This is a genomic window from Streptococcus sanguinis, from assembly GCF_001078705.1.
Taxonomy (GTDB): Bacteria; Bacillota; Bacilli; order Lactobacillales; family Streptococcaceae; genus Streptococcus; species Streptococcus sanguinis_D.
This window is the reverse complement of record NZ_CDMW01000001.1, coordinates 2189968-2305310: the sequence shown is the minus strand read 5'-3', so window position 1 is coordinate 2305310 and position 115343 is coordinate 2189968. Positions and strand designations below refer to the sequence as shown.

Here is a 115343-nt window from a genome sequence, read left to right as displayed (position 1 = left end):
TTCTGATATCACTTTTGTTATCGGCGGAAGTTTAGGTTTATCTCCTACTGTAAAAAAACGAGCAAATCTTCTGATGAGTTTTGGCAAATTAACCTTACCTCATCAACTGATGCGCCTTGTTTTAATAGAGCAAATCTATCGAGCTTTTATGATTCAGCAGGGAAGCCCTTATCACAAGTAATCTTGACGGCAACCCCATTTTCTGATAGAATGAGATAGTATTGGTCTCATAGCTCAGCTGGATAGAGCATTCGCCTTCTAAGCGAACGGTCGCAGGTTCGAATCCTGCTGAGATCAGAAAGGTAAAAAAATGCGGAATATTTTACAATATTTCGTGTTTTTTTCTTCTATTTTTTTGGTATAATGTCATTTTGGGGATAAAAAATGACATTTCAGGGAAAATTGTCACTAACTCTTTCTATTTTTCTATAATGATAAATGTAAGGTGACTTACAAGATAAAAAGATAGGAGATAGTTATGAAAATCTATTCTTTTCAAATTGCTGCAAATAGCAATTCACTTGTTCAAACCTTTTGGGATTTAAGAGGTATTCCAAATCCATGGGATTGGATTTTTGGAAGATAAGAATTTTAAAGTTTAGGGGAGAAATTTATGTCACTTGAAATAATCGGATTAATTATTCATCCTTTTATTAATGTAACTGCATTTTTAGTGATTTTATCAAAAATCACTAAAATTAAGCATACTCGCTTTTTTGTAGCTGTTTGCTTTGGTCTTGAGATTATAATTCCGTTTATAATTGCTTTTTTAGGGCATGTGTTTTCATTTGAAATCACATTTCCATCTTATACGCTGTCATTTTTTCTCCCTCTATTTATAGTTTGGTATTTTTGTGGAGTTGAAAAAATTAAAAAATATCAATCTTTCTTACTTTCCTTATTTTTATGTTTGTCAATTGATAGCTCTACTACTTTCTTTTCTGTTATTATTTCATCTGTTTTAGGAGATGATTTTGTAGCTCAGTACATGGGTTTGTTTCTGACATGTATCAACTTACTTTCCTTGTTCTTTATGGTAAAGGTTATTGATATTTTTGATTTCAGAATAGATTATCTTAAAAGAAGTTTCTTTAAATCTCAGATTCTGATGATTAGTAGTTTATATGCAATGAATTGGCTGATTTTAAATATCTCTCACTGGATTAGTAATATAAAGCATTTCAACAGTTTTAGCAGTATGATTGCTACTATTTGTTTCTTGGCCTTTCTTTCTACCTTGGTGACATTCAAGGACAGCCGTGAGAAATACGAGAAAGAAGAACGTTTGCGTCAAAAAGAATCTGAGCAGCTTCGACTTCAGGAATATACTGATGAAATTGTGAGATTGTACTATGAAATCAAAGGATTTCGTCATGATTATGCTAGCATGCTGACAAGTATGCAAGTGGCTATTCAAACTGGAGATATCAAAGAAATTGAGCATATTTATCAAGAGGTCTTGGCTGATGCAAATTTGAACCTGCGTTCAGATAAATATACAGTTTTTGATTTGAATAATGTAGGAGATTCAGCTTTAAGGAGTGTCATGACTGAGACAATCTTTCAAGCGCGTGAACATCAGATTCAGCTGACTTTTGAAGTTAAGGATAAAGTGGAACGCCTTCCAATCAAGTTGTTAGATCTGGTCAGAATTGCTAGTATTTTATTAAATAATGCTATTGAGAGTGCAATTGACAGCCTGGAAAAAATTGTCCATGTTTCTCTGGTTCAACTGGATGATAGAACCATTTTTGTTGTTCAAAATTCTCGTAAAGAAGGAAAATTGGATTTGGAAGAACTCTATCAGCCGGAATTTTCAACTAAAGGAGAAAATAGAGGCTATGGATTGAATAACATCAAGGAAATTTTAGATAGGTATGAATTTATCACTCTTGATACACAAATTGAGCCAAGAAGTTTTACACAGATTTTAACAATTAGGAGATAGAATTTATGAAAGTGTTAGTTTTAGAGGATACTGTATCTCATCAAGTCAGGATGGAAACGACATTAGCAGAAATTGCTGAGGAACTTGGAATTGACATCCAGGTTCAGGTTACAGGAAAAATCAAAGAATTCAAAAAATATATTGAAAATGGAGACGTTAACCAGCTTTATTTTTTGGATATTGACATTAAAGGAGAGGAAACAAAAGGGCTGGAAGTAGCTCAATTTATCCGTCATCATAATCCTTATGCCATTATAGTTTTTGTAACCTCAAAATCTGAATTTGCTACTATGACTTTTAAATATAAAGTATCAGCACTTGATTTTATTGATAAAGATATCAACAATGATGCTTTTAAAAATAGAATCAAAGACAGTATTCTTTACACTAAGAGTACACTGATTGAAAATACCAATATGGTAGATTATTTTGAATATAGTTATCGTGGCAATGATGTTCGAATGCCTTATAACGATATTTTGTATATCGAAACGACAGGGAGCTCCCATAAACTTCGGATTGTCGGTAAAAATTTTCTCAAGGAGTTTTATGGAACGATAACAGATATTCAAGAAAAAGATCAGCAATCTAAACGATTTTTTTCACCACATAAATCTTATCTGGTGAATATTGGCAACATTGTTGATTATGACAAGAAAAATCGAGAAATTATTTTTTACGAAAATCATCGCTGTCCGGTCACTCGTTTAAGAGTGAAATATCTGAAAGATATTTTCGAAAATAAAGGGAAAAGAGTTGACAAAGCTTAAAAACCTGATATAATGGAATATGTTCTGAAAGAGAGCATACCATATGGTCCGTTGGTCAAGGGGTTAAGACACCGCCTTTTCACGGCGGTAACACGGGTTCGAATCCCGTACGGACTATATTATCCGGCATAGCTCAGTTGGTAGTAGCGCATGACTGTTAATCATGATGTCGTAGGTTCGAGTCCTACTGCCGGAGCTAGAGACACTCCTAGTGGGTGTTTTTTTATTGTTCAAAAAAAGGCCTTCACTAGCATTTTTTATGAAGAGCCTTATTTTTTATATTGGTAAAGAGCTGATTTTTGATATATTTATATTCTCTGTTGTTTCCTACGTAGAAAATTATAGCAAACAAATAAGATTATGCCAGATATGAAGGCAATGCCACCTTCTTTCAGTCCATTAGGAATAAAAGTGAGGACAACATTTCCTTCTCCTTTTTTCACATCTAATTTCATAAAGCCGTTTTGAGCTCGTTTTAGTGTGACAGGCTTCCCGTTAAGAGTGGCTGACCATCCCTTATCATAAGGAATGGTAAAGAATAATGAAGTATCCTTTTCCGCTCTATAGTTTGTTTTTACTGTGTTTAAATCAGTAGTTGTGGAAACAAGCTGCTCTTTTAATTTTTGAATGACATTTTGATATTGCTCAGTATTAACGGCAAAAAATTCTGGCGTATCAAATGAAACTGTCGAATTGTCTGGGAATGTAAAGCGAATAGATACTGTTTGACTTTGACTGAAATAGCCAGCATTAAAGAAAGGAAATACATTATTAGTTGTATAACGTTCTGTAAAGTTATTGACAGTAATGTCAATATCTGTCTGATCATCATTACTAAAATCAATCCCAGCAACATTAACATATAGTTGACTGTTAGCAGGTACATTGACAGTATAGATTACACTAGCAAAGCTTGTATTATGCTCTCTGTCAACATAAACAGTTACTCTGTTACCAATTTGCTTGACATTTTCATTAGTAGTTATAGCATCTACTTTATCATAATATTTAAAATCAAAACCAGTCAACCGATTTAAAAATTCTGTTTGATTATCTAGGGTCAAATTTGTAAACTTGACATCCTGGTAAACATCATTTGTCAGAAAAGCTAAACCAAGAGCAGCATCATTTTGGTAGAGAGACATTTCTTTTTCAGTTTTCTCAGGAAGAAAACCAAATTTTTGAGGATCTGTTTCAGATAGATTGTAGCGAACACCAAAAATACTGTCCATCAAAATACTATTGTTTTGATATCGGAGATTCAGATTTGTTCCTGCTGATTTAAAACCAAGTTTATCTAAAGTAGAACTTGCCTGAGTATTTCGAACAGATGAGAACTGGGAAATTCCATTGTAGTTGAATTTCATACTGTCATTTCCCGTTTGTGGATTCAATCTTTCTGTTCTAAAAAAGTCAATATTGTCCTTTTTGGAATAATTGACAAGCTTGTCAATCTCGTCAAGGTGACTGGCATAAGATGAACGAGTGGCAAATACCCATTCTTTAGCAATTCCTCCAACTTGATAATAGGAATTAAGCGACAATTCAAAAGTAACAAAGAAGAGCAAGACAGGGAGAATGATTTTTGGTTGAATAGAAGATTTTGCTAAGACAAAGCTAATCAAGAGATAAGCCAGCAGAAATTCTAATGTTAGAATATAATTCTCAGGACCTAAAAAGTCATAATGTTTTCTCTGGATAAAAGTCATAATGAATCCGAGACTGAGCAAAGTGAAACTAATGGCAACATTCATCAATTTCACGTCTTTCCAACGATTTAAAGTCTCAGCAGCCATATAGATAACTACCAGAGAAAATAGCCAAGAATAACGGTGAAGAAACATGTTCGGAGCATGCATTCCCTGCCAAAGTAAGTCTAAATATTGAAGATAGAAACTAGCTATGAAAATTACAAGGAGTAAAAAGTAGCAAAGTTTCACGTGAAACTTAACAGATTTTAAGGTGAAAAATAAGATAGCCAAAATCAAGGGGAAGGTGCCGACATAAATCATAGGGATAGAACCATACTTGGTTGTATCAAAACTGCCAATAAAATTTTTAGCAAACACATCTAAAAACCAACTTTTTTCTGTTAACAAAGAAGAAACTTTTGTTAATGTTTCACCATGAGTGCTTATGTCTAGGTAAGTTGGCAGAATCATGATTAAGCTAGTCAGACCTGCTAAAGCAGATACGACTGTAAAGTCAAGTAAACTTTTAATTCTATTTTTGAAATCCCAAGATAATTGAAGAAGGTACCAAAAGACCAAAAAGATTGCCATCATATACCCAAAATAATAATTTTGGATAAAGAGGATTGACAGTGTTGTAAAGTATAGTACTCTTCCTTTTCCAGTTATCAACCTATGTAAACCTAGCACTATCAAAGGTGCAAGGATAAACACATCCAGCCAGGTTTTTATTTCCAATTGACTGACTGAAAAACTCATTAAAGAAAATGAAGTTGAAAGAGTGATGATGAGTAAAGCTGGAATCTTTTTGAATATTCCTTTGATGCTGATAAAGGCAGAGAGTCCAATTAATCCAAACTTGATTAAGGTAAATAGATAGACGGCATCTGGCATTGATTTCAAATCAAAGAAATAAACCAGAGGAGATAAGAAGCTACCTAAATAATAACTGGATAAAGCATAGAAATTCTGGCCCAGTCCACTGGAGAAAGTATAGAAAATACTGTCTGTGCCATGGAGGATATTTCTTAGGTTAGTGTCAAAAATGACATACTGATGAAAGCCATCACCAAGCAAGGGAGATGTTTCGCTATTCCAGTAAATTCCATACATCAAGTAGACAAAGAACATGATGAAAAATGGAAGAAAGAAGGCACAAAAATAAGGCCAATTTTTTTTAAAATATTCTTTAATGTGATTCATATTTCTTATATAGAAAGAGGCAGAAACGTTGTTTCATGCCTCTGTAAAGCTTTGTAAACGTAAATTGACAAGGGAATTAATCTTTCCAAAGTTCCTTGACTTTTGCCTGAACTTCCTGATTTTCCAAGAATTCATCATAAGTTTCGTCAATGCGGTCAATCACACCATTTTTAGACAGGACAATGATATGGTTGGCCAGGGTTTGAATAAATTCATGGTCATGGCTAGCAAAAATAATGGATCCTTTGAAGTTTTTCAATCCATCATTTAAGCTGGAGATTGATTCCAAATCTAAGTGATTGGTCGGATCGTCTAAGACTAAAACGTTGGATTTAAGCAACATCAACTTAGATAGCATAACCCGAACTTTTTCTCCTCCTGACAAGACATTGACAGACTTGTTAACCTCATCTCCAGAGAAAAGCATGCGTCCAAGGAATCCTCGAAGGAAGGTGTTGTCATCCTCTTCTTTGCTAGCAAATTGACGCAGCCAGTCAAGGATTGATTCGCCACTAGCAAAGTCACGAGAATTATCTTTTGGCAGGTAAGATTGACTTGTTGTGACACCCCACTTGACAGTTCCTTCATACTCAATATCACCCATCAAAGCACGAATCAAAGCTGTTGTTTGGATGTCGTTTTGGCCAATCAAAGCTGTTTTATCGCCAGGACGTAAAATGAAGTTAATATTATCAAGAATAATTTCTCCGTCTATCTTGACAGAAAGGTTTTCCACTGTCAAGAGATCATTACCGATTTCACGTTCTGCTTTAAAGCTGATAAATGGGTATTTACGGCTAGATGGAACAATTTCTTCTAACTCAATCTTGTCAAGCATCTTTTTACGAGAAGTTGCTTGTTTTGATTTTGAAGCATTGGCAGAAAAGCGAGCAACAAATTCTTGAAGTTGCTTGATTTTTTCTTCTGCTTTGGCATTTCGGTCAGCAAGAAGCTTAGCCGCTAGTTCGCTTGATTCTTTCCAGAAATCATAGTTTCCGACATAGAGTTTGATTTTTCCAAAGTCAAGGTCGGCCATATGAGTGCAGACTTTATTCAAAAAGTGACGGTCGTGGGATACAACAATAACTGTATTGTCAAAATCAATAAGAAAGTCTTCCAGCCAAGTAATAGACTGAATATCTAAACCGTTAGTTGGCTCGTCCAGAAGTAAGACATCAGGTTTACCAAAAAGGGCTTTGGCTAAGAGTACTTTGACCTTGTCTCCGTTAGAGAGCTCGCTCATATTTTGATAGTGAAGATCTTCTGGAATATTGAGGTTTTGCAATAATTGAGAAGCTTCACTTTCAGCTTCCCAGCCACCTAGCTCAGCAAATTCTCCCTCAAGCTCTGCTGCACGTACACCATCTTCATCAGAAAAATCAGACTTCATATAAATAGCATCTTTTTCTTTCATGATGTTGTAGAGATGCTCATTTCCCATGATTACAACATCAATAGCCCGTTCTTCTTCATAGTCAAAGTGGTTCTGGCGAAGGACTGAAAGACGTTCATTTGGTCCGAGAGAAATGTGGCCTGTTGTTGGCTCGATATCGCCAGCTAAAATTTTTAAAAAGGTTGATTTTCCAGCGCCGTTAGCTCCAATCAATCCATAAGTATTTCCTTCTGTAAATTTGATGTTGACTTCATCAAACAATTTTCGGTCACTGAAACGCAGTGATACATCTGATACTGTAAGCAATGTCTTTCTCCTATATATATAATCTTCTTCATTTTACTAGAAAACAGAACTTTTTTCAAATAATTCTGAGATAAAAAGTAAAAAACGAAGCCAAAAGAAAAAAGAAGAATAGAATGAACTAAGATTTTTAGATTTTACAACCAGAATAGTTTGTCAATTAAGTTTACAAATATTGTAAAGGTATGTCAATCAAGCTGTAAAAACTGGATTTTTCGCTTTTTTCTAGAAACTTCTTTCTCATTTTCATTGAAAATGATATAATGAACTCATTATAAATTGAGGAGTAATAAATGACTAAACCAATTATTTTAACAGGAGATCGTCCCACAGGAAAATTGCATATTGGTCATTATGTAGGAAGTTTACGAAACCGCGTGCTTTTGCAGGATCAGGGTAAGTATGAGATGTTCGTATTTTTGGCTGATCAGCAAGCTTTGACAGATCATGCAAAGGACCCTCAGACAATTGTTGAGTCCATTGGGAATGTAGCTTTGGATTATCTGGCAGCTGGATTGGATCCTGAAAAGGTGACTATTTTTATTCAAAGTCAGATTCCTGAGTTGGCAGAGTTGTCAATGTATTACATGAATTTGGTGTCATTGGCTCGTCTTGAGCGTAATCCTACTGTCAAGACTGAGATTGCGCAAAAAGGATTTGGTGAAAGTTTGCCGACTGGTTTTTTAGTTTATCCGATTTCTCAAGCTGCAGATATCACTGCTTTCAAGGCTAATTATGTACCAGTAGGCCATGATCAAAAACCTATGATTGAGCAGACTCGGGAAATTGTCCGTTCCTTTAATAACGCCTATCAGACAGATGTTTTGGTAGAGCCAGAAGGAATTTATCCTGAAAATGAAGCTGCTGGACGCTTGCCTGGTTTGGATGGCAATGCCAAGATGTCCAAATCTCTCAATAATGGCATTTATCTGGCAGATGACATGGATATTCTGCAAAAGAAAGTCATGAGTATGTACACAGATCCGAATCATATCAGAGTAGAAGATCCTGGAAAAGTTGAGGGCAACATGGTCTTTCATTACCTGGATGTTTTTGGCCGCCCAGAAGATGCTGCGGATATTGCTTCAATGAAAGAGCATTATCAAAGAGGTGGTCTGGGAGATGTCAAAACTAAACGCTATCTGTTAGAAATTTTAGAGCGAGAGTTAGGTCCGATTCGTGAACGTCGTGTGGAGTTTGCTCAAGATATGGGGCAGGTCTATCAGATGCTGAAAGAAGGATGCGATAAGGCACGTCAAACCGCCGCTCAGACACTTTCAGAAGTGAAGTCTGCGATGGGGATTAATTATTTTAAATAACGAACATTATTGATTATAAATCACAAAAACTATCGTTTTTAGTTTCAAAAATGATGGTTTTTATTTTTTGTGTAATAATGATTGACAATTTCCTATAGAATGGTATGATATTAACAACAAAAAAACCAGCTCTTATTCAAAGAAAACTGAACTTCAATTTTCTTTGGGTATTAGTTTAATAAAAAGGAAAAGAGGAAACTGTGGATGTCTAACTGGGACACTAAATTTTTGAAAAAAGGTTTTACCTTTGATGATGTGCTGCTGATTCCAGCTGAAAGCCATGTACTGCCCAACGATGCTGATTTGAGTACCAAGCTTGCTGAGAATCTGACTTTAAATATCCCAATCATTACTGCTGCCATGGACACTGTTACAGAGAGTCAGATGGCTATCGCTATTGCCCGTGCCGGCGGTCTTGGAGTTATCCACAAAAATATGTCTATTGAGCAACAGGCTGATGAAGTTCGAAAGGTTAAACGTTCTGAGAATGGCGTTATTATTGATCCTTTTTTCCTAACGCCAGAGCATACGATTGCTGAAGCAGATGAGTTGATGGGACGTTACCGTATCAGTGGTGTTCCTGTTGTAGAAACTCTTGAAAATCGTAAGTTAGTAGGGATTCTAACTAATCGTGATTTGCGTTTTATTTCTGACTATGACCAACCTATTTCTCGCCATATGACCAGTGAGAATCTTGTAACGGCGCCTGTTGGAACAGATTTGGGAACTGCAGAGCGTATTTTGCAAGAGCACCGGATTGAAAAGTTGCCTTTGGTTGACGATAAGGGATGTCTTTCAGGTTTGATTACCATTAAAGATATTGAAAAGGTTATTGAGTTTCCAAATGCTGCTAAAGATGAGTTTGGCCGTCTCTTGGTAGCTGGTGCTGTCGGTGTTACTTCAGATACCTTTGAACGTGCGGAAGCTCTCTTTGAAGCAGGTGCTGATGCGATTGTTATTGATACTGCTCATGGCCACTCAGCTGGAGTTTTGCGTAAGATTGCAGAGATTCGTGCTCATTTCCCTGATCGCACCTTGATTGCTGGAAATATTGCAACAGCTGAAGGTGCACGCGCTCTTTATGAAGCAGGTGTGGATGTTGTTAAGGTCGGAATTGGTCCTGGTTCTATCTGTACAACCCGTGTCATTGCTGGTGTTGGCGTTCCCCAAGTAACTGCTATTTATGATGCAGCTGCTGTGGCGCGTGAATACGGAAAAACCATCATTGCTGATGGTGGAATTAAGTATTCTGGAGATATTGTTAAGGCCTTGGCTGCAGGCGGAAATGCTGTTATGTTGGGCTCGATGTTTGCAGGAACAGACGAAGCGCCAGGCGAGACAGAAATCTTCCAAGGTCGGAAATTTAAGACTTATCGTGGTATGGGCTCTATTGCCGCTATGAAGAAGGGCTCTAGTGACCGTTACTTCCAAGGGTCTGTTAATGAAGCTAATAAGCTAGTTCCAGAAGGAATTGAAGGCCGTGTGGCGTACAAGGGAGCTGCTGCAGATATTGTCTTCCAGATGCTCGGTGGTATCCGCTCTGGAATGGGCTATGTTGGTGCTGCAAATCTGCAAGAACTTCACGATAATGCTCAGTTTATTGAGATGAGTGGTGCTGGATTGAAGGAAAGCCACCCTCATGATGTGCAAATTACAAATGAAGCCCCTAACTATTCAGTTCAATAAAAAATAAAACGAGGTCGGGAATTTTTCCTAACCTCTTTTTAAATTTACGATTTAAATTGACATACTTTTACAATTCAAAAGGCTATAAAAGCTGTTCTAACAACAATTCGATATAATTCGTTTACAATATAAGCAATTTTTTGTAAATAAAATTTACAAAAACGTAAACCTCATGTAATGCTAGGATTGAGATATGATTTGTCCTTGTTGGATGGTGAAAATTTTTATATCTTGTGGAAGATTTTTTAAATGTTCTAGAGTTGTTGTAGTGATGAAAGTTTGAATATCCTGAGAAATAGTTTCTAATAATTTTAGTTGGCGGTTATTGTCAAGTTCGCTCATTACATCGTCAAGCAACAAAATAGGCGTTTCCTTCGTAATGCTTTCTATTAACTTGATTTCGGCTAGTTTCAGTGATAAAACAAGACTGCGATGCTGACCTTGACTACCAAAGTTGGCATCCATCTGGTTGATAAAAAAAGCAATATCATCACGATGGGGACCAACGCCTGTATTTTTTTTGAATAGATCGCGTTTACGGCTGCTTAATAAAGAAGAGTGGTAAGTTTCTTCTAAACTGTCAATTTGGTGTAAAGGAATAGATGACAGATACTTGACAGTCAATTCTTCCAAATTTTGAGAGATGTCCCAGTGCTTGTCTTGAGCAAAGCTTTCTAATTTTTGCAAAAAATCTAACCGATGCCTGATCACACGACAGCCATAGTCAACCAGCTGCTCATCAAGGACAGTCAAGAAGGTTTCATCAACTTTATCATTAGCTTTCAGATAGACATTGCGTTGTTTGAGGACATGATTATAATTGGATAGATCTGATAGATAGACAGGCTTGATTTGTCCAAGCTCAATGTCTATAAATTTACGACGTAGACTGGGAGAACCTTTAATCAACTGTAAATCTTCAGGAGCAAAAAGAACAACATTCATAGTTCCAATATAGTCTGATAATTTACTTTGTTTCAAGTGATTGACTTTTGTGATGCGACCTTTTGGTGTCAAGTTAATGTCAAGAGGAACTTTGCCAGTCTTTTTTTCTAAGAGGCCAGAGACAAGGAGGTCATTTTCTGTAAAATGAATCAGATCCTTATCTGAGCGTGTGCGGTGGCTTCTTGTCAAGGCTAGGAAATAAACAGCTTCTAAAATATTGGTTTTACCTTGTGCGTTCTGGCCTAGAAAGACATTTAAGCCAGGATGGAAGTCAATATCAGCTTCCTGATAATTTCGGAAATGCTTGATTTTTAATGATTGCAGCCACATGATTAGATACCAGGGAAGCGAACAGGCCTTTTAGTAGTTTTCTGCTTTTTAGGTAGCCCTGTATTCTTACGCTTTTCTTTTTTAGAAGTCTGAGATTTTTTTAAATCCTTATTCATGGCTTTGACAAGTTCAGCAACTCGTTTTTTTTCTGCCATTTCTTTCTGGTGTTGCAGAATTTCTTCTTGACTAGGAGCTGTCAGATTAATTTCAATTCCTTGCTCAGGAAGGGAAATCCTATCATTGACACGGAGTTTTTTCCCCCGGCGGTTTTCTGGCTCACCGTTAAAAAGGACTGGATACTCACTTAGAAATGTTTTAATTGCTCCGCCGCTTTGGATAATTCCTGTTTCTTTTAAAAGGGCTTGTAGCGTGATGTAGTCATCAAATAATTTATATTCCATATTTCACCTCAACCCTGTCATTATACCATATTTGTTAGTAAAAAGTGCTGAGGTGCTTTGGATAAAAGCGGAAATTTTCTCCTGTTATCAGAAAACGTTTTAATCAGTAAAAAGCTTTCTAGAACAAACAAATCAGATGCATTTCATGATATAATAGTAGTCTATATTATTCAGTATGAGGGGCGTCATGGAAATCACTAAAGGAGTTCGTCTCCATTTTATTCAATCAGAAAAATTTAAAACAAACAAAATTAGGGTTCGTTTTTCAGCGCCTATGTCCAAAGAAACAGTAGCTGGTCGGGTTTTAACAGCCAGCATGCTAGAGACTGTCAATACGGTTTATCCTACTTCACAGGCTTTTAGAGAACGTTTGGCCAATTTGTATGGTGCTGATTATTCAACGAGTCTTTCAAGGAGAGGATTGGTGCATTATTTAGATATCAATCTTTCTTTTGTGCGGGATAAATTTTTGAGTCGTAAGAATGTCCTGACAGATGTTATGCTTGATTTTTTGAAAGCTAGCTTGTTTTCTCCATTGGTAAGTCAGGACGCTTTTGATGAATCTGCTTTTGAAATTGAGAAGAAAAATATCTTGAATGATTTGGAAGCAGAAATTGAGAATCATTTTTATCATGCTCATCGAGAATTAGATAAACTCTTTTATGAAGAAGAGGAAATGCAGATGCCTCGTGTTGGGACGATTGAATTAATCCAGAAAGAGACAGCTGCAAGCAGTTTTGCTGCTTTTCAGCAGATGCTTCAGGAAAATCAGATTGACTTTTTCTTTATTGGGGACTTTAATGAAGTGGCTGTTCGGGAGAAAATTCAATCTTTCAATTTTGCGCCTCGCCAGCAAGAACTTCAGTTAGTTTATCAGCAAGAATATTCCAATGTTTTGCGAGAAGGACTGGAGCAGAAAGATGTCCATCAGTCAATTATTGAGTTGGCCTATCACTTCCCTATTCAGTACGGAGAGAGTGAGCACCTGCCTTTGGTCGTTTTAAATGCTTTGCTAGGTGGCTTTGCCCATTCGAAATTATTTGTCAATCTTCGTGAAAAGGAAGGACTGGCTTATACAATTTCTAGCAATTTTGATATTTTTTCAGGAATGATGAGGATTTACGCTGGTATTGACCGCAGTAATCGGACCAGAACAGTTGCTTTAATCAACCGACAGATTCTTGATTTGAAGCGTGGGAATTTTAGTCTGGAAGAACTGAATCAAACCAAGAAAATGCTAAGAAATTCAGTATTGTTAGCTCAGGATCGACAGAATACAATCTTAGAGAGAGCTTATATGGCTTCTGTTTTAGGGAAAAAATTCTTATCTCTTGAAGCTTGGCTGGAAGCTTTGGAACAGGTTCATAAAGATGATATTGTCAAAGCAGCTGGTCTCTTAAAATTACAAGCTATTTACTTTATGGAAGGAAAATAATGCAGGGAGAAGTGCTAGAAAAAATCAATTATTCAGCAGTGGGAGAAACTGTTTATCAGACAGTCTTAGCAAATGGTTTGCGTGTGTTTCTTCTGCCTAAAAATGATTTTAATGAAACTTATGGGATTATCTCAACTAATTTTGGTTCAGTGGATACAGGGATTGTTTCACGTGAAACCAAGCAGGTTACCCAATATCCGGCGGGAATAGCTCATTTTTTGGAACATAAGCTTTTTGAAGGCCCGCAGGGAAAGGATTTGCTGTTGGAATTTACTAAGCTAGGGGCTGAGAGCAATGCCTTTACAAGCTTTACTCGGACTAGCTATCTGTTTTCTGCAACGGATAATATTTCAGAAAATCTACAGCTTTTGCAAGAACTGGTGCATCGGGTTGATTTCACAAAAGAATCCATTTTGCGGGAACAGGATATTATCGGCCAAGAAATTGAAATGTATCAGGATAATCCAGATTATCGTCTCTTTTTTGGAGCCTTGGCCAATCTCTATCCTCAAACACCTCTGGCAGAAGACATTGCAGGAACGAAAGAGTCCATCTCTGAGATTACCGTCGAAAATTTGAAGGAAAATTTCAGTAACTTTTATCATCCTTCTAATATGACTTTGTTTGTAATTGGTAATTTCGATTTGGCGCAGATAGCTGCTGAGATTGCAGAACAGCAGGAAAAACTAGTTTTTCCTGGGAGTTCGGAACCTATTGAAAAAATTCCTGTTAGCCTTCACCCAGTGGTGTCAACGGATACCTACCGAATGGAGGTGGCTAGTCCAAAACTGGCAGTTGGGATTCGAGGGACAGATTTTGTTGATGAATCGGAGTTGTATCGCTATAAAATCACTTTGAAACTCTTATTTGCCATGATGTTTGGCTGGACTTCCAAGCGTTTCCAGTCCCTCTATGAAAGTGGGAAAATGGATAATTCTTTAACGCTGGAAGTGGAAGTAGAAAAAGATTTTCACTTTGTCATGCTGACGATGGATACTCAGGAACCGGTGGGACTTTCTCATCAATTTCGTTCAGCTATCAAGAGTTTTGACAAGGATCCGGATGTGACAGAAGAGCATTTGGATACCATCAAAAGTGAGATGTTTGGTGATTTTCTGCATGGTTTAAACTCGCTTGAGTATATTGCAACTCAGTATGAACCGCATTTGACGGGTGAGAATCTGTTTGATTTACCGAAAATTTTACAGGATATCAGCTTGAATGATGTGATAAAACTAGGTCATCGATTTATCAATCAGTGTGATATGACAGATTTTACTATTTTTCCAAAATAATTCCAGAATCGTTTTTAAAATTTTGTTAAAATAGTGAAGAATAGAAATAAGGGAAAAGTACGTATGAGAAAAAAAACGATAGGAGAAGTGTTGAAACTTGCCCGGACCAATCAAGGGATGAGCTTAGAGGAATTGTCAAAAAAGACAGATATCCAGCAGGATTTGCTGGAAGCGCTGGAACGAAATGACTATGATTTGCTTCCTAGTCCTTTCTATGCCCGCAGCTTCTTGCGGAAATATGCTTGGGCTGTAGATTTGGATGAATCTATTATTCTGGAGGCTTACGAAGCTGGTGAGATGATTGTCTTTGATGAAGTGTCACTGGCAGCAGATGAGGAATTTAGGAGCAGAAAAAATAAAAATAAAAGCTCTTTTCTGCCCTTGTTCTATTTTCTCTTATTAGCTTCAGCTATTGCTGCTTTCGTAGCTTACTATATCTGGAGCTATGCTCACACCAATTCGGTAAGTTTCAAAGCATCTAACAACAATTATAGTCTGGTTTCCTCTACAAGCACTAACAGTCAGATGGGTTCCTTTTCTTCAGCTGATTCTAAGTCTGTTTCTTCCTCAGCTGGCAAATTGACAGTTAGTGGAAGCGGAGAGAATTTGACTGCTGAGTACAGCGGAGCAGGTCAGCCTGTCAAAGTGACTGTTTCTGTGGAGCAAACAACCAATTTGGTAAGCATAAGCGATTCAGAACTAGCCGAAGGCATCACCTTATCTCCTGAAAAATCAAGCCAGACGGTTTCTCTTGAGCTAGGAAATAAGTATCTTATTACGTTAGCACCTGTTAAAGGAGCAACTGTGACGATAGAGGGACAAAAACTAGATACTTCGGCTTTGACTAGCGATAGTGGAACCATTAGTTTGAACATTACGAAAGGATAAAAACGAAGGGAATACCATGAAAAAAGAAAATATTCCAAATGCCTTAACTCTTGTTAGAATTGCTTTAATCCCTGTATTTGTTGTGATTTTAACATTCGGTCATTCTTATGCCATGCATATCTTGGCAGCTTTTATCTTTGCTTTTGCCAGTATAACTGATTATCTAGATGGTTATTTGGCTCGAAAGTGGGAAGTGGTGACAAACTTTGGTAAATTTGCTGATCCCATGGCTGATAAGCTTTTAGTGATGTCTGCTTTTATCATGTTGATTGAGATGAAAATGGCTCCTGCCTGGGTTGTGGCTATTATTATTTGCCGGGAATTGGCAGTAACAGGTCTGCGCTTGCTTTTAGTGGAAACGGGCGGTACAGTCTTAGCGGCTGCTATGCCAGGTAAAATCAAGACCTTCACGCAGATGTTTGCTATTATTTTTCTACTGATTCATTGGACTCTCTTAGGACAAATCCTTCTGTATATCGCTTTAATCTTTACGATTTATTCTGGATATGACTACTTCAAGGGAAGTGCCTATCTCTTTAAAGATACCTTTAAATAATATGGAAAATATCATCGAAGTAAGAAATCTTAAGTACAAATACGATAGTGAGTCTGAGAATTACACTTTAAATGATGTCTCCTTTCAAGTAAAAAAAGGGGAATGGCTGTCTATTGTCGGTCATAATGGGAGTGGAAAATCAACCACAGTTCGTTTGATTGACGGTCTTTTAGAAGCGGAAAGCGGAGATATTATTATCTCAGGTGATAAGCTAACAGCTGAAAATGTCTGGGAAAAACGCAGACAGATTGGCATGGTATTCCAAAATCCAGATAATCAGTTTGTCGGAGCAACTGTAGAAGACGATGTAGCCTTTGGTTTGGAAAATCAAGGGCTGGACTATGATCTGATGGTAGAGCGAGTCCAGCAGGCATTAGAGCTTGTCGGCATGCAGGATTTTAAGGAGCGTGAACCAGCTCGTCTTTCCGGAGGTCAGAAACAGCGGGTAGCTGTTGCAGGTGTCGTAGCTCTGAGACCGGATATTATTATTTTGGATGAAGCAACCAGCATGCTGGATCCAGAGGGGCGTTTGGATCTTATCCAGACCGTGAAAAAAATTAAAGATAGTAATCAGCTGACCGTCATTTCTATCACTCATGACCTGGATGAAATAGCCTTAAGCGACCGTGTTTTGGTCATGAAAGAGGGGCAGGTTGAGTCTACCGCTACCCCGAGAGAACTTTTTTCTCGAGAAGATTTGGTAGAGCTAGGATTGGATCAGCCATTTGTTAATCAGGTAAAGGCGGCTTTGCGTCAGTCAGGGCTTCCTCTACCAGAGACTTACTTAACAGAAAAAGAATTGCAGGATCAACTATGGGCATTACTCTCAAAAATGTAAGTTATACTTATCAAGCTGGCACTCCTTTTGAGGGACCAGCGCTTTTTGGAGTGGATTTGGAGATAAAATCCGGCAGCTATACCGCTCTTATCGGGCATACAGGCAGCGGTAAGTCCACCATTCTCCAGCTTTTAAATGGCTTGCTAGTTCCCAATCAGGGCAGTGTTGAAGTAGGCAGTACAGTCATCACGGCTGATTCCGTCAATAAAGACATTAAACAGGTGCGCAAGAAGGTCGGTCTAGTCTTTCAATTTCCGGAAAGTCAAGTTTTTGATGAAACTGTTTTGAAAGATGTGGCTTTTGGTCCTCAGAATTTTGGTGTTTCTAAGGAAGAAGCGGAAGCTTTGGCGCGTGAAAAACTGCACTTAGTCGGAATTTCTGAGGATTTGTTCAATCGCAGTCCTTTCGAACTTTCTGGTGGCCAGATGCGCAGGGTGGCCATAGCGGGCATACTGGCCATGGAGCCTGATATCTTGGTTTTGGATGAGCCGACAGCAGGACTTGATCCATCCGGACGAAAAGAACTGATGAGGCTCTTTGAAGAGCTGCATCGAGCTGGTATGACTATTGTTTTGGTAACTCACCTAATGGATGATGTAGCCAACTTTGCTGATACAGTCTATGTTTTAGATAAGGGCAGAGTCGTCAAGAGCGGTCAGCCTGCTCAGGTCTTTCAGGATCTTGATTTTATGGAGAGTATCCAATTGGGTGTTCCCAAGATTACAAAATTTGCTCACGAATTGGCGGAGAAAGGGATGAATTTCTCGCACTATCCTATTACAATTGAAGAATTCAAGGAGATCTTGCATGGATAAGTTGATTTTAGGTCGCTATATTCCCGGAAATTCAATCATCCATCGTTTGGATCCGCGGAGCAAGTTGCTGGCGATGTTTCTTTTTATTCTATTAATTTTCTGGGCTAGTAATCTTGTGACCAATCTGCTGTTGTTTGTTTTCGTTTTTAGTTTGGTCTTGCTGTCCAAGGTTCCTTTGAAGTTCTTTTTAAAGGGTATCCAGTCCATGGTTTTTATCATAGCTTTTACCACCTTGTTCCAGCTGTTTTTAACCTCTGGAGGGGCCACAATCTTTCGATTCGCTTTTATCAGAATTACAGAACTAGGATTGTCACAGGCTGGAATTATTTTTAGCCGCTTTATTCTGATTATTTTCTTTTCTACTCTTCTGACTCTGACAACGACACCCTTAAGCTTGTCCGATGCGGTTGAGTCTTTGTTGAAACCATTGAAGGTTTTCAAAGTGCCAGCACATGAGATTGGCCTGATGCTTTCTATGAGCCTGCGCTTCGTTCCAACGTTAATGGATGATACTACTCGGATTATGAACGCCCAGAGGGCGCGTGGTGTTGACTTTGGCGAGGGAAAGCTTGTTCAAAAGGTTAAATCTATTATTCCCATTCTAATCCCTTTGTTTGCTTCCAGTTTTAAAAGGGCAGACGCTCTAGCAATTGCCATGGAAGCGCGCGGCTATAATGGAGGTGAAGGTCGGACACGTTTTCGCCGCTTGGCATGGAAAAGAAATGACAGCTTGGCTATTATTAGCTTACTTATATTGGGTATTTTACTTTATATATTGAAAAACTGACCTGTTGTTTAAAGTTTTTTTAGAGAATAGTATAGGTTAAAACCGTCTATTTTTTACTTGATCAAAGAAAATATTTGGCAAAAAAGCTGTAAAAGTCTGTTTTTAAAGTCTAAACTAAATGTTCTTGTAACGTTTGACTTGGTAATGTAACTTTTTGGTAATATTTTATGTGTAAGATAGTATTATCACCGAAAGGAGAATTACTTTTTAATGAACAAAAAAACAGCAAAATGGACTTTAACAGGTGCAGTCGCTGCAGCGGCTTTCTTGGTTTCAGGTATTGCGAATGCTGAGACCTATACAGTTGAAGCCGGTGATACTTTATCAGCTATTGCTAACGAAAAAAATACAACTCTTGAGAAATTAGTAGAGTTAAACAAGATTGCAGATCCAAATCACATCCGTGTTGGTCAAATCTTGGAACTTGGAAATAGTGCCAAAACGTCTGAAACAAGCGTAGCAGCAACTGCAACTCCCGTAAATAATTATGCAGCACCTGCAGCAACAGCTAATTCAGCAGCAACATCAGGAGGCCTTGTACTTAGCAATGGTAATACCGCTGGTACAACTGGTTCTTATGCAGCATCACGTATGGCAGAAATGACTGGTGTTCCTGCATCAACTTGGGAAGCTATTATTGCCCGTGAATCAAATGGTCAAGTAGATGCCTACAACCCTTCAGGTGCTAGTGGCCTTTTCCAAACAATGCCAGGTTGGGGATCAACAGCTACTGTTGATGATCAAATCCAATCAGCCTATAGCGCCTATAGTGCTCAAGGACTTTCAGCTTGGGGTTACTAAGATAAAAATAAGAAAACCACAGAAACTCTGTGGTTTTTTGGTTTACAAAAAATTGACAATTTATAAGCAGAAAATGATAGTTTAGATAAAGATTTAAAGGTAACAATCTTATCTATATTGACAGCTGCGTAAAGTTATGAAAAGTGTTCTTTCAATATTTTTAAAATGTAGTTGGGAGAATTAGCCAGCAAATCTGCTCCATTTTCTAGTAACTCTCTTTGGCTGCCAAAGCCCCAAAGAACTCCTAGAGTTGAGATTCCTACTTCTTTACCGCCAATTATATCAAACTTTGTATCGCCTATAATTATGGTTTCTTCTGGATTTGCATCTAGTGTTCGCAGAGCTCGGCGCAGAACATCTGCTTTGTGAAATGAATCTGGCAGTGAGCCAAAAATATCATCAAATTGCTCAGAGATAGCTAGATTTGCTAATAAATCTTGTGCCGTGGGTTGATTTTTACTCGTTGTTACATAAATCTGATAACCAGCCTCTTTTAACTGTGTCAGCAATTCTGGTATCCCCTCATAGAGGCGAACGCCCCAGATGCCTTTTTCCTTATAGAAGCTGCGATAATAGTTAATCGCTTCTGGAACTTGGCTTTCTTCAAGAACAGAGGCAAAGCTTACTTCAAGAGGCGGCCCCATAAAACTTTTTATAATACTTTCTTCAGGGCACTCTTTTCCAAGTTGTTTGAAGCCGTATTCAAAGGATTTTTGGATGCCCTTTGAACTGTCAACTAAGGTTCCATCCAAATCAAAGAAGATATGTTTCAAATGAATCATCTTGTCTCCTTGTTTACTATCCCGTAAATCTACTTGACAAAATTGTCAAGGTTATTCTCCAAAGATTTCTTTTGAAAGTCTGCGGCCTGTTGGTGTTGTAGCTAGACCGCCTTCAGCTGTTTCTCTGAAAGCAGTAGGTAGACTTGACCCGACTTGATACATAGCGTCAATGACTTCGTCAACAGGAATTTTAGACTCGATTCCCGCAAGAGCCATATCAGCTGCAATAAAGGCGTAACTGGCTCCCATAGCATTCCGCTTGACACAAGGCACTTCCACCAGACCAGCTACTGGATCGCAAATCAAACCCAGCATGTTTTTGATGACAAAACAAATAGCTTGGCTGGCTTGAAAAGGTGAACCTCCAGCAGCCAGAACTAAAGCAGCTGCACTCATAGCAGAAGCGGAGCCAACCTCAGCTTGACAGCCGCCTTCAGCACCCGAAATTGAGGCGTTATTGGCAATAACTAGGCCAAAAGCGCCTGCAGCTAATAGAAAGTTTAGCTGTTCTTCTTCTGAAAGGCCTAATTTTTCAATAGCTGATGTAAGAACAGCCGGCAGACAGCCAGCGCTGCCGGCAGTAGGTGTTGCACAAACTAAACCCATTTTAGCATTATGCTCATTGACAGCAATAGCATTTTTTGCAGCAGTCAGTACAGTGTAATCTGATAAAGTCTTTCCTGACTGAATATAGTGGTCAAGTTTTGCTGCGTCTCCGCCAGTCAATCCGCTGCGAGACTTGCTCTCATCAAGTCCCAGAAGGACAGAGGCTTTCATGACTTCCAGATTGCGACCCATCAGTCGCAGGACTTCATCTCTTTCACGACCAGTTAATTCATACTCGGTAGCAATCATCAATTCAGCAACATTTCCTTGGTAATCCAAGTCAGCTTGCTCTACCAATTCTTTGATGGAATAAAACATATTTTCTCCTATTTAAAGAAATTCACATTATGCAGATGAGGAATATTGCGAATTTCATCGATGGCTTCCTCACAGCTGCGGCTGTCAACTTCAATAATCATAATCGCTTTTTCTCCAGCCTTCTCACGGGTAACATTCATCTGCGCTATATTGATATTGTAGCGTGACAGAGCTTCGGTGACATGGGCAATCATACCTGGGACATCCTGGTGGACAATAATGATGGTCGGAGTATTCATGCTCAGAGATACTGAAAAGCCATTCAGCTCTGTTACTTGAATGTTGCCGCCACCGATAGAGACTCCAGTCACACTGATTGTTTTACGGTCATTTTTGACTGTAATCTTTGTCGTATTGGGGTGGGGAGCATTGCTATCCTTTTGAATCGTCCAGACAATCTTGATACCACGTTTATGAGCAATTTCAAGGCTGTTAGGAATCTCAGGGTCATCTGTCTCCATTCCCAGAATCCCTGCGACAAGAGCCAAGTCAGTTCCGTGACCTCGGTAAGTTTTAGCAAAAGAGTTAAAGAGCTGGAACTCTACCTCTGTTGGCTCATCGTTAAAAATAGAGGAGACAATTTTTCCAATACGGACTGCGCCTGCCGTATGGCTGCTTGATGGACCTATCATCACAGGTCCGATAATATCAAAAACAGATTGAAATCTTAGTGAAGTCATGATTTCTCCTTGCAGCTTATTTATTATTTTCATTATAACAAAGTTAAGGGCTTTCTGCTGATTTTTTAAATGAATTAAAAGTTGATATTATAAAATTTTGCTAGAGATTAAAGTAAATGAGAAAATCAATATATTTACAACGTTGTAAACATAATTTACAGTTAATAAATTTAGTTGAATTTCTGATTTGTTTTCCTAGTCCTTTCGTGCTATAATAGGGCTTGCTCAAGCGACCTTCAATCGTTGAAAGCACAGCACGACCTTCAATCGTGAAATAACGAAAAGATGGGAGAACACAATGAGTGATAACTCTAAGATTCGTGTCGTTGTTGGTATGAGCGGAGGTGTCGATTCATCAGTAACTGCTTTGCTCTTAAAAGAACAAGGTTACGATGTGATTGGCATCTTCATGAAAAACTGGGACGACACAGATGAATTTGGTGTCTGCACAGCCACAGAAGACTACAAGGATGTAGCTGCTGTTGCAGATCAGATTGGCATTCCTTACTACTCTGTCAACTTTGAAAAAGAGTACTGGGATCGCGTTTTTGAATACTTCTTGGCGGAATACCGAGCTGGTAGAACTCCAAATCCAGATGTCATGTGTAACAAAGAAATCAAGTTTAAAGCCTTCCTTGACTATGCCTTGACACTGGGTGCAGATTACGTTGCAACGGGTCACTATGCTCAGGTGAAGAGAGACCAAGATGGCTTGGTTCACATGCTGCGTGGCAAGGACAACAATAAGGATCAGACTTACTTCCTAAGCCAACTGTCACAGGAACAACTGCAAAAGACTATGTTTCCTTTGGGTCATTTAGAAAAGCCAGAAGTTCGAGCAATTGCTGAAAGAGCTGGTTTAGCTACAGCTAAGAAAAAAGACTCGACAGGTATTTGCTTCATTGGTGAGAAGAATTTTAAAGAATTTCTGAGCCAATATTTACCAGCCCAGCCTGGTCGCATGATAACCTTGGAAGGCCGAGATATGGGCCAGCATGCTGGGTTGATGTATTATACCATTGGCCAACGAGGTGGTCTTGGAATTGGTGGTCAGCACGGCGGAGATAATGAGCCTTGGTTTGTGGTTGGAAAAGATCTCAGCCAAAATATTCTTTATGTTGGTCAGGGCTTTTACCATGACAACTTAATGTCAACCAGCCTTGACGCTAGTCAGGTTCATTTCACAAAAGAAATACCAGAAGAATTTATTATGGAGTGTACAGCTAAGTTCCGTTATCGTCAGCCAGATTCCAAGGTGACAGTTACTGTAAAGGGTGACAAGGCAGTTGTCAGCTTCGATCAACCACAAAGGGCTATTACTCCAGGTCAAGCAGTCGTCTTCTATGATGGAGACGAGTGCTTAGGTGGTGGCTTGATTGACAGAGCTTATAAGAATGGTCAAGTCTTGCAGTATATTTAAGTAACTACAAGAGGAACAAGAATGTTTCATTTTAAAAAAATGATAAGAAGGAAGGACTTGAAACTCTTTCTGACTATAAGAAACAGTATTGGGATGAGAAAACGACAGAATCTATAGAGGCATTATTTAAAGTATTAAAGCAATCTAAAGTTTGGGTTCCTTTCAATGCTTATCTAATGGATGAGAGTGAAGGTCAAGAGGGTGCTCGCCTAACACCTGATATTCTGCAGAAGGGAGATGATTATTTCTATCCCTGTTTCTCAAATGAGCAAGAGATTCCAAAAGAATACTATGATCGCTTTTCTTGGTTGCAACTACCTTTTACAGACTGTTTGTTTGCAGCAGAAGGCAGAGGGAGATTCCCAGTAAGAGGGGTTGTTCTGGATGCTTTCTCTGAACCTGTCGAGATTGATAAAGAAGCTTTTGAAGCGATTCGCCAATCTTAGTTGCTTTAGATTGACAATTCAACATAATTTGCTAAAATAAGATAAGCAATACCTATGATGGTCAAAGCTCATGGATGTTGCAGGCTTTTTTGTCCTGCACTTCTAGAGACTTGGCCTTTTTTGGTGAAAAAATGAGGGAAAAAGAAAATGACACACAATTTTACTGAAAGTTATGATATTGTCGTGATTGGGGCAGGCCATGCAGGAGTTGAGGCTTCTCTGGCTGCCAGTCGAATGGGCTGTAAAGTTCTGCTGGCAACTCTTAATATTGAGATGTTGGCTTTTATGCCCTGCAATCCATCTATCGGAGGGTCTGCTAAAGGCATTGTTGTCCGTGAAGTAGACGCTTTGGGCGGTGAGATGGCCAAGAATATTGACAAGAGCTATATCCAGATGAAGATGCTCAACACGGGTAAGGGACCTGCAGTTAGGGCTCTTCGTGCTCAGGCTGATAAAGAGGTCTACTCCAAAGAAATGCGGAAGACTGTCGAAAATCAAGAAAATCTGACCTTGCGGCAAACTATGATTAATGAAATCTTGGTAGAAGATGGTAAGGTAATTGGTGTTAAGACAGCGACTCATCAGGAGTATGCGGCTAAAGTTGTTATTGTTACGACTGGAACAGCCTTGCGGGGAGAAATTATCATTGGTGATCTCAAATATTCATCTGGTCCTAACCATAGTCTAGCAGCAATTCCTTTGGCTGATAACCTACGGGATCTAGGTTTTGAAATTGGTCGTTTTAAAACCGGAACGCCTCCGCGTGTCAAGGCTTCATCTATCAATTATGATGTGACCGAGATTCAGCCAGGTGATGAAAAGGCCAATCATTTCTCTTACACGTCTCGTGATGAAGACTATGTGAAAGATCAAGTTCCTTGTTGGTTGACTTATACCAATGCGGAAAGTCATGAAATTATCCAAAATAACCTGCACCGTGCTCCCATGTTTTCAGGAGTAGTCAAGGGTGTTGGGCCACGCTATTGCCCCTCTATTGAGGATAAGATTGTCCGTTTTGCAGACAAAGAGCGCCACCAACTTTTCTTAGAGCCTGAGGGACGTGATACGGAAGAAGTTTATGTGCAGGGGCTATCAACTAGTCTGCCAGAAGATGTACAAAAGGACTTGGTTCACTCTATCAAGGGTCTAGAAAATGCTGAGATGATGCGGACAGGCTATGCCATTGAGTACGATATGATTATGCCCCACCAGTTGCGAGCAACCTTGGAAACCAAGAAAATTTCAGGGCTCTTTACAGCAGGTCAGACAAATGGAACTTCTGGTTATGAAGAAGCTGCAGGTCAAGGGATTATCGCTGGGATTAATGCGGCCTTGAAAATCCAAGGTAAGCCGGAGTTGATCTTGAAGCGCAGTGATGGTTACATTGGAGTCATGATTGATGATTTGGTCACCAAGGGAACCGTAGAACCTTATCGACTTTTGACCAGCCGAGCTGAGTACCGTTTGATTCTCCGCCATGACAATGCTGATATGCGTTTGACAGAGATGGGACGAGAAATTGGTCTGGTAGATGATGAGCGCTGGGCTCGTTTCGAGATTAAAAAGAATCAATTTGACAATGAGATGAAGCGTTTGGAATCCATCAAGCTAAAGCCTGTCAAGGAAACCAATGCCAAGGTAGAAGCACTTGGTTTTAAAGCTCTGACAGATGCGGTAACTGCCAAAGAATTTATGCGGCGGCCGGAAGTGTCTTATCAAGATGTGGTTCAATTCATTGGTCCAGCAGCAGAAGAGCTTGATGAAAAGATTATCGAGCTGCTTGAGACAGAGATTAAGTACGAAGGCTATATTTCCAAAGCTCTTGATCAGGTTGAAAAGATGAAGCGCATGGAAGAGAAGCGGATTCCAGCAAATATTGACTGGGATGATATTGACTCGATTGCAACTGAAGCACGACAGAAGTTTAAGAAAATCAATCCAGAAACAATTGGTCAGGCTAGTCGTATTTCTGGTGTCAATCCAGCAGATATTTCTATTTTGATGGTTTACTTAGAAGGCAAGTCCAGAAGCATTTCTAAAAATCAAGCGAAGTAACTCTTGTAAAAGGCTTAGTTTCCTTTGGGAAGCAGCCTTTTTGTGTAAATTTACAAGAGATTTACAATGTTGTAAACTTTGAAAGGCTGTTTTTCGCTTCCTTTACCCTTCTTAAATGCTTTACTTATTGGGAGAAATTCGCTTTTTTCTAGGATTTATGGTAAAATGGCGGAATAAGAGGTCTATGATGAAAAAATTTCGTTTTGCCCCAATTCACTTGGCGATGGCGGGTCTAATTTCCTTTATAATCTTAGCCATCTGTTTGAGGCTTTTTGGTGATAGTTTGGCCATGCTAGCTGCTCTCATGCTTGTGCTGGCTCTTTTGATTGTGCTTTTTATCCAGCAACAGAGAGTATCCGAGCTAGACGAGATTGAGCAGATTCATTATGTCAATCATCAAGCAGAAGGAAGCCTCGCTTCCTTGCTGGATAAGATGCCAGTTGGTGTCATTAAAATTAGTGAAGATAATGGTGATGTAGAGTGGTTTAATCCCTATGCAGAACTGATTTTTACAACCGAAGATGGCGATTTTGATGCTGATATGCTCAAGAATATCATGAAGGCTGCTTATTCAGACTCTGGTCATTATGCTACGGTTGGAGACAAGAAATATTCGGTTTACTTGGACCGTGCATCCAGTGTGTTTTATTTTTTTGATGCATCCAATGAATACGAAGCGACTGTTGGTCTGGTAACAACGCGCCCGGTGATTGGGATTATCTCGGTGGATAATTATGATGATTTGGAAGATGTCGTTTCAGACACGGATATCAGCCATATCAATAGCTTTGTAGCCAACTTCGTAGCAGAATTTTCTGAGCAGTTTCACATGTTTTACCGTCGGGTTGGCATGGATCGGTTCTATCTTTTTACGGATTATACGGTGCTGGAACAACTGATGGAAAATAAATTTTCTATCATTGATCAGTTCCGGACGGAAGCTAAAAATCGAGAGCTGTCACTGACACTCAGTATGGGCTTTTCTTATGGTGATGGCAATCATGATGAAATCGGTCGGGTCGCCCTGCTTAACCTCAACTTAGCTGAAGTTCGAGGTGGGGATCAGGCTGTCGTTAAAGAAAATAATGACAACATGAACCCAATCTTCTTTGGTGGAGGAACGGCGTCAGCTGTTAAGCGCACGCGCACCCGTACTCGGGCTATGATGACTGCGATTTCTGATAAGATTAAGAGTGTGGATCAGGTCTTTATAGTCGGACATAAAAATCTGGATATGGATGCCTTGGGTTCTTCTCTTGGTATGCAGCTCTTTGCCAGTAATATCATTGAGAAAGCTTATGTGGTCTATGATCCGTCTCAGATGGCTTCTGACATTGAGCGATCCATTACAAAGCTCCAGCAGGAAGGGGCTGATTATCTGGTGCCGCTTTCTGAAGCAGTAAATATGGTGACCAATCGTTCGCTCTTGATTATGGTTGACCACTCTAAGATATCTCTGACTCTGTCTAAGGATTTCTTTGATCAATTCAGTCAGATTATCGTAGTTGACCACCATCGCCGTGATGAAGATTTCCCAGAAAATGCTGTGATTGCCTATATCGAAAGTGGGGCTAGCAGTGCCAGTGAATTGGTAACGGAGCTGATTCAATTCCAGAATTCTAAAAAGAATCGTCTCAGTAAGATGCAAGCCAGCCTTCTCATGGCGGGGATCATGCTTGACACCAAAGGATTTTCATCTCGAGTCACCAGTCGGACCTTTGATGTGGCCAGCTATCTACGAACTCGGGGCAGTGACAGTGTTGTGATTCAGGATATTTCTGCTACGAATTTTGAGGATTATCGTGCGATTAATGAGCTGATTTTAAATGGCAAGAAGATTTTGCCAAATGTCATTGTAGCAGCTGGTCCAGAGGAGAATACTTATGATACGGTTGTCATCAGTAAGGCAGCTGATACCATGCTCTCTATGTCAGGAATTGAAGCTACTTTTGTCGTGAGCAAGAATACCAAAGGCTATGTGTCTATTTCGGCTCGCAGTCGCAGCAAAATCAATGTTCAGCGAATTATGGAAAAGCTGGGCGGTGGCGGTCATTTCAATCTGGCGGCAGCTCAAATTGAAGGTAAAACAGTTTCTGAGGTCCTTCAGTCGCTGAATCAAGAAATTATGGACCAAGTCATTAAAGAGGAAGTAATAATAGACGAGGAGAAAAAAGGATGAAAGTAATTTTTTTAGCAGATGTAAAAGGCAAGGGCAAAAAAGGCGAAATCAAAGAAATGCCGACTGGCTATGCTCAAAATTTTCTGATTAAGAAAAATTTAGCCAAGGAAGCAACAGCCCAGGCTATCGGAGAACTGCGCGGCAAGCAAAAGTCCGAAGAAAAAGCCCATGCGGAACTAGTGGCAGAAGCTCAAGCTATTAAAGCTAAGTTAGCAGAAGAAGCTACTCTTGTTGAATTTACTGAAAAAGTTGGTCCAGACGGCCGCACCTTTGGCTCTATTACTAGCAAGAAAATAGCAGAAGAGCTACAGAAGCAGTTTGGCATCAAAATTGACAAACGGCATATTAAGGTGGACTCACCGATTCGCTCTATTGGTCTGATAGATGTTCCAGTGAAAATTTATCAGGATATAACTGGGGTGATTCGTTTGCAGGTTAAAGAAGGATAATAGTGATTTGAAGGAAGGATTTACCGATGGCAGAGATTGATGAACTCCGAGCTCAGCCTCAGGATATTTTAGCGGAGCAGTCTGTCTTAGGAGCCATTTTCATTGATGAGAGCAAACTGGTCTTTGTTCGTGAGTATATCGAGCCTGCCGACTTCTTTAAGTATGCCAATCGCTTGATTTTCAAGGCTATGATTGACTTGGCTGACCGTGGGGATGCCATTGATGCAACGACGGTTCGCAATATTTTGGACAGTCAGGGTGACCTGCAGAATATCGGGGGTCTCAGCTACTTGGTAGAAGTGGTCAATTCTGTGCCAACATCTGCCAATGCTGAATACTATGCTAAAATAGTTGCAGAAAAGGCCATTCTAAGGCGGCTGATTTCGCGTCTGACAGAGTCTATCAATCAAGCCTACGATGGTGACCGGCTGTCAGAAGAAATTATCGCTGGAGCTGAAAAAGCTCTGATTGATGTCAGTGAAACAGCTAACCGCAGCGGTTTTAAAAATATCCGTGATGTGCTGAATCTTAACTTTGGCAATCTGGAGGCTCGGTCTCTGCAGACATCAGATATCACTGGGATTGCGACTGGCTACCGTGAGCTGGACAAGATGACGACTGGTCTGCATGAGGAAGAATTAATCATTCTGGCGGCTCGGCCAGCGGTCGGAAAGACGGCCTTTGCCCTTAATATTGCTCAGAATATCGGAACCAAGCTGGATAAGACTGTAGCCATTTTCTCTCTGGAAATGGGGGCGGAGAGCTTGGTGGACCGGATGTTGGCTTCAGAAGGGGTGATTAACTCTCACTCCATTCGTACGGGGCAATTGACAGATGAAGAATGGCAGAAATATACCATTGCGACAGCTAATCTGGCCAACGCTAGTATCTATATCGATGATACACCAGGGATTCGGATTACGGAGATTCGCTCGCGGGCTCGAAAACTAGCTCAGGAAACGGGTAATCTAGGGCTGGTCTTGATTGACTATCTGCAGCTGATCACAGGAACTGGTCGTGAAAATCGCCAGCAAGAAGTTTCGGAAATTTCCCGTCAGTTAAAAATCTTGGCGAAGGAGCTCAAGGTGCCGGTCATTGCGCTGAGTCAGCTCTCGCGTGGCGTGGAGCAGCGGCAGGATAAGCGACCAGTGCTGTCTGATATTCGGGAATCAGGTTCCATTGAGCAGGATGCGGATATCGTTGCCTTCCTTTACCGGGATGATTATTATGATCGAGCTGGTGAGGAGGAAGAAGGCATTCCCAACAACAAGGTTGAAGTCATTATCGAGAAAAACCGGAGTGGGGCGCGTGGCACAGTAGAGTTAATTTTCCAGAAAGAGTATAATAAATTCTCAAGTATTTCCAAAAGAGAGGACGAATAAAGATGAGTGATGCATTTACAGATGTGGCAAAAATGAAAAAAATCAAAGAAGATATCAAGGCGCATGAAGGACAAATCGTTGAGATGACGCTGGAAAACGGTCGTAAGCGCCAAAAAAGCAAGCAAGGCCGTCTGATTGAAGTCTATCCGTCTTTGTTTATCGTGGAATATTCCAATGAAGGCGGTCAGCCAGGGGAAATCTCCAATACCTATGTGGAATCTTATACTTATTCTGACATTTTGACAGAAAAGAACCTCATCCGTTATTTTGATGAATAGAAAGGTCCAGTGGGCCTTTTTACTTATATTTGAAGCAATTCCTCAGTCAAATCGACGTATATAGAGGATGATAAGCAAAGAAAACAGGTGGTCATCATGATTAAAAATTTGGTTTTTGATTTGGGCAATGTTCTGATTGAATGGAATTCTGAGAAAATCTTGACATATTTTGAACCTGAGAAAGAGCGGCGGCAGGCCCTTAGACAGGCTATTTTTGAGTCGGGTGTCTGGCATCAGACGGACAAGGGAGAGCTGAGTTTGAAAGAAGCTTGTGAGGAAGTCCTGGCTCAGCTGGACGTTTCCTATCATTCTGCCGTTAAGAATATCTTCTATCACTGGTATGAGGTTGTGCATGTTTACAGTGATTTACAGGAAAGGATTCGGCTATGGGCTAATCAAGGCTATCGAATCTATATCTTGTCAACCACTTGTGAGATTTTTTACCATATTGAAAAAGCTGGTTTGTTGCCCATTTACCCACTGTTGTCGGGCTATATCCTTTCCTCAGAGGTCGGGGTCGTCAAGCCAGAAGCAGAGATTTACCAAAAGCTGTTAAAAAAATATAATCTGAATCCGGTAGAATCCGTCTTCATTGATGATATTCAGGCTAACTTAGATACGGCAGCTGAACTAGGCTTTGAAACTATCTTATCCACAAGCGAAACAGAGAATATCAGGGCTATGGAGACTTTGCTGGCTGCGAAAGGGAAGTTTGACTGATTGATGATAGTTTGCTTCACTTATCGTTGAAAGGGAGTGAGTCCAAGCTCCAACCTTGACATTTGCTGATGATTGCGCTATCATAGTCCTATATATGGGAGTCTGTGTACAGTCTGAGAGGAAGTGTAAGCTTCGACCGCACCTGATCTGGGTAATGCCAGCGTAGGAAACATACCGAAAAATGTGGTATTTGTGCGCCTTTTCCATATATGGAAAAGGCCTTTTCTTTTATCATCTTTATCGAATGGTGATATCTTGAAGAATTGCAGTGCTAAAATGCAGGAAGGGAGGAAAATTAATCAATGAAAGCACTACAAAGGCTGATGCGGCAGCAAATCGGTCTCTTAGGGATGCTGGGTGTACTTGTCATCTGGCAGGTCATGGGCTGGCTCAAGCTCTTGCCCAAGTTTATCTTGCCGACACCCCTGGAAATCTGTCAGGCTTTTATGAGAGATGCTGGATTCCTGGCAACTCATAGCTGGGCCACCTTAAAAGTAGCCTTGTTGGGTTTGTTCTTGGGGTTGATCTTGGCCTGTATCTTAGCTGTCCTGATGGACAGCATGAGCTGGCTCAATGATCTAATCTACCCCATGATGGTCGTGGTACAGACTATTCCGACCATTGCTTTGGCGCCAATCTTGGTTCTCTGGCTGGGATATGGGATTTTGCCCAAGATTGTGCTCATTATTCTGACGACGACTTTTCCGATTATCGTCAGTATTCTGGACGGTTTTCGGCATTGTGACCGAGACACCTTGACTCTCTTTGAGCTCATGCAGGCCAATCGCTGGCAGATTCTTTGGCATTTTAAGATTCCAGCTAGCTTGCCTTATTTCTATGCGGGCTTGCGCGTCAGTGTTTCCTATGCCTTCATCACGACTGTGGTTTCCGAATGGCTGGGTGGTTTTGAAGGCTTGGGTGTTTATATGATCCAGTCTAAGAAGCTTTTCCAGTACGACACCATGTTTGCTATTATCATATTGGTTTCGGTTATCAGTCTTCTGGGGATGAAGCTGGTGGCTGTCAGTGAAAAATATGTCATTAAGTGGAAATAGGAGCTCAGCTCTGCTATTTTCCAAAGAAAGAAAAGAGGATAATGATGAAAAAAAGTTATAAAGTGTTGCTGGCAGGCTTGGCTGCTGTGTCTATCTTTGGTCTAGCGGCTTGCAGTCAGTCAGACTCGGAGTCAGCTAAGAAGGATAAAAAGATTGATTTTATCCTAGACTGGTCACCTAACACCAATCATACCGGCCTTTATGTGGCTCAGGAAAAAGGCTACTTCAAGGAAGCAGGCGTGGATGTGGATATCAAGTTGCCGCCTGAAGATAGCAGTTCGGATTTGATTATCAACGGCAAGGCTCCTTTTGGAATTTATTTCCAGGACTCTATGGCTAAAAAATTGGATAAGGGTGCGGAAATCACAGCTGTTGCCGCTATTGTAGAGCACAATACTTCGGGCATTATTTCCAAGAAGTCTGCAGGGATTACTGGACCTAAGGACCTAGCTGGGAAGAAATATGGCACCTGGAATGATCCGGTGGAGCTAGGCATGCTCAAAACTTTGGTTGAAAGCCAAGGCGGCCAGTTTGATGAAGTGGAAAAAGTTCCCAACAACGATTCCAACTCCATTACGCCGATTGAAAATGGTTTGTTTGATGCAGCGTGGATTTATCATGGCTGGGACGGCATCATGGCAGAGACGCAAGGCATGGACACTAATTTCTTTTACATGAAGGACTATGTCAAGGAGTTTGACTATTATTCTCCAGTGATTATTGCTAATAATGACTATCTGAAGAAGAATCCGGATGAAGCGAAAAAGGTCCTGCAGGCTATCAAGAAGGGCTATCAATATGCCATGGAGCACCCTGAAGAAGCAGCGGATATTTTAATCAAGCATGCGCCAGAGCTGAAGAACAAACGAGACTTTGTTTTGGCTTCTCAAAAATATTTGTCCGAGCAATATGCATCAGATAAGGACAAGTGGGGTCAGTTTGAGGCTAGCCGCTGGAATGCCTTTTACAAATGGGCCAAGGATAAGGGTATCGTGGACAATGACTTGAGTGACAAGGGATTTAGCAACGACTATATAAAATAATGACAGAAATTAAACTTGAAAATGTAAGTTATGCTTATGATGAGCAGCAGATTTTGAAAGATATCAGCCTACAAGTAGAAGCAGGCCAGGTCGTAGCGATTTTGGGGCCTAGTGGAGTCGGGAAAACGACCCTCTTTAATCTGATTGCGGGGATTTTGGAGGTCCAGTCGGGTAGGATTGTCCTAGACGGGCAGGAAAATCCCAAGGGCCGGGTGAGTTATATGCTGCAGAAGGACTTGCTGCTGGAGTACAAGACGGTGTTGGGCAATGTCATCTTACCCCTGCTAATCCGAAAAGTATCCAAAAAGGAAGCGACGGAGCAGGCAACTCAGATTTTGAAGGAGTTCGGGCTCTTTGATGTGGCAGATAAGTATCCACATGAGCTGAGCGGGGGGATGCGGCAGCGCGTGGCACTGCTACGGACCTATATGTTCGGTTACAAGCTATTTCTTCTAGACGAGGCCTTTAGTGCCTTGGATGAGCTGACCAAGATGGAGCTACACACTTGGTATCTGGACATTCATCGTAGGCTGGGTCTGACGACTCTTCTCATCACGCATAGTATTGAAGAGGCTCTGGCTCTCAGCGACCGTATCTATATTCTGAAAAATCGCCCTGGGCAAATCGTTGCAGATCTCCAACTGACTTGGTCAGACAGCGAGGATAAGGAACTGCAGAAGCTGCGATACAAGCAGGAGATTCTGAAGATTTTAGGAGTGTGAAGCAACTGTCGGAATTCCTTTGCTTTCAAGAAACAACCTAAATCAAGCCTTTTGGCTTGATTTTTTGGATGAGCCCCTTTACTTTTGACTTTATTCGTGGTACAATAGCCTTTGTGTGAAATAGCAGCAGGAAAGCATGGAGCTCGTCAACAGAACATCAGCTATAAAAGTAGCCTTAGCTGTTTGGGCGAAAATGTTCTGCACGAATCAGGGCTTTCTAAGTGACTATTTCCTCAAAAAAATTTTACAGGAGGACATTTTTATGTCACGTTATACAGGACCATCTTGGAAACAAGCTCGTCGTTTGGGTCTTTCTCTTACTGGTACAGGTAAAGAATTGGCTCGCCGTAACTATGTACCTGGTCAACATGGACCAAACAACCGCAGCAAATTGTCAGAATACGGTTTGCAATTGGCTGAAAAGCAAAAACTTCGTTTCACTTACGGTGTAGGTGAAAAACAATTCCGTAACTTGTTTGTTCAAGCTTCAAAAATCAAAGAAGGAATCCTTGGTTTTAACTTCATGCTTCTCTTGGAGCGTCGCTTGGATAACGTTGTTTACCGTCTTGGTCTTGCGACTACTCGTCGTCAAGCTCGTCAATTCGTAAACCACGGTCACATCCTTGTTGACGGCAAACGCGTTGATATCCCATCATACCGCGTAACTCCAGGTCAAGTAATCTCAGTTCGTGAGAAATCATTGAAAGTGCCTGCAATCCTTGAAGCTGTTGAAGCAACTCTTGGACGTCCAGCATTCGTATCATTCGATGCTGAAAAATTAGAAGGTTCATTGACTCGCCTTCCAGAGCGCGACGAAATCAACCCAGAAATCAACGAAGCACTTATCGTTGAATTCTACAACAAAATGCTTTAATTTGTATTTGTTCAGAAGTCGGTTTTCCGGCTTCTTTTTTATACTATCAATGAACTAATAAAGCTGATTCTAACTAAGAATAGGTCAAAAAGAGGCAGCTGTTTTTCAGAAATTAGTTGATTTCTTTCTGCTCCTATCTAATCAGGTGAGACACTTTGTAAAGATTTTTTCCAGCTTTTTTACGGAAGATTTGCTGAAATGGTGTATAATGAGGATAAGACACAAACAGAAAATTATATGAAAGGAGTAGCGATGAAGGTTCTAGTGACAGGAGCGACTGGCTTTCTAGGAAGGTATGTTGTTGAAGAGCTGGCTGAACAAGGCTATCAGGTGCGGGCTTTTGGTCGTAATCTGAAGGCTGGTCGGCAGTTAGAAGGTCCTTTAGTAGAGTTTTTTGCTGGAGATTTTACCAGAGAAGAAGAAATTTTTGCAGCCTGCGAAGGAGTGGATGCAGTGGTGCACGCTGGTGCTCTCTCAACGATTTGGGGACCATGGGAGCAGTTTTATCAGACCAATGTAGTAGGAACCAAGTTGGTTATGGAAGCCTGCCGACATTTTGGAGTGCAACGACTGGTCTATATTTCCTCTCCGAGTGTTTATGCTGCCGCGCGTGACCAACTTGCTATCAAAGAAGAGGCTGCTCCTCAGGAGAATGAGCTGAATTTCTATATCAAAAGCAAGCTCATGGCTGAGCGGATTGTCCGAAGCTATCCTCAAGTTCCATCTGTTATCTTGCGTCCTAGAGGGCTTTTTGGTATTGGAGATACCAGTATCTTTCCTAGGATTCTGCGCTTAAGTCAAAAACTGGCGATTCCACTTATCAGAAATGGCCAGCAAATGATGGACATGACCTGTGTGGAAAATGTGGCCTTGGCTGTTCGACTGGCTTTGGAAATTCCAGAAGCGCAAGGACAGGTTTACAACATTACCAACGGAGAATCCCGTAGTTTCAAGGATATGCTGGATGAAGCTTTGGAAGGTTTACAGGTTCGTAAACGTTATATTAAGTTGCCTGCTGCTTTTCTAGGTCTTCTGGCACAGGGGTTTGAAAGCTTTTATCGCTTTTTTAACATTGAAAAAGAGCCTCCTCTGACTCTTTACACTTATTACTTAATGCGTTACAGTCAAACGCTGGATATATCAGCAGCAGTAAGGGATTTGGGCTATCAACCCAAGTTGACAATCAGTGAAGGGATTGCAAAATATGTCCAACATTATCGAGAAAATTGAGTATCTTCAGCCTGGGCGCTGTAGCAGTCACTTGCAGCAGATGTTTAAGGGAGTTACCAAGAAAAAAATGATTTTTCCAGCTGGTGTTTTCCTCTTGAAGCATCGTGAGAAAGGCTATATTCTCTACGACACTGGCTATTCTCCAGCTATTCTGAAGCCCAAGCTCAAATACTGGCTCTATGGTCTGGGAACGCCTGTAGATATGTCAGAAGAGGAGCGTGTAGATCGGCTGCTTGAGAAAAAAGGAATTGCGCTAGAAGAGATTTCTTATGTCATCTTGTCGCACTTGCATCCAGATCACATCGGCGGATCTGCTTTCTTTTCCAAGGCCCGCTTCATTCTGACCAAGACCGTTTTTAAAACTTATCAGCATGCCAAGCTTAAGGATTTGATTTTCAAGGAATTTCTTCCGCAGGATTTTGAGAGTCGGTTGGAAGTGGTGGAACCTCAGCAGGTCCAAGCAGAATTCCTCTATCGCAAGACAGTTGACTTGTTTGGGGATGGAAGTATATATCTGGCCTCAGTTGATGGCCATGCCGCTGGTCAAGCTTGTCTCTTTTTGCCAGATTATCATCTGTTTATCGGAGCTGATTTGTGCTGGGGCGTGGATCTGTTGCCTTATACGGAGCAGATGCGTTTCTTGCCGTCACTAATGCAGGATAACAAGGAAGAATACATGGCTGGTGTGGCCTTGCTTCGACAGTTACTTGCTGTCGGTTATCAGGTGCTAGTCAGTCATGATCCGGCTGAGAGAGCGGAGCAGATTTTGTATGAAACTAGGAACATTTCTAAAAACCTTTAGCGTCATGCGCTGGGGGCATCGATTTAAAGATCGACAGGCCCTGGAAAGCTATCAAGTCAAGGCTTTAGAGACCTATCGGGAATTTCTGCAGCAGGAATCACCTTATTTCAAATCAGGTATTCCAGTAGATTTTAAGATGAATAAGGCCTTTATGATGGAGCATTTCAATGAGCTCAATACTCAGGGGCTGGATCGAGATGAGTTGTTAGCCTTGGCACTTGAGAGCGAGCGGACACGTGATTTCAGTCCCATGATAGGAGAAATTGCTGTCGGCCTGTCTTCAGGGACATCTGGTCACCGAGGCTTGTTTGTCACCACTGAAAAGGAGCGCAGTATGTGGGCGGCAGCCATCTTGGCCAAGATGCTGCCTACAGGCAAACTCTTTGGGCACAAAATAGCCTTCTTTCTTCGGGCAGATAACCAGCTCTATCAGACTGTCAATTCAGGATTGATTTCTTTGGAGTATTTTGATACTTTTCAGAGGGCTGAAGAACATGTAGAGCGCTTGAATGCTTACCAGCCGACGATTTTGGTGGCTCCAGCGTCAATGCTCTTGGATCTGGCTAAACAAGTCCAGGCAGGAAATTTGAAAATTGCCCCTAGCAAAGTCGTATCGGTGGCAGAGATTTTAGAAGAGCCGGATCGGCAGAGGATTCAAGCAGGATTTGGTCTGAAAATGGTGGATCAGGTCTACCAAGCGACTGAGGGCTTTCTAGCTTGCAGTTGTGCTTACGGGAATCTTCATCTAAACGAAGACATTGTCCATATAGATAAACGCTACTTGGATGATAGGCGATTTTATCCAATAATTACGGATTTCAAGCGGACTTCTCAGCCAATTTTTCAATATGAGCTGAATGATATCTTGGTGGAAAATCCTGAACCTTGCCCCTGCGGTTCGGTCTTTACACGGATTGACAGAATCGAGGGGCGCTCGGATGATATTTTCATTTTTGAAAATGCCGCAGGTCAGTCGGTGGAGATCTTTCCAGACTTTATCCGCCGCTGCCTGCTCTTAGTTGATGGGATTGGAGAATACCAGGTAGCTCAGAAGCAGGACCATTCGCTGACCATTGCTATCGAACATCGTAGTCAGCAGCGAGAAGACGAGATTGTCCAGCAGTTTCAAAACTTAGCGACTGATAAAAGATTTCTTATGCCGGCTATTTCTTTTGAAGATTATCAGCGGGACAGAAGCCGTAAGTTGAAACGCATCTATCGGGCTTAAGAATGCCCCAAGTGGAAAAATATATGAATCAGAGGCTGAAGTGCTTTGGCAGTTTACCTAGCTGCCGAGAAGCCCCAAGTCTGACAAGAAGGAGTTTAATATGACAGCAGTAAAGAATCATATAAAGATTGTTGGTTACGGTACGCATCTACCTAGAAATACTGTGACTTTTAAGGATCAGACCCGTTATCGAGTGGTGGAAAATGAAGAAACCCAGCTTTCTATGGCTGTTAAGGCGATTGAAAAAGCCCTGCAGCAAGCGGGCTTGACTATCAAAGATGTTGACTGCATCGTATCGGCCAGTGCAGTGGGCGTTCAGCCTATTCCTTGCACAGCGGCCCTGATTCATGAGTTGGTGGCCAAGGGCTTGTCCATTCCAGCCATGGATATCAATACGACCTGCACCAGCTTTATCTCTGCTTTGAGTCTCATGTCTCATTTGTTGGAGGCTGGTGAGTATCAAAGGATCCTCATCGTGTCCAGTGAGGTTGGAAGCCTGGGCCTCAATCCTAATCAGAAGGAAAGTTTTGAGTTGTTCAGTGATGGAGCGGCTGCTTTGATTTTTGAAGCAACAGAGGAAGAGAGAGGGGTTATCTCCAGCCTGCAGCGGACCTGGTCTGAAGGAGCTCACGATACAGAGATTCGCGGTGGTCTGACATCTTTTCAGCCTAAGGAGTATTCGGATGCTACCAAGACTCACTACATGTTTGACATGAATGGCAAGAAGATTCTCTTGCTTTCTGCCAGAAAAATTCCGGAAATGTTTAAAGAATTTAAAGAAAAGAGTGGTCTCAGCCTATCTGACCTGGATTATATCATTCCGCATCAGGCGAGTCGTGCTCTGCCAATGGTCATGCGCAGCTTGGGTATTCCTGATGATAAATACCTCAATCTCGTGCAAGACTATGGTAATATGGTGTCAGTGGCAGTGCCTTTTTCTCTCTGCTATGCTCTGGAGCGCAATCTAGTAAAGGAAGGAGACACCATCGCTCTGATGGGAACAGCAGCTGGTATGACAGTCAATATGTTGGCTATGAAATTATAATAAAAACAGGGTGTACAGAACCTCTTTTGGTTTCGTACACCCTGTTTAATTGTTCAAAAATTTGAGTAGAAGTGTGCCCGATGGACTTAAGCAACTTCTTATATCATTTTTAAAAGAAATTCTGCTATTTGTTCAGGACTTTCTTTTTTTCCTCTGGAAACCCACATCTGGCAGACGCCGAAGAAGGCATTAGCGAGAAAGACCCGGCTGTATTCTTTTTCAAAATGATTGTAAACACGTCTACTAAAACGATCCTGCAGACTATCCGCCAGCATCACCTGCAGCTTATGGCGCAGGAAATTTTGAATTTCTTTCGTTCCGTTTTCCGTCAGAAGAGCAGCTAAAAGCGGCTCTAGCTGGAGGAACTGAAAGACCTCCGTAATCGCAATTTGAATATCCTCCTGATTGTTATCAAAAATATACCCCAGTTGATGAAAGAGGTTTTGCTGATAACGTTCAATCATATCGTACTTGTCCTTGTAGTGAGTATAGAAACTACTACGGCTGATGCCAGCAGCTTGAGCTAGCTGGACAGTAGTGATATGGTCGAAGGACTGCTGATGCAGTAGTGTAACCATGGCTCTCTCAATAATAGCCTTGGTTTTTCGGCGTTTATTGCTTTCTAACATAAAATCTCCCTTTGAGGCTAAGCCTCAGTCTGCTCTTCAAACTAATAGCTATCATAGCAAACTACTTTTTCTTTTTCTCCATGTACTATTATATCAAATGTTTTTCAAGTGGAAAAGAGTTAAATTCCGAAAATAGGCATAGATAGGCAAAATTTTATTTTAATAGGCTTCTTAGACTGGTAAAATAATAAAGCCAAGACTTAAAGTAAAGTCTCGGCCTTCGTTTTGAGCATTATTTAAAGTAGAGGTAGTCGGGGTCAGGAGTGACGTAAAGCAACTCACCCTCTTGCGAGAAGATAATAGAAATTTGCTCATTTTTATAAGAGTAAATTGTGTAGGTGTTTTGTAATCTTGATGCTTGAGCAATGTCAACTGCACCCGCTAAGAAAGCACGCGCTTGTTCTTTGCTTATTTTTTGATCCTGAACCAGCCTCTTCAGATTTTCTAATTCTTTGTCTTGGAAGGCTTCATATTCAGAAGCGAGATCAGTGCTTACTTTCTCTGGTTCGCCGAGAATACTTTTGACTTTTTCTTGGGTATATCCTTTAAATTCAGGAATTTGAGCTTCAAAACCGCCAGATTCATAGGATTGATAATAAACCTTGGCATTGCCAGTCGCATAAATCTTATCATTCTAACATAATACTGATTTTCTGTGTACTTACCTGTGGAAAAATACCTTTTATTTACAGATTGTTCAGGGATTAAAGACAGTAGGATTAACTGATTCCGTTTCCCTGCAATCTTTTTAAACAAAATTAGACATAGTGTCTAATTTTAAAGAATAAGCTTATGATTGTTTTATTATCAACCCTTGGCTGCCAATGAGCTATTCTGTATCGGGCTTACGCCAAACTATTTCTATGAACGGCCAAATTGGTACTCAGGTGCTCTTCCTTGCTTTTGTTTTAGTTCTTTTCACGGCGCTTGGTACTCTAGTCTATCGAACAGATAAAAAACAGCTAGCTTAGGGCTCGTACTTTTATGAATCTGTAAAAATGTAGATGAAAAGTCTATCTGTAATTCGTTTACTTTTTCTCTAACCAACATCTCCTGAAAAGGGAGATGTTTTGTTTTCTTTAAGTTTTCTTTATCTTTCTTTTAAGTTTTCATCTTTAAAATTGCATTACATTCAAGAAAGATAGAGAGGGGAGAAGCCCATGGCAGAAAAATTTTTTCAACATCATTTTCAGCGCTTTGAAACCAAATACATCATTTCCAAGGAAACCTTATTGGATCTATTGCTAGAGTTTGAAGGCTATCTGGTGGAGGATGAGCGAGCTTATTCGACCATTAACAATCTCTACTATGATACGCCATCTTATCAGCTCATTCGTGAGTCCTTGGAAAATCCTCACTTTGATGAGAAGGTGCGTTTGCGAACTTATCAAGAGCATCCGACTGAGGATAGTCAAGTCTTTTTGGAAATCAAGAAAAAGACTGAGAATCTGGTCACCAAACGCCGTCTTGCAGCAGATTTGCTGGCAGCGGAAGCCTATCTGGACGGTGATTACAGTCAGCTGACTGACCTTCAGATAGATAAGGAAATGGTCTGGCTGACCCAGCATTTTGGCAATATTCAGCCTATGATGTATATCGGCTACAATCGTTATTCGATGAAAGGGATTGAGGATGAGCGGATTCGGATTACCTTTGATCACGACCTGACCTACCGTCCTTATGATCTGAGTCTATTGGCCGGTCGTCATGGAGATCATCTCCTGCCAGCCAACCACGTGATTATGGAAGTTAAGATTCCAGAAGCTTGTCCGCTATGGCTGAGTGAAATCATGGATCGCTACCAGCTGTCTCCATGCTCTTTCTCCAAATATGGCTTTGCCTATAAAAAGGCAAACTGTATCAGCAGTAAATAAAAAAGATAGGAAAAGAAAAATGAAACAATCAAAATCAACCCTTAAAAAAATTAAATTGATGATTCCACTGATCTTGATGACAGCAGTGCTAGGAGCATGCAGCTCAAACGCCAGCAGCTCTACAGCTTCAAGCAGCACCCAGGCTGCTAATGCTACAAGCACCAGTCAGACCAAGACCAATACTTCTGATTACTTTGCCTCAGAGGATTCGGACGCTTCTTATGATGAGTCCAAGGCGACGACTATCAGCTTGAGCGGCTCTAGTGCTAAGACCTCTGGTGATGGCGCTAGTGTCTCCGGTTCTACCGTGACAATCTCAGAGGCTGGGACTTATGTCGTTTCCGGAACGAGTGAAAATGTGCAGATTGTTGTCAAAGCAGGTGATAGCGACAAGGTTCAAATCGTCCTAAATGGCGTAACCATGAGCGGGACAGACGCAGCTATTCTGGTAGAAAATGCGGGTAAAACAAGCCTAACTCTGGCTGACGGCAGCCAAAACACAATCTCAGACTCATCAAATCACAGCAATAAAGATGCAGATGCAGCTATCTATAGTAACTCTGACCTGACTCTCAACGGCTCTGGCAGTCTGACAGTTGACGGCAAGTATGAAACAGCGATTAAGTCTGAGCAGACCTTGCGGGTAACAGGTGGCACTTATACGCTCAAAGCAGCTAAGCATGGTCTGTCAGCAGCTTCAGCCATTAATATCAAGGACGCAACTATCGATATCACAGCGACAGAAGATGCTATCCACGCGGACAATGATGAAGATACTTCTCTGGGGAATCTCTATATCCAGTCCGGTACCATCACGATTAATGCTGGTGATGATGGTCTGCACGCTAGCAATATCGCTTTGATTGATGGTGGAACAATTACGGTTTCTAAGAGTGTAGAAGCTCTGGAGGGGACTAATGTCACCATTAACGGAGGCAAGCTGGACCTTTATGCGACAGATGATGGTATCAATGCAGCTAGTGACGTAACTGGAGCTGATATCTTTATCAAGATTACCGGTGGCGATATCAAGGTTGAGGTCGGTGAAGGCGATACCGACGCTATTGACTCCAACGGCGATGTCATCATGTCAGGAGGAAACTTGGATATTACTTCTACGGTATCTGCCTTTGACTTTGACGGAACGGCTACCTACACTGGCGGTACCATCACGGTCAATGGTGAAAGCCGAACAGAAATCACAGCAGACGGACCCGGCGCTGGTGGCCCTGGTGGCGGCGGTGCCCCGGGCGGCCAAGGCGGTTTTGGTGGACGATAAGAAAATAAGGCAGTTCAATTTGAACTGCCTTATTAATTTATGAAAAAGACGGGGATGCAGCTATGTTTCTGCAAAGTAATCTTTTATAGGAGACTTAAGAGAGACGATAAATTTTCTATAGTGAAATCAGGTTTTTCTTCTAGTCGTTGGGGTTGGTAATAAGCACTAAAACCTTGTTTTAACCAGATAGTTGTCATTCCTAGTGCTTTCGCAGGTATGATATCATTGTCTATTCGATCACCAATCATAACAGCTTGTTGAGCAGGGCAATGAGCTTTCTCTAAAGCTAAAGTGAAAATGGCAGGGGAAGGCTTGGCAAGTTCGAACTCTGCAGAAGAGACAACTAAATCAATCCATTGATATAGTCCCATTTTTTTCAAACGTTCTTTTAGGCCAGGTAGTTGGTTGGCGATGATCCCGATTTTATATCGGTTGTGCAATTCTTTTAAGACCACTTGGGCATCTGGGTATAATTTCTCCAAATTAGAGTTCCAAATGGGACGTTCTAAGTTAAATTCTTTTATTGTCTCCAAGTCTCCCTTTTTGCCTTCTTTAAACAGTTCAACCATACGAGCATAAAAAATATCGTAGTTAATATTTGTCCCTGTAATTGCTCTCCTAATTCTATCTTGATAGGCTTCTTTTTCATCAATCAAAGTAGAGCCAATGTCAAAAAACAACCATTTATGAGCTGACATTTTACTACCTCCACAGTAATTATGATATGCCTTACTCATCTATCTTAATCAACATCTTCTCCGTATCCACCGTCACTTGAGCACCGATGGTGATGGTAAAGAGAGGCTGAGTATGGGCAAAGTCCAAGTCATAGAGGACGGGAATCGTCTTTAGAATAGGATGTTTATCCAAGATATAAAGGAGCAGCTCCTCTGTCATCTGACATTCTTTTGGAAAGCGGCCGATGAGCAGGGCCTGCGGGTTAGGATAGGCCTGAAGGAGGGCAGCTAGATTGCGTTCAAACTCCACATAATGATCTTCCTCCGCCTCTTCAACAAAGAGGACATAGTTTTCATCTGTTGGGGCATAGGGTGTGCCACGTAGGAGTGAGAAAGTGGAAAGATTGCCACCGATAGTAGTGGCTTGGGTTTGTCCGTGGTGATAGACCTTCCACTCCGTTTCATGGAAGGTCAGTGGGGCATCGGGCAGGTACCAGGCGTTGTCGCCCCATTTTTCACTAGGAGTCAATTCATAAGAAGTCTGGCTGACGGCCTTGAGCCAGCTCTCGGTCTGATAGTCCTGCAGAGCATCCATCTTAAAACTGGAGTAGGATGGTCCCATATAGGTTTTCATGCCGGTCTTGCTATAGATGGCGCTGAGCAAGGCTGTCGTGTCTGAGTAGCCGCAGAAAATCTTAGGATTTCTAGCAATCAACTCAAAGTCCAGATAGGGCAGGAGCTCATTGCAGTTGAAACCTCCGATGGTGGCCAGAATAGCATCAACGGAGTCATCCGAAAAGGCAGCATGAATGTCTGCCACCCGGCTTTCGATGGAGGCAGAGTCTAGCATATCATTTTCCAGATAATGCTCCGAAAAAGACACGGTAAAACCTAGTTTTTCCAAGCGCTCCTTGGCGGCTAGATTGGCCTCAAAGCCACCGATGTGTTCGATTGACGCTGAGGGGCTGACGACCCGAATGTGCATACCAGGTGTGAGTTTTTTCATAGGGACCTCCTTGTGATAAATTTTTATAGAATATCATAGCACAAAGGCCAAGGCCTGTAAAGCAATCTTAGGGCATTGCGGGAATTTTTATCAAAAAAGGGAGCCGCTGAGGACTCCCTGATTGTATATAATCATTTCTATGATTTATTCGCTGAGCTTAATGCTGCCACTTTGGGCGCTGGCACTAAGTGTAGTTGTCGGATTTTCGACTTTACGGATGGCAGAGCCGCCAAGTTCATCGCCTTTGGAGTGCTCTACACTTATACCACTAGGGATGTCAATTTCACCTAGATCCGTTTTCAGATCAAAGGATAGCTGCGACAAACTGCCAGAAACCAGATGCAGATTAATATCGCCCAATTGGTCAGTGATAGAGATTGTACCAGCTAATTCCAACTGTTCAGAGTTCAGTGAGCCGCTTGAGATTTTCAGAGTGCTGTCGGAGATTTTGCTCGAGTTTAGATTGACCTCTCCCAGAGAGTTTGCTATTTCGCCAGATGCGAACTGGCTGTTGCTCAGAGTGATGGTACCCGAAGAATCAATGATTTTTCCAGAGCTAATCTGACTGTTATTAAAGGAAATCTCTCCCAGAGAGTTCTTAAATTTACCAGATGCGAATTGGCTATCATTCACAGTCAACGAGCCATTGGATAGAGAGAAGTCAGCATTTTTTGCTGATAGATTGGACAGCGTAACATCTCCTAATGACGAACTGCCGCTGAATGTCTCAAGCTTGGTCCCCTTAGGTAGGGAAAGCTGTACAGTACGCTTTCCTTGAGATTCTTGGTCAAATAAGCTGAGTAAGGAGCGGATGCCAGCGCTTATGTGGAAGGAGCCTGCACCATCTTCCTTGATGTTTAAGTTTCCGTTTTCAGAACTTGTTGTGATTTTTCCAAGCGAGCTTCCATCAATCTGATAGTTACCATCGCTTTGGTAATAGGTCAAGTGAGCCTTGTCATCAGGAGATTCGCTGATGACGAGGTTTCTAGCCGCTAAGTTAATATTTAGGGAAGAAAGATCAGAGAAGCTTTCTTCTTTTTTCGTTAGTTTTATCTTGCTTTTGGCAGAATTGACCAAGTCGTTGACACCGCCTGTCATGGAGCCGATAGTTGTCAGGGCTCCACCAAAGAGGCAGGCTAAAATAGCTGCGGATAAAAGAGGTTTTTTCAATTTGATGTTAGCCATGACGTGCTCCTTTCTTTGCGAAAAGTTGAGCTAGTTTGACAAAGCCAGCCTTGCCAAACTGAGTAACAGGAGAAATGCCTGCGTAGAAGATGCCTGACAGTCCCAGAGCTAGAACACTGAGCCCCAGAGTGAACAGGAAGGCCGGGATAGATGTCGTCAGTCCCACTGTCAAAGTGTCCCAGATCAGGCTGATGCCAAAGATAAAGAATGCAAAGGCACCTATAGCCATGACGAGAGCAAAGATAAAGACTAAGAGGAAGAAAACAAAAGTCAAAAGTGCTGCTACTATAAAGAGCGGAATTGCCAAGGGTGCTGCCAAAATGGATAGGATAGCAATCTGGACGATGTTCTTAGTGTTTTTTGATGAACTGCTGTCTTGATTATCTTCCTCGACTTTTTTGTCCAAAAGATTCAACATAATCTCGTGGGCCGCTTCCTTAGGGCTGCCAAGCTCAGCAATAGCGGCTTCCTCGCCCTCTGGGCCTACCTCGTCGAAGTACTCAGTGAAGTAATCCATAGCTTCCTCATAGTCCTTGCGTGGCAGTTTTTTCAGATATTTTTCTAGCTCAGCTAGATACTCGGTTCTTGTCATGACGGATGCTCCCTTCTATGATACCGCTGATGGTCGTAGTATAAGTTTGCCACTCTTCTTTTAGAGTGAGTAGATGTTCGTGCCCGTAGGCAGTGAGTGAATAGTATTTTCGTTTTCGTCCTTGGTACTCCTGCGAATAAGTCGTGAGGCAGTCATTTTGCTCCAGCTTCTTCAGAATGGGGTAAAGTGTTGATTCTTTGATATTGGCAATCAGCTTGATCGTTTGGCTGATTTCATAACCGTAGGAATCGTCTTTTTCAAGGATGGCTAAGATGAGAAACTCAATCAAAGCCGATGATGTGGGGAAAGACATAGGACCACCTCCTTGTGTAAAATATTTATATATAATCTTTCTATATATAGTCTACAACCTCTTAGGGAAAAAGTCAAGCAAAATATATAAAATTTTTATATATTTTTTGAAAAAGTCTTTTAATGGCTGTTTATAAGGCACATCAAAGTACCTTTCTTCCTTACAAGAACTTTACATCTTCCTTAGCTTTTGTGTTGAAAACATCTTCCATAAAATGGTAAAATGGTGTAAGTCTAACTAAAAATATAAGAGAGATCAATGAAAAAACATCAAACCCTATATAAGTTTTTGGGCCAAACCCTACTATATTTTGTTATCTTTCTGGCCTTGCTTTATTTCTTTAGCTATCTAGGTCAGGGTCAGGGCGGCTTTATCTATAATGAATTTTAATGTGAGAGAGTAGGAAACAATGTCAAATAAAGTGATACATGATATGATTGAAGCGATTGAGCATTTTGCTCAGGTGCAGCCGGATTTTCCGGTCTATGATATTTTAGGTCAAGTTCATACTTATGGTGATTTAAAGAAGGATTCCGATTCGTTGGCGGCTCAGATTGACCGTTTGGGACTTCCTGACAAGTCTCCAGTTGTGGTCTTTGGCGGTCAGGAATACGAAATGCTGGCTACTTTTGTGGCCCTGACCAAGTCTGGTCATGCCTACATTCCTATTGACAGCCATTCAGCCTTGGAGCGCGTGGCAGCGATTGTGGAAGTTGCTGAGCCAAGCTTGATTATTGCCATCAATGATTTTCCGCTGGCAGATGTAGCTGCTCCTATTTTCAGTGCGGAGCAAGTTCAGAAAGCCTTCAGAGAGGGAGCGCCCTATGAGCTTAGCCATCCGGTCCAGGGAGATGACAACTACTATATCATTTTCACATCGGGAACAACTGGCAAGCCTAAGGGGGTGCAAATTTCCCACAATAATTTGCTCAGCTTTACGAATTGGATGATTACAGATAAAGAGTTTGCGACTCCGGCTCGTCCTCAAATGTTGGCTCAGCCGCCTTATTCTTTTGACTTATCAGTCATGTATTGGGCGCCGACTTTAGCCTTAGGAGGGACTCTTTTTGCCCTGCCTTCGACTGTGACTCAGGATTTCAAGCAGCTGTTTGAGACGATTCTCAGTCTGCCTATTGCTATCTGGACTTCGACGCCTTCCTTCGCGGACATGGCCTTGCTGTCGGATGACTTTAACAGCCAGAAGCTGCCTCAGCTGACGCATTTCTACTTTGACGGTGAGGAGTTGACGGTCAAGACAGCTCAGAAGCTGCGTGATCGCTTCCCTCAAGCTCGCATTATCAATGCTTACGGTCCGACTGAGGCAACAGTGGCCCTGTCTGCAGTAGCAGTGACAGATGAGATGCTGCAAAATTGCAAGCGCCTACCGATTGGCTATACCAAGGCAGACTCTCCGACCTTTGTCATTGACGAAGAAAGGCAGAAAGTACCGAATGGCCAGCAGGGAGAAATCATCATCTGCGGCCCAGCCGTATCCAAAGGTTATCTGAATAATCCTGAGAAGACAGCGGAGGCCTTCTTTGAATTTGAAGGTCTGCCAGCCTATCATACAGGAGATGTCGGCTCGATGACGGACGAAGGCCTGCTGCTCTACGGCGGCCGGATGGACTTCCAGATCAAGTTTAATGGTTTCCGTATTGAGCTGGAGGATGTGTCTCAAAACCTCAACAAATCGAAATACGTTGAATCTGCGGTGGCTGTGCCCCGCTACAATAAGGATCACAAGGTCCAAAATCTGCTGGCCTATGTCATTCTCAAAGACGGTGTGGCTGAGCAGTTTGAGCGGGAAATTGATATTACCAAGGCTATCAAGGAAGATCTGCAGGATATCATGATGTCCTACATGATGCCGTCCAAGTTTCTCTATCGAGAGACCCTGCCTCTGACCCCGAATGGCAAGATTGACATCAAGGGGCTGATTAGCGAGGTCAATAAACGATGATGGATTTCTTGAAACAGCTGCCTCACTTGGAACCCTACGGCAACCCAGTTTACTTTGTCTATATCGTTCTGGCAGTTCTGCCAATCTTTGTTGGACTTTTCTTTAAGAAACGCTTTCCCCTTTATGAAGCATTGGTCAGCTTGGTCTTTATCGTCCTGATGCTGACAGGTCCTAGTCTGGCGCAGCTTTGTGCTTTACTGGGCTATGTCATCTGGCAGATAGTCTGGGTTTACTCATACAAGCTTTATCGGCGGTCGCGAGACAGCAAGTGGTCTTTTTTCTGCATACTTTGCTGGCAGTTCTGCCGCTTGTGCTTGTCAAGGTAGAGCCCGCAATCAGCGGTCATCAGTCTCTCTTTGGCTTTTTGGGGATTTCCTATCTGACCTTTCGCTCGGTAGGGATGATGATTGAGATGCGGGATGGAGTTTTGACAGACTTCACGCTCTGGGAGTTCTTACGTTTCCTGCTCTTCATGCCGACCTTTTCAAGCGGTCCTATTGATCGTTTCAAGCGTTTCAATGAAGACTATTTGAACATTCCTGAGCGCGATGAGCTGCTGGATATGCTGGAGCAGTCTGTCAAGTATATCATGCTAGGCTTCCTTTATAAGTTTATCCTGGCACATATCTTTGGACATCTGCTGCTGGGGCATGTCAAGACCTACGCTCTCTACACCGGCGGCTTCTTTAATCTGGGAACTCTGGGCGTCATGTATGTCTTTGGTCTGGATCTCTTCTTTGATTTTGCCGGTTATTCGATGTTTGCGCTAGCTATTTCCAATCTCATGGGAATCAAGAGCCCTATCAACTTTGATAAGCCCTTTCTCTCACGCGATTTGAAAGAATTTTGGAATCGCTGGCACATGAGTCTGTCCTTTTGGTTCCGTGACTTTGTCTTTATGCGTCTAGTCATGGTCCTGATGCGCAATAAGGTCTTTAAAAACCGCAACACGACCTCCAGTGTGGCCTATCTGATCAACATGCTGATAATGGGATTCTGGCATGGTGTGACCTGGTACTATATCGCCTACGGTCTCTTTCATGGAGCTGGTCTGGTCGTCAATGATGCCTGGCTGCGCAAGAAGAAAACGCTAAACAAAGAGCGCAAGGCTAAGGGGCTTCCGCCTCTGCCAGATAATAAATGGACCCAAGCTTTGGGGATTGTGGTGACCTTTCACGCAGTCATGTTCTCATTTTTAATCTTTTCTGGATTTTTAAATGAGCTTTGGTTTAAAAAATAAAAATGAATGAGGAAGAAAAATGGATATAAAAGCAGAAGTAATTGAAATTATTGAAGAACTATTTATGGAAGATGTGTCAGACATGATAGACGAGGATTTGTTTGACGCTGGTGTCCTAGACAGTATGGGGACGGTTGAGCTGATTGTTGAGCTGGAAAACCGTTTTGATATCCGCGTGCCAGTGTCAGAGTTTGGCCGCGATGACTGGAACACAGCTAACAAAATCGTTGAAGGCGTAACGGAGCTTCGCAATGCTTAAACGACTCTGGCTGATTCTGGGGCCGGTTTTCTGCGCCATGGTCATGGTTGCCCTGCTCTTTTTCTTCTATCCGCTTGATAAAAAGCATGATATAGAAGCAGAGAAGCGCTCGGCAGTGACCCTGACAGCAGAAAACTTTAAGAGCCGCAGCAAGAAGGTGACAGCCTTGACTGATAAGAAGATGCGCTTTGTTCCCTTCTTTGGGTCTAGCGAATGGCTGCGCTTTGATAGCATGCATCCGGCAGTGCTGGCTGAGAAGTATGATCGCTCCTATCGGCCTTATTTTCTAGGCCAGCGCGGGGCGGCATCATTTAATCAGTACTTTGGCATGCAGCAGATGTCTTCCGAGTTGGAGGGACAAACGGCAGTTTATGTGGTGTCGCCCCAGTGGTTTACCAAGACCGGCTATGATGCTTCGGCCTTTCAGCAGTACTTCAACAGTGATCAGCTGACGGCTTATCTGTCTCAGCAGAAAGGAGATGCGGCTGCGCAATATGCAGCCCAGCGCCTCCTGCAGCTCTATCCAGATGTCGCTATGGCAGAGAGTGTGCAGAAGCTGTCTGAAGGTAAAAAGCTGAGCAGCTTTGAAGAGCGTCATATTGATATGATGGCTCATCTTAATGAGCGCCAAGATGCTTTTTTTAGCAACTTTGCTGCCCTCAATAATGAAAATTATGACCAGCGAATTTTACCTTATATGGCTGATTTGCCAGACACCTTCTCTTATCAGGCTTTGGAAGAGATTGCCACAGCAGAAGCTAAAAAGAAGACCAATAACAACCAATTCGGCATAGACAATCACTTTTACAAGTATCGTATCGCTGGCAAGGTTGCTAAGCTCAGAGGTTTTCAGACCAAGCAATCTTATGAAAAATCTCCTGAGTACAACGACTTGCAGCTGGTTCTGGATCAGTTCGCCAAATCAAAGACCAATGTTATCTTCATCATTCCACCGGTCAATTCTAAGTGGATGGAGTATACAGGACTCAGTCCAGAAATGTACCAGCGGACGGTGGCCAAGATTCGCTACCAGCTGGAAAGTCAGGGCTTTACCAACATTGCTGATTTTTCTAAGGACGGCGACAAGCCTTACTTCATGCAGGATACTATTCACATGGGCTGGAATGGCTGGCTGGCCTTTGACAAGGCGGTTGATCCTTTTGTGGCCAATCCACATCCAGCGCCAAACTACCAGATGAATGACCGTTTCTTCACTAGGGAATGGTCTCAGTATACTGGCAAACCAGAAGAATTCAAATAGGGTTGGGACTTTCCAGCCTTATTTTTATAAAGGAGGAAAGATGAAAATTCGTTTGTCCCAAATAGAAGATATCCCAGCCATTATGGCGATTTATGATGTGGCCCGTCAGTTCATGAAAGACCAGGGCAATCCGACTCAGTGGGATGGAGGCTATCCCAGCGCGGGCTTGATTGAGGATGATATTGCGGCTGGCCATTCCTTTGTTGTTGAGGAAGAAGGGCGGCTGGTCGGCACCTTTGCCTTTATCATCGGAGAAGACCCGACCTATCAGGTCATCGAAAAGGGGGCCTGGCATTTTGCGGAGCCTTACGGCACCATTCACCGCATTGCTTCAAATGGCCAAGTCAGAGGCCTATCCCGTCAGGTCTTTGATTTTTGCTGCCAGCAGATTCCCTACTTGCGAATCGATACCCATGCGGACAATCAGCCTATGCAGGCAGCTGTGCTGAACTACGGCTTTAGGGAGTGCGGCATTATTCATGTGGCAGACGGCAGTCCTCGCCTGGCTTATGACTATCATCAATAAAAAAATCTGCTCAAGGGCAGATTTTTTAGGTTATATCAAAACATACTTTTCTACAGCTTCTGCGACCCCGTGCTCATTGTTGCTTTTGGTGACGGCTTTTGCCTCGGTTTTAACTGCTTCAGGGGCATTGCCCATAGCGACTCCAAGTCCAGCCAGGCGTAGCATAGGAAGGTCATTGAAGTTGTCTCCGATTGTCATGACCTCCTCTAGTGGCACTTGATAGTGCTGGGCAATTTCGTACAAGGCTTGCTCCTTGGAGACATGCTTGGCTGTGACTTCCATGTAGTTGTCTTTAGAGAGGTAGAAGGCTGTCTTGGGAAAGTCTAAGGTCTGCAGGTAGTCATGGAGTTTCTGGATGATAGGCGCTTGATCAATCAGGAGTAGCTTGTGGACGGGCATTTGCGCATTCAGCACTGGGATTAGCTCATTCTGAATCATCGGCTGCTCACCTGTAATCTCTGCCTCTATCTGCACCCACTTATCCAGACGATCAGCAATCCAATCCTTGCCAGAGTAGAGATTGATGGACACACTGGGAAATTCAGCCTTGACCAGTTCCAGAAAAGTGCGGATTTCTTCCTTATCCAGAGGGTGCTCGATAATGGTCTCATAAGCTTGCGGGTCGCCCTTGATGACTAAAGCGCCATTGTAGCAGGCCAGTGGATTATCTCCCAGCCCCAGCTCACGCGCAATCGGCTCCATGCCCAGAGGAGAGCGGGCAGAAGCCAGAACGAAAGGGATTTTTTCTCGGCTTAGCAGGGGAATCATGTCCTTGAGTTTAGAATCTACTTGATGTTGGTCATCCAAAATGGTGCCGTCAATATCGCTGATAATCAGGCGAATCGCTTGTTTTGTCATGGGGCGTCCTCCTATGTGTCTAATGAATCGATTTAATAAATTATTTTAACCTTGTCTCCTAGCTTTTCTTGGACTTCAGGACTTGGCTTTTGGTCCGTAATCCAGTAGTCAAAGTCGCTGACAGGAGCCAGGATGTAGTTAGACTCTTTCTGCCACTTGTCTTGCTCAGCCAGTAAAACTTTGATTTTGGCGTGTTTCAAAGCTAGTTTTTTCAGGTGAGCATCGGCCTCGTCTTCAAAGCTGACTAGGCCATCAGAGACACTGGCTGCCCCGATAAAGGCAATGTCAAAGGAAATCTGCTCCAGCAGCTCTGCTTCATTGAGCGCATAGTAGAATCGGTTTTTGGGATAAAATTTTCCGCCTAAGAGGTGAAAGTCCACTTTGTCCTGAGTGCTCAGCATGATTGCATTATCCAGAGAATGGGAGTAGATTGTCATAGGCTCCTTGATGCGCTGAGCCAGATGGAGAACAATGGTTGAGACATCAAAGAAAGCTATTTGCCCTGCCTTGAGAAAGTCATGAGCCTTCTGAGCAATAGCCTTTTTTTCTTGACTTAGTTGGTTGATGCGATCGTTAAAGGAGGGAATTTGCCGACTAGTGTCCAGCGGGATAATGCCTCCGTGGGTGCGCTGCACAAGCCTACGCTCGCTCAAAATCGAAAAATCTCGCCGAATAGTATCTTTAGAGACCTGAAAATGCTCAATCATATCCTTGGCTGACAGCTGTTTTTTCTCAGCCAAGAGCTCTAAGATTTCAGTTAAGCGTTGTTCTTGGTACATGCTTGTTTCTCCTTATTTTTCTAAATAGAGTATAACATAATTGATAAGTTTTTAAAAGTATTTATAATCATTTATAAGTCACTAAGAATTACATTGGAGAAAATCAAAAAAACCGAGCAAATCTCGGTTTTCATGATCTATAATAATCGAAAGACTTTTTTCAATTAAGGTGTTTGGATATTGATAGTTCCATCGCTGCCGACCTTAACATCAACACCGCCGCCTTCAACATGAACGCCATCTTCATTTACGCTAACAGCAGCGTTGTCAGTTTGTACATTAGCACTACCGTCTCCGTTAGTTTCAACAGAAGCATCTCCGCTTTCGTCTCCGCCATTTACATTAACGCTAGCATCTCCGCCGTTTACGTTGACTTTGGCACTACCGCTTTCTTCAGATGTGCTGCTAGAGCTTGTCTTAGCTTTAGATGAAGAAGATACGCTTGAGCTGGAACTTGAGCTTTCTTCAGTCTTCTTATCTGCAGAATTTCCGCAAGCTGCCAAAAAGAAAAGTGCAATTAGTGGTAATAAAAATAAAGAAATTTTAGATAATTTTTTCATCTTACCCCTCCTTCTAGTATAATATTAAACAAATATTTCATTTGAAGCAATGAAAAACCGGAATGATACACAAATAACATACTGTATTAATAAAAATGTTACAAATTATATGTACGATTATTAGATAATACATAGATTTTATAAGCTTTTCGTGCTTTCTAGGCTATTTGTGTCATAATTTTTTTGTAATAAACAACAAGTCCATGAGAAAGAGAAAAATAACATTTTTGCAACATTTCTTTTCCTCTGTAAATGGAGAAATCATGCTATAATCAAGCTATGTTATCAAGAGATTTTCAGAAACTAATCGAGACAGACACAGTTGCAGCAGCGCGAGCTTTGTTAGGTATGCAGCTGATTCTAAATGGCCAGAAGTTAGGCCGGATTGTCGAAACAGAAGCCTATCTAGGAAGTCAGGACAGCGCCTGTCATTCAGCTAGAGGGCGCCGCTCCCCTAAGAATGAATCCATGTATCTGCCAGCTGGTCACTGGTATGTCTATCAGATTCATGGCCATCAGATGCTGAATCTGGTGACCAAGGCTGAAAATGTGGCCGAAGCCGTACTGATTCGAGCCTTGGAGCTACCGGATGGCCGTCTTTTAGCTAACGGCCCTGGCAAGTTAACCAAGTACGCTGGGATTGATAAGCGTTTTGATGGACAAAGTTTAGCGACCTCCAGTCTGCAATTAGCCTATGACCTGACTCCGAATCAGATTGCCAGCCGTCCGCGGATTGGCGTGACCTGCACAGATGCCTGGCGAGAGGAGCCCTTGGGCTTTTATGTGGACGGCAATCGCCATGTCTCAAAAATGCCCAAGCGAGGCCTGCTGTATGATGAGGACACCTGGAAGAAGGAGTAAAAGATGAAGAAAACAGAGATTTTTGACCAAGTCGTAGAAATTATGCGAGAGGATAGACACCAGAGCATTTAGAGCGGGATGTGGACCTGGAAGAGTGTCTCAACTATTGCAAAAACGCTTAGGATTTCTAAGCGTTTTTCGTCTATATTAGATCTTGTCAAACTTCTCAATGTAAAAGAGAGTTAGTGTCACGATGGCAGCCAAGCCAATGAGAATGAGGATGGCTGGAGTCCAGGAATGGAATAAATCAAAGCTGTATCCAAAGAGGCTAGGTCCAAAGGCGGCCAGAATATAACCACCAGTTTGGGCTAAGCCAGATAGCTGAGCGGTTTGTTCAGGAGTACTGGTTTTGAGCGAGAAAGTGACCATGAGGTAGGGGAAGAGGGCGCTGACGGACATACCGATTAGCAGATTGAGAATGAGCCAGTAGATAAAGGAATCTGTCTTGATCAGCAGCATGCCCAGACCAACCATACCAGTTACAGAAAAGAGAGCAATCATCCCCAAGCGTTTTTTAGCGGATAGACGCGTTGTCAGACTAGGTATCGTCATAGCCAAAGGAAGGCTGATAATCGAAAAGATAGAGGCTAAGAAACCAGTAGCATCATCGGAAAGTCCTGCCAACTGGCCAAGAGTCGGCAGCCAAGTGATAGCTGTGTAAAAGAGCAAGGACTGCAAGCCGCCGAAAACAATCAGAGCCCATACTCTAGGATTTTTTAGCAGGGAGCCCATTTGCTGCTCGCGATTTTTACTAGTCAGTTTGTGATTGTGCCGGCTGTTCGGCAGCCAGATTAAGCAGGCCAGTAAGCAGATAAAGGTCAGGACGAGAATCAGTCCTTTCCAGCCAGCTAAGCGGACAATAGGCGCGGCCAAGGGAGACATGACTGAGATGGCCAGTCCCATAGAAGTGATATAGAGTGTGGTTAAAAATCCAATTCTCTCTGGCTGATTGGCCTGAATAACATTAGGCAGGAGCACATTTAAGACAGCGATGGCAGCCCCTAGCATGATTGTACCTGCATAGAGTAGAGGCAGGTTAAAGATACGAATAAAAGAGCCCAGAGTCAGCACAATCATGGCTATGGTAAAGAGCTTTTCTAGGCCGACCTTTTGAGCCAGGCGTGGGGAAAAGGCTGAGCAGAGGGCAAACATGATCAAGGGCAGGCTAGTCAGCAGTCCCAGAGAGTTGACGGGAACTTGCAGCCCCTTAGCAATATCGCCCAGAACAACGGGCAGCACTGCAAAAGGTGCACGCAGGACAATCCCCACCGTCAGAATACCTGGAAGTAAAAATTTCGAATGTTGCTTTTTCATAAAGTTAAGTTTCCTCCTATATAAATATCAAAATAAAATCAGTCCATCAAATCCAGAAAATACTGGCTGATAACTGTTTCTGGCAATATTTTCTTTTGCTGAAGCCACCAGCTGACCGTCTCCACAAAGGTAGAGGTCACGTAATTTCTCAGAAAAGGCTCCGGCAGCTGAGATTTTTTCTGCAGGAGCTGCTCCTGAATCATCGGAAAGAGATAGTTTTCCAGCTCAATCTTTAAGCGATTGGTGAAATAGATATTTTTCGAAAGCAGCAAGGTCGCAATCTTATCCTGATTTTTTTGGAAATGCTGGAAAATATGTGTGGTTGCTTCAAAGAGATCCTTGCCGTCGTCGCGCTCAAGAAAGGTATGCTGAAAGAGGTCTTGGCAAACCTCCTCTAGCAAGGCTTCCTTAGTATCGAAATGGGCATAAAAAGTCGACCGGCCAACGTCTGCCAGGTCGATGATTTCTTGCACCGTGATGCTTTCATAGCTTTTTTGATGCAGCAGGTTGATAAAAGCTTGGTAAATAGCTGCGCGTGATTTCTTGACTCGTCTGTCCATAGTATTTCGGAACAAAAGAGCGGGATTGTTCAGTAACAGACAAAGCCCCTCAATTGCTTCTTGTTTCCTTTCTGAGAATAAGGGATAATAAAGATGAAGAAAACTGAACAAGGTGTTCCGTTTTGATTACATTATACTATAAATTTAGCCAAACTGAAAGGAGGCTGCCGTGAAATCTAGTAAAAATATGACCATCGCTTTTCTGTTAAACTTTTCCTTTGCCATTCTTGAGTTTATCTTTGGCTTCATGTTCAATTCCAGCGCTGTACTAGCCGACGCCGTGCACGACACGGGAGACGCGATGGCCATCGGACTTTCCACCCTTTTTGAAAAAATTTCTAATAAAAAAGAAGACAAGAAATATACTCTGGGCTACAAGCGCTACAGCCTTTTAGGAGCCCTTCTGACCTCGGTCATCTTGCTGGTCGGCTCGACCTTGGTGATTATTGAGAATGTACCCAAGGTCTTTGCGCCTGAAAAGGTCAATTATGACGGCATGCTGGTGCTGGGTATTTTCGCCATTATAGTCAATCTAGCAGCCAGCAAGGTGGTCGGTCATGGACATAGCCATGGACACAGTCATAATGAGTCTATTCTCAGTCTTCATTTTTTAGAGGACATTTTGGGTTGGGTGGCTGTTATTCTGGTCTCTATTGTTTTGCGCTTTACCGATTGGTATTTTCTAGATCCGCTGCTCTCCCTGCTCATTGCAGGCTTCATTCTCAGCAAGGCCCTGCCTAAGTTCTGGGAAAACATCAAGATCTTTCTGGATCACATCCCAAGCGATATTGATTTGAGCCAGCTTTATCAGGAAATTCTGGCGGTTGAAAACGTTCAGGCTATTACCCAGCTCAATGTCTGGACCACAGACGGTTTGGAAAAATTTGCCATGATCCATATCTGTCTTGAAAATCCAGACCTGCTGGCCGAGACCCAAGCCACCCTGCGTCAAGAACTGCAGGCCTACGGTATTACCAAAATCACTATTCAGACAGATAGTAGCTTGGAAGAGCATGAAGAGTGGTGTATAGGTGGAGAAGGCGATTTAAAACCTCATACTTAAATAGTACTACTATAAACTATATCTCTGCAGTCCGATATTTCGGGCTGTTTTTTCGTTTTGCAGTATAATTTCCATCACTTAACTGGTCCTATTCTTACGATTTTCTTCTTATTTAATTCCTCTATTTCCCTGTCTGAAAATTCTAGCTTTTTGATTTTGTGGTTTTTCTATAAAAAAATAGACAAGCTGAGTACATTGTGCATTTTTAGAGAGGTTTTCCATATAATAAAATGCAAATGTATTGACAATGCATTTTCTTTAGCATATACTATTGAGTAGGAAGAAACAGGCAAAGCTTGCTAAGCCTTGTCCTGAAGCGCCTTTCCTAAGCATATCGACTACCGATCAGAAGAAGACAGATGCTGTCACACTGTCCATCTGAAGGCTAGGGAGAAAGCGACAAGGAGGTGAAACACCTCAAAAAAATTGTAGCTTTTTAAACCCTAAAAAAGAAAAAAATCATTAAAAAAACGTTAGAAACGTTGATATAACAAGATTTTATCAAAGTTGAACATTTTTTTAAATGCAATCATTTTTTTCGAAGCAAACTTGTTGACAAGATGTCAATTATGTCATATACTGTGATAGGTAAATGTTTTTTAAAGCAAATAAAGCTTTTGTTCCTAGCATTTCCTACCAAAATATGCATATCGGTAAAAAGAAAAAACCATAAGACAAGAATTCTTATCTTATGGCACTGGCTGCTTGCTGATTCGGGTTAAACCAACTTCACACACACACGGTTTAACCTAAATCTCAAAGCATGAGAAATTTTGCAAGAGAACTTGCTTTGTATAGTATCTAAGAACGCAAGAACAAATGTTTTTGGCATCTGCTTTTTTGCGCCCCTTTTGACAAATCTAAAACTTCCTTTATCAATCTTAGGATTGTTTTAAGGACTGTTACTAGGTTTATCAAATGGAGATACTGCTCAAAGCATCTAACTTAAAACATTAAGTTTGGTTCTATTGGTAAATTTTCCATGTACTAGCCTAACTTAAAAAGCTTAAAGAAACCTTAAAGGAAACTTTAAGCGAGGGAGATTTTTTTAAGAAAGCTGTTATCTAATAACGCATAGAAAGAATTGAAGGATTTTTACAAAAAAATCACAGACAGGAGAAACAAATGGCACTAATCGCTATATTGGTTCAATTCAATCTGATAACGGCAGCTCAAAAAGAAGAAATTCTTCAAGATATGCCACAATCAAACATGCAGTTAGAGAGATATCTAATCAGCAAGGGCTATGTGACAGAAGAAGATATGCTGAAAGTCATGAGTTACTATTATCGTGTACCTCATGTCAATCTATCACAGTTTGTGATAGAAAAGGAAGCTGTCGAGAAGGTTTCAGAAAAAGTTGCTAAACGTCATGGATTGATTCCGATCTCTTTCACAGATGGGGAAGAGGGAGAAGAACCCAAGTTAGTAGTTGCGATGGCAGACCCAAGCAACTATATCGCCCTAGACGATGTTAAAATCGTTTCTAAGATGGCGGTAGAACCTTATGTAACTTTTCGGGATGATATTGAGAAGTATATCGATCAATACTATTCCAAAGGAGAAGAAGCCCAACAGGCAGCGACCGAAATCGAAGGTTTTAATGTGGATGAAGAGATCGTCGAAGAAGATCTCGAAATCAAAAACGCTCCGGTTGTACGTTTGATTGACTCGATTATCAGTCAGGCAATCAAGACGCGGACCAGCGATATCCATATTGAGCCCTTTGAAAAAGTTGTTCGTGTTCGTTTCCGGGTTGACGGAACCTTGGTGGAAAACATGCAGTTGAAAGCCAATGCTCACTCAGCCATTGCGACACGGATTAAGATCATGAGTGGTCTGGACATTGCCGAGCGACGGATTCCTCAGGATGGACGGATTGAAACAACCATCGACGGCAAAGAAGTCGACATGCGGGTTTCAGTCTTGCCTACTGTATTCGGTGAAAAAATCGTTATTCGGATTTTGAGCCGGAATGCAACCCTCCTCAGTAAAGAGGAGCTGGGATTCTCGCCGACCAATCAGAAGCTCTTCGAAGATATTCTTAAGGCGCCAGAAGGCATCATCTTGCTGACTGGTCCTACGGGAAGCGGAAAGACGACCACTCTCTACACAGCGCTCCGTGAGCTCAATGATGTAGGAAAAAATATCATCACTGTTGAAGATCCGGTTGAGTACCGATTGGAAGGGGTCAACCAAGTTCAGGTAAATAACAAAGCTGGACTGACCTTCGCGAGTGGTTTGAGAAGTATCCTGCGTCAGGACCCGGACATCGTTCTTTTGGGGGAGATTCGGGACGAAGAGACAGCTAGTATCGCGGTTCGTGCCGCTATCACTGGTCACGTCGTTCTCTCGACTATCCACACCAATGACACAGCTAGTACAGTCAACCGTTTGGTCGATATGGGCATCAAGCCTTATCTGGTCTCAACGGCGACTGTCGGTATTATCGCACAGCGCTTGATTAAGCGCATCTGTCCTAAGTGCAAGACTGAGTACACTGTAGAAACAAATGAACATGCAGGTATCGGTATTCACAAGGGAGACACCTTGTATCGCGGACGCGGCTGCAACTACTGCAGCGGTACGGGATACTATGGACGTATCGCTATCCACGAAATCATGGCAGTGACAAGGGAGATTAAATCACTAATTAATGATGGTGGAACAACAGCACAGCTTCGAGCAGAAGCTAAGAAAAATGGTATGCGAGACTTGGCGGAGGAGGCCATTGATATCGCAAAACAGGGGACTACAACGATTGAAGAAGCAATGAAGATTGCCTTTAGTCTAGAAGGGGAAGTTTAGGATGAATTTGGATGAGTTAATTAAGCAGGCGATTGAAGCGGGTGCATCAGATATCCACTTCACGGTTGGCGCAGAGCCAACCATGCGTCTGCACGGGAGGTTAACACAACTCAACAATACAATTTTGACCAACGAAGACACGGTTCGCTTCACCAAGCATATTTTAAATGAGAAGCAGATTGCTCATCTTTTAGAAGTTGGTGAAGTGGACTGTGCCTACGAGGTCGACAATGGCTATCGCTTGCGGGTCAATATCTTTAAGCAGAAAAACAACTGCGGGATTGCCTTGCGGGTCATTCCCAAGGATATTCCATCTATGGAATCTCTGGGATTGCCACCAGTTATCAAAAAGCTAGCTGAGAAACGCCGGGGTCTGATATTGGTTACCGGACCAACAGGAAGCGGAAAGTCAACGACCCTGGCAACCATGATCAACTACATGAACAGCTTGCGGGACGAGCACATCATCACGATTGAAGATCCGATCGAGTACATGCACACGCATAATAAGTGCTTGGTCAACCAGCGTGAGCTGGGAGCGGATACGCAGAGCTTCGGAAATGCCCTCCGCGGTGCCCTTCGTCAGGACCCGGATGTCATCCTAGTCGGTGAGATGCGGGATAAGGAAACGATTGAAATCGCTCTTCGTGCAGCGGAAACAGGTCACTTAGTCCTGTCAACCCTCCACACGGTTGGTGCCGTAAACACCATGGACCGGATTATCGACGTATTTCCAGCCGAGCAGCAGGAGCAGATCCGTGTACAGCTTTCCGCCGTTATGGAAGGCGTTGTATCGCAGCAGCTTATGCGTACAGCGACCGGCAAGGGTCGTGTAGCTGCCTTTGAAATCATGCTGGGAACTCCCGCTATTCGCAACCTCATTCGCGAAGGGAAGACCCACCAGCTGCTTACCCCAATCCAAACAGGCGCTCAGCTAGGCATGATTACCATGGACACTTCGCTCATGGGACTCTACCGTCGCAATGTTATCGACCAAAGAACACTGCTGTCCTACTCAGTGGATCGCGCTCAAGTCGAAAAAGCCCTAGGAATAGTGGGGTACTAGAGCATGACAGTATATGTTTGTAAATACTTAGACACTAGACAAGGGGTCGTTACACTAGAGGTGGACGCTCCTAACCGGACAGATGCCGTCAATCGGATCCGTCTCAAAGGTAAGCCTATTAGTGTCGAAGAAAAGGTCATGGGCTCTAAGGAGATTGTCCTTTTCCAAAGCAAGAAGATCAAGCTCAAGGACATATCGCTCTTCTGTAAGCAGATGTCGGTTATGCTGGAGTCAGGGATTCCCCTCAATAATGCGGTGGATATCCTAGAGCAACAGGCTACTTCAAAGAATCTCAAGTCTAGTCTTAAAATCGTCAGCAAGAGCCTAAAAGAAGGTAGTCAGCTGTCCAAGGCCATGCTGGATCAGGAAGGGATGTTTCCCGATCTCTTGATTCGTATGGTGCAGGCCGGTGAAAAGACTGGTAAGCTAGACGAGGTACTGGAAAAGATGTCTGAGCACTATAATAAAGAGCTCAAGACCAGCCGCCAGATTCGCGGAGCTATGATCTATCCCGCAGTCCTAGCCTTTCTAGCTGTAGGAGCAGTCTTGGCCTTACTCTATATCGTTATCCCAAGCTTCTCAGGAATCTTTGAGCAGAGTGGGATGGCCATGCCGCTACCGACGCGTATCGTACTAGCAGCTAGTAACTTTGTCCGCTCTTACTGGTATATTCTCTTCGGTGTGACGGGGATTCTGGTCTTCCTCTTCCTGCGCTATCGCAGTACAGAGGCAGGCCGCTACCAGCTGGACCGCCTCAAGCTTTGGCTGCCAGTCATCAAGGGGCCAATGCAGAAGATTGTTACTGCTCGCTTTGCCAGTACCTTGGCTATCCTGACCAGTGCAGGTATCCCTCTGGTCGAGGCTATTGAGTCTGCTGCTGCAACGACCAACAACGCTGTCGTCATTGAAAAGATGAAGATCGCTAATGAAGGTTTGCAAAAAGGGGAACGTCTGACAGGGATGATTACCTCAACAGGTCTCTTCCCGCCTATGATGCTCTCGATGGTTAAAATCGGTGAGGAGTCTGGGTCTCTGGAGTCCATGCTGGTCAAGACATCAGATTATTATGAAGAAGAGCTTGAAACAGCGATCAAGCAGTTGCTCTCACTCTTGGAGCCAGCCATGATCATCGTCATGGGGGTTATCATTGGAGGTATCGTTGCCTCTGTCATGCTGCCAATGTTTGAGCTTGCTCACGCTGTGGATGCAGGTGCTGAAACAAATCAATAATAGAAGCTTCAAGAAAGTTAGGATTCGCGGAGTAGTTGCTCTGCACAAAAAGTTAGGAAATCGTTCTGATGTTGGGAGTTTGTAGGGTCTCCCAGCTAGGAACAAAACAAATGCCCCTGTGGGCGAAAATAGTAAAAATTATGAAAAAACAGGAGATCTATTCAAAATGTTAAACAAATTACAAAAATTCCGTCAGGACTTGAAGAAAAAAGGTAAAGGTTTTACCTTGGTTGAGTTGATTGTAGTAATCATCATTATCGCCATCATCGCAGCTGTAGCGATTCCAGCTATCACTTCCTTCCAAGATAACGCTCGTAAGAGCCGTATCCAGTCTGAACACCGTGAGTTGGTATCAGCTATCCAGTCTTATATCGGAGCTCAGGACGACCCAACCAATCCAAGTGAAATCACTTTGGCAAAATTAGCACCATACATGTCTAAAAATGCAAAAAATGAAGATGGTATTGTAAACTCACTTGCTAAGGATAAAAGTGGAAATTCTAGCACAAGTGCACCAGGTTCTGCTCACCAAATCGACACTACTAACCATAAATTGATTTCTACCTTTACTCCAAGCAATGGAGGCCAAGCTACTGTTTTGACCTACGACTGGTCTGCTAATGGTGTAAACTCAAACTAATTGTCAAATCATCTAAATAAGATGTAGTAAAACCCTGCATTTGAGAAAAATAAAAAAGTTAGAAACTATGCTGCAGTTAAGCTGCTATATCATAAAAACATTAGGAGAAAATACATATGTTAAACAAATTGCAAAAATTCCGTCAGGATTTAAAGAAAAAAGGTAAAGGTTTTACCTTGGTTGAGTTGATTGTAGTAATCATCATTATCGCCATCATCGCAGCTGTAGCGATTCCAGCTATCACTTCCTTCCAAGATAACGCTCGTAAGAGCCGTATCCAGTCTGAACACCGTGAGTTGGTATCAGCTATCCAGTCTTATATCGGAGCTCAGGACGACCCAACCAACCCAGGTGAAATCACTTTGGCGAAACTGGCACCATACATGTCTAAAAATGCAAAAGGTGAAGATGGTATTGAGAAGTCACTGGCTAAAGATAAAAATGGTGCGGCTCACGTAATTGATTCGAATGCACACACACTAACTTCAACATTTACTCCAAGCGATAGCAAGGCTAAGGCAACCGTTTTAACATACAACTGGACCGAAGCTGGTGCTAATTCAAAATAATAACTTGAATTAATTTGAGTTATTCATTAGAAAATTAACTCTTATCCGACTGCTTTGGCAGTCGGATATTACCAAAGTAGTTGTCAGACTGTGACAACTATTTTGGCAATATCAAAAGAGAAAACTAGGAGATATTATCAATGAAAGGGAAACAAAGACAAGGGTCTACTTTGCCCATGGTTATTGTAACCATTGTGCTGTTGGTAGCTATGATTGGGATTTTGGCTTCTATCGTAGATACAGGGCAAAGCCAGACTCAACGAATGTATAACTATCTCAAAGCCAAGTACACAGCAACTTCTGGAACGCAGTTGGCTTGGGGTGCTTATCTAGACCCTGTTGACGGCAATCCATCATCGGTTTATGCAGAGTTTGACGAGCGGGCCCATAACGTGGATCCTTCAACAGAGCCGATTAAGTCAACCCATACCTTCAAAGATGGCAGTGTAGCAGAAATCGAGATGAATGGACAGCTCGTAGATGGCCTGACTGGTCCTGAAAATTATAATATCACGATTAAATCGAAGTCAAAATTAGCTGGCTCCAATGACTATTATGAGCATATTGTAACCTTTAACTTTGACACAAAAGGAATTCGCTCGGAAGAAGGACATTTGAGATCGGCACAGAAGTAAAAATAAATAGGTAGGAATGATGAAGCAAATAAAAAAAGGGTTTACCCTAGTCGAGATGATTATGGCTATCATGTTGATGAGCATGATAGCACTCATCATTGGTGTTATATTTAACACCATGTTTTCCAGCCGAGAATTGATCGAGCGTGAAGCGAGTATCCAAGCTGAAATGCGAACCTCCATGCAGTATGTGGATAGAACCGTTGGTAAGGCAACCTCAATCTTTATCCTGGATGACAGTAAGTTCAAAGGCTCCAAGCAAGGACTAACCAGAGAGTGGAGCTATATTGGTCTTTCTGCGGATGGTAAAAAGGTCATGAACTATGTCTGGAATAAGCAAAAACAGGACTGGGATGTCAGCGAGCTGGGAACCAAATCTCTCTACAATATGAAGTTGGACTTGGAGTTTAAGACAGAGGGCGCCTATCAGGACAACCGCTTGATTAGCTATAATCTGACCGGGAAATATCCAGATACCAATAACAAGTTAGGCATTGATACTGCTATATCAGCTCTCAATACTAAGCAGGTCTTCTCTAAAGTTGCTAAAGGCAAGAAAGGGATTGCTATTGCTTATCGAACTGACCCTATTCAAGGTCAGATGAATATTGCTGTTTCTTTTGTATTTGATACATCTGGTTCCATGGATTGGGATTTGCAGGGAAGAAATGTTAAAAAAACTGGTAATGAGAGTCGTATGGATATCCTACGAAAGAAATCCGTAATCATGATCAAGGACCTTGCGGAAATTGGGAATATTAGTGTGAACTTAGTGGGCTTCTCTACTTCAGCAAAATATATTCAACAAAATTTTTCTAATTTAGATAACGGTACAAATACTATTATAGCCACCATAACTAAACGTGAAAATTTAAACCCGGATGGTGTTACAAATCCAGGGGATGGACTTCGCTATGGGATGATTAGTCTGCAGTCTCAACCAGCTCAGCTTAAATATATAGTTCTATTGACAGATGGCATACCTAATGCTTATTTAGTAGATTCAAGGGCCTTGTACGCTGGCAATAGAGTAGATCTTAGCCAGGGAGCTGGTCGTGTAACTTTTAACAATCCTATTTATGATCTGTCCCCAACTTTAGGGTATGAGTACAGTCGTCTGGGCTATGATTTGTATTCTAGAGATTCCATAACGCGTGAAAACTCTATTGCTTATGCTGGAGAAGTGTCTAAAAAATTTGGCCTTGGTATTAAGCGGGTCAATGTGATTGGTTTTTCTGGTGTGAACCATGAAATCGCTTATGGTCAAAGCTTGACAGATAGGATTGGCGAGGGTGGTATGGAGACTAAATATGTATCAGCTACGAATGAAGAAGCTTTGCAAAAGACCTTTTCTGACATTAAAAAGCAAATTCAACAGGATTTGTGGTTTGTATCAGGGCCGTAGAAGGGAGCAGAGATGAAAAGATTAAAGAGACACAGAGGGATTACACTGGTCGAAGTCTTGGTTTCTCTGATTCTGATTGGAGTTATTGCGGCAGGGTTCTTGACCTTCTTTTCTGGGAGTTTTAATAATATTCTCCGTCAGCGAAGTCAGAATGCTATCAACTTTGATATTCAGGAGTCTTTCGAGAAACAACTGGCTGAAAGCAAGAAACACGAAGGTACAGGAACAGATATTGAAACCTTTACTTACCAAATCGGTAATGGAACCAAGCAGAGTATTGATGTAAAAGGTACAAATCTGTCTTATAATGATAGAATCAAAAAAATCCATCTTTTTGCTGCTAATGCAATCGAAACCCCTCTGGGACTTCCTGATATGAAGGTTACTATCCCTAGTGGGAAAAGGTATTATTATGCTGGTATGGGGATAACGACTCCCGGCGGCAAAGTAGATATAGCTGATAGTAAGAAAAAGAGTAAAACTAGGATTTACACAGAATCTGGATGGTTTCTAAGTGATCGTGCTATAGGACAAGGGGTGTCTGGCATTGTCCCAGTGGGAACGATAGGCCAAAAAGGCGACGGCACTATATCTCAGACGCTTTTTCCAGAAATGCCGACAGATTTTAAACAATTATCAAAGTTAGAAACCGGGATACATATTACAGATGATATGAGAGGGAAGTACCTGACTTTTGCTGCTCGAGCGATTAACTCTTATGGACGGGTAGGAAATTATCAGGAAGCAGACCGTATCTGGATTATGGGTCTGCCAGTTACACAGAACGTGCGTCTTCATACAGATGCCGACTTGGCTCTGCTTAAGAATGGAAATACTACCTCGCTTATACCAACGGATAATCAGTTACATACTAATACAGAAGTAAGAGATTATTTTAATGATGTTGTTTATGGTGCGACTATCCCTGTTCTGAATTATAAAGAGCCTGCAATTAACCAGACTCGACAGTTAATAGCACTTGATGGCCGTACGATGCAGTTTAGTAATCATAATTTTAATAATGGCTATACGACTTCTGTATTGATTGGGAATCGTCAGCAGACCGGACCGCTTCTAACCTATAAACTAGATGATACACTAACTTGGGGGATTAATCTGGAAAATGACGGTAGAATTGCTATTAAAACAGTAGATACAACTACAGCTAATAACGGTGGTCAGGAATATATACAAAATGTTAAGTTAGACTATAGTAATGATAATTCTATACAAGTGCGTAGTGCTGCGAAGAATGGCTCTTTAGGGATTGAAATTTTTATCAATGGACAATCAGTCTATAATAAAACAGTTTCGCTGACCAGAAACAGAACGACGCATAATATTAGTAGTGGTCAGATTATCTTTGGTGGCAATACTTACATTAATGAGTTTGCAGTTTATACTGAAAGTCTGAATAACAGCAATATACAAAAACTTGCTGAATACTTCCGCGATAAGTATAAGGCAAGCTAATAGTGAAATAGTTTTTAGGAAAAATAAGGGAGATTAGGAGATTATGGCAAAAAATATGTTTTCGTCCAAGGGGCGCAGAAGAGCTCTGGACGAAGAAGATAATGAGAAAAAAGGCTCATTTTTAGGAAAATTAAATAAACCGCTCTTCTCATCAAAAGGGAAACATAAAGAACACTTATCTATTCAAGGAGTTCAGATCAAGTCAGATCGTCAAGAAGACTTTGACGATGAGGAAAAGTCAACGGCAAAAGGGAGCTTCTTAACCAAGCTCAACAAGCCGCTCTTTTCTAAGAATAGTGGCAGTGATGATATGCCGGCTAAGTCTGGTAATCGCTCGCTCTTTGCTAAGAAAGGCAGTGGTGCGGCGAGCCAACCGGTCACTAGAATGCATGCACCTTACACGATGTTTGGCAAGCCAATTAAGGGCAATCTGATGGCCATTGACTTCACTGACGAATCAGTCTATCTGGTTGTTGCTAGACAAAAGCGCAATGAACTGGAGATTATCAAGATGGCATCTGCTAATCTGCCAGAAGGTGTTGTACTGAATAGTGAGATTATCGACCCGATTACTCTCAAAAATATTATCAGTGACCTAATGGAGCAGCATGCGATCACTGCTAAGTACGCTTTCTTTGCTCTGGGCAATACCAATATCATCGCCCGTTCGGTTGATGTGGCAGCTAGTGTGCAGAATGATGAGGATATTGAGGGCTTGGTATCTTACGAGCTCCAGCAATATCTGGATATTGATCCGACTTCTTATGTTATCCAGTTCCAAGAGCAAGAGTCTAATTCAGCTTTTCCGCTTGATGAAGATACTCGCTCACTCATGGTCTATGCTGTGCCAAAAGGCGTGGTAGAGCAATATCTGGGCTTGGCTGAGAATTTGAAGCTGACACCTTATGTCTTTGACCTTCAGTCTAATACCTTTGAAAAATGGCTGGAACGCGTACAAGCGATTAACAATCGTGCCAAGAAGCTGACCAAGGAAAATGTCGGCATGGTACATCTGAGCAAGAGCTTCATTGGTGTTTATCTCTACTCAGAAGGCAAGTTTGTGACCAGCAACTATCTCAATCGTGGCTACAAGGACATCCTGAGCTATGCAGACGATGCTAGTCTTTTGCAGAAGCTTCCAGCAGTGGCTTCAGATGATCTGGATACAGGTCTCTTGAAGAGGGCCTTGGATGAGTGGGTGGCTGATGCTAAGAACCACATTCTCAATACTGAAAATTTCTTCAGCGGATCAACCGGTCTCAACATTGACAGTTTCTATGTCTTTGGGGACCAGGACATCTGTTGGCAGTTGGCATCTATTTTGAAGCAGAACATGAATCGGGAATTCATCTCAATTGATAATGTAGATTATGAGAATGTACTGTGGGAAGGTTCTGCCGAGTTTAATGCGGAGTTCATTCCGGCTACAGCCATGTTGATTAGGAGAGCGAACTAATGCGGAGAGATTTAAACTACTTTTCAAAATATCATGTGGCACCGGCTAAGGCTAGTCCACTGAAACTTGCTGCTATTTCCGCTTTTGCTGGGATTGTAGCGATTATGATTGTGCTGATTGGCTTCTTCCAGTTTAGCGCTATGCACCTCCAAGGCGAGATTGACCGTGCGGAGCAGACGCTCAAGAGTCCAGAAATGGCTCAAGAGCTGAAGGCAGTCTCTGAGACTGAAGATAAGATTGTAACGGTCAAGAATGACGAGCTTCTCTTTACAAGCCTAGAAGGCGACTTCCGCCGCCTGCACCGAGTAAACAAAGCCTTTATGGACTTCCTTAATAAAAACGTGACACGGAACCTGGTCTTTGACGATATCAAGATTAATAACGACAATGTAGAAATCAATGGTTCGTCTCAAGAGCATCTTTCTATCGCTAAGTTTGAGGAAGAGCTTCGTAAGTCTGAGAAGTTTAACCATATTTTTGTGGATAACATTACTCGCGAGGAAAAGGATAACAATACAGTGTACAAGTTTAACATTAAAATTTTGACGAAGGATGTAGATTTCAATGAAGAGCAAAAATGAGAAAGAAAAGAAAAAAATCCTGAGTAATTTAAATGAGCGTGACAAGAAATTGTTGGCCTGTGTCGGAGGAGTAGCGGTACTTGCTGGTGGAGGGTATCTGGTAACAAATTCTTATACACGGATGGCGCAGTTAGCTGAAGAACATGCAACTATCTCGACAGAGTTGGAAGGCAAGAATGCCAAGATTAGTCAGAGGAAGTCTCTTACCAAACAGCTCCAAACTTTGAATGCTAAGACTCTGGATCAGGCTAAGAAATACTATGGTACGACCAATCAAGGGGAGTTCATCTTCTTGATTGACAAGTTGGTCAACGAAAGCGGTATTAAATTCAAGTCTGTCAACTACACTGAGAGCACAGAGTTGGAACTCCAGCAGGAGGGATTGGCTGCGACTTCGTCCAAGGGGCAAAACTCCAACTCTTCTGATACGACTGGCAGCTCAAGCTCGAATGAGACATCTTCTTCATCCAGTACGACCTCTAGTTCGTCTGGTACATCGTCTTCATCGTCAACAAGCAGCAGCTCTTCATCAGACGCCAATACTGCAACAACAACTGCAGCTAACACAGCGACACCAGGGAACGGAACGACCAATAATACTAACATCACGCAGATGACAGCAGACATTGAGTTCGAAGGAACTTATACACAGGTTCTGAAATTGTTGGAATTGATTGATGGCAATCAACAAAAAATCGTTTCCAGTGAGCTGGAATTGGGCGGAAAGAAAAGCCTATCTAGCACGGAGGAAAACAAAAACCCTGATCTGACCAGCGGTAAAATCAAGCTGCGTTTCTATCAGGTTAAAGACGTTGAGCGCTATGTGACCTTAGAGAGCAATGTCGATAAGACACCGATTCAGTTTGCTAACTGGCAGTCTCCATTTGCCATTCCGACTTGGCAGGCAGGTTCTATATCTGTAACGACAGCTGGTGGCGGCACTGATGCAACTGGCAATAAGGGCAGTTTGGGGGGCGCAACAACCAATACAACTAGCAGCGCGAATGCTAACAGCAGTACCAATCTGGCTCCATCTTATCTGGAGCAGCTTAGCACTCAGTCTAGTCGGAACGATGGTCTGTCAGCTTATTACAATTCATCAACTATCTACCGCTTCGAGTCACCTCTTAAGCTGACTCAGTCAGGCGGCAGCAATCAGTATGATGTGACAGTTGACAATACGGACTTCCTAGAGGGTTCAGGTTCCAACGTGGTTAAGATTCCAGCAACCAAGTCTTCTACCATGTATGAAATGGAATTTGCAGCACCGTATGTATCCTTGAACAATAAGCCGGATGCTATCAGCTTCTCTCTATCTCTGTCTAATCAATGGCAGGGCAAGATTGGCTTGATTGTCAAGAATGCCAGCGGTCAGAAGATTTATCTTCACGTCATTCGTCCTAACAGCTGGACTGGCTGGCGCGAAGTTAGCTTCGATCCTGAAAACATTCCAGGATTCAGCTATCCAATGACTATTGTGGGTTACTACTTTGAAACTCCTAGCGGAGAAAGTCCTGAAACGACTATGAAGCTGGATAACCTATCTGTGAATAACTTGGTGGTTAGCTAAAACACTTTGAAAAAATACCAAATAAGTCTATGGTTTAAAATTTGAAGAGCATGACTAAATTTTTTCTTAAAAAAATGCTAAAAACCAAGTTATTAGACTAGTATTCACGGTGCATTTATAGTAAACTAAAACATAGAGATATTTGAAGTATAATACAAGCAAACTCAGAATAGACGCCCGAGTCTATTTTGGGTTTTAATGGAGTTTATGGAAAAACAAAATCAAGACTGGTTTTGCATTGAAAAAGTTTAATATCATTTAGAAAGTGGGGGGTGTCGAAAATATTCAAATGGCATATTTTTTACCTTTTGGAGCAGGGCTTATAGCGCTGCATACGATTAGCATTTTATTTGTTTCTAGGATTTCTTTAATAAAGCGCCTTTTTCTCGTAGTATGGGTCATGCTATTTGCGATTGGTGCTCCATTCCTCTTTCAACAAGTTCCCGGCATAGCCTTTGTTGGACTCTGTGCCTTGGCCTTGGCTGTCTATATGGTGCTGCTCTTTTCACAGGAGCTAGCTCCGGTCAAGAAAAAAGCAACTGCTTCTACGCGAAGCAGAAGCCAGAAGCATGCTAAGATCTCGCGGAAGAAAGTGGAAGCTAAGGAAGCAAGCTTGTCAATCGCTAGAGATTTGAACTTTTCCAATGCTTCAACCGGTGGGATGAGAAAGGAAAGTAAAGAAAGGGTTCAGGCTGAGGAAAGTCCGGTAAGGCAGAGAGTATCTGCTTCTGGCCGCACCTTGGCAGAGCGTTCAATCAAAAAGGATATGACAAGATTTGAGAAAGTAAAACCTCTCTACCCAGTTGATAATTTGGCTACGGCTCCTGCCTTTGGAGAGTACGAGCCAAACAGTCAGCTAGCGGCAGCTGAGGTCGGTATGGTGGGTATGGAACACAGCTCACAAAAAGCCAATGATGAATTTCTGCAGTCTCTGCTTCATCATCGCAAGGGCTCTACTAAGATTAAGGTGGCCAACTCTATGATTCAGCCTACGGAAGCAAATGCAGCCGGCAATCAAGGCTATACAGATATAGATGATCCAGCCTTTGAGACTGCTGTTCTGTCTAAGATTAGACCGATGTCCTATACGGAGTCTAGCTATGGCAACTTCAGACCGCAGGCGGTTGAGGTGACAGGTGTTGTTTCTCAAGATGAGGAAGAATTCTTTACTGAGCAAGAACAAGCTCAGCAGCCAGTGGCAGAAGAAGTAAGCAACAGCCTGGAAGATGTTTTTGCTGCTACGGGAGATATCAAGCCAGTTAGAGCAGAAGAGTCAAGAACAGCAAACAGCTTAGAATCTCTCTTCTTTGCTGACTCAGACACTGAGCCACAAGCTAAAATGGATTCCGCCTTCAGTCAAGCTGCATCAGAGCCAGAATTTTCTGCTTCTGAAGAGTCTATGGTTAGCCGTGATCGCGCTGATATTCAGGGTTATCAAGATATTCTCAGCCAGATTCAGCATGATTTGCTGGGATCTGAAGAGGAAGATTTAACTGCTGAAGTCGCAGAGACTTGGGAGGAAGAAAGTAGCTTCGAACCTGCATCAGAAACGTTTGAGTTTGAAGCAGCCGCTGAACCAGCAGTTGTTCAATCAGTTTCTGAAGACGCACTTTGGACACAGGCTGAGCCTATCCAAGAAGCAGTTGCAGATGAAACAGAAGAAGACTTGCTCAAGGGAATTGCTGACATCCTCAAAGCTGAGGAAGCACAAGTCAAAGCTGCTCCGGTCGTTCCGGCTACAGATGAGACAGAAGAAGATTTGCTTCAGAAAATCACTGACATCCTCAAGGCTGAGGAAGCGGCAGAAGCAAGACCAGCTGCAGCAACTGCGGGAGATAAAGAAGTCTATTTCCAATTCCTCCTACTGGAAAGTCAGGAATTATTGGCTTCTAATGCAGTTCAAGAAGCTGAGAACTATCTGAAAGAAATTGTCCAAGGCAGTTCAGATCAAAATCTTCGTCAAGAAGCGTTCAACATGCTGGACAAAATCGTGAAAAATTAATACTATATAAACATACAATTGATTGTAATCAATTAGAAGGGTTTTAGGGGAAATTATGAAAAGTTGTAAAACAATCACAGGGACCGTTGTCATTGAGATTGAAAAAGGGATGGGACTGGGTGAAGTCCATGAAGTCTTTGTTGACGAGGGGGTCAATCTGACTTTTGTCATTAAGTCAAAGCAGTCTGAACAGCCTTTTGCCTTGCTGTCTAGCAAGAACATCCAAGGCATCGGTGACTTTGCGGTCATGGTAGAAAATAGCTCAGTTTTTCAAGAGTTGGAAGAGGCTGATCTGAAGGTCTTGAACGACAAGCAGGGTAGCGTCTTTGACGAAATTGTTATCACAATTGATGGAAACAAGGTGGGAACTGTTGTTGACTATCATATTGACGAAAAGAATGAAATTGGTTACTTGGTGGTTAATTCTGAAGATGCCAGCGAGGAAATTCAGATTCCTAAATCACGCATCTTGATGATTGGTAAAGAGTATATCATCCTCAATGATGAAAAAAAGACAGCTCCTCATCTTGAAGCAGATGTAGAGATGGGCCGTCTGGCTGCAGCAGATCTGCTCCATGAGACTGAAGCTGCAAAACCTGCCGAAAAAATTGAGGAAGTAGTTGCTGAAGCACCTGTATTCGAGCCAGTTGTAGATGAAAAAGTAGATGTAAAAGAAGAAGTTGCGACAGATTTGACAGAGGCCTTGGCTGCTGTAGGTCTGGGAGCTGCTTCTCCTGAGTTGGAGTTTTCTGAAGCAGTCGTAGAGACAGCAGAAGAACCAGAAGTTCAAGACTTGGTACAAGAAACAACAGCTCCAGCTGAAGAAGAAGTTGAAGAAACAGATGCAGCGCTGAGTCTGGATGCTGCTTTGGAAGAAGTATTGGCAGCTCCTGCTGAGGAAGTAGAAACAACTATCAGCACAGCTCCAGTTGCTGAAGAAGAGTCAGCAGCAAAGAAAGCTGTTAACGATTTTATCGATCGGCAAAAACGTCTTCTAGTAGGCAAAACACTGCAAAAAGACCTTGTTAATGCAGATGGAGGAGTTATCCTGAATGCCGGAGATACTGTTTCAGATGACATCATTGATTTTCTTCGCCGTATCGACCGTAAATTCCTTATCCGCTTAGCTGAATGCGTAGTATAAGGTTGGGATGAGATTCATGTCAAGAAGAAAAAGAAAGGTTTCATCAAAATATCAAAAACTACTTCCAGCAGCGACACTTGCTGCCTTTCTGCTGGGTAGTTTATTTTATGTCATTTTTGTCTTTAATCCAACGATTGACCTGAGTATCAATGGCCGCCCCTCTATGAAGGTTCGCTCTCGGAGCGAAGCTGAGATTGAAGTTTACAGAGAACTGCCCTATAAGGCTACATTTCAGCTGTCTACGGGGCAACACTTCTCTGTAGATATGCGCTTTTTAGGACTGAGCTATTTCACAGAAGAAGAGCTTAAGCGGCTGGATAATATCTCAGCCAAGACAGTCTGGGATAAGTTTACACCGTTTTTCGATACCAAGGAAAATCTACAGATTTCCATCTATCCTAACCGTCTTTTTTGGCTTAGACCTTTAAACGATGTCTTAGCTGCCCATCCTGATGTTCTCAGTCAGCTTCCAACGACCAATCATCTGGTCATGGATGGTGAGTCTAATGTAAAGGTGGGAGACAAGTCTAATGGCTATAAGATTGACCCTGCTGCTTTTATCCAAGCATCTGAGGAGATTGCCAAGACTGGTAAATTTGATGATGTCAAGGTTGAGAGCACGCCTGTTGAAGCAGAAGATCAGAGTGAACTTCTGAGCCAATATACGCACTTTATAGAGCGTAAGGAAGTACCACTGCCGACCAACGCTGCCCAAGCTCAAAACATGAAGACAGCTTTTTACAAGTTGCAGAATGTTTACTTGGCTCCTGGCGAGACCAAGTCAATCTCAGAGTTGTTGGGTGCTTTGAATGCGGAGTCTGGCTATCTTCCAGTCAAGGACAAGGATAATAAAGAAGTTTACGGTCAGGGTGCTGAGCAGATTATAGATGCCATTCAGCAGCTCGCCTTTTCACGGACCAATGTTATTTCCTATCGAGGACAGTATTTCAACATTGGAACGCCGGCTGAAGGTTTGACCGAATTGACCATTCAAAACAATACAGAAACAGATATGGTATTTTCATTAAGTTTGGAGGAGGGGCAAGTATCCATTATTCTGGCATCTAAGTGATACTCAAGGGAAGTCTAAGTTTGACACCGTCATCTGAGACTTTCAAAGAGTATAAAAAGGGAAAAATTATGATTGCAAGTTTAGTATTTATATTAGGTGTCGTATTTGGGAGCTTTTTCAATGTCGTCATCTACCGCGTACCGCTGGAAAAGAGCATTGCCAAAGGTCGGTCTATGTGTCCGTCCTGCGGTCATGTCTTGACTTCGGTGGAGCTGATTCCGGTTGTGTCGATTATCATGCAGGGCTTTAAATGCAAGCACTGCAAGGAGCCGATTTCACCGCGCTATCTCATTGTGGAGCTCCTGACGGGCCTGCTCTGGCTGGCCTCTTATCTGATCTTTCAAGATCAGGGGCCGTGGATGGTTGTTTCAGCCTGCCTCTTAGTGTCGCTTTGTCTCATTATCGGCTATATCGATTTTGATACTCAGTACATCTCGGACTCGGTTCTGCTGGTTTTCTGGCTGGGCCGCATGGCTGTTACGTTTTTTACCAATGAGTTCAATTGGGACTTACTCCTTTCGCTGCTAGTCGGCGCTGGTCTCTACTCTCTTATTTATTTTGGGGCCAAGGCTTATTACAAGAAAGAGGCTTTCGGGATGGGAGACATTCTCTACTTAGCTGCTCTGAGCAGTTGGTTTAGCCCCTTGAATACGCTGATTTTGGGATATGGTTCTTTCTTTGTGGCTGGAGCGATTCTCTTAATCGCAACCATCTTTAAGAAATTCAAATTTAAGTTGAAAGAAGAAGTCCCTTTTGGTCCTGCTATGAGTATCATGGCGGTCATCCTATATTTCTGGGGAGGAATTTAGGAAACCAAAAGCGACAATAGAAATGGATAGAAAAAATGTTTAGGAAGAAAAAAGTTATCATAGCATTAGCGACAGCTACTGTCCTTTCGGGCAGTGTGCTGCCTGTCAGCCGCCTAGCGGCAAATGAAAAGGCCAGTCTGGATCCATCTTTAGTGCAGGTGTCAGATCAGTTTCAGGCCAAGAAAACAGGAGCAGTCGTCTTTTCAGAAGATGTAACAGTGCCAAGCACAGTGTCAGCCGATTTCATTGATAGTCGTCTGGCTGGCACACCGATGGCTGGATTGGGAAAAGCTTTCAAAAAAGCAGAGAAAGATCATGGAGTTAATGCAATTTTTCTCGTAGGGCTGGCTATTCACGAATCGGATTACGGCCGCAGTCAGATTGCTCAGGCCAAGCACAACCTGTTTGGTTTCATGGCTTATGACTCCAGTCCTTTTTCCAGTGCAGGAAATTTCGCAACATTTGACGATGGTATAGATACCGTTGCCCGCTATCTTAGCGAGCACTATCTCAAGCCTGGCGGTCAGTTCTACAATGGTAAGAGCATGGCTGCTATCAATGTAAGATACGCATCTGACAAAACTTGGTCAAGCAAGATTATGATTCGTATTCGAAATTTTTTGAAAAAAGGTTAAGGAGGCTGGGACAATCGTGTCTCAGCTTGCTTTATTATAGAAAGAATTTCTTTTGGTGAGGCGACTGACGGGGTTTTTCTTGCTCTTTGGGGCTCTAAAAATTCCTAATCATCCTCACGGGACTAAATAATAAAAAACTTGCTTCTGCGACATCGTCTTTTATGGCGAAAAATGACTTAATTAGGGGATTTATGAAAAGAAAGTTTGACGTAAGCGATGTTTTAAAGGAAGCCTGGGGACTGACTGTTGATTACTTTTTTGTATGGACAGCAGGGCTTGCTATCATTCAACTGCCATTTTTTATTCTAGGGCTGTTAATTCTATTTTTTTCTCCATTGACTTCTACATTTCTTCCAAGTATGATTTTCTTTGGATTTCTATGTTCTTTTGTGATTGCTTATATCCATAAGTTTTCCTTGACCATGGTTCGTAATCCGCAGATGGTGCGAAGAAACTTCTGGAGGGCTGTTGGCTACAGTATTTCTGATGGCTTTTTTGGGCGTTTGCTTTCTATGTCTATTTATGTCTTCATCTTTTTCTTGGCTATGTTACTTCTTTTTGTATACTTTTATAATGTCTTGATGCCAGATGCAAATTTTCAAGAGAATATGGGAACTTGGATGATTTGGGTTGCAAATAATCAAGAGAAGATGGCTAGTATGCTCTTCCTGGTTTTTTTGATAGCACCAATGTTTAACTTGGTATTCCATTTGTTTTACAGCTATTTTATCGTCTCTCACTTCTTCTTGTTGCCCTATATTATTCAGGATACCAACTCCTCTGATAATCTCTTGCGTCCTCTGTCAGCCTTTGGCAGCTTGGGCAAGTCCTTTTCTCGTATGAATGGTCAGAGGGGACGTTACTTACTGGTAGAGCTTGTCTTAAAGCTTATTCCTGTAGTATTGGGTCTAATAGAAGTTTTGAGTTTACTTTTTAGTGCTGGTGTGTCTAATATTGTGGGAATGATTGTTAGTATGATAAATGGCTTTTTGCTGATTTATGCCTTGGCAGCCCGCTCGGTTATGGCTGACATCCTGATGTCTTATGATCGGGAAATAGTTAATTTTGGAGATTAATATTTATGAAAAAATTAGAAAGGGTTTTAGGATTTAGGATAATGAACGATGAATGATGTAAAAGTAACAAGGGTTTTCAGAGAAGCTTGGATTTTTGTTACAGAATATTATTTTGTCTGGCTGAAAGGCCTTTTGCTGGTCGGAATCCCGCTTGCAGTGCTGGGCTGGTTTCTTTTTCCGCTGGTTTCGAGTTGGTCTTACCGGTCCATTTTAGTCTTGACCTGTTTGGCTTTTATAATTGCTTTCGGTTTTGCTTATGTCAATAAATTTGCCTTGACAGTGATACGAAATCCGCAGATGGTTAAGCTCTATTTTGGCTATGCGGTTTGGTACAGTATCTCAGATGGCTTGCTTACTCGCCTCTTTTATTCCTTCATTGTCAGTGCCGTCCAGGTTCTGATTCTGTACATGGGTTGGTCGGCAATTGGCATCAATCTTGGGGTGGCTAGTCTCTTTGCCTTTTATCGGAGAGCAGTAAGTCCAGAGGCCATTGTGATTTTCCAGTTTCTCTTTCCTTTCTTGTTCATGGTCTTTTACCTGCTCTTCACTTATCTGGTTGATTCGCACTTCTTTTTGCTGTCCTATATCATTCAGGATACTAGCTCCAGAGACAATCTGGCCAAGCCGCTTTCTTTTTATGGCTGTTTGAGAAAGTCAGTTCTACTGATGAAGGAGCGCAGGGGTCGTTATGTTCTGCTCAGCTTTTTTCTAGCTTCTTTTGGTGGGTTGATTGGCTTGGGTACTCATCTCCTGATGGATCTGATAAGGCAGTATATTGGTCCCTTGCTGGGGGAACTGGATGATTTACTTGGCCTGATCCAGATGATTCCTGTCCTAGTTTTCAGTAGCTTTTACTGTGTATTTGTTCTGGTTGTTCGGACAGTTTTTGCCGATACTCTGATGGAAAATGATACAGAAGTGGTGGATTTTGGTGATTAATTTAGGAAGTTGCAAGACCAGACAATACTTGATAGAAACAAGAGGAAGGATATGAAATCAGTAACAAGAATTTTAATAACAGCTTTGGTGCTAACTGGGATTGGCTTTATCCCCCTGCCTTATCAAGTGGAGACCTTGAGACCGGCTTTGAATGCCAAAGACTTTGTCCAAGTTCAAGGAGGAACTAGTCAAGGAAAAGGTCAAATCTATGTCATGGCTGTCGGTGTTTCCGATGCCCGGGTGTTCAGTCTCTTTTTGACTTTGCTGCCTAATTACAGGCTGGAAACAGAGTATGTCTCTGTACCTGAAAACTATTTCGATAAGGAGAAGGGACGGGAAGAGCGAGAGAACAGCACTATGGGGTCTTCCCATCTCAATGCCTTGCAGGTAGCTTATCAAGCATCCGGTCATACTGTTGAGATTAGACATAAAGAGATTTTTGTGGATGCTGTCAGCCAAGAGACGCCGTTAGCTCAGGAGCTGCAGAAAGGCGATGTGATTTTAAAGATTGACAATCAGAGTTACACTAGCCCATACGACATTGTCGATCAGATGGAACAGCGGCCAGTTGGCAATGTGGTATCCATTGAGTACAGCCGTAATGGTGTAATCGGTTTGGCTAGCGGTCCTGTGATTGTGGATGAGACAACTGGTAAGCCTGGTTTGGGGATTGCATTGGGTTCTAAGGCCAGTGTTGCCATGAATCCTCTGACGAAGTTTAAGAGCAACGGTGTAGCAGGTCCCTCTGGTGGACTCATGTTCAGTTTGGAGCTGTACAATCAGCTCGTGTCTGAAGACATTACCAAAGGAAAAGCTATTGCTGGTACTGGAACGATTGACCACAAGGGAAATGTTGGCCGGATTGGCGGGATAGAGATGAAGGTCATGGCTGCAGATAAGGCAGGCGCTGAGATTTTCTTTGTTCCTGATGATACCATTGACGCTGATATTGCCCAGTACAATCCCAAGTTGCGCTCTAACTACCATGAGGCACTTCGTGCTTCTATCAAAATCAAGAGTAAAATGAAAATCGTCCCTGTCAAAACCTTCAACGAAGCTTTGAACTATCTCAGAGAGATGGAATAAGAGACTTTACTACTCTATGAGTAGTCAATAGAAACAAAAGCTCCTGCTAGTTATTTATCTGGCGAGGGCTTTTATTATAGAATTTTTTCAAATAATTGCCACCTTGGCACATAAATTCTTGCTTTCCAAATTGAAGTGTGATATATTTATAACATAAAGAGTGTTAAATATTTCTAACATAAGGAAAGGAGTCTATCATGAAAAAAAGTCAAAAAACGGGTGGCATCATTACAATGATTGCCGCAGCTCTCTTTATTGATTTTACTGTTTTATTTGGTTCCAATCTTAGTTGGGGACCCAAGTTGATTATTCTCGGTATTTCAGTGTTAGGTCAGATTGTAGCTATTTGGGGCTGGCTGCACATGAAACCATGGCCTCATAAGAGTCAGAAAGGTAAGGGAAAGACTATTTTTGACTTGTCTGCTAAGCTATACACGATGCTTTTGTTTGCAGCAACCATTTTTTATACAGTAGGAATTTGGGTTGCAACCCCAAGCGAAGGATCCAGTATTAAGGAATGGATTTTGGGAGTTGGCCTCGTTATTGAAGCGATTGTATTTGGTTTTTTCTCTTTGAAAAATGTCAAGGAAACTCCAGACGAACGCTTTTATGCTAATTTAGCTAAGGCAGCTAGCTTGATGTTTGTCTTTATACTAGGCGCACTGATGATCCTAGCAGTTATCATTGGGTACATGGGTTCTCTCACTCTCTACATGGGCCAGATCTTTATTAGCATAGCTGCCTTGATTTGCATCTTTGCAGTTGTCTATCTTATCTTGGAGCGGAGAGGATAACCATGGCCAAAGAAAGCAAGATTATCACTAATCTCAAATCCGTTCGCGAATCCATGGGCATGACCCAGCAGGAGCTAGCCGACCGCATCGGCATGCGGCGCGAGACAATTCTGCACTTGGAAAATAACCGCTACAACCCTTCGCTGGAAATGGCTCTCAAAATTGCTCAAGTTTTTAACCTTAAAGTGGAAGATCTCTTTGAACTCAGACAGAAAGGGGAGGCATAATTCTTTTCGAGACCTAGTATTAAGTTCGTTGATTAATTAGGAATTGAAGCCAAAAGAAAAAAACCTTTGAAATGTTGATTTCAAAGGTTTTTTGTTAAATAAATTACTTAACTTCTGTAAACACAACGTGTTTGCGAAGTTTTGGTGAGTATTTCTTCAATTGAAGACGGTCTGGCGTGTTACGTTTGTTTTTAGAAGTAAGGTACAAGCGTTCACCAGATTCTTTGTGTTCAAGTGTGATATTTACGCGCATGGTAGCTCCCTTCTATTATTCTGCTGCTGCAGCTTTGGCAATCTTACGGCCCTTGTAGTATCCTTTAAGGGATACACGGTGAGAGCGTGAGTAATCACCAGTAGTTTCGTCAAAAGTTACAGTTGGAGCTGTCACTTTGTAGTGAGTGCGGCGTTTGTTTTTCTTCGCTTTGGAAGTGCGACGTGCAGGTACTGCCATTGTTTGTTTCTCCTTTTAGATTGTAAATTCGATTCGATTTGATGATTTTCATCAACTCTAACAGTATAACAAAACTTTTTTGTAAAGTAAAGTTACTTGACAGATTTTTTTTAAATCTTTTCTGCTTAGGTTCTTAGAAGAAACCGGTTTTTCCGTATGCTATAATAAGAACAAAGGAGGCGGACTATGAAAGCAGCATTAAAATTACTTAGTCTATTCTGGCTGGGGATCATGTGTATTGTTTTAATCTTTTGGGGAGTGAACAGTTTTCGTGATTACCAAATTATGAAAGATGTAGAAAATCATTTGACTGCGGATTTCAAAAGCATGGGATACAAGGGGAAAGTGACGGTAAAAAACTACGATAGGCCTGCCGGCTATGGGGAGACCATGGACTTTAGCTATGAAGAAAAGATTGATGGGAGACTTTTGACCTTCTCAGATAGCGTGGATTATGATCCGACAACCAAGCAATACGAAGCTTCAAGATTAAGTCCCGTGCCTGAGGAAACTGAAACCGGCTTAGATGATAGCATTCAGCTAGAAGCCATGTGGCAGCAGCCTTATGTCCAGAAGCAGTTTAAGAAAATGAAGTCGGTCTTCAAGAAGCTAGATGATGAGGATATGACTTTAAAAGAAATTTCAGGTGAAACAATGGAAGTGCTTCATCAGGATGACGGTCAAATAACCTCAGAAATGCTAAATGCTGGGCAAGCAGAGCTAGTTCAGGATTTCCAAAAGAACAGGCAGAAAGGCCTGCCTCTCAATGGATATTATAATGTTGATGTCAAGTCTTATCTGCAAAAACATACTCTGCAGCTTCGAGTGAACTATGAGTTATTGGTTGATGATTTATATGATGATGAGAAAGCTATAGATAAGTACCCCGGAGTCTTTTTCCAGAAGCTTAAAAAGTTAGACTACAGTCAATTTTGGGATGGTTATTACCTAGTAGGCTATGATTTGAAAGAGCGTTCTGGTAGTGGCATAGGCGGGAATTCTGAGGTGATTGTGTTGGATATCCGTGGGGGTAAATTGGTTCGTACTTTTAGTGCTTTTTAGAGTTTGACTATTTTTGAGAAGAATTTGTTTATTTCAGGAATTAAGCTGATAAGTTTTAATTGCTTGGGATTTTTGAGAAAAATTCATTTTTGAATCTTCTGAAAATTTAAAAATTTTCCTCTGTAAAATACAGCCTAAGTGTGGTATAATAAAGCACAAAGATTACTGCAATGAAAGGGAAAGCTATGACAGATAAGGATATTCGTCACAGAAGTAAGATTTATGACAGTATGGTTAAATCTCCTAACCGTGCCATGCTTCGCGCGACAGGGATGACTGATAAAGATTTTGAAACGCCTATTGTTGGGGTGATTTCCACTTGGGCGGAAAATACACCCTGTAACATCCATTTGCATGACTTGGGCAAGCTGGCCAAGGAAGGCATCAAAGCAGAGGGTGCTTGGCCTGTCCAGTATGGGACTATTACAGTTGCAGACGGGATTGCCATGGGAACACCGGGCATGCGCTTCTCTCTAACTTCACGCGATATCATCGCAGACTCCATCGAGGCTGCCATGGGTGGGCATAATGTGGATGCCTTTGTAGCTATCGGGGGCTGTGATAAAAATATGCCAGGCTCCATGATTGCCATTGCTAACATGGATATTCCTGCTATCTTTGCCTACGGCGGAACGATTGCACCGGGGAATCTGGACGGCAAGGACATTGACTTGGTTTCTGTCTTTGAAGGAATCGGAAAATGGAATCATGGCGATTTGACAGCTGAGGAAGTGCGCCGCATTGAGTGTAATGCCTGCCCTGGCCCTGGTGGCTGTGGCGGTATGTATACAGCCAATACTATGGCGACTGCTATTGAAGTTCTGGGCATGAGCCTGCCAGGATCGTCTTCTCACCCTGCTGAGTCCAAGGACAAGCAAGAGGATATCGAAGCAGCCGGCCGTGCTGTTGTAAAAATGCTAAAAATGGGGCTGAAGCCGTCTGATATCTTGACACGCGAAGCCTTTGAAGATGCAATCACGGTGACCATGGCTTTGGGTGGTTCTACTAATGCCACTCTGCACTTGCTGGCCATGGCGCACGCGGCCAATGTTGAGCTGACGCTTGATGACTTTAATGTCATTCAAGAGAAGGTACCGCATTTGGCTGACTTGAAACCGTCCGGTCAGTATGTCTTCCAAGACCTTTATGAGGTTGGGGGAGTGCCGGCTGTGATGAAATATCTCTTGGCAAACGGCTTCCTGCATGGCGACCGCATTACTTGTACAGGTAAGACGGTAGCAGAAAATCTGGCGGAATTTGCTGATCTGACACCAGGTCAAAAGGTCATTATGCCGCTTGAAAATCCAAAACGTGCGGACGGTCCGCTTATCATCTTGCATGGTAATCTGGCTCCAGACGGCGCTGTTGCCAAGGTTTCTGGTGTTAAAGTGCGCCGTCACATTGGACCAGCTAAGGTCTTTGACTCAGAAGAAGCCGCTATTGATGCGGTACTGGCCGATGAAGTGGTCGATGGCGACGTGGTTGTAGTTCGCTACGTTGGACCAAAGGGTGGCCCTGGTATGCCAGAAATGCTGTCACTTTCGTCTATCATCGTAGGGAAGGGGCAAGGTGACAAGGTTGCCCTCCTAACAGACGGTCGCTTCTCAGGCGGTACTTACGGCTTGGTTGTCGGACACATTGCTCCAGAAGCCCAGGATGGTGGTCCGATTGCCTATCTTCGTACAGGCGATATGGTCACGGTTGACCAAGATACCAAGGAAATTTCTATGGCAGTCTCTGACGAAGAGCTGGCGAAACGTAAGGCAGAAACGACCATCCCACCGCTTTATAGTCGCGGGGTACTTGGTAAATATGCCCACATGGTATCCTCTGCCGCTAAAGGTGCTGTTACTGACTTCTGGAAACCAGAAGAAACCGGCAAGAAATAGCCTATATATGATAAAAGAACCCGCTAGTTTTTCTAGCGGGTTTGGTGTTTTTATTTTAAATGTAGATAAACTAAGTTCCTTCTTATCTAGGACTGATTCCCAGGGCAATGCGGCCGAAACGGCTGATACGGGTGATTTTCCAAGCAGGAGACCAAGTAACTTCGACAGAGGCGCTTTCAATCTCATCGATTTTCTTAAGAGAGTCCATGATGGCGATGGGCAGACTCTCAGCGCAATCACAGGCTGTATCGGTAAAGGTCATGACAACCTTGCAGTGGCCGTTTTCGTCTAAGTTAATTTCATAAATCAACCCTAAGTTATAGACATCCAGCTCTACATCCGGATCGTAAATACGCTCGAGCTTCTCTACCAATTTATCCTGAATTGCAGCGGCTCGGTCGTTGATTTTGATATCGTCTCTCATGGCTATTCCCTTCTATCTGACTTGAATTGTTTTTATTTTCTCACAATTCTGACTTTTTTTCAAGCTATTTTGGAACATGAAAACGGATTTAGTTCTTCCAAACGAAAAATCCCTTTCGGGCTCCTCAAAATGGCGGACTTATGATAGAATATAAGTACTAAAGAAGGCGGAGGTCAGAAGATGAAATTACAAAAACCTAAAGGAACTCAGGACATTCTTCCTCAAGAATCAGCCAAGTGGCAGTATGTAGAAGACTTTGCCCGCAAGACATTTAAAAAATACAATTACGGCGAAATCCGCACGCCGATTTTTGAGCACTATGAAGTCATCAGTCGCTCGGTAGGGAATACGACAGACATCGTGACCAAGGAAATGTATGACTTTTATGACAAGGGTGACCGCCATATCACGCTGCGTCCAGAGGGGACAGCGCCCGTGGTGCGTTCTTATGTAGAGAATAAGCTTTTTGCTCCTGAAGTGCAAAAGCCTGTCAAAGTCTATTATATGGGCTCAATGTTTCGCTATGAGCGGCCTCAGGCTGGCCGTCTGCGGGAGTTTCACCAGATTGGTGCAGAGTGCTTTGGATCTAGCAATCCTGCTACAGATGTAGAAATGATTGCCATGGCGGCTCAATTTTTCAAGGATATTGGCATTACCAATGTCAGCTTGGAGCTTAACTCGCTGGGGAATCCTGAGAGCAGAGCTGCTTACCGCCAGGCCTTGATTGATTATCTGACTCCACTGAAGCCTAGCCTATCAGCAGATAGCCAACGTCGCTTGGAGGAAAATCCGCTGCGTGTGCTGGATTCTAAAGAGCCCGAAGACAAGGCGGCTGTAGAAGGTGCTCCGTCTATTCTGGACTATCTGGATGAGGAGAGCAGTGTCTACTTTGCGGCCGTTCGATCCATGCTGGAGACCTTGCAGATTCCTTATGTCATCAATACCAACATGGTCCGTGGGCTAGACTACTATAATCATACGATTTTCGAGTTTACAACTGAGGTGGCTGGCAGTCAGCTGACTATTTGTGCTGGCGGCCGTTATGATGGGTTAGTTGCTTACTTTGGTGGCCCTGAAACGCCAGGTGTTGGCTTTGGTATGGGTTTGGAACGTTTGCTTCTCGTACTTGACAAGCAAGGAGTAGAGCTGCCGATTGAAACCGCTCTGGATGTGTATGTAGCTGTTTTAGGACCTGGTGCCAATAGCAGAGCTTTGGAGTTAGTGCAGGCTCTCCGCGTACAGGGTTTTGCAGCAGAAAGGGATTATCTAGACCGCAAGCTCAAGGCACAGTTTAAGTCGGCTGATATCTTTAAAGCCAAAACTCTTATCACCTTGGGTGAAAGCGAAGTGGAAAGCGGTCAGGTGACTGTTAAGAACAATCATAATCGTGAGGAGATTACTGTTAGCTTAGACCAAATCCAAGAAAACTATCAGCTTATTTTTGGGGAATTGGGGTTTTAAAGGTTTGAACCTAACAGTCAGAAACGCTATAGTATCATACGTTTGAACGAACTTGGTTGACAACATGTAAATATATTTTCTAAAAAAATATCTTTAAAAACTTGAAACATAAAGTGATTATTGATATAATGTACCCGTTATATAAATTTGCTAAAGGAGAAACAACTATGGCACAAATTAAATTGACTCCAGAAGAACTTCGTACATCTGCAAACAGATACACTGAAGGTTCTGAAAATGTAACTCAAGTTTTGACTACATTGACTAATGAACAAGCAATTATTGCTGATAACTGGGATGGTTCTGCATTTGATAGCTTTGAAGCACAATTCAACGAATTGTCTCCAAAAATCAAAGAATTTGCACAATTGCTCCAAGATATCAATGCACAGTTGGTTAAAGTTGCTGACATCGTTGAGCAAACTGACCAAGATATCGCTGCACAAATTCACTAATTTTGTTATAACGGCTTTAGGAAGGCAAGAGCCTTCCTATTTTTGTAAAGTTTAAAAATGAAAAAAGGCAGTTTCTTTCATGTTTGATAAGAAAATCGCTGCAATGTAAAGGCAAGCTCTGACAATCTGAATCAATATCTGAATTAGACTGTTAGAGCTGTTTGTGTCTTTCTGTGTGCTCTTTTATGTAACAATAAACTAAAAAATTTAAAAAGAAAAAGAAATTTACATCCATGGGAAATAAAAAATTACTTAAGTATATAGGAAACGTTGTTTTAGTCATCGCCTTGCTGGCTGCAGTAGTGACGCTGAATGTCGCAGTGCAGAAGAATACAAGCAGCGCTAGAGACAGCAAGATCAAAACAGATCAAAAGACTAAACTGAATGTCGCGGTCGTCAATGAAGACCGGGCTGTTAAGGTTGATAAGAAAGAGTATAATCTTGGAGCTAGCTATGTCAAAAATCTAGAACGGGATGACTCTCAAAACTGGTACATCGTGACGCGTGGAGCTGCAGATGCTGGCCTGGAAAATGGGAAATACCAGCTGGTCGTGACGATTCCAAGTGACTTTTCGGAAAAAGTGCTAGATGTCAATGCTATCAGTGCAGATCGGACAATCGTCACTTATAAAGTTAACGCTGCAGGAAATCAGCAGATTGAAAATGAGGCCAATAGTCTGGCTAAGGATATTATCGCGGATCTGAATAGCCAGTTGGTTGATATGTATATGGCAAGTATCTTGAGCAATCTATATACGGCTCAGCAAAATGTGCAGGCTAGTTCAGAGGTGCAAATTACCAATATTGGCAATTATCGAACCAACTTATTGGAATCTGCTATTGGTTCTAAGAATATTTTCCCAACGCTAGTCAGTATGTCTGCCTCATCTGTCGAAGCTAATAACTCTCTGAAGACGACTCTGGAAACTTATGCTAAGGCTTTTGATGACTTGGATAACTCTCAAGCTACTTATGGAAAGAATTTTGATAGTCTTCTCAAACAGCGAGTTAGTGACCAAACTAGTTATGAAGAATTTATGACCCAGCTGATTGAGATGGATCGTCAGCTTTTGGCAAATGAAACTGAGACGCTTTATAATAGTTTGAGCGAATCGCAACAAAAATTGACTGCACAGCTTGAACTTGCCAAAAAACAATCTAGTGATGATTCAGACGATAATAATAATCAGCCAAGTCAAAATCAATCTGATAATGTCAGCAAGCAACTAGAGCAGTTGGAAGCTGCCTTAAATGCAGAACGTGGGCAATTAGATGTCCATAAACAACAGATTAAGGACTTTGTTGATAATAAATTAAGAACCTACTATGGTGTTGAAGAAGGCAAGCCTATTACTCTTAGCGCAGTGTTAGGAGATGCTATAACAAGCTACGATGCTTCCTTGAAGACACAAATAGCTGAAGCAGTAAAAGAGTTGCCAGCTTCTCAACCAACAGAGGTGAAATTCGGATTGCCTGTTCCTACTCTCGACTATTCAACCATTTCGCAATTTGGAACACCACAAGGAAATGGAAGTGCTGAATTAGACAATCTGGCAGCAGCTGCAGAGAAAGCGGCTAGCTCTACAACCGGCCCAGTTAATAGCCAGGTTGGAAAGGCTACTTTGTCAGTCACTCCACCAACAGGTGTAACAATCAAAACTATTACATACAATGGCGAAACAGTAGCAAATGGGCAAGAAATTAATTTAGCTGAAGGGGCTAATTTTAATGTGCAGTTCAATGTAGCTAATGATGCTGCAGCCACTTCAGTTGATAGCTCAATTGATATTTCTCTGAATGGTATTAAGGTTGCAAGTGCACCGGTGAATGTAGAGGATGCACAAAAAGCGGCAGCGGCATATGGAGCTAAAGTACAGGAGATTTCTTCTGCCTATCAACACGTTATGTCTTTAATCCAAGCTTATAATTCTTTTGATGAGTTAAAAAATAAAGATATGTCCGAATCTTTATCGAAGCTTTTAGTACAGGCGGTTGAATCTAATCTGGGTGCTTATGAAAATAGTTTATCTGATAGTAAAGATGGTAAGCCTGAGAATAGTGTCAAAGGGAAGTTGGATACAACAATTAGTCTCCTTAAGAACAAGATTGAAGACGTCAAAGGGACCAATTCAGAACTCGCAACTGAGATTGATAAACAGCTCAATCTTTACAAAGATGTACGAGAGAAATTGAAAGGTATCTCGGCATCTCGAGTCTCCTCTACGGATGCATTGAAAAAGACAGACACCGATTTGTCATCTCTGAATTCAGAATTCTCATCCTTGCTGTCTTCGACTTCTGGTGTTAAGTCTTCTTCACAGACCAATGTGCAAGCAGCTGATAGTGTCAACCAGATCTTCAGCAGCTTCAATCGTGAGCTGGAAAATGCACAAGGAACGACAGAGAAATTGTCTGCGAATGCTGAAAGCTTGATGGGACAATTCAATAAGGAATTGGAAGATAATGGCAACTTTGTGGAATCTTTTGTCAAGGTTCTTAACAATGCCTATGAGAACGGTGTTCCTAATGAAGTATTGTTGGACTTCCTGTCTAATCCAGTTGCTCAATCTTCTTCATCTGTCAAAGCGACTGTCAATGTTTACCGTCCATTTACTTGGATCCTCTTGTTGGAGATTGTCAGTCTGTTTACGGCCTATCTTTTTGCAACGCAAAATATTGTGCGCAAGGTTAAAGACCGCTTTAAGCTTAATAAACTACAAGATACAGATATTACGACTGTGGGCATCCTAGGCTTCCTGTCTCTGACGATTGGTCTGGTTATTGGGATTGTCTCCAGCATGCAGCTTCACATCGGCAAGGAATATGTTCCATCTTGGGTCTTGTTGATTGTGGTTGCTAGCTTTGTCTTGATTCAGGGGCAGTATTTGTTCCTCAAGCATCTGCGCGTGATGGGTATGGGCTTAGCTTTCTTCATGATTATCAGCTTTGTCTATCTATCTAATGCCATTGGTACGACAGCTAGTTTGACTGGCTTCCCAGCCTTTATCAAGAGTTTGAATGCCTTGTCTGTGCTAGAAGGCATGCTGTCAGGTTACTTTGACGGCAAGACAGCTGGTTTCTTTGCCATCTTTGGTCTGATTGTCTTGCTGGCTCTGCTAGTTGCCGCTAATATCTTTATCAAGACTAGAACATTAAAAACTGAGGAAGTTTAAAAGAGTATGAAAAAAATTCTGTTTTTATTCCTACTCCTAAGTTCGTTTGCGGTGACGGCTGTTGCCGCAGATGAGCTAAAGGATAATCGTCTGCAGATAGATAATTCGCGGATTGAAAAAGAGCAAGAACTGAACTTTGGTGCACAATCGGAAGGCACCAAGTCTCTTTTCGTTGCTGAGAATCAGGAAAAAATTCAGGAAATGAAGCAGTATCAAAATAAACAGTTGGCCACAGAAGCGGGACAACTGTTTTCTGCTATACAGGGGCCGACGGATATTTACCATTCCAAGGAGCTTTTTCAGCCGGGAACGGAAAAATTGTCCAAGCTGCAGACGAGTTTGAAAAGCGATGAAGAAAGCAGCTGGGATGATTTTCTGCCGGGAGTAGTCTACTTTGTAGCAGCCATACTCTTGGTCAGTATGACTGTCTTTGTCAGCTATCGTATCAGTAAGGGAGAAGTATAACATGGAAGGACATATCAACATCACCCTCCGTTTGCGGGATAAGGACGTGGATATTCGCATTCCTAAGCGGATTGAGGTCCGTCGCTTCATTCGGGAGATTGATCAGATTTTCAATATCGAAGGAAAGCGCCATAAGTATCAGCTGCGGATTATTAACAAGGGGTTGATACTGGATGAGGGCAAGGTTTTGGCTGATTATCCAGTCACAACGGGAGATTTAGTAGAGATTGAGGAGATTTAAGGTGACTGAGGAAAAATTTGTATTTGCTGAACAAGAGTTTATCTATGAAAAAAATGACAAGAATTGGAGCCTAACGTTGAAGCGTTCGGACGTGGCAACGCAGGATTTGCGGGAGCTCTTGCTGTTGGACCTGCACCATCCGCTTTTCTTGGAGCAGGAGACTAAGGCTGACCATGATAGTGTCTATTTCACCTATCAGATTGAGCCTTTGGGGCTGTCTAAGGAAGAGATTGAAAAGCGCACGATTTCTGAGCGGATTCGTCTGGCTCTCAATGTTTTTGCTCTGGAAGCGGCACTGGAATTGCCGGTGACTTTTTTGCTGCATCCTAGCAATCTCTTTATTACCAAGGATGCGCAGGCTAAGATTGCTTATCGCGGAGTTCCAGGTATTATGACACCTCAGTCTATTTCTCGGGAGGACTTCTTGCGTCAGGCTAAGTGCTTTGCGGTGACGCTCTTTGCAGATTTGGACTTTATGGAGCTTTACAAGGGCTCGCTAGAGCTAGAAACTCTGCCGGATTTCCTAGTGGAGCTGCGTGAGGCTGACAGTCTGGAAGATGCGGTTGCTGTTTTGGAGAAATCCTATCAGGAAAAGGCTGCAGAAGAAGCAGAGAAGCAGACACTGGTCTCCAAGCGCCAGCATAAGATTTTCAAACTGGCGACCATCTGGTTGACAGCAGCTGTTGTGATTTTGACCATTCCTTTGATTTATTTGATTTTCATACAGAATCCTTTCAAGGAAAAGCTGTTACAGGCGGATACTGCCTTTATCAAAGTGGACTACAGCAAGGTCATCGATGAGCTGGAGGGAATCTCTCCTAAGAGCCTGCCGAATACACAGAAATATGAACTAGCCTACTCTTATATCCAGGGCTTGGAATTTTCTGATGATCAACGTAAGGTCATCCTGAACAATGTCACACTAAAATCAGATGATTTGTATCTCAATTACTGGATTCAAGTTGGACGTAATGATTTTGAAGATGCTTTGGACACAGCCAAACGAATTAATGACTCAGATCTGATCATCTATGCCTTGACGCAGGAGATGAAAAAGGTACGTGAGGACGATAGTTTGTCTGGTAAGGATCGGGAGACTAAGCTTGAGTCCTTGGAAGGCGAGTATAAGAAGTACTGGGATAGCCGTAAGGAGCTTTTGACTGGTGATTCTAGCTCAAGTGCTTCTGGCGAGGAAGGTTCTTCAGGAGCAAGCTCTTCCTCCAGCAGTGAAGCGTCGTCTAGCAGTAGCGCGAAGGAGTAAGTATGAGCAAGACAATCATCATCTATACAGACCATCTGCGCTATGAGCTGCAGCTGACAGAGGACAAGAAAGTTCTCCTAGCAGCGAGTGAGAAGGCTCAGCTTTACCTGCCTCATCAGGAGACTCCTATCCAGCTTCAGTTAGCTGAAGGGCAAGTCTTTTATCAAATGGGGGAAGAAACGGGAGTCGTAACTGACGGTCTGACCTTGGGCAATCTGACCTTGTATCAATCTGATTCAGAACCGGCTGTTTATGACCTATTGGACAGAAAAGAGTTACTCATCAGCGACCAGAAGGGAGCAGCTATCAGTCTGGAATCGCCTTTGGAGTTGCTCTTGAAGCGAACGAATGATTCTTGGATTTTGACCAAGATGCGAGGTCAAGTCTACCTCAATCACGTTGAGTGGACAGGAGACCAAATCCAGCTGGAAGCCGGCGACGAGCTAAGCTTGGAAAGTATTTCTCTCAAGGTCTATCCAGAAGAAATCTGGGTGACAGGTCCGGCTACGGTCAGCTCTAGTCTGACCTTGCGGGGGGCTTCTCGCCATGGTTTTTATCCAGACTATCCAGACTATCACCGCTCGCCGCGGATTATCTATCGGAGCTCAGAGGACAAGATTCAGATTGCTCCGCCAAGCAAGGAACCTCAAAAGCCTAATGATGAGCTCTTGAGACTGATTGTGCCGCCACTTCTCATGGTTGGGGTGACGGTACTGATTACACTGGTTCAGCCGCGGGGAATTTATATCCTCGTTACAGTTACTATGTCAATCGCCAGTGCTATCTTTTCGGTTCGAGGTTTCTTCAAAAACCGCAAGAAGTTCAAGGAAGACAAGAAGGAGCGCATAGATCTTTATCACCTCTATCTGAAAGACAAGGCTATTGAGCTGAACAAGCTAGAACGTGAGCAGCGTGATGGCATGCTCTATCATTTCCCAAACATTAACGAATTGACGGGTCTGGTGACAGACTACAGCCACCGCATCTACGAGAAGACACCGCTGCACTTTGACTTTCTTTACTATCGCTTGGGGCTTGGACAGGTGCCAACCTCTTATAAGCTGACCTACGGTCAAGAGGAGCGAAGCGGCAAGAAAGATGCGCTGGAAGAGGAGGGCTATGCTCTCTACACTCGGCATAAGAAAATTCCCGACCTTCCTATTGTCGCTAATCTCAGCCATGGACCGGTCGGCTATATCGGTCCGCGCAATCTGGTTCTGGAACAGCTCCAGCTCTTGGTCATGCAGTTAGCGGTCTTTCACTCCTACCACGATGTGCAGGTGATTACCATCATGCCAGAGGAGGAGCGCGACCAGTGGGATTGGCTGCGCTGGCTGCCGCATGCGACTCTGCAAGAGCTGAACGTCCGTGGCTTTGTCTATAACCAGCGGACGCACGATCAGGTTCTAAACAGCCTTAACCAAATCCTGAAACTGCGCAAGGCTCAGAAGGAAGAAGCGACACGGCAGGAGACAACCCTATACAGTCCTCACTATGTGGTATTGGTCACAGATGAAAAGCTGATTCTCGACCATATCATCATGGAATTTTTCACAGAGGATCCGACTGACCTGGGCTGCTCACTGATCTTCGTACAGGATGTGATGAGCTCTCTGTCTGAAAATATCAAGACAGTTGTCAATATCAAGGACCGCAATACCGGTCAGCTGGTCATGGAAGAGGGAATCCTTAGAGAAATTGACTTCCGACTGGATCATTTCCCAGAAGGCTATGACAAGGAGCGAATCGCTCGGACCTTGGCGCCACTCAATCACCTGCAGAATCTCAAGAGCTCGATCCCTGATACGGTCACCTTTATGGAGATGTATGGGGCAGAGACCTTCTCGGATCTGCAAGTCTTGCAAAAGTGGCAACAGAATGCGCCGTATAAGAGTTTGGCGGTGCCTATCGGCCTGCGGGGTAAGGAAGACCTGGTCTACCTCAACCTGCATGAAAAGGCTCACGGACCGCACGGACTGATAGCCGGAACAACAGGATCTGGGAAGTCAGAGACCATCCAGTCCTATATCCTGAGTCTGGCTGTCAACTTCCACCCACACGATGTGGCCTTTCTCCTTATCGACTACAAGGGTGGGGGAATGGCCAACCTCTTCAAGAACCTGCCCCATCTCTTGGGAACCATTACCAACTTGGACGGAGCCCAATCCATGCGGGCGCTGGCTTCCATCAATGCGGAGATTCACCGTCGGGAGCGGCTCTTCAGAGAGTTTGAAGTCAATCATATCAACCAATATCAAAAGAAATTTAAAAACGGGGAAGCAACCGAACCTCTGCCCCATCTCTTCCTCATCTCGGATGAGTTCGCAGAGCTCAAGGTCAACCAGCCTGACTTTATCAAGGAGCTGGTATCCATCGCTCGGGTCGGACGTTCCCTCGGGGTCCACTTAATCCTGGCTACTCAGAAGCCCTCTGGGGTGGTGGATGACCAGATCTGGTCCAACTCCCGCTTTAAGCTAGCGCTCAAGGTGGCAGACCGGACGGACTCGATGGAAATGCTTAAGACGCCAGATGCGGCGGAGATCACCCAGACTGGCCGGGCCTACCTGCAGGTCGGCAATAATGAAGTCTATGAACTCTTCCAGTCAGCCTGGTCAGGGGCAGACTACCAGCCGGATAAGGATGAGATGGGAATTGAAGACCATACCATCTACCTGATCAATGACCTGGGCCAATACGAAGTGCTCAATCAAGACCTGTCAGGTCTTGATCTAGCAGAAGATATCAAGGAAGTACCGACAGAGCTGGAGGCCATTGTCAGTCAGATCCAATTGCTGACAGAAAGCCAGCAAATCCCACCTCTCTAAGGGTAATCTTCTCTACTTAACGGATAAGGAAGAGCAGATGAGTGCTTTGACTGAGCAGATTGCACGAGGCAAGCAGAAGGTGATTGTGCTAGCGCCGAAGTATCATAATTTGCCTGAGATGGAAGGTGTGACAATTCTTGCTAGTCCAGAGGAATATCAGACTGGAATTATTGCGATGGAAGAAAATATCAAGGCGCGCTTGGAAAAGCGCAACAATCAGCATGAAGCAACAGTAGTTCTATTTAATCAACTGGAATTAATGGGTGAGTTGAGTCTTGATGACCAGACCTCTCTCATTTACATTCTGGAAAAAGGACTGCGAGCTGGCTATGCTTCTGTTTCGATGAGTGGCAGCCAGCTGTATAAGCAAATAGATGTTGTTTCTAAGACAATTAGAAACTATAAACAAGCTATTGTCTCAATGAGATTGACGGATCAGAATATTCTAACTGTCACAAATAAACCTATCCGCGAGCCACAGTTAGAAGAGCAAGAGCACTACTATGTAGCCGACGGATTAGCAAGTAAAATGAAAGCATTAATGATAGAGAGGAAATAAAGATAATGGTAGCAGTTACAACAGATACAGAAGGAAGAGCTAGTCAGTTAGCATTGATTAGAGGGAAAATGAGGCAAATTGAAAAAGTAATTGCAGCATTAAATGGTGTCTCAACAAGTGTGGAAGATGTCCTCGGAGGCGATGGCCCTATTGCAGAAGGTTATCATTTATCGGGAAAACCATACTCAAGTATGACGGATAGTGAAAATGATATTCGAACTGCAGCTCAGACAGCTTTTAATAGCCAACGTACAAGTGTTATTGCAGATTTGAATGAGAAATATCGTGCTTTGCAAGCAGAAGCGCAGAGTTTGTTGTAGATATAATGAAGATATAGAAAGAAGAGGGTAGATATGGCAAAAATAACGGTCGACCAGCTGCAAGAGTTGGGGGAGTATGGGAAAAAGGTAAAAGATAATTCTAAGCAATTTAAAGCAGCCGTAGTGAATGCAAATTATCAATTTGCATTGAAATACAAAGGAAGTGAAGGAGATGTCATTAAAGCCTTTGTAGAAAAACTTAACACAATCCAAAACCAAGTTTTTGATATCTATCCAGGATATCTTGATTATTTTGGAGCGGTCATGGAAAATTATGATACAGGATTGAGTGGGCTTGGTTTTGCAACGAAAGCTTGGTCACAAGATGGTGAAGCAGGAGCACAGGGAGTTCAGCAGAAATTAGTTGGAGATCAGAAAAAGAAGGTTGAAGCTATTCGGAAGAGTTTGGATGTTCATTATACGACAGCCGCGACTATTCTTGGCAGTGGAAAGATTAGTGCTGAAGCAGTGTATAATGATGCTTCAGCTGCTCTAGATGATGCAGGGGGAAAGCGCAGTCAACTTGATAGCAGCATGCAGGAATTTTACAAGAGTTTTGTGGATGGTTTGAACACCTCACAAGCACAATTAAAAGCAATTTTAGAAGTTCTGAATAATGCACGCTATATTGGTTCGCTGGAACCCAGCACGGTTGTGAATGCAATAGCAGAAAAGCGTTTAACCAATCCAGATGATTTGAAAATGTTAGATGCTATTCAAGATTCTGGAGATGCTGCTATGGTTACTGCGATTCTTTCAGGGGATAAATTTAGAGAGATGGGGAAGGTGGATGCAACCCATGTCAGTTCTAATATGTCTGCTTATGCTTATGCTCAATTTGCAGGAGTGAAAGATCTTGGCAGTTCTGACAATATCAATGATTTGGAAGCCTTTATCAGTGAGCTTCAAAAGCAAGATCCGGATAAAGTGAAAATCTATATGGAGAAGCTTAGTGCAGCCAGTGCTCAGCAGGGGTATATCTCAGTAGCGCAAGGCTTGCGCTTATTTCCTGATTTTCCGGCTGAACGAACCCCAGAGGCGATGGCGAACTATATTGATAGTATTCGGGGGAATAATGAAGAGTTGGCTGAAGTCAGTGCTAATTTAAGGAAACATGCCCATTTAGCAGGCTTGTTTGATAGTCTATACTTGTTAGATGTGGGTACTAGGTATAACACATATGGGGCCGAGATTAAATTAACACAAACAACTCTATCCGACCTAGGGTATACTGCACAGGGCTTTGGGTATAAACTCACTCAGCTTGAAACAGACGTTACAAATAACTATACAATTTCAAAACAAACCTTCAATATTGCAGTGGATAACTATCTAGAGGCAGAGTCTGTTCATTTTGATCAGATGTCTGAAAAGATTGAGAAGTTAGAGGCCTCTAAGAAACAAGCTGTTCTTGATTTTATTGGCGATGTCGCACAAGCTGGTATTTATCTGCTTCCTGGAGGTGTACCAGCTAAGATAGCTGTGAATTTATTCGGAGACATTGCCAAGAAGACAGGCAGCAATTATGCGAGTGATTTTGCGGACTATCTCAAAGATTTTAGGGATGCAGTTCCAAAAGATTATCGAACAACTGCAGTTTCAAGCCTAAGTGTCCTTAAAGCGCCTTTTAAGTTATATGAGAAACTTGAGAAGATTAATAAAGATATTAAAGAAGCCAAGGATGCTCAGCTATATAGTATCTTTAATGTGGGTGGTGTCTCTGTCAACAAAGATGGAAAGGTTGTCAAAGCGGAGTATACACCAGCTTATGACTTGGATGCCTTCTTGACAATGAAGGACTTGGCAGATAATGGCTTAAGTGCCCATGTCTACCGTCAGGCTCTGATAGATGGGAAGTCACCAGAAGAAGCATTAGCAAAATTAAATGAATTTGAAAGTAATGTGAATAAGCCAGATGTTTTAAGCGTTTCTGCAAAGAATTTTGCTTTGGGTCGTCCGGATGTTCCGGCCAACATTGGAGCTGTTGGCCAGATGATGTATGAAGAGCGGATGAAGCAGGAAGATAGAGATAAGGCATTACTAAATAAAATGCAGGAGTTTGATGCACAAGAAATCTGGAATCATTATCAGGATTACGGTCGGAATTCAATTATTCCGGATACCTCAGATCAGAAAAATCCTAAGGCGGCAGAGTCAGCAGAGAATCTTAAGAAAGATATTCAGGATGATTTCAATCGCATTGCCCAAGGGAGGTTCTGAGAATGTTTCGAAAAAAATATATCTTAATTACCATTATGGCTCTAGGACTTACATTGATAGGTGTTTTTATCTATTGTTACATAGCGTTCAATAGGAAAGTACCAAAAGTTGAATATGGAGAAATTAAGAAGTCAAAAATAGAAAATATTGAAACTTTCGGTGATAAAAATCAGTTTGTTTTGATACAATCATCCAACAAAGATATATTTCCAAATGGAGGTCTTGGGCAGCGCTACTTAGTGACAGATGAGCGGAGATTTGATAGAGCTAGTTCTTCGGAGAGACCATCAGAAGGTTGGTATTGGAATATATACATCTATGATATTGAGCAGAAGAAACCAAGCGCTTATAAGGTGGATTTGTATGCTTTGGTAAAAAAATATGATTCCTCTTACTATTTAGGGGCCTTAGGAAGCGTTATTTACCAAGATGGTCAAGATTATCAAATTTTGGAGCTCCGTAAGTGGAAGGGAGATAGTCCCACATTTGTCTTATTGAATTTAGAAACACATAAGATAGAAGATGAGAATCCCATCTTGCACCATTTAGAATCACGCTATCAATATAGATTGGGAGATTTGATTTATGGGACAAATTTTTATGATATTCTCAAAGAAAGAGGCGCTTCACTGGATAGAGATCGACTGACTTTGAATTCTGGTAGTAAGTTGTCGGAGGAGATCAATTTAAGTCGAGAGTACCCAGAAATTATAAAACATATGGAGGATAATCCACAAACAAGTTCTATTGGATTTCGTCAAGGCTTGGTTACTGCTGAAGAAGAATATCAAACCCTACGCCATTGGTTTACTCCTGTAGGTGAAAAAATAGTTGACATTGTAACTAGTGAAGATTATAACGAAAATAAAACTCTAGATACCTACAAAGACTACACAGAGTGGCAGGAAGAGGTTTTTAAAATTCAACAGCAACGTAAGAAAGAGATGGAGAATAATAATGAGCAGAAGAACAATTAAAATGGATCAGATTCGGTCAGTAGAGGCAACCTTGCATAATTATATTTCATCAGGGTTTACACAAGCCCAAAACGGTGCGATTGTGCAAGACGAGTCAGCGGACTTGCTTGATGGCGCGTTTAGAGCAATGTTTCAAACAACCGAAGGTTTGTCTGAAGCAGTAGAAGGACTCAATGGTTTCTTAAATAAGGTTGCGGATGCATTTGAGAAAAGAGATGCCCAGCTCAAAAGTATGATTGATTCTAACTTGAAAGAGGTTCCTGTGGGGACTCGTGAGCAGAAAAACGACTATTATATTTCTCAAGGAAAAGATTCGAAAGAACGCTACAATCGCCGGAAAATGGTAGATATTGCGGAGAGTCAATATAATGACTTTCCGAAATAGTTAGATTTTGCTTTGTTTCAAAAAAATACTTGTAACCATCTGAAGGAATTTTCAGGTGGTTTTCTTTTACACCTCATTCCTCTACCTTGCTATTCTCCAAAAGTTTCCAGTTTCTTCCCTAACATTTCTTTCTTATGCTATAATAGTCTATATAAAGTCGAGGGAATGATGAAGAAAATATTATTGGTAGTTTTGGTGCAGGGTTTGGCTGTCTTTGTGATTACTGGTCTGCTTTGTTATTTTATGCGAGGGGATTTTTTCTTCCGTGCTTTAGCGCCGATTTTTGGTCTAGCAGTGGGAAGGTTTCGCTTCTTGACAGCCATGGTTACAAAAGCATTTGCGCCCAGTCTCTATGAAGATAGCAAGAAAAAGGAATAATCTATAGAGCTGACAGTAGGTCTGGGGTCATTTGCCTCAGGCCTTTCTTTTTCTCCTCCCTTTCCCACCCTATCTCTCATATGGTATAATGGAACAAGGACATTTTCCTTTCAGTACCTTGAAAATTCTATATTTTTAGAATCATTTATCTGCTCTGCTATTTCCTCAAAAAAATAAAATGACGGACCTGGGCTGCTCACTGATCTTCGTGCAGGATGTGATGAGCTCTCTGTCTGAGAATATCAAGACGGTTGTCAATATCAAGGACCGCAACACTGGTCAGCTGGTCATGGAAGAGGGAATCCTCAGAGAAATTGACTTCCGCTTGGATCATTTTCCAGAAGGCTATGACAAGGAGCGAATCGCTCGGACCTTGGCGCCACTCAATCACCTGCAGAATCTCAAGAGCTCGATCCCTGATACGGTCACCTTTATGGAGATGTATGGGGCAGAGACCTTCTCGGATCTGCAAGTCTTGCAAAAGTGGCAACAGAATGCGCCGTATAAGAGTTTGGCGGTGCCTATCGGCCTGCGGGGTAAGGAAGACCTGGTCTACCTCAACCTGCATGAAAAAGCTCATGGACCGCACGGGCTGATTGCCGGGACAACCGGATCTGGGAAGTCGGAGACCATCCAATCCTATATCCTGAGTCTAGCCGTCAACTTCCACCCACACGATGTGGCCTTTCTCCTTATCGACTACAAGGGTGGGGGAATGGCCAACCTCTTCAAGAACCTGCCTCATCTCTTGGGGACCATCATCAACTTGGACGGTGCCCAATCCATGCGGGCGCTGGCTTCCATCAATGCGGAGATTCACCGTCGGGAGCGGCTCTTCAGAGAGTTTGAAGTCAATCATATCAACCAATATCAAAAGAAATTTAAAAACGGGGAAGCAACCGAACCTCTGCCCCATCTCTTCCTCATCTCGGATGAGTTCGCAGAGCTCAAGGTCAACCAGCCTGACTTTATCAAGGAGCTGGTATCCATCGCTCGGGTCGGACGTTCCCTCGGGGTCCACTTAATCCTGGCTACTCAGAAGCCCTCTGGGGTGGTGGATGACCAGATCTGGTCCAACTCCCGCTTTAAGCTAGCGCTCAAGGTGGCAGACCGGACGGACTCGATGGAAATGCTTAAGACACCAGATGCAGCAGAGATTACTCAGACTGGCCGGGCCTATCTGCAGGTCGGCAATAATGAAGTCTATGAACTCTTCCAGTCAGCCTGGTCAGGGGCAGACTACCAGCCAGATAAGGATGAGATGGGAATTGAAGACCATACCATCTACCTGATCAATGACCTAGGCCAATACGAAGTGCTCAATCAAGACCTGTCAGGTCTTGATCTAGCAGAAGATATCAAGGAAGTACCGACAGAGCTGGAGGCTCAATCACCTGCAGAATCTCAAGAGCTCGATCCCTGATACGGTCACCTTTATGGAGATGTATGGGGCAGAGACCTTCTCGGATCTGCAAGTCTTGCAAAAGTGGCAACAGAATGCGCCGTATAAGAGTTTGGCAGTGCCTATCGGCCTGCGGGGTAAGGAAGACCTGGTCTACCTCAACCTGCATGAAAAAGCTCATGGACCGCACGGGCTGATTGCCGGGACAACCGGATCTGGGAAGTCGGAGACCATCCAATCCTATATCCTGAGTCTAGCCGTCAACTTCCACCCACACGATGTGGCCTTTCTGCTCATCGACTACAAGGGTGGGGGAATGGCCAACCTCTTCAAGAACCTGCCTCATCTCTTGGGGACCATCATCAACTTGGACGGTGCCCAATCCATGCGGGCGCTGGCTTCCATCAATGCGGAGATTCACCGTCGGGAGCGGCTCTTCAGAGAGTTTGAAGTCAATCATATCAACCAATATCAAAAGAAATTTAAAAACGGGGAAGCAACCGAACCTCTGCCCCATCTCTTCCTCATCTCGGATGAGTTCGCAGAGCTCAAGGTCAACCAGCCTGACTTTATCAAGGAGCTGGTATCCATCGCTCGGGTCGGACGTTCCCTCGGGGTCCACTTAATCCTGGCTACTCAGAAGCCCTCTGGGGTGGTGGATGACCAGATCTGGTCCAACTCCCGCTTTAAGCTAGCGCTCAAGGTGGCAGACCGGACGGACTCGATGGAAATGCTTAAGACTTCTCCTTATCGACTACAAGGGTGGGGGAATGGCCAACCTCTTCAAGAACCTGCCCCATCTCTTGGGAACCATTACCAACTTGGACGGAGCCCAATCCATGCGGGCGCTGGCTTCCATCAATGCGGAAATTCACCGTCGGGAGCGGCTCTTCAGAGAGTTTGAAGTCAATCATATCAACCAATATCAAAAGAAATTTAAAAACGGGGAAGCAACCGAACCTCTGCCCCATCTCTTCCTCATCTCGGATGAGTTCGCAGAGCTCAAGGTCAACCAGCCTGACTTTATCAAGGAGCTGGTATCCATCGCTCGGGTCGGACGTTCCCTCGGGGTCCACTTGATCCTGGCTACTCAGAAGCCCTCTGGGGTGGTGGATGACCAGATCTGGTCCAACTCCCGCTTTAAGCTAGCGCTCAAAGTGGCAGACCGGACGGACTCGATGGAAATGCTTAAGACGCCAGATGCGGCGGAGATCACCCAGACTGGCCGGGCCTACCTGCAGGTCGGCAATAATGAAGTCTATGAACTCTTCCAGTCAGCCTGGTCAGGGGCAGACTACCAGCCGGATAAGGATGAGATGGGAATTGAAGACCATACCATCTACCTGATCAATGACCTAGGCCAATACGAAGTGCTCAATCAAGACCTGTCAGGTCTTGATCTAGCAGAAGATATCAAGGAAGTACCGACAGAGCTGGAGGCCATTGTCAGTCAGATCCAATTGCTGACAGAAAGCCAGCAAATCCCACCGGTACCACAGCCGTGGTTGCCGCCGCTTAATGAGCGGATGACCCTGCAAGAGTTGGAACCTATCCAGCCGCAGGAAGCCTGGGAGCAAAAGAAGCCTGTCTCCGTTCTTCTCGGAATGGCGGATATTCCGCAGGCGCAGAAGCAAGAGCCGGTCTCTGTCAACCTGTCCAAGGATGGGCATATCCTGCTCTACGGAAGTCCTGGTACGGGGAAGACAACCTTCCTGCAAAGTGCGGCCATGGATTTGGCTCGCAAGTTCAGTCCCAAAGATGTCACACTCTATCTAATGGACTTCGGGACCAATGGTCTGGCACCACTAGGCCAATTACCACAGGTGGCCGACACCTTGCTTTTGGATCAGACGGAGAAGATTGCCAAGTTTGTACGCATCATGGAGCGGGAGCTCAACCGGCGTAAGAAGCTCTTGTCCGACTACGGTGTTGGTACACTAGAGCTCTACCGTCAGGCTAGCGGTCAGCAAGAGCCGGCTATTGTCATCTTACTTGATAGCTATGAATCTATGAGGGAAGAAGCTTATGAAGCGGAGCTCTTCAAGCTCTTGGTACGGATCTCCCGTGAAGGTCTCAGCATCGGTGTTCACCTCTTGGTGACAGCTGGCCGTCAGTCCAACCTTCGGGCCCAGTTCTACGCCAACTTCAAGCACCAGCTGAGTCTGCCACAGAATGATTTCGGAGAAGTCCGCTCTATCGTGGGCTCTACCCCACTAGCGAAAACGATGGAAGACATCAAGGGTCGGGCGCTCATGAAGCGTGACGAGGTTGATGTCATCCAGCTAGCTTTACCAGTAGCGGGTTCCAATGATGCCCAAGTCCTCAACAACCTGCGTCAAGAAGTCGCTTCTCTCCAAGAAGCTTGGACTGGACAGCGACCAAGTGCTATTCCGATGGTGCCAGAGGAGTTGACAGAGACGGACTTCTATAGCCGGGCTAGTGTCCAAGCAGCTTATAATCAGGGCTTGGTACCACTAGGACTGGATATGGAGACGGTTGAACCAATTACTTGGAACCTCTCTAAGGGTAATCTTCTCTACTTAACGGATAAGGAAGAGCAGATGAGTGCTTTGACTGAGCAGATTGCACGAGGCAAGCAGAAGGTGATTGTGCTAGCGCCGAAGTATCATAATTAACGATCGTACCGGTTCGATTCCGGTCCTCGGCATAGACTTGTAAGAGGCAGTAGAAGAAGATGAGCACCCTTAGCTCAACTGGATAGAGTACCTGACTACGAATCAGGCGGTTAGAGGTTCGACTCCTCTAGGGTGCATTAAGTAATAACTTAAGTTCGGGAAGTAGCTCAGCTTGGTAGAGTACTTGGTTTGGGACCAAGGTGTCGCAGGTTCGAATCCTGTCTTCCCGATAGATGGCGGTGTAGCTCAGCTGGCTAGAGCGTCCGGTTCATACCCGGGAGGTCGGGGGTTCGATCCCCTTCGCCGCTATAATGATCTTGTCGGACCTTTAGCTCAGCTGGTTAGAGCTCTCGGCTCATAACCGAGTGGTCGTAGGTTCAAGTCCTACAAGGTCCATAGTGTTATCTTGGAGGATTACCCAAGTCCGGCTGAAGGGAACGGTCTTGAAAACCGTCAGGCGTGTAAAAGCGTGCGTGGGTTCGAATCCCACATCCTCCTTAGGGACGAATAGTATTGACGCGGGATGGAGCAGCTAGGTAGCTCGTCGGGCTCATAACCCGAAGGTCGTAGGTTCAAATCCTGCTCCCGCAATAGTTGGCTCGGTAGCTCAGTTGGTAGAGCAATGGATTGAAGCTCCATGTGTCGGCGGTTCGATTCCGTCTCGCGCCATACATCATCGTATTGGAAATGCGGGTGTAGTTTAGTGGTAAAACTACAGCCTTCCAAGCTGTTGTCGCGAGTTCGATTCTCGTCACCCGCTTTGAACGAAAGTTCATACCAAGTTTTCGAACTTGGGCGCGTAGCTCAGGTGGTTAGAGCGCACGCCTGATAAGCGTGAGGTCGGTGGTTCGAGTCCACTCGTGCCCATAAAATATTGGAGAATTACTCAAGAGGCTGAAGAGGACGGTTTGCTAAATCGTTAGGTCGGGTAACCGGCGCGGGGGTTCGAATCCCCCATTCTCCGTATAATGAGGAGTTTAGCATTTGCTATCTCCTTTTCTTATACTTTCTCGTCCTGTTTAGTGAGGTTTTTCTGATGAATCGATTTAAAAAATCTAAGTTTCTGAGTTCTTTTTTTGTATTAGTTGTTGCAATGACGATACTCATCCTATCTACCTCTTCTAGTTGGTTTGTATCAACTACTTCAAATATTATTTCATTTGTAGATAGACTTGTCGGCTCTCCTTTTGCTTTTGTAGCTGATAAAAAGGGAGAAATGTCAGATTTGATGTCTACTTACAGAGAGAATCAACAGCTCAAGAAAAATCTTTATGAGGTTGAGGAAAAGGCTGGGAAGGCAGATTCCTTAGAAGATGAGAATGAGCAGTTGCGAAAACTTCTGGAATTTAAAGAGGCTGATAAAAATCAAGTTCAAATTGCCAGCGAAGTGATTGCCCGTACGCCAGCATCCTGGAAAAATGAGCTGACTATCGACAAGGGGACATCTGATAATGTGACAGATGCTATGCTAGTAGTCGCTAATGGTGGCCTAGTAGGAAGTGTTTCTGAAACTAATAGTCAGTCTAGCTTAGTTTCTCTACTGACTAACGAGGAAAGCTCAACTAAAATTTCTGTTAGAATTCAAACTAAGTCTGGTCCAGTTTATGGGATTATTACTGGTTATGATGCAAAAAACTCTGCTTATATCATCAGTCAGTTAAATAGTGCTGAATATATAAAAGAGGGAGATGAGGTGGAAACTAGTGGCTTGGGTGCTTATAATGCAGAAAATATTCCTGTTGGTAAGGTGCTTTCTGTGTCTGAGGCTAAGGATCAGTTAAACAAGGTTGTCCTGGTTAAGCCGGCTGCTGATTTGTCGGATATCCGTGCTGTAATGTTGGTAGGGAACTGATATGAGAGATATTAAAGAACATCTTTTGACTCCTATTATTTTATTTTTTGTTTTATTGATCGACGGGCAGATTTCGACTTTTCTGGCTAATATTCTGCCTTTACAATGGCATTTAGTCAGTCATTTTATCTTTATTTTCATGCTTTTTGTGTCCATCAACCTCTCTAAAAACTACAATATTCTCTTATTTTGCTGTCTGGGGCTGATTTACGATGTTTACTATTTTCATACCATCGGTATTGCTCTTATTCTTTTTCCTCTTTTAAGTCTCTTGGTTTGTCAGTCTAGTTCGACTATGCTTTTAAATAAATTTACTCGCTTTTTATCTGTTTTGATTCTTGTATTTTTATTTGAATTAACCAGCTTTGCTTTTGCAGTATTTTTGAATCTTTCTAGTCTGAATTTACAAGATTTTGTCCTTAGCAGTTTAGTACCGACTATACTCCTCAATAGCTTGATATTCCTCATTTTTCAGCCTATTTTCGAAAAAATATATTTATGATAAACAAGAAATAAAAATGTAACAAATGCGTAACATATGATACGGTATTTTCTGGTATACTAGATAATGTCTTATAAGAAGGAGTGTATTATTTTTATGAAGAAAAAACTACTCACATCAATTTTATTGAGTACAGTTATCCTTTCACAAGGAGCTGCACTTGTGAGCGTTAAAGCGGAGACAACTGATGAAAAGATTGCTGCACAAGACAGCAAGATTAATAGTTTGACAGAGCAACAACAATCAGCTCAGACACAAGTCAATGAGATTCAAGGCCAAGTATCTGCTATTCAAAAGCAACAAGAAGATCTTAAAGCAGAAAATGAAAAACTGTCTGCTGAATCTGCAAAACTGTCTGCTGAGATTGACGAACTGTCTAAAAATATCGTAGCTCGTAATGAGTCTCTTGCCAATCAAGCACGCAGTGCCCAAACAAACGGAACTGCTACTAGCTACATCAATACAGTTGTAAATTCTAGCTCTATCACAGAAGCTATCTCTCGTGTAGCAGCTATGAGTGAAATTGTTTCAGCAAATAACAAGATGCTGGAACAACAAAAGAAAGATAAAGAAGCAATTGCTGAAAAGCAAGTTGCAAATAACGAAGCTATTAATACTGTTATTGCCAACCAAGAAAAGTTAGCTGATGATGAACAAACTTTGGCAACAAAACAAGCAGAACTGAAAGCAGCTCAAGCAAGCCTTGCAGCTGAAAAAGCAACTGCTGAAGGTGAAAAGAATTCACTTCTTGAAGAGAAAGCGGCAGCTGAAAAAGCGGCAGCTGAAGCAGCAGCTCGTGAAGCAGCTTATAAAGCAGAGCAAGAAGCACAACGTCAAGCAGTTGAAGCTTCAGGAAATACTACGCTGCAAGCTCAGGTCCAAGCAGTTGTTAATTCACCTTCATCTGCGGCAGCACCAGCTGCGGCAGCACCTGCAGCACCTGCAGTAACTCAATCTGTTGCTCGTGCGAATAGACCAGTTTATAGCTCATCTGCCTCTTCTTATCCAGTAGGTCAATGTACTTGGGGTGCTAAGACATTAGCTCCTTGGGCTGGCGATTACTGGGGTAATGGTGGACAATGGTCAGCAAGCGCAGCAGCAGCAGGCTTCCGTGTTGGTTCACAGCCAGAAGTTGGCGCAATTGCATGTTGGACTGACGGTGGATACGGACACGTTGCAGTAGTAACAGCTGTTCAATCTACTACAAGCATCCAAGTATCAGAAGCAAACTACCTTGGACAACAATCAATCGGTAACTACCGTGGATGGTTTAACCCAACAACTGCACAAGGTACAGTTTCATATATCTATCCGAACTAATCAGTAAAAAGCGCCTCTGGCGTTTTTTATTTTTAATTGAAAAATCAACTGAAAAAAGTTACAATGGTAGTTGGGAAAAGTTGTAATTGGACAATGAAAGACAATTTAGAATCTGGAGGGAATCATGTCTTTTTCTGATTTAAAACTCTTTGCTCTTTCTTCTAATCAAGAATTAGCGCAGCGTGTTGCTCAAGAGATTGGATTGCCACTTGGGAAATCAACTGTCCGTCAGTTTTCTGATGGAGAGATTCAAGTGAATATTGAAGAATCTATTCGTGGGAAACACGTCTTTATTTTGCAGTCTACCAGCTCGCCAGTCAATGATAATTTGATGGAAATCTTGATTATGGTAGATGCTTTGAAACGGGCCAGCGCTGAATCCATCAATGTTGTCATGCCTTACTATGGTTATGCTCGACAGGATCGCAAGGCCAGAGCTCGTGAGCCAATTACATCTAAATTAGTTGCTAATATGTTGGAAATTGCTGGTGTGGATCGGATGCTGACTATTGACTTGCACGCAGCGCAAATCCAGGGCTTCTTTGACATTCCAGTAGATCACTTGATGGGTGCACCTTTGATTGCTGATTACTTTGAGCGCCGTAATATGACAGGGGGCGACTATGTGGTAGTCAGTCCTGACCATGGTGGTGTGAGTCGGGCCCGTAAGTTAGCAGAGTTTCTGAAAACTCCGATTGCGATTATTGATAAGCGTCGCAGTGTAGACAAGATGAATAGCAGTGAAGTCATGAACATCATTGGTAAGGTGGAAGGAAAAACTTGTATTCTAATTGATGATATGATTGATACAGCAGGGACTATTTGTCACGCGGCTGATGCTCTGGCTGATGCGGGGGCTGTAGAAGTCTATGCTAGCTGTACGCATCCAGTCTTGTCTGGTCCGGCTATGGATAATATCCAAAAGTCGGCGATTAAAAAATTGGTTGTGTTGGATACGATTTATCTACCTCAAGAGCGCTTGATTGATAAGATTGATCAGATTTCCATTGCGTATCTTCTAGGGGAAGCCATTGTCCGTATTCATGAGAAACGGCCACTGTCACCCTTATTTGAAATAGGGAAAAAATAATCTGATATATATGGCTGGGAAGTTTGATTCCTAGCTTCTTTTTATTTCATTCCTACTTTTTTTAAAAAAATCTAACATCAACTTTAAAAGAAGACTCAAACTACTTGATGTTTCAAATATAAATAAATGACCATTTAAATAGTTGGTAAATTAACAATTTGTCTCATCCCTTGGTATTCTTTGATTTTAGAAATTTTTATGTAGTAAAATTCTTGACTTTTTTTAGAGTTCGAACTATACTTAATAGTAGGTAATATTAGGTAACGGGGAGTTACAATTATTTTTGAAAAGTAAAGAGGAGATGAGATAATGAAAAAGGTTTTACTTTCAAGTGCTGTAGCCCTTTCTCTTTTTGCGGCTGCTGCACCAGTATTTGCTGAGGGTACAGGCAGTCTTTGGGTTAATGACATTGATAATAATGAAGTTCCCCAAGGGAGTACGGACGCAGAATCCGGCAAAATTATGGATGAACTGCAGGCCTATAGAGACGCACAATCAGCTCTGGATCAGCAAGTTGCTGAAGCTAAGAAAGCACCAGTTGGCAAGAGTTCAGTGATGGAGGATCAGGCTGGTAACAAAGTTCTTGTTATTGGTGAAGGAGAGTCGGCTAATGCGGATCAGTCTTCAGCGGCACCGTCTACTACAGATCCATCTACACCGGCTTATTCGGCAGCACCATACTCCACAGCCTCTTCATCAGTTCCGACTTTTCCGGTACCGTCTCAATCTTCGGCGGCATCCTCTTCAGCAGCAGGTAAAAGGAGGACTAAAAAATCAGAAAATAAAGCAAAAAAAGCTCCGGAAGTAAAAGAAGAAAACAAGGAAAATGAGGAAAACTCTGAAGACAAGTCACTTCCTAAAACAAGTGCAGTTAAATAACCTTGTCTTTAATTTGTGCTAACGCTTAAATATCACTGAGCCTTCGTTCGGTGATATTTTTTATCAAAAATGAAAAATAAAGGATTTTTAAATTATGCAAGAAAAAGATAGGAGTCAAGCTTCGAATAAGAAACAGCTCCTTGTTGTTGGCATCTGCCTCCTGTTGATTGTTCTGGTTATTTTTTCTGTTTTTTATGCTTTTCGTTCCTCAGGAACAGGCAGTAAGCCTCGAGTTTCGCCTCCCAGCAGGATTGAAACGTTAAGCTCTTCTACAGCAGATTCCAGTCAGACAGAAAAGGATTATTTAGCAGAGCGTTTTGCTAAACTGAAGGCTGTGAATTCAGAAACGATAGGCTATGTCTATGCTCCTGGTACACAGTTGGATGAGCCGGTGGTGCAAACGAAAGATAATGAAACTTATCTGCTGAAGACCTTTGAAGGCAATCATGAGCCTTATATGGGTGCGGTCTTCATGGATAAAGATAATCATAAAGATTTCAGTGATCGACTTACCTGGCTTTTCGCTCATGCTCGGGGCAGCAAGGCAGGAGACCATCGCATGTTTAATGATGTCAACTACTATGATCGTCAGGATTATTTTGACAAACATAGATATGTGGTGATTGAGACTCCTGAGCGTAAGTATTATTATCAAGCTATGGGACTGGTCATCGTGCCGGAAGAGACGGCTTTTTATCGGACGGAGTTTAAGGACGACGAGGACTTTACGACTCAGCTTAAAAATATCTATGAGGCTGCTCGTACTAAGGATCCTAAGATCCAGATTAAGGCGAGTGACCGGTATTTAGTTCTCTCAACCTGTCGTGAGGAAGATGATACGATTCGTTCTAACCTTTATTTGCGGCAGATTCCTGATTCAGAACTGGGAGATTTTCTGGCCAAGCATGGCAAGGAATTGACCTATACTCCGACTCGTTGATTGGTCAGTCACGTGAGATGTGGTTATATCCATTATCTAGCAGTAAAGAATTTTAAGGCAAGGAAAAAAGGGACTGAGTGCAAGCTTAGTCCTTTTTCTGCATAAGAAATCATGTAATAGCTTTTGCTATGCTTCTGCATTTATAGTATAATAGTTCTATTGAGCGGCTGGAGGTATGTATGGATTTAAGTAAGAAATTTAATAAAAACTTAGGAAAAATAGAAATTTCACTGATTCGTCAGTTCGACCAATCAATTTCTGCTATTCCTGGGGTTCTTCGGCTGACCTTAGGGGAGCCGGATTTTACGACACCGGATCATATCAAAGCAGCAGCCAAGGCAGCGATTGATGCTAATCAAAGCCACTACACTGGCATGAGCGGTCTCTTGGAGCTGCGTCAGGCGGCCAGCAGCTTTATGAAAGAAAAGTACAATCTGCACTATCGCCCAGAAGATGAGGTCTTAATCACTATCGGGGCAACAGAGGCCTTGTCGGCTACACTGACAGCCATTCTGGAAGAAGGTGACAAGGTCTTGCTGCCAGCTCCTGCTTATCCAGGCTATGAGCCCATTGTCAATCTAGTGGGGGCGGAGATTGTCGAGATTGACACAACGGCCAATAACTTTGTCCTCACTCCAGAGATGCTGGAAGCGGCTATTTTAGAACAGGGCGAGCAGCTAAAAGCGGTCATTCTTAATTATCCAGCCAATCCGACCGGCGTGACTTATTCGCGGGAGCAGATAAAAGCTCTGGCGGATGTCCTAGGAAAATACCAAGTCTTTGTGGTCTGTGATGAGGTCTATTCTGAGCTGACCTATACAGAGCAGGGGCATGTCTCCATCGCGCAGTATCTGCCAGACCAAACCATTGTCATCAACGGCCTGTCTAAATCCCATGCCATGACTGGCTGGCGGTTGGGCTTTATCTTTGCTCCCGCAGTTTTCACTGCTCAGCTGATTAAGAGCCATCAGTATCTCGTAACAGCGGCCAATACCATGGCTCAGTTTGCCGGCATTGAAGCTCTGACAGTTGGGAAAGATGATGCGGAACCAATGAAATCTGAGTATATCCAGCGTCGCGATTATATCATAGAGAAAATGGCAGAGCTAGGCTTTAAGATTATCAAACCAGATGGAGCTTTTTATATTTTTGCTAAGATACCAGATGGTTATAATCAAGATTCTTTCGCCTTTCTGCAGGATTTTGCAGAGAGGAAGGCCGTGGCCTTTATCCCGGGGGCGGCTTTTGGTCAATACGGGGAAGGCTATATCCGCCTGTCCTACGCGGCTAGTATGGAAACGATTCGAGAAGCTCTGAAACGCCTCAAGGACTACATGGAGGACTATGCTTAAATCTCTAACAAGTCAAGGTCTGGTTCTCTATAACCGCAATTTCCGTGAGGATGATAAGTTGGTCAAGATCTTTACGGAACAGGCTGGCAAGCGTATGTTTTTCGTCAAGCATGCTGGTAAATCCAAGCTAGCACCCGTCATTCAGCCTTTGACTGCGGCGAACTTACTGATGAAAATCAATGATGATGGTCTTAGCTATATCGAGGACTATCAGGATGTGGTTACCTACCATCGCATCAATGAGGATTTATTCATCATGGCCTATGCCAGCTATGTGGCGGCCTTGGCAGATGCCAGTCTTCAGGACAATCAGCCGGATCCGGCGCTCTTTGCTTTTCTGCAGAAAACCCTGGAGCTGATGAATGATGGTCTGGACTATGAAGTGCTGACCAATATCTTTGAGATTCAGATTTTGTCACGTTTTGGAGTTTCGCTGAACTTCCATGACTGTGCTTTTTGTCATCGAACGGGTCTGCCTTTTGACTTCTCTTTCAAATATAGCGGAGTTCTTTGCCCTGATCATTACCATCAGGATGAACGGCGCTGCCATCTGAATCCCAATCTTCCTTTTCTGCTGGACCAGTTTCAGGCGGTCCGCTTTAGCGAATTGGAGACCATTTCTTTGAAGCCAGATATTAAAAAGCAGTTGCGGGATTTTATCGACCTGCTCTATGATGAATATGTCGGCATCCATCTCAAATCCAAAAAATTTATAGATTCTCTGGGGGACTGGGGAAGCATTTTAAAAGATAAGAACGAGGAATAAATCGAATGAAAAAAATAGCTGTTGATGCTATGGGAGGGGATAATGCCCCTCAGGCTCTGGTGGAAGGAGCCAATCGAGCGGTACAGGAGTTTTCGGATATTGAAATTCTCCTTTATGGCGACGAAGCGAAAATCAAGCCCTATCTGACTGCTGGTGAGCGGGTCCGCATCATCCACACGGAGGAAAAGATTGACTCGGACGACGAGCCGACCAAGGCCATCCGTCAGAAGAAAGAGGCTAGTATGGTGCTGGCAGCCAAGGCTGTGAAGGCAGGGGAAGCAGATGCAATGCTGTCTGCTGGAAATACTGGAGCGCTTTTGGCGGCAGGTTTCTTTATCGTGGGGCGTATCAAGAATATTGACCGACCGGGTCTCTTATCTACTATGCCAACGGTTGACGGTCAGGGATTTGATATGCTGGATCTGGGAGCCAATGCTGAAAACACAGCCCATCATTTACACCAGTATGCGACTTTGGGTTCTTTCTATGCTGAAAATGTCCGAGGAATCAAGAAGCCGAGGGTGGGTCTCTTGAATAACGGAACGGAAAGCAGCAAGGGCGATCCTCTGCGCAAGGAAGCCTATGAGCTTTTAGCTGGGGATTCAACACTTAACTTTATCGGCAATGTAGAAGCGCGTGATTTGATGGATGATGTAGCGGATGTTGTTGTTGCAGATGGGTTTACTGGTAATGCTGTTCTGAAATCAATCGAAGGAACTGCTATCAGTATCATGGGTCAGCTGAAGAAATCTATTTTAGGCGGTGGTTTCAAGGCTAAATTGGGAGCTTGGCTGCTCAAGGACAGCCTGCGAGGACTCAAAAATAGTCTGGACTATTCTAGTGCAGGCGGTGCAGTTCTATTCGGCTTGAAAGCGCCTGTTGTCAAAACGCATGGCTCTAGCGATGCTAAGGCTGTTTATAGCACGATTCGTCAAATTCGGACCATGTTGGAAACAGATGTTGTTGGTAAATCGGTTATTGAATTTTCAGATGCAAAGGAGTAACCATGAGCGAAAAAGAAATTTATGCAAAAATTGTCGAAATCATTCAAGAACATGACAGCAGGAAGCTGCATATCACTCCAGAACTGAGCTTGAAAGAGGAGCTGGGAGTGGACTCTGTGGATTTGATGGAATTTATCATCAATCTGGAAGAAGCTTTTGATATTGAGATTCCTGATGAGGATATGGATAACTTCAAAACGATTTCCGATGTGGTGTTTTATATCCATGAGAAACTGAAGAAGCAACATTAAAAATCAAAGATCGGTATCTTCCGGTCTTTTTTTGTATCTTGGAAAGGAAACGATTTCTTTAATTGGATACAGAAAGTTTATACGGAATTTCTTGTAAAATGTATTCAAAGATGATAAAATGAGGGTATAAAACCACGAAAGGCGAATATTAAAATGTCTAATAAGTTGTTATATTCGGGAAAAGCTAAGGATATTTTCTCTACAGATGATGAGCAAGTCATTCTGGCACGCTACAAGGACCAGGCAACGGCCTTTAATGGGGTCAAGAAGGAGCAGATTGCTGGTAAAGGAGTGCTCAACAACCAGATTTCATCTTTTATTTTTGAGAAACTCAATGCAGCTGGTGTGTCGACGCATTTTATTGAGAAGGTTTCGGATACGGATCAGCTAAATAAAAAAGTAGAGATTATTCCTTTGGAAGTGGTGCTGCGCAACTACACAGCGGGTTCTTTTTCCAAACGTTTTGGAGTAGAAGAGGGCATCTCGCTTGAAACTCCGATTGTGGAATTTTACTACAAAAATGACGATTTGGATGATCCTTTTATCAATGACGAACATGTGAAATTCTTGAAGATTGCTAGCGACGAAGAAATTGCCTTTTTGAAAGAGGAGACTCGTCGGATCAATGAGCTCTTGTCAGACTGGTTCCGCCAAATCGGACTGAAATTGATTGATTTCAAGTTAGAGTTCGGCTTTGATAAAGATGGCAAGATTATTCTGGCAGATGAATTTTCACCAGACAATTGCCGTCTTTGGGATGCGGAAGGCCATCACATGGACAAGGATGTTTTCCGTAGAGGTTTGGGTGAACTGACAGATGTCTATCAGGTTGTTTGGGAAAAATTGCAGGCGATTAAGTAAGGACAGGGTGTGAAAAATCATGGACAAGCGTATTTTTGTAGAGAAGAAGAGTAACTTCGGTGTGAAGTCACAGAGCTTGGTGAGAGAGCTGACACATAATCTTCAGTTGAAAACATTGTCAGATCTTCGGATGATTCAAGTTTATGATGTCTTTCATCTGGCAGAAGATTTGGTTGATCGTGCTGAAAAGCATATTTTCTCCGAGCAGGTGACAGATAGATTGCTGACGGCGGAGGAAGTAGAGGCTGCACTTGCAGAGACAGCGTTTTTTGCCATCGAAGCGCTGCCGGGTCAGTTTGACCAGCGGGCAGCCAGCTCTCAGGAGGCTCTCTTTTTGCTCGGTGCTGGGACCGATGTGCTGGTGAGGACAGCTCAGCTTTATTTGGTCAATAAAGACATCTCAGACAGCGAGTTGGCAGCAATCAAGAAATACTTGCTGAATCCAGTTGATTCACGCTTTAAAGATATTGAGCAACCTATCCAGCTGGAGCAATTCTCCGAGTCCGACAAGACCATTCCGGTTCTGGATTTCTTTAAGGACTATACGGAAGCGGACTTTAAGGCCTACAAGCAGGAGCATGGTCTGGCAATGGAAGTAGCGGATTTGCTCTTTATTCAGGACTATTTCAAATCGATTGGTCGTTTCCCGACGGAGACCGAACTCAAGGTTTTAGATACTTACTGGTCCGACCACTGTCGTCATACGACCTTTGAGACGGAGTTGAAGAAGATTGATTTTTCAGCTTCTAAGTTTGAAAAGCAGCTGCAGGCTACTTATGATAAATACTTGGCTATGCGAGATGAGCTGGGACGTGGGGACAAACCGCAGACCCTCATGGATATGGCGACTATTTTTGGTCGCTACGAGCGAGCTAATGGCCGTCTGGATGACATGGAAGTGTCTGATGAGATCAATGCCTGCTCAGTAGAGATTGAAGTGGATGTGGATGGTGTCAAGGAGCCTTGGCTGCTGATGTTTAAAAATGAAACTCACAACCACCCAACAGAAATTGAGCCCTTTGGTGGGGCTGCGACTTGTATCGGAGGAGCCATTCGTGATCCGCTTTCTGGCCGTTCTTATGTTTATCAGGCTATGCGGATTTCTGGTGCGGGCGATATTACCCAACCAATTTCTGAAACGCGAGCTGGCAAGCTCCCTCAGCAGGTCATTTCAAAAACTGCAGCGCATGGCTATTCTTCTTACGGGAATC

The 115343-nt window shown here is 42.7% G+C and carries 107 protein-coding genes, 13 tRNA genes and 6 pseudogenes (2 of these 126 only partly in view); 104 read left to right on the top strand and 22 right to left on the bottom strand.

The genetic code is table 11. The features are described from left to right. The 7 genes from rlmH to SSV_RS11655 all read left to right on the top strand — a co-directional run. On the top strand, positions 1–181 hold the final stretch of the coding sequence (gene rlmH, locus SSV_RS11685) for a 23S rRNA (pseudouridine(1915)-N(3))-methyltransferase RlmH (protein ID WP_072074888.1). Its footprint begins 299 nt before the window's first position; the window shows 181 of its 480 coding nt (coding positions 300–480); its start codon lies off the left edge, out of view; it ends in the stop codon at positions 179–181. 42 nt (positions 182–223) lie between these two features. Continuing rightward, a tRNA-Arg gene (locus SSV_RS11680) sits at positions 224–297 on the top strand. Between the two features lie 181 nt (positions 298–478). Continuing rightward, positions 479–586: a competence protein gene (locus SSV_RS11675; RefSeq protein ID WP_072074887.1), complete on the top strand. Its 108-nt coding sequence runs from the start codon at positions 479–481 to the stop codon at positions 584–586. A 27-nt stretch (positions 587–613) separates the two neighbouring features. Next, positions 614–1948 (top strand): competence system sensor histidine kinase ComD, encoded by a 1335-nt coding sequence (comD, locus tag SSV_RS11670; RefSeq protein ID WP_072074886.1) that lies wholly within the window; start codon positions 614–616, stop codon positions 1946–1948. 5 nt (positions 1949–1953) lie between these two features. Continuing rightward, positions 1954–2718, top strand: coding sequence for a competence system response regulator transcription factor ComE (gene comE, locus SSV_RS11665; protein ID WP_002899424.1), 765 nt, complete (start codon positions 1954–1956; stop codon positions 2716–2718). Positions 2719–2763: 45 nt separating this feature from the next. Further along, a tRNA-Glu gene (locus tag SSV_RS11660) sits at positions 2764–2835 on the top strand. A 5-nt stretch (positions 2836–2840) separates the two neighbouring features. Then, positions 2841–2914: transfer RNA gene (locus SSV_RS11655), tRNA-Asn, on the top strand. 112 nt (positions 2915–3026) lie between these two features. Here SSV_RS11655 and SSV_RS11650 read toward each other — a convergent pair. Next, complete coding sequence (locus SSV_RS11650; RefSeq protein ID WP_072074885.1) at positions 3027–5612, bottom strand: YfhO family protein; 2586 nt, start codon at positions 5610–5612, stop codon at positions 3027–3029. A gap of 76 nt (positions 5613–5688) precedes the next feature. Next, positions 5689–7311 carry an ATP-binding cassette domain-containing protein gene (locus SSV_RS11645; protein WP_072074884.1) on the bottom strand — a complete coding sequence of 541 codons (1623 nt, stop codon included), beginning with the start codon at positions 7309–7311 and terminating at the stop codon, positions 5689–5691. A 290-nt stretch (positions 7312–7601) separates the two neighbouring features. On the opposite strand from SSV_RS11645, the gene trpS reads away from it, so the two are divergent. Both trpS and guaB read left to right on the top strand, forming a co-directional pair. Further along, entirely contained in the window at positions 7602–8627 is a 1026-nt protein-coding gene (gene trpS / locus SSV_RS11640) for a tryptophan--tRNA ligase (protein ID WP_072074883.1), read from the top strand. 204 nt (positions 8628–8831) lie between these two features. Further along, entirely contained in the window at positions 8832–10313 is a 1482-nt protein-coding gene (guaB, locus tag SSV_RS11635; protein WP_002910933.1) for an IMP dehydrogenase, read from the top strand. Between the two features lie 180 nt (positions 10314–10493). Here guaB and recF read toward each other — a convergent pair whose 3' ends face one another. Both recF and yaaA read right to left on the bottom strand, forming a co-directional pair. Beyond that, a complete protein-coding gene (gene recF, locus SSV_RS11630) occupies positions 10494–11588 on the bottom strand; it encodes a DNA replication/repair protein RecF (RefSeq protein WP_072074882.1) in 1095 nt (364 codons plus the stop codon). A 2-nt stretch (positions 11589–11590) separates the two neighbouring features. After that, positions 11591–11989 (bottom strand): S4 domain-containing protein YaaA, encoded by a 399-nt coding sequence (gene yaaA / locus SSV_RS11625; RefSeq protein WP_072074881.1) that lies wholly within the window; start codon positions 11987–11989, stop codon positions 11591–11593. Positions 11990–12176: 187 nt separating this feature from the next. On the opposite strand from yaaA, the gene yfmF reads away from it, so the two are divergent. From yfmF to SSV_RS11585, 8 genes are all read left to right on the top strand, one after another. Then, on the top strand, positions 12177–13424 hold the full coding sequence (gene yfmF, locus SSV_RS11620; protein ID WP_304362499.1) for an EF-P 5-aminopentanol modification-associated protein YfmF: 1248 nt from the start codon (positions 12177–12179) through the stop codon (positions 13422–13424). Next, the gene (yfmH, locus tag SSV_RS11615; protein ID WP_072074879.1) at positions 13424–14719 is read left to right on the top strand and encodes an EF-P 5-aminopentanol modification-associated protein YfmH; all 1296 of its coding nucleotides are present in this window, start codon (positions 13424–13426) and stop codon (positions 14717–14719) included. Before yfmF ends, yfmH begins: the two co-directional genes overlap by 1 nt. Before the next feature lie 33 nt (positions 14720–14752). Further along, the gene (rodZ, locus tag SSV_RS11610) at positions 14753–15607 is read left to right on the top strand and encodes a cytoskeleton protein RodZ (protein ID WP_072074878.1); all 855 of its coding nucleotides are present in this window, start codon (positions 14753–14755) and stop codon (positions 15605–15607) included. 16 nt (positions 15608–15623) lie between these two features. After that, positions 15624–16163 carry a CDP-diacylglycerol--glycerol-3-phosphate 3-phosphatidyltransferase gene (gene pgsA / locus SSV_RS11605; RefSeq protein ID WP_002927401.1) on the top strand — a complete coding sequence of 180 codons (540 nt, stop codon included), beginning with the start codon at positions 15624–15626 and terminating at the stop codon, positions 16161–16163. Between the two features lies 1 nt (position 16164). Further along, the gene (locus SSV_RS11600) at positions 16165–17001 is read left to right on the top strand and encodes an energy-coupling factor ABC transporter ATP-binding protein (protein WP_176693622.1); all 837 of its coding nucleotides are present in this window, start codon (positions 16165–16167) and stop codon (positions 16999–17001) included. Further along, entirely contained in the window at positions 16977–17816 is an 840-nt protein-coding gene (locus SSV_RS11595) for an energy-coupling factor ABC transporter ATP-binding protein (protein ID WP_002894262.1), read from the top strand. The genes SSV_RS11600 and SSV_RS11595 overlap by 25 nt, the downstream gene beginning before the upstream one ends. Continuing rightward, positions 17809–18603, top strand: coding sequence for an energy-coupling factor transporter transmembrane component T family protein (locus SSV_RS11590; protein ID WP_072074876.1), 795 nt, complete (start codon positions 17809–17811; stop codon positions 18601–18603). Before SSV_RS11595 ends, SSV_RS11590 begins: the two co-directional genes overlap by 8 nt. Positions 18604–18813: 210 nt before the next feature. After that, on the top strand, positions 18814–19404 hold the full coding sequence (locus SSV_RS11585) for a LysM peptidoglycan-binding domain-containing protein (protein WP_072074875.1): 591 nt from the start codon (positions 18814–18816) through the stop codon (positions 19402–19404). 134 nt (positions 19405–19538) lie between these two features. Here SSV_RS11585 and SSV_RS11580 read toward each other — a convergent pair whose 3' ends face one another. The 3 genes from SSV_RS11580 to sdaAB are packed head-to-tail and all read right to left on the bottom strand — an operon-like array spanning position 19539 to position 21790. Continuing rightward, positions 19539–20186 carry an HAD family hydrolase gene (locus SSV_RS11580; protein WP_072074874.1) on the bottom strand — a complete coding sequence of 216 codons (648 nt, stop codon included), beginning with the start codon at positions 20184–20186 and terminating at the stop codon, positions 19539–19541. A 51-nt stretch (positions 20187–20237) separates the two neighbouring features. Further along, positions 20238–21110 (bottom strand): L-serine ammonia-lyase, iron-sulfur-dependent, subunit alpha, encoded by an 873-nt coding sequence (gene sdaAA, locus SSV_RS11575; RefSeq protein WP_002928565.1) that lies wholly within the window; start codon positions 21108–21110, stop codon positions 20238–20240. Between the two features lie 8 nt (positions 21111–21118). After that, on the bottom strand, positions 21119–21790 hold the full coding sequence (gene sdaAB / locus SSV_RS11570; protein WP_002928563.1) for an L-serine ammonia-lyase, iron-sulfur-dependent subunit beta: 672 nt from the start codon (positions 21788–21790) through the stop codon (positions 21119–21121). A 298-nt stretch (positions 21791–22088) separates the two neighbouring features. Between sdaAB and mnmA the strand changes: the two genes are divergently transcribed. From mnmA to SSV_RS11490, 16 genes and pseudogenes are all read left to right on the top strand, one after another. Further along, a complete protein-coding gene (mnmA, locus tag SSV_RS11565) occupies positions 22089–23210 on the top strand; it encodes a tRNA 2-thiouridine(34) synthase MnmA (protein ID WP_072074873.1) in 1122 nt (373 codons plus the stop codon). 104 nt (positions 23211–23314) lie between these two features. Continuing rightward, positions 23315–23656: pseudogene (locus tag SSV_RS11560) on the top strand (SseB family protein); the annotation flags it as partial. Positions 23657–23803: 147 nt separating this feature from the next. Further along, complete coding sequence (gene mnmG, locus SSV_RS11555; RefSeq protein ID WP_072074872.1) at positions 23804–25711, top strand: tRNA uridine-5-carboxymethylaminomethyl(34) synthesis enzyme MnmG; 1908 nt, start codon at positions 23804–23806, stop codon at positions 25709–25711. A gap of 157 nt (positions 25712–25868) precedes the next feature. Further along, on the top strand, positions 25869–27890 hold the full coding sequence (locus SSV_RS11550) for a DHH family phosphoesterase (RefSeq protein ID WP_176693621.1): 2022 nt from the start codon (positions 25869–25871) through the stop codon (positions 27888–27890). Continuing rightward, a complete protein-coding gene (rplI, locus tag SSV_RS11545; RefSeq protein ID WP_072074870.1) occupies positions 27887–28339 on the top strand; it encodes a 50S ribosomal protein L9 in 453 nt (150 codons plus the stop codon). The genes SSV_RS11550 and rplI overlap by 4 nt, the downstream gene beginning before the upstream one ends. A 26-nt stretch (positions 28340–28365) precedes the next feature. Then, entirely contained in the window at positions 28366–29721 is a 1356-nt protein-coding gene (gene dnaB, locus SSV_RS11540; RefSeq protein WP_002894241.1) for a replicative DNA helicase, read from the top strand. 2 nt (positions 29722–29723) lie between these two features. Continuing rightward, positions 29724–29999, top strand: a complete 276-nt coding sequence (locus SSV_RS11535; RefSeq protein WP_002894239.1) for a Veg family protein — start codon at positions 29724–29726, stop codon at positions 29997–29999. Between the two features lie 96 nt (positions 30000–30095). Further along, positions 30096–30719, top strand: coding sequence for an HAD family hydrolase (locus SSV_RS11530; protein WP_176693620.1), 624 nt, complete (start codon positions 30096–30098; stop codon positions 30717–30719). 302 nt (positions 30720–31021) lie between these two features. Further along, a complete protein-coding gene (locus tag SSV_RS11525; protein WP_072074868.1) occupies positions 31022–31774 on the top strand; it encodes an ABC transporter permease in 753 nt (250 codons plus the stop codon). 41 nt (positions 31775–31815) lie between these two features. Beyond that, positions 31816–32817, top strand: coding sequence for an ABC transporter substrate-binding protein (locus tag SSV_RS11520; protein WP_072074867.1), 1002 nt, complete (start codon positions 31816–31818; stop codon positions 32815–32817). Next, positions 32817–33539 carry an ABC transporter ATP-binding protein gene (locus SSV_RS11515; RefSeq protein ID WP_072074866.1) on the top strand — a complete coding sequence of 241 codons (723 nt, stop codon included), beginning with the start codon at positions 32817–32819 and terminating at the stop codon, positions 33537–33539. Before SSV_RS11520 ends, SSV_RS11515 begins: the two co-directional genes overlap by 1 nt. A 262-nt stretch (positions 33540–33801) precedes the next feature. Then, positions 33802–34413: a 30S ribosomal protein S4 gene (gene rpsD / locus SSV_RS11510; protein WP_002899562.1), complete on the top strand. Its 612-nt coding sequence runs from the start codon at positions 33802–33804 to the stop codon at positions 34411–34413. 198 nt (positions 34414–34611) lie between these two features. Further along, complete coding sequence (locus SSV_RS11505) at positions 34612–35643, top strand: NAD-dependent epimerase/dehydratase family protein (RefSeq protein WP_072074865.1); 1032 nt, start codon at positions 34612–34614, stop codon at positions 35641–35643. Then, on the top strand, positions 35618–36445 hold the full coding sequence (locus tag SSV_RS11500) for an MBL fold metallo-hydrolase (RefSeq protein ID WP_176693619.1): 828 nt from the start codon (positions 35618–35620) through the stop codon (positions 36443–36445). Before SSV_RS11505 ends, SSV_RS11500 begins: the two co-directional genes overlap by 26 nt. Next, positions 36414–37673: a F390 synthetase-related protein gene (locus SSV_RS11495; RefSeq protein WP_176693618.1), complete on the top strand. Its 1260-nt coding sequence runs from the start codon at positions 36414–36416 to the stop codon at positions 37671–37673. The genes SSV_RS11500 and SSV_RS11495 overlap by 32 nt, the downstream gene beginning before the upstream one ends. Before the next feature lie 100 nt (positions 37674–37773). Then, complete coding sequence (locus SSV_RS11490; RefSeq protein ID WP_072074862.1) at positions 37774–38718, top strand: 3-oxoacyl-[acyl-carrier-protein] synthase III C-terminal domain-containing protein; 945 nt, start codon at positions 37774–37776, stop codon at positions 38716–38718. 98 nt (positions 38719–38816) lie between these two features. On the opposite strand, the gene SSV_RS11485 is transcribed toward SSV_RS11490, so the two are convergent. Together SSV_RS11485 and SSV_RS11480 are read right to left on the bottom strand one after the other, a co-directional pair. Continuing rightward, a complete protein-coding gene (locus SSV_RS11485; RefSeq protein ID WP_072074861.1) occupies positions 38817–39347 on the bottom strand; it encodes a TetR/AcrR family transcriptional regulator in 531 nt (176 codons plus the stop codon). Between the two features lie 232 nt (positions 39348–39579). Then, the gene (locus tag SSV_RS11480) at positions 39580–39972 is read right to left on the bottom strand and encodes a DUF4947 domain-containing protein (RefSeq protein WP_072074949.1); all 393 of its coding nucleotides are present in this window, start codon (positions 39970–39972) and stop codon (positions 39580–39582) included. A gap of 535 nt (positions 39973–40507) precedes the next feature. Here SSV_RS11480 and SSV_RS11470 point away from each other — a divergent pair. Then, a complete protein-coding gene (locus SSV_RS11470) occupies positions 40508–41221 on the top strand; it encodes a polyphosphate polymerase domain-containing protein (RefSeq protein WP_072074860.1) in 714 nt (237 codons plus the stop codon). Positions 41222–41240: 19 nt separating this feature from the next. After that, the gene (locus tag SSV_RS11465) at positions 41241–42500 is read left to right on the top strand and encodes a carbohydrate-binding domain-containing protein (protein WP_176693617.1); all 1260 of its coding nucleotides are present in this window, start codon (positions 41241–41243) and stop codon (positions 42498–42500) included. An 83-nt stretch (positions 42501–42583) separates the two neighbouring features. Here the strand turns inward: SSV_RS11465 and SSV_RS11460 are convergent, their stop codons facing one another. The 5 genes from SSV_RS11460 to SSV_RS11440 all read right to left on the bottom strand — a co-directional run bounded on the left by SSV_RS11460 (position 42584) and on the right by SSV_RS11440 (position 46273). After that, the gene (locus tag SSV_RS11460; protein WP_080983552.1) at positions 42584–43237 is read right to left on the bottom strand and encodes an HAD family hydrolase; all 654 of its coding nucleotides are present in this window, start codon (positions 43235–43237) and stop codon (positions 42584–42586) included. Then, positions 43230–44183: a S66 family peptidase gene (locus SSV_RS11455; protein ID WP_072074857.1), complete on the bottom strand. Its 954-nt coding sequence runs from the start codon at positions 44181–44183 to the stop codon at positions 43230–43232. The genes SSV_RS11460 and SSV_RS11455 overlap by 8 nt, the downstream gene beginning before the upstream one ends. Before the next feature lie 144 nt (positions 44184–44327). Next, the gene (locus tag SSV_RS11450) at positions 44328–45368 is read right to left on the bottom strand and encodes a DUF4097 family beta strand repeat-containing protein (protein WP_072074856.1); all 1041 of its coding nucleotides are present in this window, start codon (positions 45366–45368) and stop codon (positions 44328–44330) included. After that, positions 45361–45960 carry a DUF1700 domain-containing protein gene (locus SSV_RS11445; protein ID WP_072074855.1) on the bottom strand — a complete coding sequence of 200 codons (600 nt, stop codon included), beginning with the start codon at positions 45958–45960 and terminating at the stop codon, positions 45361–45363. The genes SSV_RS11450 and SSV_RS11445 overlap by 8 nt, the downstream gene beginning before the upstream one ends. Beyond that, complete coding sequence (locus SSV_RS11440; protein ID WP_002913906.1) at positions 45935–46273, bottom strand: PadR family transcriptional regulator; 339 nt, start codon at positions 46271–46273, stop codon at positions 45935–45937. Before SSV_RS11440 ends, SSV_RS11445 begins: the two co-directional genes overlap by 26 nt. 258 nt (positions 46274–46531) lie before the next feature. Between SSV_RS11440 and SSV_RS11435 the strand changes: the two genes are divergently transcribed. The 6 genes and pseudogenes from SSV_RS11435 (at position 46532) to SSV_RS11410 (ending at position 51519) form a co-directional block, all read left to right on the top strand. Then, positions 46532–46663, top strand: a complete 132-nt coding sequence (locus SSV_RS11435) for a teichoic acid D-Ala incorporation-associated protein DltX (RefSeq protein WP_002894209.1) — start codon at positions 46532–46534, stop codon at positions 46661–46663. A 19-nt stretch (positions 46664–46682) separates the two neighbouring features. Next, entirely contained in the window at positions 46683–48233 is a 1551-nt protein-coding gene (dltA, locus tag SSV_RS11430; protein WP_072074854.1) for a D-alanine--poly(phosphoribitol) ligase subunit DltA, read from the top strand. Then, positions 48230–49473, top strand: a pseudogene (gene dltB, locus SSV_RS11425) (D-alanyl-lipoteichoic acid biosynthesis protein DltB). Before dltA ends, dltB begins: the two are co-directional and overlap by 4 nt. Positions 49474–49492: 19 nt before the next feature. Next, positions 49493–49732: a D-alanine--poly(phosphoribitol) ligase subunit DltC gene (gene dltC / locus SSV_RS11420; protein WP_072074853.1), complete on the top strand. Its 240-nt coding sequence runs from the start codon at positions 49493–49495 to the stop codon at positions 49730–49732. Next, positions 49725–50993: a D-alanyl-lipoteichoic acid biosynthesis protein DltD gene (dltD, locus tag SSV_RS11415; RefSeq protein WP_072074852.1), complete on the top strand. Its 1269-nt coding sequence runs from the start codon at positions 49725–49727 to the stop codon at positions 50991–50993. The genes dltC and dltD overlap by 8 nt, the downstream gene beginning before the upstream one ends. A gap of 40 nt (positions 50994–51033) precedes the next feature. Further along, positions 51034–51519 carry a GNAT family N-acetyltransferase gene (locus tag SSV_RS11410; protein ID WP_072074851.1) on the top strand — a complete coding sequence of 162 codons (486 nt, stop codon included), beginning with the start codon at positions 51034–51036 and terminating at the stop codon, positions 51517–51519. Between the two features lie 30 nt (positions 51520–51549). Here the strand turns inward: SSV_RS11410 and SSV_RS11405 are convergent, their stop codons facing one another. The 3 genes from SSV_RS11405 to SSV_RS11395 all read right to left on the bottom strand — a co-directional run bounded on the left by SSV_RS11405 (position 51550) and on the right by SSV_RS11395 (position 53716). Next, the gene (locus tag SSV_RS11405; protein WP_072074850.1) at positions 51550–52377 is read right to left on the bottom strand and encodes a Cof-type HAD-IIB family hydrolase; all 828 of its coding nucleotides are present in this window, start codon (positions 52375–52377) and stop codon (positions 51550–51552) included. A 32-nt stretch (positions 52378–52409) separates the two neighbouring features. Next, positions 52410–53156 carry a DeoR/GlpR family DNA-binding transcription regulator gene (locus SSV_RS11400; protein WP_072074849.1) on the bottom strand — a complete coding sequence of 249 codons (747 nt, stop codon included), beginning with the start codon at positions 53154–53156 and terminating at the stop codon, positions 52410–52412. Between the two features lie 164 nt (positions 53157–53320). After that, positions 53321–53716: a hypothetical protein gene (locus SSV_RS11395; protein ID WP_072074848.1), complete on the bottom strand. Its 396-nt coding sequence runs from the start codon at positions 53714–53716 to the stop codon at positions 53321–53323. A gap of 279 nt (positions 53717–53995) precedes the next feature. On the opposite strand from SSV_RS11395, the gene SSV_RS11390 reads away from it, so the two are divergent. Continuing rightward, on the top strand, positions 53996–54577 hold the full coding sequence (locus SSV_RS11390; RefSeq protein ID WP_176693616.1) for a DNA-3-methyladenine glycosylase: 582 nt from the start codon (positions 53996–53998) through the stop codon (positions 54575–54577). 147 nt (positions 54578–54724) lie between these two features. On the opposite strand, the gene SSV_RS11385 is transcribed toward SSV_RS11390, so the two are convergent. Then, positions 54725–55891 carry a CynX/NimT family MFS transporter gene (locus tag SSV_RS11385; protein ID WP_072074846.1) on the bottom strand — a complete coding sequence of 389 codons (1167 nt, stop codon included), beginning with the start codon at positions 55889–55891 and terminating at the stop codon, positions 54725–54727. Between the two features lie 38 nt (positions 55892–55929). Next, positions 55930–56451: a TetR/AcrR family transcriptional regulator gene (locus tag SSV_RS11380; RefSeq protein WP_072074948.1), complete on the bottom strand. Its 522-nt coding sequence runs from the start codon at positions 56449–56451 to the stop codon at positions 55930–55932. A 169-nt stretch (positions 56452–56620) separates the two neighbouring features. Between SSV_RS11380 and SSV_RS11375 the strand changes: the two genes are divergently transcribed. From SSV_RS11375 to SSV_RS11270, 22 genes are all read left to right on the top strand, one after another. Beyond that, positions 56621–57514 (top strand): cation diffusion facilitator family transporter, encoded by an 894-nt coding sequence (locus tag SSV_RS11375; protein ID WP_061603048.1) that lies wholly within the window; start codon positions 56621–56623, stop codon positions 57512–57514. Between the two features lie 1125 nt (positions 57515–58639). Continuing rightward, positions 58640–60322 (top strand): GspE/PulE family protein, encoded by a 1683-nt coding sequence (locus SSV_RS11370; RefSeq protein ID WP_002894193.1) that lies wholly within the window; start codon positions 58640–58642, stop codon positions 60320–60322. A 1-nt stretch (position 60323) separates the two neighbouring features. Continuing rightward, positions 60324–61388 (top strand): type IV pilus twitching motility protein PilT, encoded by a 1065-nt coding sequence (locus SSV_RS11365; protein WP_061595349.1) that lies wholly within the window; start codon positions 60324–60326, stop codon positions 61386–61388. Positions 61389–61391: 3 nt separating this feature from the next. Then, on the top strand, positions 61392–62618 hold the full coding sequence (locus SSV_RS11360) for a type II secretion system F family protein (protein WP_002905626.1): 1227 nt from the start codon (positions 61392–61394) through the stop codon (positions 62616–62618). A gap of 166 nt (positions 62619–62784) precedes the next feature. Then, positions 62785–63258, top strand: a complete 474-nt coding sequence (locus SSV_RS11355) for a prepilin-type N-terminal cleavage/methylation domain-containing protein (protein WP_072074845.1) — start codon at positions 62785–62787, stop codon at positions 63256–63258. A 116-nt stretch (positions 63259–63374) separates the two neighbouring features. Beyond that, positions 63375–63827: a prepilin-type N-terminal cleavage/methylation domain-containing protein gene (locus SSV_RS11350; protein WP_002905623.1), complete on the top strand. Its 453-nt coding sequence runs from the start codon at positions 63375–63377 to the stop codon at positions 63825–63827. Positions 63828–63967: 140 nt separating this feature from the next. Next, positions 63968–64462, top strand: a complete 495-nt coding sequence (locus tag SSV_RS11345) for a hypothetical protein (protein ID WP_002905622.1) — start codon at positions 63968–63970, stop codon at positions 64460–64462. A gap of 16 nt (positions 64463–64478) precedes the next feature. Next, entirely contained in the window at positions 64479–65867 is a 1389-nt protein-coding gene (locus tag SSV_RS11340; RefSeq protein ID WP_072074844.1) for a prepilin-type N-terminal cleavage/methylation domain-containing protein, read from the top strand. 12 nt (positions 65868–65879) lie between these two features. After that, positions 65880–67340 (top strand): type II secretion system protein, encoded by a 1461-nt coding sequence (locus SSV_RS11335; RefSeq protein WP_002899605.1) that lies wholly within the window; start codon positions 65880–65882, stop codon positions 67338–67340. Between the two features lie 43 nt (positions 67341–67383). Further along, complete coding sequence (gene pilM / locus SSV_RS11330; protein ID WP_072074843.1) at positions 67384–68796, top strand: pilus assembly protein PilM; 1413 nt, start codon at positions 67384–67386, stop codon at positions 68794–68796. Next, positions 68796–69377: a PilN domain-containing protein gene (locus SSV_RS11325; RefSeq protein ID WP_002922896.1), complete on the top strand. Its 582-nt coding sequence runs from the start codon at positions 68796–68798 to the stop codon at positions 69375–69377. Before pilM ends, SSV_RS11325 begins: the two co-directional genes overlap by 1 nt. After that, positions 69361–70947 carry a hypothetical protein gene (locus tag SSV_RS11320; RefSeq protein WP_072074842.1) on the top strand — a complete coding sequence of 529 codons (1587 nt, stop codon included), beginning with the start codon at positions 69361–69363 and terminating at the stop codon, positions 70945–70947. The genes SSV_RS11325 and SSV_RS11320 overlap by 17 nt, the downstream gene beginning before the upstream one ends. A 289-nt stretch (positions 70948–71236) precedes the next feature. Next, positions 71237–72949: an SSA_2305 family type IV pilus system protein gene (locus SSV_RS11315; protein WP_441005781.1), complete on the top strand. Its 1713-nt coding sequence runs from the start codon at positions 71237–71239 to the stop codon at positions 72947–72949. A gap of 55 nt (positions 72950–73004) precedes the next feature. Then, positions 73005–74093 (top strand): PRC-barrel domain-containing protein, encoded by a 1089-nt coding sequence (locus SSV_RS11310; RefSeq protein ID WP_072074840.1) that lies wholly within the window; start codon positions 73005–73007, stop codon positions 74091–74093. Positions 74094–74100: 7 nt separating this feature from the next. Continuing rightward, positions 74101–75165, top strand: a complete 1065-nt coding sequence (locus SSV_RS11305) for a VanW family protein (RefSeq protein WP_002907537.1) — start codon at positions 74101–74103, stop codon at positions 75163–75165. Beyond that, positions 75162–75974: a prepilin peptidase gene (locus tag SSV_RS11300; RefSeq protein ID WP_176693614.1), complete on the top strand. Its 813-nt coding sequence runs from the start codon at positions 75162–75164 to the stop codon at positions 75972–75974. Before SSV_RS11305 ends, SSV_RS11300 begins: the two co-directional genes overlap by 4 nt. Before the next feature lie 35 nt (positions 75975–76009). Next, positions 76010–76609 carry a glucosaminidase domain-containing protein gene (locus SSV_RS11295; protein WP_002894168.1) on the top strand — a complete coding sequence of 200 codons (600 nt, stop codon included), beginning with the start codon at positions 76010–76012 and terminating at the stop codon, positions 76607–76609. 161 nt (positions 76610–76770) lie between these two features. Then, positions 76771–77685 carry a hypothetical protein gene (locus SSV_RS11290; RefSeq protein WP_072074839.1) on the top strand — a complete coding sequence of 305 codons (915 nt, stop codon included), beginning with the start codon at positions 76771–76773 and terminating at the stop codon, positions 77683–77685. Between the two features lie 48 nt (positions 77686–77733). Beyond that, on the top strand, positions 77734–78624 hold the full coding sequence (locus tag SSV_RS11285; protein WP_002901876.1) for a hypothetical protein: 891 nt from the start codon (positions 77734–77736) through the stop codon (positions 78622–78624). A 51-nt stretch (positions 78625–78675) separates the two neighbouring features. Beyond that, positions 78676–79710 carry a SepM family pheromone-processing serine protease gene (locus SSV_RS11280; protein ID WP_072074838.1) on the top strand — a complete coding sequence of 345 codons (1035 nt, stop codon included), beginning with the start codon at positions 78676–78678 and terminating at the stop codon, positions 79708–79710. 197 nt (positions 79711–79907) lie between these two features. Continuing rightward, positions 79908–80504: a hypothetical protein gene (locus tag SSV_RS11275; protein ID WP_072074837.1), complete on the top strand. Its 597-nt coding sequence runs from the start codon at positions 79908–79910 to the stop codon at positions 80502–80504. 2 nt (positions 80505–80506) lie between these two features. Then, positions 80507–80731, top strand: a complete 225-nt coding sequence (locus tag SSV_RS11270; RefSeq protein WP_072074836.1) for a helix-turn-helix transcriptional regulator — start codon at positions 80507–80509, stop codon at positions 80729–80731. A 103-nt stretch (positions 80732–80834) separates the two neighbouring features. Here the strand turns inward: SSV_RS11270 and rpmG are convergent, their stop codons facing one another. Continuing rightward, the gene (gene rpmG / locus SSV_RS11265; RefSeq protein WP_001265622.1) at positions 80835–80984 is read right to left on the bottom strand and encodes a 50S ribosomal protein L33; all 150 of its coding nucleotides are present in this window, start codon (positions 80982–80984) and stop codon (positions 80835–80837) included. Positions 80985–80999: 15 nt separating this feature from the next. Then, complete coding sequence (gene rpmF, locus SSV_RS11260) at positions 81000–81182, bottom strand: 50S ribosomal protein L32 (protein ID WP_002894148.1); 183 nt, start codon at positions 81180–81182, stop codon at positions 81000–81002. A 186-nt stretch (positions 81183–81368) separates the two neighbouring features. Here rpmF and SSV_RS11255 point away from each other — a divergent pair, with 186 nt between their 5' ends. Then, positions 81369–82244, top strand: coding sequence for a hypothetical protein (locus SSV_RS11255; RefSeq protein ID WP_072074835.1), 876 nt, complete (start codon positions 81369–81371; stop codon positions 82242–82244). A gap of 185 nt (positions 82245–82429) precedes the next feature. Continuing rightward, the gene (ilvD, locus tag SSV_RS11250; RefSeq protein ID WP_141640148.1) at positions 82430–84133 is read left to right on the top strand and encodes a dihydroxy-acid dehydratase; all 1704 of its coding nucleotides are present in this window, start codon (positions 82430–82432) and stop codon (positions 84131–84133) included. A gap of 82 nt (positions 84134–84215) precedes the next feature. On the opposite strand, the gene SSV_RS11245 is transcribed toward ilvD, so the two are convergent. After that, positions 84216–84557 (bottom strand): metal-sulfur cluster assembly factor, encoded by a 342-nt coding sequence (locus tag SSV_RS11245; protein WP_002899327.1) that lies wholly within the window; start codon positions 84555–84557, stop codon positions 84216–84218. A 180-nt stretch (positions 84558–84737) separates the two neighbouring features. Here SSV_RS11245 and hisS point away from each other — a divergent pair, with 180 nt between their 5' ends. From hisS to SSV_RS11060, 38 genes and pseudogenes are all read left to right on the top strand, one after another. Beyond that, positions 84738–86018, top strand: a complete 1281-nt coding sequence (hisS, locus tag SSV_RS11240; RefSeq protein ID WP_072074833.1) for a histidine--tRNA ligase — start codon at positions 84738–84740, stop codon at positions 86016–86018. A 167-nt stretch (positions 86019–86185) separates the two neighbouring features. Further along, complete coding sequence (locus tag SSV_RS11235) at positions 86186–86473, top strand: WXG100 family type VII secretion target (RefSeq protein WP_023917057.1); 288 nt, start codon at positions 86186–86188, stop codon at positions 86471–86473. Positions 86474–86706: 233 nt separating this feature from the next. After that, positions 86707–89646, top strand: coding sequence for a type VII secretion protein EsaA (esaA, locus tag SSV_RS11230; protein ID WP_072074832.1), 2940 nt, complete (start codon positions 86707–86709; stop codon positions 89644–89646). 6 nt (positions 89647–89652) lie between these two features. Continuing rightward, positions 89653–90111 carry a type VII secretion protein EssA gene (essA, locus tag SSV_RS11225; protein WP_002907520.1) on the top strand — a complete coding sequence of 153 codons (459 nt, stop codon included), beginning with the start codon at positions 89653–89655 and terminating at the stop codon, positions 90109–90111. Between the two features lies 1 nt (position 90112). Then, positions 90113–90352 carry an EsaB/YukD family protein gene (locus SSV_RS11220; RefSeq protein ID WP_002894139.1) on the top strand — a complete coding sequence of 80 codons (240 nt, stop codon included), beginning with the start codon at positions 90113–90115 and terminating at the stop codon, positions 90350–90352. A gap of 1 nt (position 90353) precedes the next feature. Next, the gene (gene essB / locus SSV_RS11215) at positions 90354–91613 is read left to right on the top strand and encodes a type VII secretion protein EssB (protein ID WP_072074831.1); all 1260 of its coding nucleotides are present in this window, start codon (positions 90354–90356) and stop codon (positions 91611–91613) included. Positions 91614–91615: 2 nt separating this feature from the next. After that, a complete protein-coding gene (gene essC / locus SSV_RS11210) occupies positions 91616–94438 on the top strand; it encodes a type VII secretion protein EssC (RefSeq protein ID WP_255297064.1) in 2823 nt (940 codons plus the stop codon). 37 nt (positions 94439–94475) lie between these two features. Further along, positions 94476–94997: a hypothetical protein gene (locus SSV_RS12040; protein WP_176693613.1), complete on the top strand. Its 522-nt coding sequence runs from the start codon at positions 94476–94478 to the stop codon at positions 94995–94997. Between the two features lie 5 nt (positions 94998–95002). Further along, on the top strand, positions 95003–95317 hold the full coding sequence (locus SSV_RS11205) for a hypothetical protein (RefSeq protein ID WP_002901844.1): 315 nt from the start codon (positions 95003–95005) through the stop codon (positions 95315–95317). A 33-nt stretch (positions 95318–95350) separates the two neighbouring features. Beyond that, positions 95351–97537, top strand: coding sequence for a hypothetical protein (locus SSV_RS11200; protein WP_072074830.1), 2187 nt, complete (start codon positions 95351–95353; stop codon positions 97535–97537). A gap of 2 nt (positions 97538–97539) precedes the next feature. Continuing rightward, the gene (locus SSV_RS11195) at positions 97540–98514 is read left to right on the top strand and encodes a hypothetical protein (protein WP_072074829.1); all 975 of its coding nucleotides are present in this window, start codon (positions 97540–97542) and stop codon (positions 98512–98514) included. Beyond that, positions 98495–98899, top strand: coding sequence for a hypothetical protein (locus SSV_RS11190; protein ID WP_072074828.1), 405 nt, complete (start codon positions 98495–98497; stop codon positions 98897–98899). Before SSV_RS11195 ends, SSV_RS11190 begins: the two co-directional genes overlap by 20 nt. A 165-nt stretch (positions 98900–99064) precedes the next feature. Further along, positions 99065–99277: a hypothetical protein gene (locus SSV_RS11185; RefSeq protein ID WP_072074827.1), complete on the top strand. Its 213-nt coding sequence runs from the start codon at positions 99065–99067 to the stop codon at positions 99275–99277. A gap of 181 nt (positions 99278–99458) precedes the next feature. Next, a pseudogene (essC, locus tag SSV_RS11180) lies at positions 99459–100697 on the top strand (type VII secretion protein EssC); the annotation flags it as partial. Between the two features lie 16 nt (positions 100698–100713). Next, positions 100714–101421 (top strand): annotated as a pseudogene (locus SSV_RS12035) (FtsK/SpoIIIE domain-containing protein); the annotation flags it as partial. A 1-nt stretch (position 101422) separates the two neighbouring features. Continuing rightward, a pseudogene (essC, locus tag SSV_RS11170) lies at positions 101423–103312 on the top strand (type VII secretion protein EssC); the annotation flags it as partial. Between the two features lie 66 nt (positions 103313–103378). Beyond that, positions 103379–103452, top strand: a tRNA-Arg gene (locus SSV_RS11165). A 19-nt stretch (positions 103453–103471) separates the two neighbouring features. Next, positions 103472–103545, top strand: a tRNA-Pro gene (locus SSV_RS11160). A 5-nt stretch (positions 103546–103550) separates the two neighbouring features. Further along, a tRNA-Met gene (locus SSV_RS11155) sits at positions 103551–103624 on the top strand. Between the two features lie 13 nt (positions 103625–103637). Further along, positions 103638–103711, top strand: a tRNA-Ile gene (locus tag SSV_RS11150). 12 nt (positions 103712–103723) lie between these two features. Then, a tRNA-Ser gene (locus SSV_RS11145) sits at positions 103724–103813 on the top strand. Between the two features lie 19 nt (positions 103814–103832). After that, positions 103833–103906 (top strand) — tRNA-Met (locus tag SSV_RS11140). A 5-nt stretch (positions 103907–103911) separates the two neighbouring features. Continuing rightward, a tRNA-Phe gene (locus tag SSV_RS11135) sits at positions 103912–103984 on the top strand. Positions 103985–104004: 20 nt separating this feature from the next. Continuing rightward, positions 104005–104075 (top strand) — tRNA-Gly (locus SSV_RS11130). A 33-nt stretch (positions 104076–104108) separates the two neighbouring features. Then, positions 104109–104182, top strand: a tRNA-Ile gene (locus SSV_RS11125). A 9-nt stretch (positions 104183–104191) separates the two neighbouring features. Continuing rightward, a tRNA-Ser gene (locus SSV_RS11120) sits at positions 104192–104279 on the top strand. 72 nt (positions 104280–104351) lie between these two features. Next, entirely contained in the window at positions 104352–105167 is an 816-nt protein-coding gene (gene mreC, locus SSV_RS11115; RefSeq protein ID WP_072074825.1) for a rod shape-determining protein MreC, read from the top strand. A gap of 1 nt (position 105168) precedes the next feature. Further along, a complete protein-coding gene (mreD, locus tag SSV_RS11110) occupies positions 105169–105669 on the top strand; it encodes a rod shape-determining protein MreD (RefSeq protein WP_002898854.1) in 501 nt (166 codons plus the stop codon). Positions 105670–105765: 96 nt separating this feature from the next. Next, positions 105766–106989, top strand: a complete 1224-nt coding sequence (gene pcsB / locus SSV_RS11105) for a peptidoglycan hydrolase PcsB (protein WP_072074824.1) — start codon at positions 105766–105768, stop codon at positions 106987–106989. 124 nt (positions 106990–107113) lie between these two features. Next, positions 107114–108079, top strand: coding sequence for a ribose-phosphate diphosphokinase (locus tag SSV_RS11100; RefSeq protein ID WP_072074823.1), 966 nt, complete (start codon positions 107114–107116; stop codon positions 108077–108079). A 309-nt stretch (positions 108080–108388) separates the two neighbouring features. Next, a complete protein-coding gene (locus SSV_RS11095) occupies positions 108389–108958 on the top strand; it encodes a hypothetical protein (RefSeq protein ID WP_072074822.1) in 570 nt (189 codons plus the stop codon). A gap of 94 nt (positions 108959–109052) precedes the next feature. Next, on the top strand, positions 109053–109898 hold the full coding sequence (gene srtB / locus SSV_RS11090) for a class B sortase, LPKTxAVK-specific (RefSeq protein WP_072074821.1): 846 nt from the start codon (positions 109053–109055) through the stop codon (positions 109896–109898). A 179-nt stretch (positions 109899–110077) separates the two neighbouring features. Then, positions 110078–111250 (top strand): pyridoxal phosphate-dependent aminotransferase, encoded by a 1173-nt coding sequence (locus SSV_RS11085; RefSeq protein ID WP_072074820.1) that lies wholly within the window; start codon positions 110078–110080, stop codon positions 111248–111250. Further along, positions 111243–112016, top strand: coding sequence for a DNA repair protein RecO (gene recO, locus SSV_RS11080; RefSeq protein WP_072074819.1), 774 nt, complete (start codon positions 111243–111245; stop codon positions 112014–112016). The genes SSV_RS11085 and recO overlap by 8 nt, the downstream gene beginning before the upstream one ends. A 5-nt stretch (positions 112017–112021) precedes the next feature. Further along, a complete protein-coding gene (gene plsX, locus SSV_RS11075) occupies positions 112022–113020 on the top strand; it encodes a phosphate acyltransferase PlsX (RefSeq protein WP_072074818.1) in 999 nt (332 codons plus the stop codon). 2 nt (positions 113021–113022) lie between these two features. Continuing rightward, a complete protein-coding gene (locus SSV_RS11070) occupies positions 113023–113271 on the top strand; it encodes an acyl carrier protein (protein WP_072074817.1) in 249 nt (82 codons plus the stop codon). Between the two features lie 153 nt (positions 113272–113424). Next, entirely contained in the window at positions 113425–114132 is a 708-nt protein-coding gene (gene purC, locus SSV_RS11065; RefSeq protein WP_072074816.1) for a phosphoribosylaminoimidazolesuccinocarboxamide synthase, read from the top strand. Between the two features lie 19 nt (positions 114133–114151). Next, a pseudogene (locus SSV_RS11060) lies at positions 114152–115343 on the top strand (phosphoribosylformylglycinamidine synthase) (it continues 2542 nt past the right edge of the window).

Bases quoted from the DNA above. Each gene is read 5' to 3' on its own strand.
- SSV_RS11675 (WP_072074887.1), top strand. From the start codon at position 479: ATGAAAATCTATTCTTTTCAAATTGCTGCAAATAGCAATTCACTTGTT.
- comD (WP_072074886.1), top strand. From the start codon at position 614: ATGTCACTTGAAATAATCGGATTAATTATTCATCCTTTTATTAATGTA.
- comE (WP_002899424.1), top strand. From the start codon at position 1,954: ATGAAAGTGTTAGTTTTAGAGGATACTGTATCTCATCAAGTCAGGATG.
- SSV_RS11650 (WP_072074885.1), bottom strand. From the start codon at position 5,612: ATGAATCACATTAAAGAATATTTTAAAAAAAATTGGCCTTATTTTTGT.
- trpS (WP_072074883.1), top strand. From the start codon at position 7,602: ATGACTAAACCAATTATTTTAACAGGAGATCGTCCCACAGGAAAATTG.
- guaB (WP_002910933.1), top strand. From the start codon at position 8,832: ATGTCTAACTGGGACACTAAATTTTTGAAAAAAGGTTTTACCTTTGAT.
- recF (WP_072074882.1), bottom strand. From the start codon at position 11,588: ATGTGGCTGCAATCATTAAAAATCAAGCATTTCCGAAATTATCAGGAA.
- yaaA (WP_072074881.1), bottom strand. From the start codon at position 11,989: ATGGAATATAAATTATTTGATGACTACATCACGCTACAAGCCCTTTTA.
- yfmF (WP_304362499.1), top strand. From the start codon at position 12,177: ATGGAAATCACTAAAGGAGTTCGTCTCCATTTTATTCAATCAGAAAAA.
- yfmH (WP_072074879.1), top strand. From the start codon at position 13,424: ATGCAGGGAGAAGTGCTAGAAAAAATCAATTATTCAGCAGTGGGAGAA.
- pgsA (WP_002927401.1), top strand. From the start codon at position 15,624: ATGAAAAAAGAAAATATTCCAAATGCCTTAACTCTTGTTAGAATTGCT.
- SSV_RS11600 (WP_176693622.1), top strand. From the start codon at position 16,165: ATGGAAAATATCATCGAAGTAAGAAATCTTAAGTACAAATACGATAGT.
- SSV_RS11595 (WP_002894262.1), top strand. From the start codon at position 16,977: ATGGGCATTACTCTCAAAAATGTAAGTTATACTTATCAAGCTGGCACT.
- SSV_RS11590 (WP_072074876.1), top strand. From the start codon at position 17,809: ATGGATAAGTTGATTTTAGGTCGCTATATTCCCGGAAATTCAATCATC.
- SSV_RS11585 (WP_072074875.1), top strand. From the start codon at position 18,814: ATGAACAAAAAAACAGCAAAATGGACTTTAACAGGTGCAGTCGCTGCA.
- SSV_RS11580 (WP_072074874.1), bottom strand. From the start codon at position 20,186: ATGATTCATTTGAAACATATCTTCTTTGATTTGGATGGAACCTTAGTT.
- sdaAA (WP_002928565.1), bottom strand. From the start codon at position 21,110: ATGTTTTATTCCATCAAAGAATTGGTAGAGCAAGCTGACTTGGATTAC.
- sdaAB (WP_002928563.1), bottom strand. From the start codon at position 21,790: ATGACTTCACTAAGATTTCAATCTGTTTTTGATATTATCGGACCTGTG.
- mnmA (WP_072074873.1), top strand. From the start codon at position 22,089: ATGAGTGATAACTCTAAGATTCGTGTCGTTGTTGGTATGAGCGGAGGT.
- mnmG (WP_072074872.1), top strand. From the start codon at position 23,804: ATGACACACAATTTTACTGAAAGTTATGATATTGTCGTGATTGGGGCA.
- SSV_RS11550 (WP_176693621.1), top strand. From the start codon at position 25,869: ATGGTAAAATGGCGGAATAAGAGGTCTATGATGAAAAAATTTCGTTTT.
- rplI (WP_072074870.1), top strand. From the start codon at position 27,887: ATGAAAGTAATTTTTTTAGCAGATGTAAAAGGCAAGGGCAAAAAAGGC.
- dnaB (WP_002894241.1), top strand. From the start codon at position 28,366: ATGGCAGAGATTGATGAACTCCGAGCTCAGCCTCAGGATATTTTAGCG.
- SSV_RS11535 (WP_002894239.1), top strand. From the start codon at position 29,724: ATGAGTGATGCATTTACAGATGTGGCAAAAATGAAAAAAATCAAAGAA.
- SSV_RS11530 (WP_176693620.1), top strand. From the start codon at position 30,096: ATGATTAAAAATTTGGTTTTTGATTTGGGCAATGTTCTGATTGAATGG.
- SSV_RS11525 (WP_072074868.1), top strand. From the start codon at position 31,022: ATGAAAGCACTACAAAGGCTGATGCGGCAGCAAATCGGTCTCTTAGGG.
- SSV_RS11520 (WP_072074867.1), top strand. From the start codon at position 31,816: ATGATGAAAAAAAGTTATAAAGTGTTGCTGGCAGGCTTGGCTGCTGTG.
- SSV_RS11515 (WP_072074866.1), top strand. From the start codon at position 32,817: ATGACAGAAATTAAACTTGAAAATGTAAGTTATGCTTATGATGAGCAG.
- rpsD (WP_002899562.1), top strand. From the start codon at position 33,802: ATGTCACGTTATACAGGACCATCTTGGAAACAAGCTCGTCGTTTGGGT.
- SSV_RS11505 (WP_072074865.1), top strand. From the start codon at position 34,612: ATGGTGTATAATGAGGATAAGACACAAACAGAAAATTATATGAAAGGA.
- SSV_RS11500 (WP_176693619.1), top strand. From the start codon at position 35,618: ATGTCCAACATTATCGAGAAAATTGAGTATCTTCAGCCTGGGCGCTGT.
- SSV_RS11495 (WP_176693618.1), top strand. From the start codon at position 36,414: ATGAAACTAGGAACATTTCTAAAAACCTTTAGCGTCATGCGCTGGGGG.
- SSV_RS11490 (WP_072074862.1), top strand. From the start codon at position 37,774: ATGACAGCAGTAAAGAATCATATAAAGATTGTTGGTTACGGTACGCAT.
- SSV_RS11485 (WP_072074861.1), bottom strand. From the start codon at position 39,347: ATGTTAGAAAGCAATAAACGCCGAAAAACCAAGGCTATTATTGAGAGA.
- SSV_RS11470 (WP_072074860.1), top strand. From the start codon at position 40,508: ATGGCAGAAAAATTTTTTCAACATCATTTTCAGCGCTTTGAAACCAAA.
- SSV_RS11465 (WP_176693617.1), top strand. From the start codon at position 41,241: ATGAAACAATCAAAATCAACCCTTAAAAAAATTAAATTGATGATTCCA.
- SSV_RS11460 (WP_080983552.1), bottom strand. From the start codon at position 43,237: ATGAGTAAGGCATATCATAATTACTGTGGAGGTAGTAAAATGTCAGCT.
- SSV_RS11455 (WP_072074857.1), bottom strand. From the start codon at position 44,183: ATGAAAAAACTCACACCTGGTATGCACATTCGGGTCGTCAGCCCCTCA.
- SSV_RS11450 (WP_072074856.1), bottom strand. From the start codon at position 45,368: ATGGCTAACATCAAATTGAAAAAACCTCTTTTATCCGCAGCTATTTTA.
- SSV_RS11445 (WP_072074855.1), bottom strand. From the start codon at position 45,960: ATGACAAGAACCGAGTATCTAGCTGAGCTAGAAAAATATCTGAAAAAA.
- SSV_RS11440 (WP_002913906.1), bottom strand. From the start codon at position 46,273: ATGTCTTTCCCCACATCATCGGCTTTGATTGAGTTTCTCATCTTAGCC.
- SSV_RS11435 (WP_002894209.1), top strand. From the start codon at position 46,532: ATGAAAAAACATCAAACCCTATATAAGTTTTTGGGCCAAACCCTACTA.
- dltA (WP_072074854.1), top strand. From the start codon at position 46,683: ATGTCAAATAAAGTGATACATGATATGATTGAAGCGATTGAGCATTTT.
- dltC (WP_072074853.1), top strand. From the start codon at position 49,493: ATGGATATAAAAGCAGAAGTAATTGAAATTATTGAAGAACTATTTATG.
- dltD (WP_072074852.1), top strand. From the start codon at position 49,725: ATGCTTAAACGACTCTGGCTGATTCTGGGGCCGGTTTTCTGCGCCATG.
- SSV_RS11410 (WP_072074851.1), top strand. From the start codon at position 51,034: ATGAAAATTCGTTTGTCCCAAATAGAAGATATCCCAGCCATTATGGCG.
- SSV_RS11405 (WP_072074850.1), bottom strand. From the start codon at position 52,377: ATGACAAAACAAGCGATTCGCCTGATTATCAGCGATATTGACGGCACC.
- SSV_RS11400 (WP_072074849.1), bottom strand. From the start codon at position 53,156: ATGTACCAAGAACAACGCTTAACTGAAATCTTAGAGCTCTTGGCTGAG.
- SSV_RS11395 (WP_072074848.1), bottom strand. From the start codon at position 53,716: ATGAAAAAATTATCTAAAATTTCTTTATTTTTATTACCACTAATTGCA.
- SSV_RS11390 (WP_176693616.1), top strand. From the start codon at position 53,996: ATGTTATCAAGAGATTTTCAGAAACTAATCGAGACAGACACAGTTGCA.
- SSV_RS11385 (WP_072074846.1), bottom strand. From the start codon at position 55,891: ATGAAAAAGCAACATTCGAAATTTTTACTTCCAGGTATTCTGACGGTG.
- SSV_RS11380 (WP_072074948.1), bottom strand. From the start codon at position 56,451: ATGGACAGACGAGTCAAGAAATCACGCGCAGCTATTTACCAAGCTTTT.
- SSV_RS11370 (WP_002894193.1), top strand. From the start codon at position 58,640: ATGGCACTAATCGCTATATTGGTTCAATTCAATCTGATAACGGCAGCT.
- SSV_RS11365 (WP_061595349.1), top strand. From the start codon at position 60,324: ATGAATTTGGATGAGTTAATTAAGCAGGCGATTGAAGCGGGTGCATCA.
- SSV_RS11360 (WP_002905626.1), top strand. From the start codon at position 61,392: ATGACAGTATATGTTTGTAAATACTTAGACACTAGACAAGGGGTCGTT.
- SSV_RS11355 (WP_072074845.1), top strand. From the start codon at position 62,785: ATGTTAAACAAATTACAAAAATTCCGTCAGGACTTGAAGAAAAAAGGT.
- SSV_RS11350 (WP_002905623.1), top strand. From the start codon at position 63,375: ATGTTAAACAAATTGCAAAAATTCCGTCAGGATTTAAAGAAAAAAGGT.
- SSV_RS11345 (WP_002905622.1), top strand. From the start codon at position 63,968: ATGAAAGGGAAACAAAGACAAGGGTCTACTTTGCCCATGGTTATTGTA.
- SSV_RS11340 (WP_072074844.1), top strand. From the start codon at position 64,479: ATGATGAAGCAAATAAAAAAAGGGTTTACCCTAGTCGAGATGATTATG.
- SSV_RS11335 (WP_002899605.1), top strand. From the start codon at position 65,880: ATGAAAAGATTAAAGAGACACAGAGGGATTACACTGGTCGAAGTCTTG.
- pilM (WP_072074843.1), top strand. From the start codon at position 67,384: ATGGCAAAAAATATGTTTTCGTCCAAGGGGCGCAGAAGAGCTCTGGAC.
- SSV_RS11325 (WP_002922896.1), top strand. From the start codon at position 68,796: ATGCGGAGAGATTTAAACTACTTTTCAAAATATCATGTGGCACCGGCT.
- SSV_RS11320 (WP_072074842.1), top strand. From the start codon at position 69,361: ATGAAGAGCAAAAATGAGAAAGAAAAGAAAAAAATCCTGAGTAATTTA.
- SSV_RS11315 (WP_441005781.1), top strand. From the start codon at position 71,237: ATGGCATATTTTTTACCTTTTGGAGCAGGGCTTATAGCGCTGCATACG.
- SSV_RS11310 (WP_072074840.1), top strand. From the start codon at position 73,005: ATGAAAAGTTGTAAAACAATCACAGGGACCGTTGTCATTGAGATTGAA.
- SSV_RS11305 (WP_002907537.1), top strand. From the start codon at position 74,101: ATGAGATTCATGTCAAGAAGAAAAAGAAAGGTTTCATCAAAATATCAA.
- SSV_RS11295 (WP_002894168.1), top strand. From the start codon at position 76,010: ATGTTTAGGAAGAAAAAAGTTATCATAGCATTAGCGACAGCTACTGTC.
- SSV_RS11290 (WP_072074839.1), top strand. From the start codon at position 76,771: ATGGCGAAAAATGACTTAATTAGGGGATTTATGAAAAGAAAGTTTGAC.
- SSV_RS11285 (WP_002901876.1), top strand. From the start codon at position 77,734: ATGAATGATGTAAAAGTAACAAGGGTTTTCAGAGAAGCTTGGATTTTT.
- SSV_RS11280 (WP_072074838.1), top strand. From the start codon at position 78,676: ATGAAATCAGTAACAAGAATTTTAATAACAGCTTTGGTGCTAACTGGG.
- SSV_RS11275 (WP_072074837.1), top strand. From the start codon at position 79,908: ATGAAAAAAAGTCAAAAAACGGGTGGCATCATTACAATGATTGCCGCA.
- SSV_RS11270 (WP_072074836.1), top strand. From the start codon at position 80,507: ATGGCCAAAGAAAGCAAGATTATCACTAATCTCAAATCCGTTCGCGAA.
- rpmG (WP_001265622.1), bottom strand. From the start codon at position 80,984: ATGCGCGTAAATATCACACTTGAACACAAAGAATCTGGTGAACGCTTG.
- rpmF (WP_002894148.1), bottom strand. From the start codon at position 81,182: ATGGCAGTACCTGCACGTCGCACTTCCAAAGCGAAGAAAAACAAACGC.
- SSV_RS11255 (WP_072074835.1), top strand. From the start codon at position 81,369: ATGAAAGCAGCATTAAAATTACTTAGTCTATTCTGGCTGGGGATCATG.
- ilvD (WP_141640148.1), top strand. From the start codon at position 82,430: ATGACAGATAAGGATATTCGTCACAGAAGTAAGATTTATGACAGTATG.
- SSV_RS11245 (WP_002899327.1), bottom strand. From the start codon at position 84,557: ATGAGAGACGATATCAAAATCAACGACCGAGCCGCTGCAATTCAGGAT.
- hisS (WP_072074833.1), top strand. From the start codon at position 84,738: ATGAAATTACAAAAACCTAAAGGAACTCAGGACATTCTTCCTCAAGAA.
- SSV_RS11235 (WP_023917057.1), top strand. From the start codon at position 86,186: ATGGCACAAATTAAATTGACTCCAGAAGAACTTCGTACATCTGCAAAC.
- esaA (WP_072074832.1), top strand. From the start codon at position 86,707: ATGGGAAATAAAAAATTACTTAAGTATATAGGAAACGTTGTTTTAGTC.
- essA (WP_002907520.1), top strand. From the start codon at position 89,653: ATGAAAAAAATTCTGTTTTTATTCCTACTCCTAAGTTCGTTTGCGGTG.
- SSV_RS11220 (WP_002894139.1), top strand. From the start codon at position 90,113: ATGGAAGGACATATCAACATCACCCTCCGTTTGCGGGATAAGGACGTG.
- essC (WP_255297064.1), top strand. From the start codon at position 91,616: ATGAGCAAGACAATCATCATCTATACAGACCATCTGCGCTATGAGCTG.
- SSV_RS12040 (WP_176693613.1), top strand. From the start codon at position 94,476: ATGAGTGCTTTGACTGAGCAGATTGCACGAGGCAAGCAGAAGGTGATT.
- SSV_RS11205 (WP_002901844.1), top strand. From the start codon at position 95,003: ATGGTAGCAGTTACAACAGATACAGAAGGAAGAGCTAGTCAGTTAGCA.
- SSV_RS11200 (WP_072074830.1), top strand. From the start codon at position 95,351: ATGGCAAAAATAACGGTCGACCAGCTGCAAGAGTTGGGGGAGTATGGG.
- SSV_RS11195 (WP_072074829.1), top strand. From the start codon at position 97,540: ATGTTTCGAAAAAAATATATCTTAATTACCATTATGGCTCTAGGACTT.
- SSV_RS11190 (WP_072074828.1), top strand. From the start codon at position 98,495: ATGAGCAGAAGAACAATTAAAATGGATCAGATTCGGTCAGTAGAGGCA.
- SSV_RS11185 (WP_072074827.1), top strand. From the start codon at position 99,065: ATGATGAAGAAAATATTATTGGTAGTTTTGGTGCAGGGTTTGGCTGTC.
- mreC (WP_072074825.1), top strand. From the start codon at position 104,352: ATGAATCGATTTAAAAAATCTAAGTTTCTGAGTTCTTTTTTTGTATTA.
- mreD (WP_002898854.1), top strand. From the start codon at position 105,169: ATGAGAGATATTAAAGAACATCTTTTGACTCCTATTATTTTATTTTTT.
- pcsB (WP_072074824.1), top strand. From the start codon at position 105,766: ATGAAGAAAAAACTACTCACATCAATTTTATTGAGTACAGTTATCCTT.
- SSV_RS11100 (WP_072074823.1), top strand. From the start codon at position 107,114: ATGTCTTTTTCTGATTTAAAACTCTTTGCTCTTTCTTCTAATCAAGAA.
- SSV_RS11095 (WP_072074822.1), top strand. From the start codon at position 108,389: ATGAAAAAGGTTTTACTTTCAAGTGCTGTAGCCCTTTCTCTTTTTGCG.
- srtB (WP_072074821.1), top strand. From the start codon at position 109,053: ATGCAAGAAAAAGATAGGAGTCAAGCTTCGAATAAGAAACAGCTCCTT.
- SSV_RS11085 (WP_072074820.1), top strand. From the start codon at position 110,078: ATGGATTTAAGTAAGAAATTTAATAAAAACTTAGGAAAAATAGAAATT.
- recO (WP_072074819.1), top strand. From the start codon at position 111,243: ATGCTTAAATCTCTAACAAGTCAAGGTCTGGTTCTCTATAACCGCAAT.
- plsX (WP_072074818.1), top strand. From the start codon at position 112,022: ATGAAAAAAATAGCTGTTGATGCTATGGGAGGGGATAATGCCCCTCAG.
- SSV_RS11070 (WP_072074817.1), top strand. From the start codon at position 113,023: ATGAGCGAAAAAGAAATTTATGCAAAAATTGTCGAAATCATTCAAGAA.
- purC (WP_072074816.1), top strand. From the start codon at position 113,425: ATGTCTAATAAGTTGTTATATTCGGGAAAAGCTAAGGATATTTTCTCT.